At 38.1% G+C, this 115343-nt stretch carries 109 protein-coding genes, 1 tRNA gene and 1 riboswitch (1 of these 111 running past the window's edge); of the genes, 45 read left to right on the top strand and 65 right to left on the bottom strand.

The features are described 5' to 3' along the window. Window positions 1-279: 279 nt before the first annotated feature. The 12 genes from mgtE to KO495_RS09505 all read right to left on the bottom strand — a co-directional run bounded on the left by mgtE (window position 280) and on the right by KO495_RS09505 (window position 9989). Window positions 280-1638 (bottom strand): magnesium transporter, encoded by a 1359-nt coding sequence (gene mgtE / locus KO495_RS09450; protein ID WP_215980157.1) that lies wholly within the window; start codon window positions 1636-1638, stop codon window positions 280-282. Window positions 1639-1812: 174 nt separating this feature from the next. After that, window positions 1813-2088, bottom strand: coding sequence for an HPr family phosphocarrier protein (locus KO495_RS09455; protein WP_215980158.1), 276 nt, complete (start codon window positions 2086-2088; stop codon window positions 1813-1815). A gap of 67 nt (window positions 2089-2155) precedes the next feature. Next, window positions 2156-3010: an RNase adapter RapZ gene (gene rapZ, locus KO495_RS09460; protein WP_215980159.1), complete on the bottom strand. Its 855-nt coding sequence runs from the start codon at window positions 3008-3010 to the stop codon at window positions 2156-2158. Between the two features lie 29 nt (window positions 3011-3039). Next, a complete protein-coding gene (ptsN, locus tag KO495_RS09465) occupies window positions 3040-3492 on the bottom strand; it encodes a PTS IIA-like nitrogen regulatory protein PtsN (RefSeq protein ID WP_215980160.1) in 453 nt (150 codons plus the stop codon). An 88-nt stretch (window positions 3493-3580) separates the two neighbouring features. After that, window positions 3581-3868 (bottom strand): ribosome hibernation promoting factor, encoded by a 288-nt coding sequence (gene hpf, locus KO495_RS09470; RefSeq protein WP_215980161.1) that lies wholly within the window; start codon window positions 3866-3868, stop codon window positions 3581-3583. A gap of 25 nt (window positions 3869-3893) precedes the next feature. Beyond that, on the bottom strand, window positions 3894-5408 hold the full coding sequence (locus KO495_RS09475) for an RNA polymerase factor sigma-54 (RefSeq protein WP_215980162.1): 1515 nt from the start codon (window positions 5406-5408) through the stop codon (window positions 3894-3896). 96 nt (window positions 5409-5504) lie between these two features. Further along, on the bottom strand, window positions 5505-6248 hold the full coding sequence (lptB, locus tag KO495_RS09480) for an LPS export ABC transporter ATP-binding protein (protein ID WP_215980163.1): 744 nt from the start codon (window positions 6246-6248) through the stop codon (window positions 5505-5507). Continuing rightward, complete coding sequence (lptA, locus tag KO495_RS09485) at window positions 6226-6876, bottom strand: lipopolysaccharide transport periplasmic protein LptA (RefSeq protein WP_215980164.1); 651 nt, start codon at window positions 6874-6876, stop codon at window positions 6226-6228. The genes lptB and lptA overlap by 23 nt, the downstream gene beginning before the upstream one ends. Continuing rightward, the gene (lptC, locus tag KO495_RS09490; RefSeq protein WP_215980165.1) at window positions 6869-7435 is read right to left on the bottom strand and encodes an LPS export ABC transporter periplasmic protein LptC; all 567 of its coding nucleotides are present in this window, start codon (window positions 7433-7435) and stop codon (window positions 6869-6871) included. The genes lptA and lptC overlap by 8 nt, the downstream gene beginning before the upstream one ends. Further along, window positions 7432-7977: a 3-deoxy-manno-octulosonate-8-phosphatase KdsC gene (kdsC, locus tag KO495_RS09495; protein WP_215980166.1), complete on the bottom strand. Its 546-nt coding sequence runs from the start codon at window positions 7975-7977 to the stop codon at window positions 7432-7434. Before kdsC ends, lptC begins: the two co-directional genes overlap by 4 nt. Next, the gene (locus tag KO495_RS09500) at window positions 7978-8943 is read right to left on the bottom strand and encodes a KpsF/GutQ family sugar-phosphate isomerase (protein WP_215980167.1); all 966 of its coding nucleotides are present in this window, start codon (window positions 8941-8943) and stop codon (window positions 7978-7980) included. Between the two features lie 74 nt (window positions 8944-9017). Further along, on the bottom strand, window positions 9018-9989 hold the full coding sequence (locus KO495_RS09505; RefSeq protein ID WP_215980168.1) for a calcium/sodium antiporter: 972 nt from the start codon (window positions 9987-9989) through the stop codon (window positions 9018-9020). Window positions 9990-10323: 334 nt separating this feature from the next. On the opposite strand from KO495_RS09505, the gene mlaF reads away from it, so the two are divergent. The 7 genes from mlaF (at window position 10324) to murA (ending at window position 15234) form a co-directional block, all read left to right on the top strand. Beyond that, window positions 10324-11157 carry a phospholipid ABC transporter ATP-binding protein MlaF gene (gene mlaF, locus KO495_RS09510; RefSeq protein ID WP_215980169.1) on the top strand — a complete coding sequence of 278 codons (834 nt, stop codon included), beginning with the start codon at window positions 10324-10326 and terminating at the stop codon, window positions 11155-11157. After that, the gene (gene mlaE, locus KO495_RS09515) at window positions 11154-11933 is read left to right on the top strand and encodes a lipid asymmetry maintenance ABC transporter permease subunit MlaE (RefSeq protein WP_215980170.1); all 780 of its coding nucleotides are present in this window, start codon (window positions 11154-11156) and stop codon (window positions 11931-11933) included. Before mlaF ends, mlaE begins: the two co-directional genes overlap by 4 nt. A gap of 141 nt (window positions 11934-12074) precedes the next feature. Beyond that, on the top strand, window positions 12075-12548 hold the full coding sequence (gene mlaD / locus KO495_RS09520; protein ID WP_215980171.1) for an outer membrane lipid asymmetry maintenance protein MlaD: 474 nt from the start codon (window positions 12075-12077) through the stop codon (window positions 12546-12548). Continuing rightward, on the top strand, window positions 12541-13308 hold the full coding sequence (locus KO495_RS09525) for an ABC transporter substrate-binding protein (protein ID WP_215980172.1): 768 nt from the start codon (window positions 12541-12543) through the stop codon (window positions 13306-13308). The genes mlaD and KO495_RS09525 overlap by 8 nt, the downstream gene beginning before the upstream one ends. A gap of 3 nt (window positions 13309-13311) precedes the next feature. After that, complete coding sequence (locus KO495_RS09530; RefSeq protein ID WP_215980173.1) at window positions 13312-13617, top strand: STAS domain-containing protein; 306 nt, start codon at window positions 13312-13314, stop codon at window positions 13615-13617. 27 nt (window positions 13618-13644) lie between these two features. Further along, entirely contained in the window at window positions 13645-13911 is a 267-nt protein-coding gene (locus KO495_RS09535; protein WP_215980174.1) for a BolA/IbaG family iron-sulfur metabolism protein, read from the top strand. 57 nt (window positions 13912-13968) lie between these two features. Continuing rightward, the gene (gene murA, locus KO495_RS09540; RefSeq protein ID WP_215980175.1) at window positions 13969-15234 is read left to right on the top strand and encodes a UDP-N-acetylglucosamine 1-carboxyvinyltransferase; all 1266 of its coding nucleotides are present in this window, start codon (window positions 13969-13971) and stop codon (window positions 15232-15234) included. Window positions 15235-15358: 124 nt separating this feature from the next. Here murA and KO495_RS09545 read toward each other — a convergent pair whose 3' ends face one another. The 6 genes from KO495_RS09545 to KO495_RS09570 form a co-directional block, all read right to left on the bottom strand. Continuing rightward, entirely contained in the window at window positions 15359-17032 is a 1674-nt protein-coding gene (locus KO495_RS09545) for an FAD-binding protein (protein WP_215980176.1), read from the bottom strand. Between the two features lie 22 nt (window positions 17033-17054). Further along, window positions 17055-17882 (bottom strand): PEP-CTERM/exosortase system-associated acyltransferase, encoded by an 828-nt coding sequence (locus KO495_RS09550; RefSeq protein WP_215980177.1) that lies wholly within the window; start codon window positions 17880-17882, stop codon window positions 17055-17057. Window positions 17883-18056: 174 nt separating this feature from the next. Then, on the bottom strand, window positions 18057-19316 hold the full coding sequence (locus KO495_RS09555) for a pyridoxal-dependent decarboxylase, exosortase A system-associated (protein ID WP_215980178.1): 1260 nt from the start codon (window positions 19314-19316) through the stop codon (window positions 18057-18059). A 35-nt stretch (window positions 19317-19351) separates the two neighbouring features. Beyond that, window positions 19352-20995: an acyl-CoA ligase (AMP-forming), exosortase A system-associated gene (locus KO495_RS09560; RefSeq protein ID WP_215980179.1), complete on the bottom strand. Its 1644-nt coding sequence runs from the start codon at window positions 20993-20995 to the stop codon at window positions 19352-19354. 157 nt (window positions 20996-21152) lie between these two features. Further along, on the bottom strand, window positions 21153-23156 hold the full coding sequence (locus tag KO495_RS09565; RefSeq protein ID WP_215980180.1) for a tetratricopeptide repeat-containing sensor histidine kinase: 2004 nt from the start codon (window positions 23154-23156) through the stop codon (window positions 21153-21155). A gap of 110 nt (window positions 23157-23266) precedes the next feature. After that, a complete protein-coding gene (locus KO495_RS09570; RefSeq protein ID WP_215980181.1) occupies window positions 23267-24085 on the bottom strand; it encodes a patatin-like phospholipase family protein in 819 nt (272 codons plus the stop codon). A 159-nt stretch (window positions 24086-24244) separates the two neighbouring features. On the opposite strand from KO495_RS09570, the gene KO495_RS09575 reads away from it, so the two are divergent. Next, a complete protein-coding gene (locus tag KO495_RS09575; RefSeq protein ID WP_215980182.1) occupies window positions 24245-25018 on the top strand; it encodes a serine protease in 774 nt (257 codons plus the stop codon). Window positions 25019-25056: 38 nt separating this feature from the next. Here the strand turns inward: KO495_RS09575 and KO495_RS09580 are convergent, their stop codons facing one another. The 3 genes from KO495_RS09580 to gpmI form a co-directional block, all read right to left on the bottom strand. Continuing rightward, window positions 25057-25818 (bottom strand): divergent polysaccharide deacetylase family protein, encoded by a 762-nt coding sequence (locus KO495_RS09580; RefSeq protein WP_354668378.1) that lies wholly within the window; start codon window positions 25816-25818, stop codon window positions 25057-25059. Between the two features lie 139 nt (window positions 25819-25957). Next, the gene (locus KO495_RS09585; RefSeq protein WP_252738898.1) at window positions 25958-27058 is read right to left on the bottom strand and encodes a peptidoglycan DD-metalloendopeptidase family protein; all 1101 of its coding nucleotides are present in this window, start codon (window positions 27056-27058) and stop codon (window positions 25958-25960) included. A 139-nt stretch (window positions 27059-27197) separates the two neighbouring features. Further along, window positions 27198-28751 (bottom strand): 2,3-bisphosphoglycerate-independent phosphoglycerate mutase, encoded by a 1554-nt coding sequence (gene gpmI, locus KO495_RS09590; protein WP_215980184.1) that lies wholly within the window; start codon window positions 28749-28751, stop codon window positions 27198-27200. Between the two features lie 208 nt (window positions 28752-28959). Between gpmI and KO495_RS09595 the strand changes: the two genes are divergently transcribed. From KO495_RS09595 to gpsA, 4 genes are all read left to right on the top strand, one after another. Next, on the top strand, window positions 28960-29388 hold the full coding sequence (locus KO495_RS09595; protein WP_215980185.1) for a rhodanese-like domain-containing protein: 429 nt from the start codon (window positions 28960-28962) through the stop codon (window positions 29386-29388). 75 nt (window positions 29389-29463) lie between these two features. Further along, entirely contained in the window at window positions 29464-29724 is a 261-nt protein-coding gene (grxC, locus tag KO495_RS09600; RefSeq protein WP_215980186.1) for a glutaredoxin 3, read from the top strand. A gap of 106 nt (window positions 29725-29830) precedes the next feature. Beyond that, the gene (secB, locus tag KO495_RS09605) at window positions 29831-30325 is read left to right on the top strand and encodes a protein-export chaperone SecB (protein WP_215980187.1); all 495 of its coding nucleotides are present in this window, start codon (window positions 29831-29833) and stop codon (window positions 30323-30325) included. Between the two features lie 42 nt (window positions 30326-30367). After that, a complete protein-coding gene (gpsA, locus tag KO495_RS09610) occupies window positions 30368-31372 on the top strand; it encodes an NAD(P)H-dependent glycerol-3-phosphate dehydrogenase (RefSeq protein ID WP_215980188.1) in 1005 nt (334 codons plus the stop codon). Between the two features lie 243 nt (window positions 31373-31615). Here the strand turns inward: gpsA and trmL are convergent, their stop codons facing one another. After that, window positions 31616-32080, bottom strand: coding sequence for a tRNA (uridine(34)/cytosine(34)/5-carboxymethylaminomethyluridine(34)-2'-O)-methyltransferase TrmL (trmL, locus tag KO495_RS09615; protein WP_215980189.1), 465 nt, complete (start codon window positions 32078-32080; stop codon window positions 31616-31618). A gap of 89 nt (window positions 32081-32169) precedes the next feature. Here trmL and KO495_RS09620 point away from each other — a divergent pair, with 89 nt between their 5' ends. Beyond that, window positions 32170-33075, top strand: a complete 906-nt coding sequence (locus tag KO495_RS09620) for a cation diffusion facilitator family transporter (protein ID WP_354668379.1) — start codon at window positions 32170-32172, stop codon at window positions 33073-33075. Here the strand turns inward: KO495_RS09620 and KO495_RS09625 are convergent. The 5 genes from KO495_RS09625 to rsgA form a co-directional block, all read right to left on the bottom strand. Beyond that, window positions 33072-34076: an alpha/beta fold hydrolase gene (locus KO495_RS09625; RefSeq protein ID WP_215980190.1), complete on the bottom strand. Its 1005-nt coding sequence runs from the start codon at window positions 34074-34076 to the stop codon at window positions 33072-33074. The two genes, KO495_RS09620 and KO495_RS09625, sit on opposite strands and share 4 nt — an antisense overlap. Window positions 34077-34208: 132 nt before the next feature. Next, window positions 34209-36293, bottom strand: a complete 2085-nt coding sequence (locus KO495_RS09630) for a M56 family metallopeptidase (protein WP_215980191.1) — start codon at window positions 36291-36293, stop codon at window positions 34209-34211. A gap of 9 nt (window positions 36294-36302) precedes the next feature. Next, window positions 36303-36683 (bottom strand): BlaI/MecI/CopY family transcriptional regulator, encoded by a 381-nt coding sequence (locus tag KO495_RS09635; RefSeq protein WP_215980192.1) that lies wholly within the window; start codon window positions 36681-36683, stop codon window positions 36303-36305. A gap of 189 nt (window positions 36684-36872) precedes the next feature. Then, complete coding sequence (gene asd / locus KO495_RS09640) at window positions 36873-37745, bottom strand: archaetidylserine decarboxylase (protein WP_215980333.1); 873 nt, start codon at window positions 37743-37745, stop codon at window positions 36873-36875. 30 nt (window positions 37746-37775) lie between these two features. Continuing rightward, window positions 37776-38834 carry a small ribosomal subunit biogenesis GTPase RsgA gene (rsgA, locus tag KO495_RS09645; protein WP_215980193.1) on the bottom strand — a complete coding sequence of 353 codons (1059 nt, stop codon included), beginning with the start codon at window positions 38832-38834 and terminating at the stop codon, window positions 37776-37778. 99 nt (window positions 38835-38933) lie between these two features. Between rsgA and orn the strand changes: the two genes are divergently transcribed. Beyond that, window positions 38934-39479: an oligoribonuclease gene (orn, locus tag KO495_RS09650; protein WP_215980194.1), complete on the top strand. Its 546-nt coding sequence runs from the start codon at window positions 38934-38936 to the stop codon at window positions 39477-39479. Between the two features lie 44 nt (window positions 39480-39523). Here orn and KO495_RS09655 read toward each other — a convergent pair whose 3' ends face one another. Then, the gene (locus tag KO495_RS09655; RefSeq protein ID WP_215980195.1) at window positions 39524-40501 is read right to left on the bottom strand and encodes a GGDEF domain-containing protein; all 978 of its coding nucleotides are present in this window, start codon (window positions 40499-40501) and stop codon (window positions 39524-39526) included. A 251-nt stretch (window positions 40502-40752) separates the two neighbouring features. Beyond that, window positions 40753-40835, bottom strand: a riboswitch (cyclic di-GMP riboswitch). 297 nt (window positions 40836-41132) lie between these two features. Here KO495_RS09655 and KO495_RS09660 point away from each other — a divergent pair. The 3 genes from KO495_RS09660 to KO495_RS09670 all read left to right on the top strand — a co-directional run bounded on the left by KO495_RS09660 (window position 41133) and on the right by KO495_RS09670 (window position 45154). Further along, on the top strand, window positions 41133-42869 hold the full coding sequence (locus KO495_RS09660) for a hypothetical protein (RefSeq protein ID WP_215980196.1): 1737 nt from the start codon (window positions 41133-41135) through the stop codon (window positions 42867-42869). Between the two features lie 19 nt (window positions 42870-42888). Then, entirely contained in the window at window positions 42889-43416 is a 528-nt protein-coding gene (locus KO495_RS09665) for a hypothetical protein (protein WP_215980197.1), read from the top strand. Window positions 43417-43579: 163 nt separating this feature from the next. Beyond that, on the top strand, window positions 43580-45154 hold the full coding sequence (locus KO495_RS09670; RefSeq protein ID WP_215980198.1) for a GGDEF domain-containing phosphodiesterase: 1575 nt from the start codon (window positions 43580-43582) through the stop codon (window positions 45152-45154). A gap of 44 nt (window positions 45155-45198) precedes the next feature. Here the strand turns inward: KO495_RS09670 and rraA are convergent, their stop codons facing one another. Beyond that, window positions 45199-45684 (bottom strand): ribonuclease E activity regulator RraA, encoded by a 486-nt coding sequence (rraA, locus tag KO495_RS09675; RefSeq protein ID WP_215980199.1) that lies wholly within the window; start codon window positions 45682-45684, stop codon window positions 45199-45201. A 184-nt stretch (window positions 45685-45868) separates the two neighbouring features. Here rraA and KO495_RS09680 point away from each other — a divergent pair, with 184 nt between their 5' ends. Together KO495_RS09680 and KO495_RS09685 are read left to right on the top strand one after the other, a co-directional pair. After that, window positions 45869-47869, top strand: a complete 2001-nt coding sequence (locus KO495_RS09680; RefSeq protein ID WP_215980200.1) for a GGDEF domain-containing phosphodiesterase — start codon at window positions 45869-45871, stop codon at window positions 47867-47869. Between the two features lie 284 nt (window positions 47870-48153). Beyond that, entirely contained in the window at window positions 48154-50013 is a 1860-nt protein-coding gene (locus tag KO495_RS09685) for a methyl-accepting chemotaxis protein (protein ID WP_215980201.1), read from the top strand. A gap of 113 nt (window positions 50014-50126) precedes the next feature. On the opposite strand, the gene KO495_RS09690 is transcribed toward KO495_RS09685, so the two are convergent. From KO495_RS09690 to KO495_RS17670, 6 genes are all read right to left on the bottom strand, one after another. Beyond that, complete coding sequence (locus tag KO495_RS09690; protein WP_215980202.1) at window positions 50127-50489, bottom strand: gamma-butyrobetaine hydroxylase-like domain-containing protein; 363 nt, start codon at window positions 50487-50489, stop codon at window positions 50127-50129. A 49-nt stretch (window positions 50490-50538) separates the two neighbouring features. Next, window positions 50539-51867 carry an HslU--HslV peptidase ATPase subunit gene (gene hslU / locus KO495_RS09695; protein WP_215980203.1) on the bottom strand — a complete coding sequence of 443 codons (1329 nt, stop codon included), beginning with the start codon at window positions 51865-51867 and terminating at the stop codon, window positions 50539-50541. Between the two features lie 99 nt (window positions 51868-51966). After that, on the bottom strand, window positions 51967-52485 hold the full coding sequence (gene hslV, locus KO495_RS09700) for an ATP-dependent protease subunit HslV (RefSeq protein ID WP_215980204.1): 519 nt from the start codon (window positions 52483-52485) through the stop codon (window positions 51967-51969). Window positions 52486-52573: 88 nt separating this feature from the next. After that, window positions 52574-53146 carry an SPOR domain-containing protein gene (locus tag KO495_RS09705; RefSeq protein WP_215980205.1) on the bottom strand — a complete coding sequence of 191 codons (573 nt, stop codon included), beginning with the start codon at window positions 53144-53146 and terminating at the stop codon, window positions 52574-52576. Window positions 53147-53282: 136 nt separating this feature from the next. Then, window positions 53283-55499, bottom strand: coding sequence for a primosomal protein N' (gene priA, locus KO495_RS09710; RefSeq protein WP_354668380.1), 2217 nt, complete (start codon window positions 55497-55499; stop codon window positions 53283-53285). A 25-nt stretch (window positions 55500-55524) separates the two neighbouring features. After that, the gene (locus KO495_RS17670; RefSeq protein ID WP_289847616.1) at window positions 55525-55659 is read right to left on the bottom strand and encodes a hypothetical protein; all 135 of its coding nucleotides are present in this window, start codon (window positions 55657-55659) and stop codon (window positions 55525-55527) included. A gap of 122 nt (window positions 55660-55781) precedes the next feature. Here KO495_RS17670 and rpmE point away from each other — a divergent pair, with 122 nt between their 5' ends. Next, on the top strand, window positions 55782-55994 hold the full coding sequence (gene rpmE, locus KO495_RS09715) for a 50S ribosomal protein L31 (protein WP_215980206.1): 213 nt from the start codon (window positions 55782-55784) through the stop codon (window positions 55992-55994). Between the two features lie 174 nt (window positions 55995-56168). Here rpmE and KO495_RS09720 read toward each other — a convergent pair whose 3' ends face one another. Further along, a complete protein-coding gene (locus tag KO495_RS09720; RefSeq protein WP_215980207.1) occupies window positions 56169-58718 on the bottom strand; it encodes a zinc-dependent metalloprotease in 2550 nt (849 codons plus the stop codon). 298 nt (window positions 58719-59016) lie between these two features. Here KO495_RS09720 and KO495_RS09725 point away from each other — a divergent pair, with 298 nt between their 5' ends. The 4 genes from KO495_RS09725 to dnaB all read left to right on the top strand — a co-directional run bounded on the left by KO495_RS09725 (window position 59017) and on the right by dnaB (window position 62854). Next, window positions 59017-59616: an RNA polymerase sigma factor gene (locus tag KO495_RS09725; RefSeq protein WP_215980335.1), complete on the top strand. Its 600-nt coding sequence runs from the start codon at window positions 59017-59019 to the stop codon at window positions 59614-59616. Beyond that, the gene (locus tag KO495_RS09730) at window positions 59616-60212 is read left to right on the top strand and encodes a hypothetical protein (protein ID WP_215980208.1); all 597 of its coding nucleotides are present in this window, start codon (window positions 59616-59618) and stop codon (window positions 60210-60212) included. Before KO495_RS09725 ends, KO495_RS09730 begins: the two co-directional genes overlap by 1 nt. Window positions 60213-60254: 42 nt before the next feature. Next, window positions 60255-61208 carry a DUF4097 family beta strand repeat-containing protein gene (locus KO495_RS09735; protein ID WP_215980209.1) on the top strand — a complete coding sequence of 318 codons (954 nt, stop codon included), beginning with the start codon at window positions 60255-60257 and terminating at the stop codon, window positions 61206-61208. A 227-nt stretch (window positions 61209-61435) separates the two neighbouring features. Continuing rightward, the gene (gene dnaB, locus KO495_RS09740; RefSeq protein ID WP_215980210.1) at window positions 61436-62854 is read left to right on the top strand and encodes a replicative DNA helicase; all 1419 of its coding nucleotides are present in this window, start codon (window positions 61436-61438) and stop codon (window positions 62852-62854) included. A gap of 157 nt (window positions 62855-63011) precedes the next feature. Here dnaB and KO495_RS09745 read toward each other — a convergent pair whose 3' ends face one another. Continuing rightward, the gene (locus KO495_RS09745) at window positions 63012-64265 is read right to left on the bottom strand and encodes an amidohydrolase family protein (protein WP_252738904.1); all 1254 of its coding nucleotides are present in this window, start codon (window positions 64263-64265) and stop codon (window positions 63012-63014) included. Window positions 64266-64811: 546 nt separating this feature from the next. On the opposite strand from KO495_RS09745, the gene KO495_RS09750 reads away from it, so the two are divergent. Together KO495_RS09750 and KO495_RS09755 are read left to right on the top strand one after the other, a co-directional pair. Continuing rightward, window positions 64812-65393 (top strand): hypothetical protein, encoded by a 582-nt coding sequence (locus tag KO495_RS09750; RefSeq protein ID WP_215980212.1) that lies wholly within the window; start codon window positions 64812-64814, stop codon window positions 65391-65393. A gap of 335 nt (window positions 65394-65728) precedes the next feature. Further along, the gene (locus tag KO495_RS09755; RefSeq protein ID WP_215980213.1) at window positions 65729-67225 is read left to right on the top strand and encodes an arylsulfatase; all 1497 of its coding nucleotides are present in this window, start codon (window positions 65729-65731) and stop codon (window positions 67223-67225) included. A 171-nt stretch (window positions 67226-67396) separates the two neighbouring features. Here KO495_RS09755 and KO495_RS09760 read toward each other — a convergent pair whose 3' ends face one another. The 7 genes from KO495_RS09760 to KO495_RS09790 are packed head-to-tail and all read right to left on the bottom strand — an operon-like array spanning window position 67397 to window position 75830. After that, window positions 67397-68593, bottom strand: a complete 1197-nt coding sequence (locus KO495_RS09760; protein WP_215980214.1) for a BatD family protein — start codon at window positions 68591-68593, stop codon at window positions 67397-67399. Further along, window positions 68593-70191, bottom strand: coding sequence for a VWA domain-containing protein (locus KO495_RS09765; protein ID WP_215980215.1), 1599 nt, complete (start codon window positions 70189-70191; stop codon window positions 68593-68595). The genes KO495_RS09760 and KO495_RS09765 overlap by 1 nt, the downstream gene beginning before the upstream one ends. Next, window positions 70184-71167, bottom strand: coding sequence for a VWA domain-containing protein (locus KO495_RS09770; protein WP_215980216.1), 984 nt, complete (start codon window positions 71165-71167; stop codon window positions 70184-70186). Before KO495_RS09770 ends, KO495_RS09765 begins: the two co-directional genes overlap by 8 nt. Continuing rightward, window positions 71164-71625 (bottom strand): DUF4381 domain-containing protein, encoded by a 462-nt coding sequence (locus KO495_RS09775; protein WP_215980217.1) that lies wholly within the window; start codon window positions 71623-71625, stop codon window positions 71164-71166. The genes KO495_RS09770 and KO495_RS09775 overlap by 4 nt, the downstream gene beginning before the upstream one ends. Further along, window positions 71625-72560 (bottom strand): DUF58 domain-containing protein, encoded by a 936-nt coding sequence (locus tag KO495_RS09780; protein WP_215980218.1) that lies wholly within the window; start codon window positions 72558-72560, stop codon window positions 71625-71627. The genes KO495_RS09775 and KO495_RS09780 overlap by 1 nt, the downstream gene beginning before the upstream one ends. 11 nt (window positions 72561-72571) lie before the next feature. Then, window positions 72572-73567 carry a MoxR family ATPase gene (locus KO495_RS09785; protein WP_215980219.1) on the bottom strand — a complete coding sequence of 332 codons (996 nt, stop codon included), beginning with the start codon at window positions 73565-73567 and terminating at the stop codon, window positions 72572-72574. Between the two features lie 10 nt (window positions 73568-73577). Further along, window positions 73578-75830, bottom strand: coding sequence for a tetratricopeptide repeat protein (locus KO495_RS09790; protein WP_215980220.1), 2253 nt, complete (start codon window positions 75828-75830; stop codon window positions 73578-73580). Between the two features lie 261 nt (window positions 75831-76091). Between KO495_RS09790 and KO495_RS09795 the strand changes: the two genes are divergently transcribed. Together KO495_RS09795 and KO495_RS09800 are read left to right on the top strand one after the other, a co-directional pair. Beyond that, entirely contained in the window at window positions 76092-77666 is a 1575-nt protein-coding gene (locus tag KO495_RS09795) for an arylsulfatase (protein WP_215980221.1), read from the top strand. 92 nt (window positions 77667-77758) lie between these two features. After that, the gene (locus tag KO495_RS09800; RefSeq protein WP_215980222.1) at window positions 77759-78730 is read left to right on the top strand and encodes an HAD family hydrolase; all 972 of its coding nucleotides are present in this window, start codon (window positions 77759-77761) and stop codon (window positions 78728-78730) included. A gap of 93 nt (window positions 78731-78823) precedes the next feature. Here the strand turns inward: KO495_RS09800 and KO495_RS09805 are convergent, their stop codons facing one another. The 7 genes from KO495_RS09805 to KO495_RS09835 all read right to left on the bottom strand — a co-directional run bounded on the left by KO495_RS09805 (window position 78824) and on the right by KO495_RS09835 (window position 84328). Then, window positions 78824-79609 (bottom strand): hypothetical protein, encoded by a 786-nt coding sequence (locus KO495_RS09805; protein ID WP_215980223.1) that lies wholly within the window; start codon window positions 79607-79609, stop codon window positions 78824-78826. Between the two features lie 235 nt (window positions 79610-79844). Continuing rightward, a complete protein-coding gene (locus KO495_RS09810) occupies window positions 79845-80270 on the bottom strand; it encodes a secondary thiamine-phosphate synthase enzyme YjbQ (RefSeq protein ID WP_215980224.1) in 426 nt (141 codons plus the stop codon). A gap of 39 nt (window positions 80271-80309) precedes the next feature. Continuing rightward, a complete protein-coding gene (locus tag KO495_RS09815) occupies window positions 80310-81290 on the bottom strand; it encodes a LysR substrate-binding domain-containing protein (protein ID WP_215980225.1) in 981 nt (326 codons plus the stop codon). A gap of 265 nt (window positions 81291-81555) precedes the next feature. Next, on the bottom strand, window positions 81556-82083 hold the full coding sequence (locus KO495_RS09820) for a VOC family protein (RefSeq protein ID WP_215980226.1): 528 nt from the start codon (window positions 82081-82083) through the stop codon (window positions 81556-81558). A 212-nt stretch (window positions 82084-82295) separates the two neighbouring features. Further along, entirely contained in the window at window positions 82296-83156 is an 861-nt protein-coding gene (gene purU / locus KO495_RS09825; RefSeq protein WP_215980227.1) for a formyltetrahydrofolate deformylase, read from the bottom strand. A gap of 140 nt (window positions 83157-83296) precedes the next feature. Further along, on the bottom strand, window positions 83297-83524 hold the full coding sequence (locus KO495_RS09830) for a VF530 family protein (RefSeq protein WP_215980228.1): 228 nt from the start codon (window positions 83522-83524) through the stop codon (window positions 83297-83299). 75 nt (window positions 83525-83599) lie between these two features. Then, complete coding sequence (locus tag KO495_RS09835; RefSeq protein ID WP_215980229.1) at window positions 83600-84328, bottom strand: glutathione peroxidase; 729 nt, start codon at window positions 84326-84328, stop codon at window positions 83600-83602. A gap of 337 nt (window positions 84329-84665) precedes the next feature. Here KO495_RS09835 and hutG point away from each other — a divergent pair, with 337 nt between their 5' ends. After that, window positions 84666-85448, top strand: a complete 783-nt coding sequence (gene hutG, locus KO495_RS09840; RefSeq protein WP_215980230.1) for an N-formylglutamate deformylase — start codon at window positions 84666-84668, stop codon at window positions 85446-85448. A 23-nt stretch (window positions 85449-85471) separates the two neighbouring features. Then, window positions 85472-86866 (top strand): formimidoylglutamate deiminase, encoded by a 1395-nt coding sequence (locus KO495_RS09845; RefSeq protein ID WP_215980231.1) that lies wholly within the window; start codon window positions 85472-85474, stop codon window positions 86864-86866. 88 nt (window positions 86867-86954) lie between these two features. Here the strand turns inward: KO495_RS09845 and KO495_RS09850 are convergent, their stop codons facing one another. Then, a complete protein-coding gene (locus KO495_RS09850; RefSeq protein ID WP_215980232.1) occupies window positions 86955-87311 on the bottom strand; it encodes a hypothetical protein in 357 nt (118 codons plus the stop codon). A gap of 136 nt (window positions 87312-87447) precedes the next feature. On the opposite strand from KO495_RS09850, the gene ccoG reads away from it, so the two are divergent. The 3 genes from ccoG (at window position 87448) to KO495_RS09865 (ending at window position 90702) form a co-directional block, all read left to right on the top strand. Continuing rightward, on the top strand, window positions 87448-88914 hold the full coding sequence (gene ccoG / locus KO495_RS09855; protein WP_215980233.1) for a cytochrome c oxidase accessory protein CcoG: 1467 nt from the start codon (window positions 87448-87450) through the stop codon (window positions 88912-88914). Next, window positions 88914-89891: a serine/threonine protein kinase gene (locus KO495_RS09860; protein WP_215980234.1), complete on the top strand. Its 978-nt coding sequence runs from the start codon at window positions 88914-88916 to the stop codon at window positions 89889-89891. Before ccoG ends, KO495_RS09860 begins: the two co-directional genes overlap by 1 nt. 163 nt (window positions 89892-90054) lie before the next feature. Continuing rightward, on the top strand, window positions 90055-90702 hold the full coding sequence (locus KO495_RS09865; RefSeq protein WP_215980235.1) for a thiol:disulfide interchange protein DsbA/DsbL: 648 nt from the start codon (window positions 90055-90057) through the stop codon (window positions 90700-90702). 72 nt (window positions 90703-90774) lie between these two features. Here KO495_RS09865 and KO495_RS09870 read toward each other — a convergent pair whose 3' ends face one another. The 3 genes from KO495_RS09870 to KO495_RS09880 all read right to left on the bottom strand — a co-directional run bounded on the left by KO495_RS09870 (window position 90775) and on the right by KO495_RS09880 (window position 93897). Further along, window positions 90775-91845: a trypsin-like peptidase domain-containing protein gene (locus tag KO495_RS09870; protein WP_215980236.1), complete on the bottom strand. Its 1071-nt coding sequence runs from the start codon at window positions 91843-91845 to the stop codon at window positions 90775-90777. Between the two features lie 130 nt (window positions 91846-91975). After that, a complete protein-coding gene (locus tag KO495_RS09875; protein WP_215980237.1) occupies window positions 91976-93331 on the bottom strand; it encodes a Do family serine endopeptidase in 1356 nt (451 codons plus the stop codon). Window positions 93332-93441: 110 nt separating this feature from the next. Further along, window positions 93442-93897: a DUF1043 family protein gene (locus KO495_RS09880; RefSeq protein ID WP_215980238.1), complete on the bottom strand. Its 456-nt coding sequence runs from the start codon at window positions 93895-93897 to the stop codon at window positions 93442-93444. 248 nt (window positions 93898-94145) lie between these two features. Between KO495_RS09880 and zapE the strand changes: the two genes are divergently transcribed. Next, window positions 94146-95261: a cell division protein ZapE gene (gene zapE / locus KO495_RS09885; RefSeq protein ID WP_215980239.1), complete on the top strand. Its 1116-nt coding sequence runs from the start codon at window positions 94146-94148 to the stop codon at window positions 95259-95261. A gap of 405 nt (window positions 95262-95666) precedes the next feature. On the opposite strand, the gene KO495_RS09890 is transcribed toward zapE, so the two are convergent. The 4 genes from KO495_RS09890 to folB form a co-directional block, all read right to left on the bottom strand. Continuing rightward, the gene (locus KO495_RS09890) at window positions 95667-96539 is read right to left on the bottom strand and encodes a tetratricopeptide repeat protein (RefSeq protein WP_354668381.1); all 873 of its coding nucleotides are present in this window, start codon (window positions 96537-96539) and stop codon (window positions 95667-95669) included. A gap of 87 nt (window positions 96540-96626) precedes the next feature. Continuing rightward, window positions 96627-97454, bottom strand: coding sequence for an undecaprenyl-diphosphate phosphatase (locus KO495_RS09895; RefSeq protein WP_215980240.1), 828 nt, complete (start codon window positions 97452-97454; stop codon window positions 96627-96629). Window positions 97455-97521: 67 nt separating this feature from the next. Then, on the bottom strand, window positions 97522-98007 hold the full coding sequence (gene folK, locus KO495_RS09900) for a 2-amino-4-hydroxy-6-hydroxymethyldihydropteridine diphosphokinase (protein WP_215980241.1): 486 nt from the start codon (window positions 98005-98007) through the stop codon (window positions 97522-97524). Then, window positions 98007-98363, bottom strand: a complete 357-nt coding sequence (folB, locus tag KO495_RS09905) for a dihydroneopterin aldolase (protein WP_215980242.1) — start codon at window positions 98361-98363, stop codon at window positions 98007-98009. Before folB ends, folK begins: the two co-directional genes overlap by 1 nt. A 230-nt stretch (window positions 98364-98593) precedes the next feature. On the opposite strand from folB, the gene plsY reads away from it, so the two are divergent. Beyond that, window positions 98594-99184, top strand: a complete 591-nt coding sequence (gene plsY / locus KO495_RS09910) for a glycerol-3-phosphate 1-O-acyltransferase PlsY (protein ID WP_215980243.1) — start codon at window positions 98594-98596, stop codon at window positions 99182-99184. 101 nt (window positions 99185-99285) lie between these two features. On the opposite strand, the gene tsaD is transcribed toward plsY, so the two are convergent. Then, window positions 99286-100326, bottom strand: a complete 1041-nt coding sequence (tsaD, locus tag KO495_RS09915) for a tRNA (adenosine(37)-N6)-threonylcarbamoyltransferase complex transferase subunit TsaD (RefSeq protein ID WP_215980244.1) — start codon at window positions 100324-100326, stop codon at window positions 99286-99288. Between the two features lie 254 nt (window positions 100327-100580). Between tsaD and rpsU the strand changes: the two genes are divergently transcribed. The 6 genes from rpsU (at window position 100581) to KO495_RS09945 (ending at window position 106313) form a co-directional block, all read left to right on the top strand. After that, window positions 100581-100796, top strand: a complete 216-nt coding sequence (gene rpsU / locus KO495_RS09920; protein WP_076420232.1) for a 30S ribosomal protein S21 — start codon at window positions 100581-100583, stop codon at window positions 100794-100796. A 38-nt stretch (window positions 100797-100834) separates the two neighbouring features. Next, window positions 100835-101281, top strand: a complete 447-nt coding sequence (locus tag KO495_RS09925; RefSeq protein WP_215980245.1) for a GatB/YqeY domain-containing protein — start codon at window positions 100835-100837, stop codon at window positions 101279-101281. A 188-nt stretch (window positions 101282-101469) separates the two neighbouring features. After that, window positions 101470-103227 carry a DNA primase gene (dnaG, locus tag KO495_RS09930; RefSeq protein ID WP_215980246.1) on the top strand — a complete coding sequence of 586 codons (1758 nt, stop codon included), beginning with the start codon at window positions 101470-101472 and terminating at the stop codon, window positions 103225-103227. Window positions 103228-103415: 188 nt separating this feature from the next. Next, on the top strand, window positions 103416-105263 hold the full coding sequence (gene rpoD / locus KO495_RS09935; protein WP_215980247.1) for an RNA polymerase sigma factor RpoD: 1848 nt from the start codon (window positions 103416-103418) through the stop codon (window positions 105261-105263). 170 nt (window positions 105264-105433) lie between these two features. Further along, window positions 105434-106051: an outer membrane beta-barrel protein gene (locus KO495_RS09940; protein ID WP_215980248.1), complete on the top strand. Its 618-nt coding sequence runs from the start codon at window positions 105434-105436 to the stop codon at window positions 106049-106051. Between the two features lie 185 nt (window positions 106052-106236). After that, a tRNA-Ile gene (locus tag KO495_RS09945) sits at window positions 106237-106313 on the top strand. Between the two features lie 52 nt (window positions 106314-106365). Here KO495_RS09945 and KO495_RS09950 read toward each other — a convergent pair. Continuing rightward, window positions 106366-106776 (bottom strand): hypothetical protein, encoded by a 411-nt coding sequence (locus KO495_RS09950; RefSeq protein ID WP_215980249.1) that lies wholly within the window; start codon window positions 106774-106776, stop codon window positions 106366-106368. Between the two features lie 9 nt (window positions 106777-106785). Further along, window positions 106786-107559, bottom strand: a complete 774-nt coding sequence (locus KO495_RS09955; RefSeq protein ID WP_215980250.1) for a DUF1194 domain-containing protein — start codon at window positions 107557-107559, stop codon at window positions 106786-106788. A 306-nt stretch (window positions 107560-107865) separates the two neighbouring features. Here KO495_RS09955 and KO495_RS09960 point away from each other — a divergent pair, with 306 nt between their 5' ends. Then, on the top strand, window positions 107866-108693 hold the full coding sequence (locus tag KO495_RS09960) for a hypothetical protein (RefSeq protein WP_215980251.1): 828 nt from the start codon (window positions 107866-107868) through the stop codon (window positions 108691-108693). A 23-nt stretch (window positions 108694-108716) separates the two neighbouring features. On the opposite strand, the gene KO495_RS09965 is transcribed toward KO495_RS09960, so the two are convergent. After that, window positions 108717-110201: an ATP-binding protein gene (locus KO495_RS09965; RefSeq protein WP_215980252.1), complete on the bottom strand. Its 1485-nt coding sequence runs from the start codon at window positions 110199-110201 to the stop codon at window positions 108717-108719. Then, a complete protein-coding gene (locus KO495_RS09970; protein ID WP_215980253.1) occupies window positions 110177-110716 on the bottom strand; it encodes a heme NO-binding domain-containing protein in 540 nt (179 codons plus the stop codon). The genes KO495_RS09965 and KO495_RS09970 overlap by 25 nt, the downstream gene beginning before the upstream one ends. Window positions 110717-110872: 156 nt before the next feature. Between KO495_RS09970 and KO495_RS09975 the strand changes: the two genes are divergently transcribed. From KO495_RS09975 to KO495_RS09985, 3 genes are all read left to right on the top strand, one after another. Next, a complete protein-coding gene (locus KO495_RS09975; RefSeq protein ID WP_215980254.1) occupies window positions 110873-112144 on the top strand; it encodes an HD domain-containing phosphohydrolase in 1272 nt (423 codons plus the stop codon). Between the two features lie 16 nt (window positions 112145-112160). Beyond that, the gene (locus KO495_RS09980; protein ID WP_215980255.1) at window positions 112161-113516 is read left to right on the top strand and encodes a sigma-54 dependent transcriptional regulator; all 1356 of its coding nucleotides are present in this window, start codon (window positions 112161-112163) and stop codon (window positions 113514-113516) included. A gap of 94 nt (window positions 113517-113610) precedes the next feature. After that, window positions 113611-114966, top strand: coding sequence for a magnesium transporter (locus KO495_RS09985; RefSeq protein WP_215980256.1), 1356 nt, complete (start codon window positions 113611-113613; stop codon window positions 114964-114966). Between the two features lie 42 nt (window positions 114967-115008). Here KO495_RS09985 and KO495_RS09990 read toward each other — a convergent pair whose 3' ends face one another. Then, on the bottom strand, window positions 115009-115343 hold the 3' portion of the coding sequence (locus KO495_RS09990; RefSeq protein ID WP_215980257.1) for a VOC family protein. Its footprint extends 76 nt past the window's final position; only the last 335 of its 411 coding nucleotides appear in the window; its start codon lies beyond the right edge, outside the window; its stop codon occupies window positions 115009-115011.

The raw sequence follows: 115343 nt of genomic DNA on the forward strand, positions 1-115343 counted from the left end.
GCCGATGACAGTCTCATATCATCGGCGTTTTTAGTTAATCTGAACTCGGTTTAAGAGATATTTAACAAGTTGAAATATTAGCAAAAATTACTTTTCTGAATCGCTGGCTTGATAGTTTTTCTTCTTTTTATATGATAAGCAAGGCAAACTTCGCGTCAATAGCTGGCCCATTGCAAGTAAATTTGACGAAGAAGCTAGGAAAAGTAGCTGCAAGAGAAACATTTGTTAAGCCGAACTCTGGTTGGTTAAGATAAAGCAGTAGCTAATGCTTACGGCTGTTTACACTAAAAACAAGGTGGCAGTCCCTAAAAAGGCAAAAATACCAACAACATCGGTAACCGTGGTAATAATTACACTTCCCGCTAAGGCTGGATCTATATTCATCCGCTTTAACAGTAGCGGAATAGCAACCCCAGCCAAACCAGCCGCTGTCATATTCATTAACATCGCAAAGGCGATAACGCCGCCTAGCATTAAATCTTGTTTCCAAATCGCCACTACACTGGCAATCAGCACTGCCCAAATAATGCCATTTAAAAAGCCAATAGCAACCTCTTTATTTAGTAATGCTCTGGCGTTACTACCACCGACATGACCAAGTGCCATACCGCGTATAACAAGTGTTAGGGTTTGGTTACCTGCAACACCACCCATGCTTGGCACCAAAGAATTCAGTACCGCTAAAATGGCGAGTTGTTGAAAAACCCCTTCAAACATGCTGGTAACTGCAACCGCAAGTAGTGCAGTAATCAGGTTAACGCCAAGCCATAATGAGCGTTGTTTAGTACTTTTAATAACGGGCGCAAAGGTGTCGGCCTCATCATCTAAACCTGCCATACTCATCATTGAGTGCTCGGCATTTTCACGAATAATATCAACCACATCATCAATGGTGATACGACCTAATAGATGCCCTTCTTCATCAATGACCGGCGCTGAAAACCAATCATGTCGCTCAAATAATTGGGCAACATCTTGCTCGTGCATATCGGCTTGTACCGCTTCAATTTCGGCATTAATTAAGGTTTTTATAATCACATTAGCCTTAGCGGTAACAAGAGCCGCTAAAGACACTGCGCCAATAAAGCGGTTATCTCGATTAACAACATAGAAGGAGTCGGTAGACTCAGGTAGCTCGCCTTTAAGGCGTAAATAACGTAATACTACATCAACGCTTACATCGGGACGTAAGGTGATTGTATCGGTATTCATAATACCGCCAGCGGTATCTTCTTCGTATGAGAGTGCTGCTTCAACTCGACTCCGATCTTGGGAGTCCATCGAATTTAGAACTTGCTTAAATACAGCATCAGGTAGTGTACGTAGTACTTCAGCAAGATCATCTACGTCCATGCCTTCGGCAACAGCAGCAAGCTTTTCGGGCTGCATGCTTTTAAGAATACCTTTTCGTACTTCTTCGTTAAGCTCTTCGAGTACGTCGCCGTGAAAGTCTGGGTCGATAAGTTGCCATAATACAGGGCGGCTCTTAGTGGTTGAAGATTCTAATATCAGAGCGAGGTCATAAGCGGGCATATGTTGCAAAAGCTTGCGAACATAAACAAACATGCCGCTACCTAATGCTTCATTAACTTGCTGTAATTTTTTTTGACTGTAATCTTGCTCTGATATCTCTGGCATAGCGGCCCTGCTCGTTAGTTCTAGCGGTCTTAAGGTATCGCTTTAACTCAAGCGAATATTTAGCTGTGGGAAAGTCTCCTTGGAAGTTGTACTAAGTTTATCGTAACGTAGTGTTTTTATCAGCTATTCTGTGATTATTTATTATAAATTATGCAATAAAATTTGTGGCTTAGCTTATTCATCTTCGTCAAATTTATCAGATATTAGCTGGCATATTTCTGCTAAAGCGAGCTCTGCATCATCACCTGTTGCGGTTATATTAACCGACTTACCTTTTCCGCCAGCGAGTAACATCAACGCCATAATACTGTTTGCATTCGCTTCTTTCTGATTTAATTCTAAGGTGATATCAGCACTAAATTTTTGACTTAATTGGGCGAGTTTGGTTGCGGCTCTTGCATGTAAACCTAGTTTATTACAAATAGTGACGGTTTGTTGGTGAGTGGTCATAAATCTTCCTTATTACTCAATTATTAATGTCGCTATTTCTTGCTAACCATAGCTAAAGCTGGCCTATTTAGGTTGATTTTACGTCGATATCTCGGTGATGAGTTTGTACATCATCACGCTCTTTGCGAAAGTTTTTTGCTAATAATTCTGCAATATATACTGAGCGGTGTTTACCGCCGGTACAACCTATTGCTATGGTGACATAGCTACGATTATTGCGCTCTAAGTGTGGTAACCAGGTCATCATAAAGCTATTTATTTGCCAAACAAACTTAGTGACTATTGGCTGACTTGCTAGAAAATCTTTCACCTCTTGGTTTTGACCTGTGTGCTCTTTTAAGTTTTTTTCCCAAAAAGGGTTCGGTAAAAATCGTGCATCAAATACATAATCAGCATCAACGGGGATGCCATGTTTAAAGCCAAAGGATTGAAAAACAAGTACCATAGTACCGGTTTTCTTACCTAAAATGCGCTCCCTTACTAAGTCAGCTAGTTGGTGTGGAGACAATTGACTGGTATTAATGTATAAATCAGCGCTCACTGAAATTGGCTCGAGTAATTTTTTCTCTAAGGTAATTGCTTGATCTAGTGCTAAGTTTTCTTTAATCAGTGGGTGAAGACGACGGGTTTCACTGAAGCGGCGAATTAAATCGTTATCATCAGCATCAAGAAATAAAGTGGTTACGTCAACCGCTTTGGGTAAGTACGCGATTATTTCTGGAATATCTTGTGGATCTTTCGGTAAATTACGTACATCTAAACTAACCGCAACAGTTTCATAATCGTTAATTACGGTATGAGTTAAGGCCGGTAATAAGTTTACCGGTATGTTATCAACGCAATAATAACCTAAATCTTCAAGCACTCTTAGCGCAACCGATTTACCTGATCCTGAGCGGCCACTGACGATAATTAATTTCATTTTACGCTTTCCCCACAACTCATTAGCGTTTAACTTGCTTGTTGAATAACATCGAACAGTTCTTGGTTGCTAGTGCACTTACGGACATTCTTTATGACCTTTTTATCACTAAATAATTTAGCAATACTTTGTAGCGTATTAAGGTGCTCTTGGCAGCTATCTTCAGGAACAAATAGACTGATAAAAACATCGACACTGCGGTTGTCAATAGCATCAAAGTCAATGGCGTTTTCGGTTGTAACTAGTACCGCCACCGCTTTACTGCTATTTGGCAAACGACCATGAGGTATCGCTATGCCATTTCCAATACCTGTGCTACCCATTTTTTCTCTATCAAGTAAACTATCGAGTAGTTCGTCTTGATCGAGCTCGGTAACCTTATTAGCGGCTAATTGGCAAATCTCTTCTAAAATTCGCTTTTTACTGGTGGTTTTTATTGCACATAAGGTACAGTCGAGGGTTAAAATCTCTGATAATTTCATAAATTGCTAAAAGTAAGTGGAAGAGCCCATAGATTGGGCTCTTATATTAAGGTGATTTAAGGCTTTATGCTACGCGACTTTTGTCGAATTAATGTTGCGCTGCTTTGCCTTTGTGTTTAAGAATTTGCCTATCTAACTTATCAACTAAAGTATCAATCGCGGCATACATGTCAGTATTAATAGCCGAAGCGAATACTTCACCGCCTTTTATATGAAGGTTTGCCTCTGCTTTTTGCTCAAGCTTTTCAACGGTTAAGATAACATGAGAGTTATTTATTTGATCAAAATGTCGCTCTAGCTTAGTAAACTTAGTATTTACATACTCACGAAGCGCATCAGTAATGTCGACATGGTGACCGGTAAGATTGATTTGCATAAGCGTTATCCTTTTGATGAGTTACTTAAAGTAAGCTTTTTCGTTGATTTGAAGGAGGAATAGATAATGACTCTCTATATTTAGCTATTGTGCGTCTTGCAACGTTAATACCTTGTTCGGCTAATAAGTCAGCCATTTTACTATCACTCAACGGTTTAGCAGGTGTTTCTGCCAAAATAAGTTTCTTGATTAGCGATCTTATTGCTGTAGAAGAACACTCTCCACCATTCTCAGTACTGACATGGCTTGAAAAGAAGTATTTAAGCTCAAAAATACCACGAGGGGTGTGCATGTATTTTTGCGTGGTAACACGTGAAATGGTTGACTCATGCATTTCAACGGCTTCGGCAATATCGTTCAGAACCATTGGACGCATAGCTTCTGGACCATGCTCTAAAAAGCCTTGCTGGCGTTGTACAATACAGTTCGAAACTTTTAATAAAGTATCATTGCGCGATTCTAAACTTTTTATAAACCATTTTGCATCTTGTAAATTGGCACGAATGAATTGCCCATCAGTAGAGGACTTCATACTCTTGCTCATTGCAGCATATTGCTGATTTATGCTGAGCTTAGGTGCGGTATCTGAATTTAGTTCAACCACCCAACGACCATTTTTTTTCTCAACGGAAACATCAGGAATAACATACTGATCATCGCCAGTAATAACCGCATCACCTGGTCGAGGGTTTAAGCTCTGAATTAAGCGCATTACTTCACGTAATTGATCTTCTTTTAATTTCGTTTTGCGCATTAATTGGCGGTAATCTCTATTGCCAAGTAAATCAATATGCTCGCTAATAATTTTCTTACTTTCAGCTAAATAAGGAGTGTTTTTATCAAACTGGTTTAATTGAATGAGTAAACACTCAGGTATTGAGCGTGCTGCTACGCCGACAGGATCAAACATATTGATGCGTTTTAATACTGCTTCAACTTCATCTAATTCGACGTCTTCAATACCAACACTTTCTAGAATATCTTCTGAGGAAACCGTTAAGTAGCCAGCGTCATCTACCGCTTCAATAATGGCGGTTGCAATAGTGCGGTCGGTATCTGAAAAAGGGGTTAATTCCATTTGCCATAACAAATGACCTTGAATTGAGTCGGTCGTTTCTCCTTGGTAAGTGTAATCTTCACTTGCGCTGCTCACAGCTCCTGTATTAGAAACGCCTGCGCTGTAACTTTCTTCCCAAGTAGTATCAATATTCAATTCTTCAGGAATATCACTTTTCTCTAGCGCTTCACTAGTACTTATTTCGTCAATATTAGCCTGTTGGTCTTCACTACCATCACTGCTGTTATTATCACTTTGTGCATCATTAGAGTTTGCAGAGAATGCATCTTCTAAACTATTTTTTTCGTCGTTGCTATCGCTTTGGCTGCTTTCGTCAATTTCTAATAACGGGTTGCTCTCTAGCACTTCTTGAATTTCTTGTTGTAACTCTAACGTTGATAATTGCAGGAGCTTGATAGCTTGCTGCAATTGTGGCGTCATGGTTAACTGTTGTCCAATACGGAGCTGTAATGTAGGGCGCATCGATGTTATGTGGTTTCCTGTTATTATTTTTAATGGTTATGGTGTGACCAATAACCCATTGAACACGTTTTTCTACGATTCGGATTGATACTATAACTATAGCGTGAATTGTTCGCCAAGGTATACATCTCTTACTTTTTGATTGGCAAGAATTTGATCCGCATCACCTTGAGCGATAATTTCACCATGACTAACAATATAAGCATGTTCACACACATCTAACGTTTCACGTACGTTATGATCAGTTATTAATACACCAATTCCTCGTTGCTTTAAGTGTATGATGATTTTTTTAATGTCGCCAACTGAAATCGGATCTACACCGGCAAAAGGCTCATCAAGTAAAATAAATTGTGGATCGGCGGCTAATGCTCGTGCTATTTCTACGCGTCGACGCTCACCACCAGATAAACTCATGCCCAAGTTATCGCGAATATGACAAATATTGAACTCTTCTAATAAGTGCTCTAGTTTTTCTAGGCGCTGTTGTTCGTTTAACTCTTTGCGTATTTGTAAAATAGCCATGATGTTATCAGTTACTGAAAGCTTGCGAAAAATTGACGCTTCTTGTGGTAAGTAACCGATACCTTGTCTTGCTCTTTCATGCATAGGCGATAATGTAACGTCTTGGTCGTTAAGTATTATTTGCCCATCATCGTTAGGTACAAGCCCTACTATCATGTAAAAAGAGGTGGTTTTTCCTGCTCCGTTAGGTCCAAGCAAGCCAACAATTTGCCCAGTGCTGACGGCTAAGCTAACATCTTTAACAACTTGTCGGTCTTTGTATGACTTAGCAAGTCCACTAGCAACTAATGTATTAACCTTCGACACTTGAGTCACCTTCTTCTTTAGTCGCTTCTCCAGGTGCTTGCTCAGTAGTCTCACTGACTGTCTTTGGCTCTTTATCAAGGTCGCTCTTAGCTTTATCTTTTAGTGCTTTTTGCTTTTTCAGTAAGGTTGGCTGTAATATGGTGGTGACTGTTTCGTTATTATTACTTTCGGCTTCAAGTTTCTCACTTAATGTATTATAAATAATTTTGCTGCCGCTAACTTCGCTACCTGCTTGTTTTACTACGGCATTTCCTGCCACAGTAATTATATTTAAGCTTGGTTGATATTTTATTTCATCGGCTTGTAAGCTAATTAAGCTGCCATCTTCAAGCTCTTGCTGAAATAAAGCGGGAGAGCCTTTAGCTAAATAGACATCAGACTTTTCATCGCTGTTTTCATCTTTGTTACTAAAAACTTGTACTAAGTCTGCAGAAATCAAAATAGAGCCTTGTCTGATACTTACACTACCTAAGTAACTCGCTATTTTATTTTTTAAATCGGCAGCTGTTTTTTTAGAGTCAACGGTGATCTCTTGATTTAAGTCTTTTTTGGCAGCATAAACTACGTTAAGTGACGCTGTGAAAAACAAAGCGCTACCAAGTAATAAGCTAAGTGGCGTATTAAATTTTTTATTCATGATTTTTCTTATAAAGGGTACGTACATGTTCAGTTAGCGTCATCTGTTTAGTGTTTAAATCGATAATCAGTCCAGAACCATACATGGTAAAATCTTTACCGATTATTACAACGGTTTGATCTGAACTAATAATATTTGTATTTAAGTCTAGCTCTAAATACTTACAATGAACTTCTTCTATTAAACTATCTTGTTCGGTTGATTTTAAGCGGACACGGTGATTCAACACGACTCGGTTATTTTTATATAATATCGCTTCTTTTGCACTCGCTTTCCAAGGTGCCTTACTACTTTTAGGGTATAACGTATAATTGGGTAACTCAAAGCGTGTTAATTCTTGCTTTGAATAATGCTCCATACGATCTGCCTCAATAGTATGAGATAATTTCCCTAAGTCAGTGTAGATATTACTTTTTAAAGCCTCGGCAATAAAGTCAGGTGTTTCTTCACTATCAATAATATCGTCTGGTTGAACAAGTTCTCCTTTCCAAACGATAATGCCATATATAGTGGCACTTAATACTAAAATAAAAAAGGCTAGGCTGTTTAACCTATTCATACACTAGCGCCCGTAACACATGTTAAGGTGTTTTGACTTTGCATGATTAAGTCACACACTTCTCTTACTGCGCCAAAGCCACCGCGTGTAAATGTTATGTAATTTGCAGCTTGTAGCGTTAAAGGGTGAGCGTCTTGTACAGCTATGCCTAATCCTACCGCGTTAATACAGGCAATATCAGGTACATCGTCACCAATGTAAGCTATTTGTGTTAACGGTAAATTAAGTTCAGTTGCAAGGGCGGTTAACGCGGGTAACTTATCTTCTTGCCCTTGAATAATATGTTTAACATTTAAAGCCGTCATACGGTTCTTTACGATAGCTGAATTGCGGCCAGTAATTATTGCTACGGCTACACCAGAACTACCAAGTGACTTTATGCCTAAGCCGTCTTTGGTGTGAAAAGCTTTTAGTTCTTCACCATCATTACCTAAGTAAATACGACCATCAGAAAAAACTCCATCGACATCGCACACTAATAGTTTTATGTTTTTAGCTTGTGCTAGGGTGTGACTGTTAACTTCGCCATATAGAGTATTCAATTACAGCACTCCTGATTTTAATAAGTCATGCATGTTCATTGCACCAATTGGTTGATTTAATTCATTGACGACAATTAAACCATTAATTTTATTATCTTCCATTACCTTTAACGCTTGCGCAGCTAGCATATCAGCATGAGCTGTACGAGGTTTTTGGGTCATAACGCTAGCAATAGTATCGTGATGGATATTCACTTCTTCATCAAGAATACGGCGTAAGTCACCGTCGGTAAACAACCCTGTTAGGACATTATTTTTATTAACAACGGCGGTCATACCAAGACCTTTGAGCGACATTTCTACCAGTGCATCTTTAATAAACGCAGTATCGGCAACCACAGGAATACGTTCTTCTTGATGCATAATATCTTCAAGGCGGAGTAATAAACGCTTACCTAAACTGCCACCAGGGTGTGATAAAGCAAAATCATCAGCGGTAAATCCTCGGGCATTGAGTAAAGCGACGGCAAGTGCGTCGCCCATTACTAAGGTTGCTGTGGTACTTGATGTTGGCGCTAAGCCAAGTGGGCATGCTTCGGTGCTTACTTTAATACAAATATGAGTGTCTGCTAATTTAGCGAGAGTTGAATCTGCATTACCCGTCATAGAAATAAGCTTGGCACCAATACGTTTAATTACGGGAATAATTGCGAGTACTTCAACGGTTTCACCAGAATTTGAAATAGTTAACACTACGTCGTCGCTAGTAATCATGCCTAAATCACCATGACTGGCTTCACCAGGGTGAACAAAAAAAGCGGGAGTGCCAGTGCTGGCTAATGTTGCCGCTATTTTCCCACCAATATGCCCAGACTTACCCATACCAATAACAATAACACGACCTTTACAGTGATACATTAGTTGGCAGGCAAGTTCAAAATCATCATCAATGTATTGTAATAATTCAGTAATCGCTTGCTGTTCTATATTGATAACATTTTTTGCTAATTGTTTAAAATTTTGCATGTTAGCTCGATTAATACCTGCTGATCCGTTAATGATGATTCTGTTAAGGTGGCTTGTACAGTTAGCGACACTTTTTAATTAAATAGTAGTACTTGATAAGCCGCGAAACTGATTAATAATAAAGCCCCTTTACCACGGGTTATTCTAAAGTAACCTAACTTACGGCTAAAACATAAAATAAAGAGTAACAAAGTTACACCAAGCATGTAAGGCGCGTCACGTGTTGTTGCTAACGGGTCGATGTCTCCTGGTGCAATGAGTGCTGCAATTGGTAATACGGCTAAAATATTAAAAATATTGGAGCCAATAATATTACCTAGTGCTAAGTCGTCTTCTTTTTTAATGATACTGGCAATGCAGGCAGCAAGTTCAGGCAAGCTAGTACCAATAGCAATAATAGTAAGTCCGATAACTAAATCGCTAATGCCAAACTCTTTGGCAATGAACACTGAGGATTCAACTAAATAACCTGCACTTAATGGCAATACTACCATACCGATAACTAGCCAAAATATTGATGATTTTAGCGGCGCAGCAGGTGGTACATCTTTTTCTGCTTCTAAAATTAAAGGATCATCACTGGGCTTATCTTTGGTTTTTTGTAGGGTAATAAACAGTAGCGCAAGAATGTAAACGGCAAAGCCAATAACTAAAATGACCCCTTCAATAAAACTAAAGTGTTGATCATAAAGCACATAATAAGCGAGCGCGGTAACGCCCAATATGAGTGGAATTTCTCGTTTAACGGTTTGAGATGAAACCGTTAATGGTTTTAATAACGCGGTAACCCCTAATACTAATGCAATATTGGTAATGTTTGAGCCAATAGCGTTACCAATAGCGGTATCAACATTACCTTGCAAAGAAGCTGTTGCCGCTACCATCATTTCAGGTGCTGATGATCCCATAGCTACAATGGTTAAACCGATAATCATAGGCGAAACGCCCAAGTTTCTCGCTAATGAAGAAGCGCCAAATACAAATTTGTCTGCACTCCAAACAAGTGCAACAAGGGCAAGTAATAAAATAATAATTTGTTCTAACATGATAACTCCACTTTCGTAAGGTTAAATTGTCGCTGGTTGTGAACTAAAACAAAAGCAAATAATGCCCGATGAAGAAAAAAAAAAGCAGATTGCTGCTGTTTTACGCAATTAACTCGCTAGCTAATGTAAAATAAAAGTAATAAATGATCATTTTCTTACAATTTAGGCCGCTAATCTTACATTAAATTGTCCTTTAGCTTACTTTTTCTAATGAACAATTGCCGCCGCTCAGGTAAAATCAATTGATATTCTGAAGAATTTTTATTGCTGTTTCCGTGTCTTTAACAAAACACAACTTATAGCGAATAAATTAAACAACATTGATGTTAATTAAATGCCCAATTCTGAACAGCCTGAAAAATTAGTACAAATCGAAAACCTTACCTTTAAACGAGGTGAACGTGTTATTTACGATAATATTAGTTTGTCTATTCCTACTGGAAAAGTTACTGCCATTATGGGGCCTAGTGGTATCGGAAAAACGACACTGCTACGTTTGATTGGCGGGCAAATAAAACCTGAATCAGGCAATATTTATTTTGCTGAACATAATATTCCCAAATTATCACGTAATGATCTCTACGAAGTACGTAAACGTATGAGTATGTTATTTCAAAGTGGTGCGCTATTCACCGACATGAGTGTTTACGATAATATTGCTTTCCCTATCCGCGAACATTGTAATTTACCAGAATACTTAATTGAAAAAATTGTTTTAATGAAGCTAGAGGCCGTAGGGTTGCGTGGTGCCAAACACTTGCAGCCAAGTGAACTTTCAGGTGGCATGGCTCGAAGGGTTGCCTTAGCGCGCGCCATTGCTTTAGATCCTGAATTAATTTTATATGATGAACCTTTTGCTGGCCAAGACCCGATCTCAATGGGGGTAATTGTACGTTTAATTCGCTCTCTTAATGATGCGCTTGGTCTAACGTCGGTTGTTGTCTCGCACGACGTACCCGAAGTGATGAGTATCGCAGATTATATTTATATTATCGCGGATAAAAAAATTATTGGTCATGGAACGCCAGAGCAAATTCGCCAAGCAACTTCTCCTTTAGTGCAGCAATTTGTTCGTGGTGAAGCGGACGGAGCTGTGCCGTTTCATTACGACGCGCCAAATTATAAAGATGAACTCATTAAACCAAGTAGTGCTGGAGGTGCTAAATGATAACGCAAATACAGCAACTTGGTCGAAATACGCTGGGCGTTATCAGTGGTTTAGGGCGAGCAGTAATGCTATTGGTTTCTGCGTTAATGCATGTGCCAAATTTTAAGAAAGGAACCCCCTTATTAATTCAGCAATTACACAGTGTTGGTGTAATGTCACTATTGATCATCATCGTGTCAGGGGCATTCATTGGCATGGTATTAGCGTTACAAGGTTATACCATTTTAGTGGGCTATGGTGCTGAAGCAAGTTTAGGGCCTATGGTCGCGCTTTCTTTATTACGTGAATTAGGTCCTGTGGTTGCGGCGCTTTTATTTGCGGGTAGAGCAGGCTCCGCACTTACGGCTGAAATTGGCCTAATGAAAGCTACTGAGCAATTATCAAGTTTAGAAATGATGGCTGTTGACCCGCTGAGACGCGTTATTGCGCCACGTTTTTGGGCTGGCTTTATTGCACTACCTTTACTTGCCGCTATTTTTTCTATGGTTGGTATTTTAGGGGCGCATTTAGTTGGTGTTGACTGGTTAGGTGTTGACGGCGGTACCTTTTGGTCGGTAATGCAAGGACAGGTCGATTTCCAAAAAGATATTCTTAATGGTGTGATTAAGAGTGTGGTTTTTGCTTTCGTGGTTACTTGGATAGCGGTATATAAAGGTTACGATTGTGAACCAACATCAGAAGGTATTAGCAGAGCAACGACCTCAACGGTTGTACAGTCATCTTTATTAGTTTTATGTTTAGACTTTATTTTAACGGCTTTAATGTTTGCAAGGTAAGCCATTTTAAAAATAAATAGGTTAAATAGGTTAGTTTAAGTTCAATAGTATAGCTACAGTAATGTAACCCCCGTTACCTTATATTAGTTGGCTACTATTATTAATTTGTCATTTATAGGTAATTAAGGCGTTGGTGAAGACATGGTGTCGAAAAAAACAGAGTTATTAGTTGGAATATTTGTAGCGTTAGGGATTCTTGCCTTATTAATGTTATCACTGAAAGTGGCTAACACTGGTATTTCAGGAGGAGGGGAAACTTACCAACTTCAAGCAAAGTTTGATAATATTGGTGGTCTGAAAGTACGCTCACCAATTAAGGTTGGTGGCGTTGTAGTGGGACGAGTGAGCAAAATATCATTAGCGAATGATGATTATACTCCCGTCGTTACATTAGATATTTATACGCAATATAATAACTTTTCTGAAGCAACTTCAGTGGCTATTTTAACTTCAGGGTTATTAGGTGAACAATATTTAGGGATTCAGCCAGGCTTTGTTGATGAGTCTTTAGATACATTAAAACCAGGTGACTTTATTGAAGACACTAAACCTGCATTAGTTTTAGAAGAGTTAATAGGTCAATTTTTATTTAGCCAAGGAAGTGGTGATGAATAACATGGTAAGCAATACAGTGAGTAAAGCAATGACATTAAAGAGCATTCTTTGTGCAATAGCACTAACATCAGTAAGTTATAGTAGCCAAGTGTTTGCAATAGGTGAGCAAGCAGAAGAAGCAACAAGCCAAAGCGCTAGTGCAAATCTTGTTGATCAAAAAAATCCTTACAAAATGATTGAAGAAGTAGCAAGCCTTACCTTTAAACGCTTTGCTGATGAACAAGAAAATATTAGAAAAAATCCTAATATTCTTAAAGATATTGTTCGTGAAGAGTTGATGCCTTATGTGAATTATCAATATTCAGCGTTTAAAGTAGTAGGACAGCACTTAAGAAATACCACTAAAGAAGAGCGCAGTGAATTTGTCCCTGTTTTTAAGGAGTACCTAATTACTTCTTACGCGCAAGTTTTTACACTCTATGATAATCAGCAAGTTATTTTTGAACGTGAGAGAGACTTTAAAGATAATAAAATTATTGCTGTTAATACGCGTGTTATTATGCCTGGGCGTGATGATATTGATGTTTCTTTTAAAGTGCGAAGAAACACTAAAGACGATACATGGCAAGCATTTGATATGATTGCAGAAGGTGTAAGCTTACTCGACTCTAAACAAGCCGAGCTTGGCAGTATTATTAGGCAAAAAGGGTTAGCCTACGTTACTGAGTTATTAAAAAAGAAAAGTGAACGTAACATTGTCTTCAAAGACGGCGCAGATAAAGACGCTGTGGTTGATAGCTTTAATGATGAAAAAGGTTAGCATGTGAGTAGTGTTAATTTAACAATTGCAGATAAAGTATTATCGATTAATGGTGAATTAAGTCGCCATAGCCTTGCTCTTATTAACAAGAACAATTATTCTAACTGCTTTTCGTTTGATCATGTTACGGTAGACTTAAGCGCCGTCACTAAAGTTGATACTGCAGGTCTTGCTTGGTTATTTTATTTGCTTGAACAAAGCATCGCACACTCTTGTGAAATAACCTTTATGCATTTACCCGAAAAATTATACAAACTAATAGCGTTAAGCGGCGTTAACGGTCTATTGCCGGTAACCGTAAGCGAATAACACACAGAATAATGTAGGAGAATTCGCTTGGAAATAAGTGAAGTAGAAGTACTAATTAAGCAACGTGTAACTGAAGCACTCGAACTTGATGAAATACAAGTAAAATTTGATGGCTCGCAATGTCGTATTATCGCTGTAAGTGATATGTTTGATGACTTAAGTCGAGTTAAGCGTCAACAAGCGGTATTAAAGCCTTTAGCTGAGTTAATTAAAGACGGTAGCGTGCATGCTGTTTCAGTGAAAACATACAACAAAGCGCAGTGGCAACGAGATAAAATGTTTAATAGCTTATAAGCTGTTGAGTTTACTTCGTTGATTTAATTTTAGTTTAAAAGAAAGTAGTGATTTATTTTGGAAGCATTTAAAGTTATTGGTGGTACGCCTCTTCAAGGTGAAGTGGTTATTTCGGGCGCAAAAAACGCAGCTCTTCCTATTTTAATGTCGGCATTATTGTCAAAAACACCAATAGTTTTTAGTAATGTTCCGCAGTTAAATGACATTTTAACCACGGTTAAACTGCTTACGCAGTTAGGCGCTAAAACACAGTGGTTAGCTGACGATGAACTTTCGATTGACGCCAGTACTATTGATTTATGTCGTGCACCTTACGATTTAGTTAAAACGATGCGTGCTTCAATTCTTGTGCTTGGCCCATTACTCGCTCGTATGGGACATGCTGAAGTTTCGTTACCGGGTGGTTGTGCCATTGGCGCTAGACCAGTTGATTTGCACATTCAAGGTCTTAAAGCCATGGGTGCCGATATTGATGTTGAAAATGGCTATATTGTCGCTAAAAAAGATGGCCGCCTAAACGGTGCTAATATCTTTATGGACACGGTTAGTGTTACCGGTACGGAAAACTTAATGATGGCTGCAGCGTTAGCTGAAGGCACTACTATTATTGAAAATGCAGCACGTGAGCCTGAAATTGTTGATTTAGCTAACTGTCTTATTAGTATGGGCGCTAAAATTACTGGTGCAGGTACCGATACCTTAACTATTGAAGGTGTTAGTGAGCTAAATGGCAGTGCTTATCGTGTTATGCCTGATCGTATCGAAACAGGAACTTTTTTAGTTGCTGCGGCAGTAACGCAAGGTCATATCAAATGTTTAAATACTGACCCTAGTGCATTAGAAGCGGTATTAAGTAAGTTACAAGAAGCTGGCGCTACAATTAATACGGGCGATGACTGGATTGAACTAATCATGTCAGGACCTGCTAAAGCTGTGAATATTAGAACAGCACCGCACCCAGCGTTTCCTACTGATATGCAAGCACAGTTTATGACGATGAACGTTTTAGCTCAAGGTACGGCGACAGTTATAGAAACCATTTTTGAAAATCGCTTTATGCATGCTCCTGAATTACAGCGTATGGGAGCCAATATTTCATTAGAAGGTAATACCGCGATTGTTAAAGGCGTTGAAAGCCTAAATGGCGCACAAGTTATGGCCACTGATTTACGCGCTTCTGCAAGTTTAGTTATTGCCGGCTTAGTTGCTAAAACGCCAACACAAGTTGATAGAATTTATCATATCGATCGTGGTTATTTACGAATTGAAGATAAATTACAAGCATTAGGTGCTAACATTACCCGTATTCAAGTTGAAAGTTAGCTTTAAATAATACTTAACGTTTATTAGTTACATTTAGGTTAAAAAATAATATTTATCGCCCGATTAACGAGAGTTAATCGGGCTTTTTTATACTTTTAAAGCAAAAAAGTTGAGTTTAGGTTAACTAGCGAGGGTTGTAGCGCCCTTGACTTAATATGTGGTTGGGATCAAGAGCGTCTTTGATAGCATTAACGGTTTGCCAAAAAGGTGTCTCTTTATTTAGTAACCATTGCTGTTGATCTATATTTAAACGATAAGGCACAAAGCCTTTTTTTAAGCCGTTTTCTACTAAGTCTTTTAAGCAGTTATGTGCATCGCTAACCGCTTGAGGGTTGCTTAAGTCAAAGACTATTGGAATGGTACTATCAACACAATCATGTCGTAAATTAGTAAATGTTATAAAAGGCTCGATATTATACTTAGGGCAAGTATCACGAATAAAATCAACAAATTCACGCATTTTGCCTGCTTTCATTGTAATTAAAGGAGCGTACCAAAGCAGTCCGCAACCATCTTTGCTAGGCGATAATGCCGCTTTATCAAATGAGGATGCTTGTGGGTGTCGCCAATAAGCAAGTTTTAAGGCGACTTTATTTGGCTTACCCAGCATGATCTCTTTCCCCTTGTTGAAGGAGTTTAGTTGCTCACTAATAACCTTTAAAGGGGCGACTTTTTCAATTAACCACTGAGGTAATGCCGATATTACTTTATTGGCACAGGTAATCAGCAAACTATTTGAATAAACACGTTTACAAGGAAGGTTTTTGAAGAGGGCGTTTATCTCACATTTTACGGCACTAACCACCGCTTTACTGCCGTAAATAGTGCCGACAATAGTCCAGCACGGTGCTTGTAATTCTTTGCCTAGTCGGAGAATATCTTTTTGATGCATAACACTATGTGTATCTTCGCCATTTGGGTTTGTGGCAAACATCGACAAAATACGTCGCTTATCCATTAAATTAATTGAGCCGACAATACCTTCATAATCTTGCAGTACTTGCCTTATCAGAGGAACAACATCTTCAAGTTGATTGTCATCGTTTAGCTGGATGAAAAAAGAAGTGAAATCGGGTTTTTTCTTCGCTAAACGAAGTGTCATTTGACTAACTACGCCTAAGTTTGACTGAGTAAATAAACCATCTAAATATGGGCCTACACCCCATTTAAATGTTTTATCAACAAACTGCTCTTGAGATTGATCAAGTTCATTGACCGCAGATTGAAAAGGGCTGCCATTTGCCCAATAGCCTTGAATACTGGTGACCGCACTAAAATGGTCAGTATAAGGGGTAATACCGTAACCTCGTTCTAATGCATTTGACAGTATTGAACAGTCTGGCCCAGCTCCTGTTACTGGTACCATGTAACTATCGCCAAGCGAAATTAAGTAGTCACTGAGCTGTTGTTGGGTAACGCCGGGTTCAAGTGTAATTAAACCAAGTTCAGCATCAAAATCTATAATTCTAGTTAGCTGACTGAGATCAAGTATTATTATATTTTCGCCTTTCCCGGCAGGTTGAGATGTGCCGTAACCCCAGTTATTTCCAGTGCTCACTGGGTATAGAGAGAAACGTAAAGCCTCATCTTTAGCGTAATGGTTTGCTAAATCAAGTAGCACTTTAATTTCAGAGGATTTTTTGATGATAATAACCGCCAACAGTTGTCGTTTTTTTTCTGAGAAGTTATCCAGTCCTTCTGTTCCTTGAAGGTACTGTGAAATAACGGTGCTATCGGCAGACAATGTTGAATCTATAGATAGTTTTTCTTGGATTAGCGCTAATAATGCAGTGTTCATTTGCTATGATCTTCTTATTAGATTATTTAAGTAGCTCTAACTGCTTAAGCTGTTTTTTTATATCTTTTTCTATGGTTGTGTATAGGCTTTTAAAGCCAGGAGACAAGTTTTTCATAAATATCTCTGGATTAATATAATAAGGGGCGCGTAAGCCATGATAATCAACAGGAGGGCCTAGCTGTTCAAAAGCAATACCAATAAAGCGCATGCTTCTTGCTAATCTTGGCTCCATCATCACGTAAACGTGCCTTATCCCTGTGTTCATCCCCATAGTAGCGGCAGCCATGTATAAACCAATAGCGATAAAAGGGAAGCAACGTAATTCAGTTTCAGAATAGCTTACTTCGCTGATAACCCCGGTTGCGGAGCCTTTATAGTGATCGGCTTTACGGCGTCTGAAATCTGACTTAACCGCCAGCCGTGATATTTCAGCGATTTCATTACGGTTAAAACGCTCAGGGCTTAGGTTAGTATTGGTTATAGAGTGCAAACAATATTTTTCAATAGGTAGCAATTGACCCGGCTTTTGTGAGGTGACTAAACGAACGCAGCTGGTAAAAGTGTCCGTTGGCTTGTGCTTAATTAATGAGAAAATTGACTGTTCGTCGAACTCATCTTTTTCTTGACCGTCTGGCTTAATATCTTCAAATGCAAGTTCTTCGCAGTAAACGTTGTGTCTAATTTTAAATGCTTCTTCTTTTAACGTTTGATTAACGGCTATGTGAGGTTGTAAAAATTGAGTAAAATGATCTGAAATGCTATGCGCTTCCCTGCTTGCTTTTATCGAAACAATTTTTTTGGTGATATCACCAATAATTGGGGTGTTAAGTAAACGTTTATTCCAGTTCATTAGTCTTCCATATTGTTTAAGTAAATAATGACAAACGATTATTTGACCTAAGGTCTGCTCGAATATTGCACTATGTGCGTTCACATTAAAAGCGTATTGGTATAATTATAGTCCGATACTTTGAATAACCCTCAATTAATATATTTTTAACTCCTTGAATGACTGAAGTGCAGCTTATAGCAGAACCTCTTTAAGCTCAGGTTGGCTTAGAAAGTCTTTTGGGCTTGCTGATGCGCCATAGGCTCCCGATTGAAATACCACCACATAATCATCAATTGTTGCTGTGGGTAAGGTGACCTTATCTGCCAAAATATCTAACGGTGTACATAATGGGCCGACAATCGAAACTTGTTCTCGTTCATCTCCTGCAAGCTTGTTACCTATAGCAACAGGGTAATTCTTACGAATAACCTGACCAAAATTACCTGAATTAGCTAAATGATGATGTAAGCCGCCATCACAAACTAAATAGCTTGTGCCACGAGATACTTTTTTATCAATAACTTTCGTGACATAAATACCAGCATCACCTACTAGATAACGACCTAATTCGAGAATCACCTCAACATCGGCAAATTTCGATTTAAATGATTTGAGCACCGTTGTAAGTTGATTGCCAAGGTACTCTATATCTAAAGGTTTTTCATTCTTAAAGTAAGGAATACCTAAGCCGCCCCCCATATTAATATAATCAATTTTTGTCGGGTTATATTGTTGTGCTAATGTGATGAGTTTCGTTGCTAAGGATAATGTTTGTTGTTGCGTTGATAATATCGCGTCAGCGTTAAGGTTTTGTGAACCTGAATAAATATGGAAGCCGCGTAAGTTGATATGCTCAAAAGGTAATTGAGGAATTAATTCAGGTAGTGCTTCTTCATCAATACCAAAAGGTTTAGCACCACCAGACATTTTCATACCAGAGTGCTTTAATTCAAACTCAGGGTTAACCCTAATTGCTATATTTGCTCTTAGTGAAAGTTGTTGCGCAGTATTTGCTACTCGACTTATTTCCGTGGGTGATTCTACGTGTAGGGTAACTCCTGCGATAATGGCTGCGCTAATGTCTGCGATTGTTTTTCCTGGGCCAGCAAAGCTAATGTTGTTTGCAGGCATACCGGTTTGTAGTGCTAGTAACATCTCCTTTTTAGATGCAACATCAAAGCCACTTACTTGTTGAGCAAGTAAATTAACAATCGGTTGATAAGGATTGGCTTTTATCGCGTAATGCAAGGTTATATCGCTAGGTAGAGCGGCTTTTAACGAGGCTACTTTTTCGGTAATGATTTGTTTGTCATAAGCATAATAAGGAGTACTACCGAGTAATAATTCAATATTGGTCAAACTTAAGCCACCAAGTAGTAGTTTATTATTATCATGCTTGAACTGTTTAGGAATGGCTCTGGCTTCCGTTAGTTTTTCGCTATTTTTTATCATTGTTTATCTCTATAACGCTCTGTGATGTTATTAACTTACTGAGAAGTATTGTCATACTGTTGTTTAAGTAAATTACGGTCAAGCTTGCCATTAGCATTTTTAGGTAAACTATCGAGTATTATGAACTTCTTGGGCACCATGTAATTTGCTAATGATAAACTACAATGCTGCTGTAATGTGCGCTCAATTACTTTATTTTCGTCAAGTGGACTATTATCAAGGAGCGATAGTACAGCAATAATAGCTTGGCCTAATTCTTTGTCTTGAATGCCTAAAACAACGACCTCGTTAATATTAGCTTGTTGTAAAATAACTTCTTCTACTTCACTTGGACTAACACGATAGCCAGAGGTTTTTATCATTTCATCTTGGCGGGCAATAAAATATAAAAAACCATCAGCATCACGTTTAACGAAGTCACCGGAATAAACCGCTAGTGGTGATTTTTCGCAATTAATGGCAAGTGAGGGAGTCGCTTTAAAGCGCTGTTTAGTTGCCTCAATATTTTGCCAATAACCTAAACTAACTAACGGGCCAATATGCACTAATTCACCAACTTCATTAACTTCACATTCACTACCATCAGGCCTTAATACTAACACTTCGGCATTAGGGATTGCTTTTCCCATAGAGCCAGTTTTATTATCAATTTCATCGGGTGATAAATAAGTTGAGCGAAAAGCCTCTGTTAAACCATACATTAAATAAGGTTTAGCTTGAGGTAGGTATGATCGTAGCTGTTTAATAACCACTACGGGTAATACCCCACCAGAGTTTGTGAAATATCTTAATGATTGGGTTGAGTATTCATGCCACTTAGTCTTTATAAGTTGTGCCCATAACGGTGGCACGCCTGCAAGACCTGTAATTTTATACTTCGCGACAGCTTTAAGTACGTCATTAGCAAACAAGTAATCTAACAAAACACAGCGCCCGCCCACTAGAAACATGGTAGTTAATTGGTTTAAACCATAGTCAAAACTTAGCGGTAATACAGCTAACAGTCTGTCTTCTTCGGTGTTTTCTAAGTATTTACTTACGGATTGAGCGCCCAAAATCAGATTTTTATGGCTAAGCATAATACCTTTAGGTTTACCGGTGCTACCTGAGCTATATAAAATAGCGGCTAATTGCTCTGATGGGGCTAATATAGTTGAGTTATTTGAGCTTAACCCCTGTGTGGTTAGTTCGTGCGTATCAGTGGTATTCTGTTGGGCTAAATTACGCCAGCAATGAATTTTAACTCCATCAATGCTATCAACCTTTTTTATATTATTATCGTTTAAGTCGGTAATAATAATGTGTTTAATACTTTTTAGCGCAATGAGTATCTCTTGTAATGCTGTGAAGCGTGCAATATTTGTAACCAGCACTGATATTTGACAGTCGTTAATAATGTGCTGAACTTGTGGGGCTTTTAACACTGGATTAATAGGCACAAAGACCGCATTAGCTTGACTACAAGCAAACATCGCTTCGACATTATAAAAATTTTTGGCTAAATAAATACCGATACGATCACCTGCTTTTACATTCAGCGACTTATAAACATTAGCCACGCTGCTTATATGAGAGTTTAATTCTTGATAAGTAAGCTGCTGATCTTTTTGTTGTAATGCGATGCTATTAGGTGTTTTTTTTGCAGAATTACTGATGAGTTGGTGTACGAGAGTAGTCATTTTACGTCCAGATAAATTTCTTACTACGTATTAAAATGCGTTAATTAACCCAATTAAGAGGTTAATCAGTTAATAATAATGAAGCAATATACCTTGGCTGCGGTATTTTAACAACGCTATTGAGCAGACATCAGTGATTGTTTGCAGTTAAGTTGAACTAGGCGTCTGTAATTGTGATTGGTAGTGTTATTTTAAAAAGGGTGGTGCCAGCGTCAGACTCTTCACAGCTAATTGTTCCTTGCATTAGTTGAACGACTAAATTATAAACCACACTTAAGCCTAAACCGATATTATGACCACCCATTTGAGTAGTATAAAATGGATCGAATACTTTACCCATTAAATACTTATCAATGCCCTTGCCATTATCTTGATAGGTTATCTCTAAATGCTCAGTGTGCGCTTTCGGAGCGTTTTTATGCTTTACGGCAATATCAATAATAAGATTTTTTCCCTCTTGTTGGCCATGTTCTCGTGAATTATTGATTAAATGCTCTAACACTTTCTGCAATGCGGTAGGGTAGCCTTCTATGCTTATATTATCGCCATGTATATTTACTTCATCTTGATGAGTAAGTAGGTTAGTTGCTATAGCCTCACCCTGACTTTGTAATTGCGTTAATATATTAAACTTCTCTTTTTTGTCTCCAGCGAGTTGGGTTGATAGCAGCTTAAAGTGGCTGACTAACTCAGCAGCAGTGTTCATATTATTCAATGCTAAGTTGCAGCTTTGCTCTAATGTGGTAATAAACTCTGTGAACGTGTTTTTAGTGATCTGGTTAGCTTCAACCTGTAGAGAAAGGTTTTTAGTCATATATGCTATATGGGAAATTGCCGTGACGCTATTCCCTAGCGGCGTGTTTATTTTATGTGCAACACCTGAAACAAGAATGGTTAATGCGGACATTTTTTCAGACTCAATTAACTTTGCTTGCGTAGTGCGTAGATTTTCTAACGTGATTGATAGGTTTGTGTTTATATTTTGTATTTTTTTACGTCGGCTATGTAATAACCCTAGAAAAACGCTCAAAATAATAACGATTATACTGCCGAAAATAATAATAAGAGTGCTACGCTGCTCAACATTATTTATTTTTAACTGTTTAATCTCGTTGGCTTTATTTAAAGATAAAATATCTAAGTTTTTGGTTACAGTACTTAGCTTTGTGATGTAGCTAGTTAACTCTGCATCATTAATATTCAGCTGTATTTTGGCGAGTATATTTTGGTAGTTGTGCAAGGCATGAAAAGCTTCTTTAAATTGTTTACGTTTCTCATAGCGTTGTGTTTGTAATTTATAAGCCTCTGCGAGGGTTGTGTATTTTTTTTCTTTTTCGGCGATAAGAATAATATCTAATAATAAGTCTTCACTTGCTTTGTCTTGCTCGGTTTCATTATATAATTTCGCTAGCTCTAGTTGGCTGGCGAGTAGCCCTTTAATAAAATGGTTCTCTTTTCTTATTTCTATCGCTTTAAGTAAGCTCAGCTGAGCCTTTTCAGGCTCATTTTTTACTTTGTAAATAAGCCCTAAATTATGGTACGAGTAGGAAGAGTGGAAAGTTAACTTGTTTTTAAGTCTTATTGCTAAGGCTTGTTGATGTAATTCTGCTGCTTTCTCATATTGTTCTAAGCCAAAATAAGCTTCCCCTAAATTGTTATAGGCCTGGCCTAAATATATAGGATCATTGCGTTTCTTATTAAAGTTGAGTGAATCAGTTAAATAAGGGATAGCTTCTTTATAAAAGCCCAACTTAACAGAAATATAGCCAAGCGCATTTTCGGTGTTGGCGCGCTCGTATGTATAGTTTTGATGGGGTTTAATAAAGTCATAAGCTTTTGCGTAATGCTTAATGGCTTGATTACCTTGCTCGGTGTGCCAGTAACTGGTTCCTTGAATATAGTGCAGTTTCCATTGAGCTAATGGCGATGGATTATTTTTAACTACGTTTGCTATTTCTTCTATAACAGCAAAAGCCTCGGAATATTTATTAGTATATAAATAAGAGTAAACTTTGATTTCTAATAAATTAAGAGTTTGATGAACGGTGTTTTTTTGTTCAAGCAAATAGTTAGCCTGAGTTAATGCTTTGCTAGGGTCTGATATTAATATTTTCTTTAAGGCTAAATACTCATCTGTATAAAGAGGCGCTTCATTGCTCAAAGCGGTTTGCTGTACACTTGCTAATGAATACAATAAAAATATACAAACGTACGTTATGTGTCGTGACGTATTACAACGATAATCTTTTAAAAAATACATAGGCAGTAAGTTTAATGTGCGATTTTAATGGGGATAATTTCCATAGCGGTTTGAAATCCTATTTTATAAAGCTCATGTTTTTGTTCTTTGGTCATTTTAAAGTCAACGGCAGAGTGTTCACCAATATTAATGACAATGGTGTTATGCCAAAAACTTTCATTAATATACTCACGAGAAATTGTTGTCATAAAGGTGCGAATTAATAGTGTTACGTAGTTATAAATGGGAAAAAAACCATTAACCTTTAAATGATCGTATTCGTGCTCGCCACGTAAACGAAAGCATAAAACGGGGGTACCTTTGTTATCCCAGTCTCTATGCAAAGCATCTTCAGATAAAATACTCCCATCGACCATAATCCGTTTACCAAAAGGTTTAAAACTAAACACGAGGGGAATTGACATGGAAAAGCGTACTGCAGTTGATACTTTCATGTCAGGAGTTAAATCGGCATTAAAAATAACGGGTTTACCGTTAGTGACATCCGTTGCCACTATGTGTAGTTTTTTTTCTAACTGAGAAAAGGTTTTCCCTTCTAAGTGACTATCAACCCAACGCTCAAAGGCATCGCCAGAGCTTAAACCGCCGTGACGTATTAGCTTGAGTAGTGAGAACTCTCTAAATTGCTGATAATTAGTTTTTAAGGCAATGTTTTTAATTTGATTAATTGGCATGCCAGCGGCATAAAAACTGGAGATAATACTGCCCCCTGATACGCCAACTAAATCCTTAAAAGGAACATCAAGTAACTCTAGTGCTTTTAATACCCCTAAATGAGCAGGCAGGCGTGTACCACCGCCAGCAAAAATAGGTACTATCGCTTTAGTCATTTAGCTTCCTATTCGGTATGAGACTATAGGTGTCTTTTATTTTATTCAATTAAGTATGGCTAATGTTTGGTTTTTTGCGAAAGATATTGTGTATTTATTCTGAGCTAGGTAGGCTAAATTATTAATACTTTCTATTAACACGAGTATTCAAGGAATATTATGAAACTCTTTAATCGTATTGTTGTTTTTTTAAGTTTATTTATTGTGAGTTATAGCAGCCAGGCAAATGATAACTTTGTTAATGTTGTCGCGAAAAATAAGCTTTCTGTTGTAGGTATTGGTATACATACACCAACCAGTCGCCCACAGAATATTTTAAGGGGGACGGGCTTTGTTATAGGCGATGGTACTTATGTGGTCACTAATGCTCATGTACTGCCTGATATGCTAGATGAGAGTTTGCGACAAGAAATGGCAGTATTTATTGGCTCTGGTAAAGAAGCTAACGTTAGAAAAGCTGAAATTGTAATTACTTCCAGCCTTTATGATCTTGCGGTGTTAAAGCTATCAGGGAGTCCATTACCCGCAATGACACTCGCTGCTGACGAGTTTTATCCTGATGGTAGCTATATTGCTTTTACAGGGTTTCCCATTGGTGCAGTATTAGGCTTATATCCGGTAACGCATCGCGGTATTATTGCCAGTTTAACTCCCACAGTGATTCCTGCACCATCAGCAGGGCAGTTAAGTTTGAAAATGCTCAAGAGTATGCGTAACCCTTATTTAATTTACCAGTTAGACGCTACTGCTTACCCCGGCAATAGTGGTAGTGCGATGTACGATATGAAAACAGGTCAAGTAGTTGCCATTATAAACAAAGTGTTTGTACAAGAGACTAAAGAAGCGGTGATCAGTAAACCTAGTGGCATTACTTATGCTATACCTGTGAAGTATTTACGAAAAATTTTACGTGAGCAAAAAATTAATCTTTAATGTGAATGTATAATACGCTTTGCTCGGTGTACACATTATTAGTCACTTGCTACTAGCTCAGAGCCGGTGAGATTTTTAGCAGGGTATAAGCTTGATAAAGGTACCAACTCAATATTATTCTGCTTTAAGGTAGGAATGAGTTTGGTGAGTGCGCTTACTGTCTCTGGGTGAGGATGAGCAATCGCAATCGCAAACTTTTGCTTTTTAGCGTAACGAATAAGATGTTGAAATTGCTTAGTAATATATTCGTCGGTTAATTCATTGTCTAAAAATACATGGCGCGAGTTAACAGGAACACCAATATCGACAGCTGCTTTTACTGCTTGGGAGCTAGGGCTGGTTTTACTGTCTAAAAATAATAAATCTCGCTCTTTTAGAAAACTCATCGTCCAAGTCATAGGTTTATAAAGTTTAGTTAAGTAACTACCCATATGGTTATTAATACCAATAGCAAAAGGTATATCATTAAATGACTCGGTTAGGCTTTTGTGAACGGCTTGTTCATTCATTGCGCTAGTGATAGCCCCGGGCCCTAGATATTTTCTATTATTTGCTTCCATAGGAATATGGATAATAACGTCATTTTTTTGCTCATTTGCCTTTATTGCCAGCTTTTTACCATAAGTAGTATGAGGGAGCATTGCATAAGTTACATTACCAGGTAGCGAGAGTGCTTTTTCGTCGGTGTACCGATAACCCATATCATCAATAACTATGGCAACTTTCACTGTTTCAGCAGATAAGAACGGGCAATATATAGTAAGAGAAATCGATAGGGCGATTAAGAATTTTTTTATCACGGCTTAGAATACTTATTTTTATAATAGTTATAGAGTAACAATAAAATATAGCCGATTGAAGCGTATTATATTGATTTTATTGTTATGTAATATAACAGGCTTGGTTTACTTGTTTAGGTTACTTAGAATATATTGGCGCTTATTTACACCAAAGTTTTGGGTTTACTGCTTCGCCACGATGGCGTATTTCAAAATATAACCCTGTTTGATCTTGCCCGCCACTTTGTCCAACAAGGGCAATGGGTTCACCCGTTTCAACGCGATCACCTACAGATTTAAGTAAAGCTTGATTATGCGCATAAAGACTCATATAACCATCACCATGGTCAATAACAGTAAGTAACCCGTAGCCTTTAAGCCAGTCTGAAAATAAAATAGTACCGCTGTGAATAGTTTGTACTTGCCTACCCACAGGAGCAGATAATAAAACACCTTTCCATTTTAAATAGCCTTGTTTATTGCTACCAAAGCGATGCAGCATTCTTCCTTTAACAGGCCAAGATAGTTTGTTTTTTAGCTTACTTAAGCCAACGAGATCGGCTTCAGCTTGAATTTGTTTGGCTAGCTTTTGTAAGGCAAGGTTTAAGTTACTTTCTTCCATTTTAAGTTTGGCTAGCTGCTGTTGACTTGATAATAGTGATTTACTGAGCTTGCTCAAGGTATCGCTACGCTGACTTTTTCGCTCTTTTAACTGTTTACTTTGTGTCAGTTGTTTGTCTTTTAATACTTGTAACTGCTCAATTTTTTCTTGATGTTGGTGCGTGACTTTTTGCAGCTCGATGATGGTACTTTCAAATTGCTCAATTTCAGTGATACGCGCTTTATTAAAATATTGATAATAACTAATCGTGCGCTGTATCTTTTCACTTTGCTCTTGGTTTAAAAGTAACTTTAAGTAGTCGTGTTGCCCTGTGGTATAAGCTGAACGGAGTTGTTGTGCGAGTAAACTTTCTTGGTGAATTTTATCTTGGGTGAGTTGCTTTTTCTCTTTAGCAAGTTCAGTGATTTTTTTTTGGGTTGTTGATAATTGTGTTTCAATATCATTAATTTTTTTTGCGGTACTGGCAATGGCTAAATCATCATTTTTTAGCTGTAACTCTAAAGCGGATCTTTTCTTATTGGTGTCATAAATGTTAGATTCTTGCTTGGCGATAGCTTGTTGAATATCACTGAGCTTGGCTTTGTTCTTTTGCTGACTTTCTTGATAATCGTTACTTTGCTCACCTTTAGCGTAAGACAAGTGACTTATTACCAGGCTAATTAAAGCTAAGCCTAGTAATAAGTAATGATTTATAAAACGTCTTTTGCTAATAAATTGCAGACTAGTCAATAGTGCCATAACTAAGATGAGGTAATTTAATTGTTAAAAAACAAATATATCACTTAGTTAATGGCATTAATACTCTCCCTGTCATTTCTACCGGCTGCTCTATGCCCATTAAGTGTAAAATGCTTGGTGATATATCACTAAGTGTGCCTGTCGCTTCGGGAACTGCACTTCTGCCAACGTAAATTAAAGGTACAGGTTCACAAGTATGTGCAGTGTGAGCTTGACCCGATACTTCATCTAACATTTGTTCTGCATTACCATGATCGGCAGTGATTAAACACTCACCACCAGTTTGTTGTAAGGCATCAACAACGCGCCCAATACAAGTATCTACGGCTTCACAAGCTTTAACCGCCGCATCAAAACTACCTGTATGTCCGACCATATCGCCATTCGGGTAATTACAAACAATAAAGTCATACTTACCACTGTGAATTGCTTCAACTAGTTTATCGGTTAACAAAGTTGAGTTCATTTCTGGTTGTAAGTCATAGGTGGCGACGTTAGGCGATGGGATTAAAATACGTTCTTCACCATCAAAGGTGTCTTCTTTACCACCACTAAAGAAAAAGGTAACGTGAGCGTATTTTTCGGTTTCAGAAATACGTAATTGTGTTTTATTATGTTTAGCTAACCATTCACCCATAACATTATTTAATGCGGCTGGTTCGAAAGCACTCGGGGCATCTATATCAGCAGAGTATTGAGTTAACATGACAAAATTAGCGATGTTAGGTATTTTTTTACGGGTAAAACCGTCAAAGTTGTCTTCGGTAAAACAACGGCTAAATTGACGCGCTCTGTCAGCTCTGAAATTCATAAAAATTAGTGAGTCACCATCATTAATTTGCACGGTATCTCCATTTGGCTGAGTAATAGCACTGGCACCAACAAACTCATCATTTTCATCTCGCTGGTAAGCGTCAGCTAACGCGGTAAGTGCATTATCGTATTGGTGAAGTCCTTCACCGCTTACCATCAAGTTATAGGCGGCTTCAACGCGATCCCAACGTTGATCTCTATCCATTGCAAAGTATCGACCAATAATTGAAGCAATTTGTCCATTGCCATTAGGGAACAGCTCTGCAAATTTTTGTTGTGCTTTTTCTAATGAGGACTTGGCACTGCGCGGTGGAGTATCTCTGCCGTCTAAAAATGCGTGCAAATAAACTTTGCTTGCACCACGTTGTTGAGCAAGCTCTATCATCGCAAAAATATGTTCTTCGTGGCTGTGTACACCACCAGGTGATAATAAACCGAATATGTGGACGGCTTTGTCATTTGCTACTGCCGAGTCTACTGCTTGGCATAGAGTAGGGTTTTGAGAAAACTCCCCATCTGCAATTGATTTAGTAATGCGAGTAAAGTCTTGGTAAACCGTACGACCTGCACCTAAATTAACATGACCAACTTCAGAGTTGCCCATTTGTCCATCAGGCAAGCCAACAGCCATACCTGAAGTGTTTATCAGCATGTTAGGATAATTAGCTTTTAAATTATCTAATACTGGCGTGTTAGCGCTCAATATGGCGTTAGAGCTTGAGTCTTCTCTGTATCCCCAACCATCTAATATCATTAGAACCATAGATTTTTTATGTGCCATGTTGTTTCCTATCACTGAATGCTGAATTACTTTAGGGTCTGTTGAATAACTATTGTACACAGTCATTTCGGGATATTCACTAAGGATTTACAGGAGAAATATTCCATAGTGAGTTACTAAATTTTCAATAAAGGGTTAAGCTCGCATTTCTAAAAGACTTGGGTATAATATGCCGATTAAAATTATTAATAATAATGGTTACTAAACAATGGATGAATTAATTACTTTTGCGGGCAATAACGGCATGTTAAGTGCTATCTGGGTTGCACTTGTTGTGATGATTATTGTGACAACTATTCGCATGAAAATGTCACCGATTAAGCAAATTAGCCCACAAGATTTGACATTTTTAATGAACAGAGAAGAAGGTATTGCTTTAGATATACGTACAGATAAAGACTTTAAAGCTAATCATATTCTTGATGCTGTTAGTTTATCTAATGAAAAAATTACTAAAAACGGTTTCGCTAGCCTTGAAAATAAAAAAGACAAGCCCATCATTGTAGTATGTAGTGCTGGATTAAGCGCTGTTAAAGTTGCTAATGATTTATCAAAGGCAGGTTTTGAACGCGTTAGTATTTTAAAAGGCGGCATGAACTCATGGACTAGCGCCGGCTTACCACTAACCAAAAAATAAAAGCTAATAAATAAAACTCTACTATAGCTGCAATATGCACTAAGAGTCTTGTTATAAAAAATTGAGGTGAGAACAATGGCGAAAGTAGAGATTTATACCAAAGCATACTGCCCATACTGTAGTCATGCTATTGCGTTATTAAAACAAAAGTCAGTTAGTTTTGATGAAATAAAAATAGATGATAACCCTTCATTACGCAGCGTAATGATTGAACGAAGTCAAGGTGCCTATACAGTACCACAAATTTTTATTGGCGATAAACACATCGGTGGCTGTGATGATTTAGTCGCATTAGATGCTAAACAGCAGCTCGATACACTACTTACTACACCTTAATAAATGTTATCTAACAGCGAGTCATTAGCTCACTGTTATTTTTAATTTTTAGTTGTTATGGCTTATGCGAGCCAAACAAAAAATCATATAAAAAATAGGAATTATCATGTCAGACGAGAACCAAGCAGTATCAAATGAAGAAGCACCAACAGCAGAATTTGCTATTCAGCGTATTTACACCAAAGATGTATCATTTGAAACGCCTAATTCACCAGCTATTTTTCAAGCTGAATGGAAGCCTGAGATAAAGTTAGATTTAGATACGCGTTCAGCTAAGCTAGGTGATGATACCTATGAAGTTGTATTGGCTGTGACTGTTACTGCGACTGTTGAAGGTAAAACTGCCTTTTTAGCAGAAGTTCAACAAGCGGGTATCTTTACTATTGGTAATCTTGCAGAAGCACAGTTAGCACATACTATTGGTGCATTCTGTCCAGCAACATTATTCCCTTATGCGCGTGAAGCTATTGCGAGTATGGTTAATCGTGGTTCTTTCCCACAATTTAATTTATCACCAGTGAACTTTGAAGGGTTATTTACTTCATATATGCAGCAACGTGCAGCGCAGGCACAAGTACCTGAAAGTAGCGAAACGCATTAATCGTTTTTAATTTATTTCACAAGTGATAATTAGGTAGTATTAATGACCCTTTCTGCAGATATAACCGTACTTGGCGCTGGCTCTTATGGTACGGCTTTGGCTATTTGTTTAGCTCGAAATGGTCATAAAACACTATTGTGGGGGCGCGATCGAGAACATGCGGTAGCGATGAGTCAGGCCAGAGAGAATGTTAAATATCTTGGTGGTTGCCCTTTTCCTAAAAGCTTATTGGTTGAAGCTGATTTAACATCAGCGGTACAGGCGAGTAATAACATTCTTGTTGTTGTGCCGAGTCATGCCTTTGGCGATATGCTTAAACAAATAGCGCCAATGTTAAATAGTAACAGCCGTATTGCTTGGGCAACTAAAGGACTTGATCCACATACCGGAGCATTATTGCACACGGTTGCTCGCGATATTTTAGGGCAAGATATTGCCCTCGCTGTCTTATCTGGGCCTACTTTCGCCAAAGAAATGGCCTCAGGCTTACCCACCGCAATTTCATTATCATCAACTGATGATGTTTTTGTCGCAGAGTTGTCTGATTTGTTGCATTGTGAAAAACGTTTTCGAGTTTATTCGAATAACGATTTTATTGGTGTGCAGCTTGGTGGTGCAGTTAAAAATGTTATTGCTATTGCAGCGGGTATTGCTGATGGTATCGGCTTTGGTGCCAATGCAAGAACTGCATTAATTACCCGTGGTTTGGCTGAAATGACCCGTTTAGGATTAGCATTAGATGCTCAAGCGTCAACGTTTATGGGTATGGCTGGCTTAGGTGATTTAGTCTTAACATGTACTGATAATCAATCCCGCAACCGTCGCTTTGGTTTAGCACTAGGTAAGGGTGATGAAGTTGAGCAAGCTATATCAGAAATTGGCCAGGTTGTTGAAGGTTATCGCAATACCAAAGAAGTTTATATGCTTGCTCAACGAGTTGGTGTAGAAATGCCAATCGTTGAACAAGTTTATGAAGTACTCTATCGAGGTTGTGATGCTAAAACCGCAGCCGCAAACTTGCTTTCTAGAGACAGGAAGTTTGAATAGTCCGTTATAAAAACAACTTATAAAAAAGCTAAATAAGACGATATATTATGGTTCTATTTAGCTTTTTTTATTTCTGCTTTTTTTATTTCTGCTTTTTAATTAAAAGTTATACGCTTTGGTATAGGCTATTAACCAGAACTCAGGATAATAAAATTATTTCAAGAGGTTATATTCATCATTAACCACGTTGGGTTTACTTGCAATAGACTTGCTATTAAATCCCTTAAGCCAAGCTCAGGTTATTTAGACTGCATTAGGAAAGCCTAATTGTCGCCATGCATCATAAACAATCACTGCGGTAGCATTTGACAAGTTCATACTGCGACTCCCTTCAAGCATAGGGATGCGTATCTTATCTTCATCAGGGATTTTAGACCGAACTTCTTCAGGTAATCCACTAGTTTCAGAGCCAAAAAGTAAGTAATCCCCTTTAGTGAACTTCACATCACCATAGTAATTGTTAGTTTTAGTGGTTATGGCTAAAACACGTTGAGGCTGCTCACTTTCAATAAATGCACCGTAGTTTTCGTGGCGCTGTATTGCGGCAAATTCATGATAATCTAAACCTGCTCGACGTAACTTTTTATCGTCTAAATCAAAACCTAATGGTTCAATTAGGTGTAGTCTAAAGCCTGAGTTTGCGCAGAGACGAATAATATTACCGGTATTGGGTGGGATTTGTGGTTGAAAAAGAACTACATCTAGCATAACAATAATGGCTCTGATAAATTTTTGCTATTATAACCAGTAATAGTTATGAGTTACAGTCGATAGTTTATTTAGAGCAGGGAGGAGTTGTGGTCAATCATACAAAAAAGAATAATGATTATGCGCTATGGGTACGAATGGCTGCGATAGTATCGACTAGTGTTGCTTTATTATTAGTACTAATAAAGTTATACGCGTGGCTAGTTACCGACTCTACTGCGATTCTTGCTTCAACAACTGATTCATTATTAGACTTGTTCGCATCATTAATGAATATTGTTATTTTGCGTTTTGCATTGGCACCTGCCGATAAAGAGCATACTTTTGGCCACGGTAAAGCTGAAAGTTTAGCTGGACTAGTACAAGCTGCATTTGTACTTGGATCTGCTATTTTGCTTGTTTTTAGTGGCATTTCTCGTGTTATTAACCCTCAAGTTATTATGCAAGGTGAAGTAGCTATTTGGGTGACAATTATCTCGATAGCGTTAACGTTAGCATTGGTTATATTTCAGCGCTTTGTGATAAAAAAAACAGGGTCCATTATTATTAGTGGCGATGCTTTACACTACCAATCAGACCTATTACTTAATTTTGGCGTTTTAGTAGCTATTATTTTAAGTCAAGGGATCTGGCTGTATGCCGATGGTATTTTTACGATTATTATTGCTTTATACTTATTTGTCGGCGCTGGAAAAATTGTATTACAAAGTGTTAAACAATTAATGGACACAGAATTAAGTGAAGATGAATTAGCGCAAATCAAAGCAGTTGTTGCTTCTCATAACAAAGCCTTGGGTATACATGATTTAAGAACTCGACAAGCGGGTGTACAACGTTTTATTCAGTTTCATTTAGAATTAGCCGATGAGTTATCTTTATTAGAAGCGCATAGTATTGGTGAAGCAATTGAAAAAGAGATATGTAAGCGTTTAGCACCTTGTGAGGTTTTTATTCACCATGATCCTAGCTCAACGGTAAACCATAGCGTTATCTAATGAGAGTGCAGCTCAAACCAGTCTAATAATGTGTTTAATGTTTCATTACGATAGATATCTTTTTCGAAGAAAAGCTCATGTCGTGCACCTTCGATTAATACTGGCTTACTTGTAGGGCATGATTGCGGGTGAACTGTATGCAGCTTTTGGCAAAAATAATCTTGCGAGGCGTTATCTATAACAGTATCCTCACCAGCTTGTAATACTATAGTGGGTGTAGTTAACGCAGTTATGTTTGAAAAAATAGCTTTTTGCGCGTTAATTCCCTCAACTAACCATTGCAAGGTTACCCCTCCTAATTGAATTTCTGGGTTTTCTTCCTGCAGTTCAGTGAATATTTTAAAGCGTACTTTTGACTGAGTTAACTCATTATCAGTAAACTTTGCTACTTGGTAATCTTGCTGGCTTATTAAATACCAAGGTGTATCATCAACAAGTCGGTTGAAGCCGTTAAGTGCTTTTATTAAGCCTCTTGCAATAACATTGGGCGCCGCTCCGGTATTAAACCCTAGCATAGGAGCACTTAAAACTGAGGCTTGTATTTTTTCAGGATAGTCTTGCATAAAACGAGCTGCAATAGCACCACCCATAGAGTGCGCTAATAAATAAGGCTTACTTTGACAGTGTGGTGTGACCACGTTATCAATAAAGCCATTCAGATCATTGACATAATCCTGAAAGCTCTCTACATAACCTTTATATTCTGATTTTAATAATCGTTCTGATAAGCCTTGACCACGGTGGTCAAATAGAAAAACTTGAAACCCTTGCCGAGTAAGATCATAACTTAATTCTTGGTACTTTAAGTAACTTTCATTACGTCCGTTAACAATAATTAGGCACTTTTGCTGAGGAGAAGTAGCAAAATAAGCGTAATTAATACGAGTTTTTTTCGCTCCTTTAAAAGAAGAAAATGTGCCCTGCTGCCAGAATTCCGCAATTTCATTAGTGATTTTTTGCTTAAGTGATGATTCTTGGGAAAAGCTGCGGGTATTGTTCATCGTACTGTTTCCAATGCTAATTTCTGTTAATGTACTACGAGCAAAAGCTGTGTTTATTAGCGTAAATATAGCTAAGTAACAGGTTAGCCTTACTAGGTTATTTGTCTTACCTGCGAGCATAAATCAGTTAAGTTAACCTTGTAAACTGAACGAGAATATCTTGGACATTTGGCTTTCTACTACTTTATTATCTACTTTTGCTGGCATGAAACGCCATTGTCTCATCGCGGTACGAATTGCACTTTTAAAATAATTTAGACGACTTTGTTGTGAAAAATTAATGTCTTTCACTTCGCCATTGCGATCTATAGTGAAGCGTACCTTTACTTCTATTTCTATTCCTTTACGTTTAGCTAAGCTAGGATAAACAGGATCTACAGAAGTGAGCTGCTTAGCTTCATATTTGCGTTGGGCACTACTAATACTGTGCTGTACTGTACTTGATTGTTTAAATTTACGCTCTATAGGTTTTTCTTCTCTTTGAGTAAGTGCTAGCTCATAACTTTGATAAGGCTCGGTTGAAATAATATTATCTAGGCTAATATTTTCGCTTATACGCTCAACTTTATTTGCTACTTCATTCTTTTGTGTCTTAATAGGCTTAGCCGATTTTACTAAAAGAGTGTTATTTTCCTGCTGGTTGTTAAGGTAAGTAGTCTCTCCTTGAGACTCAGCTAACAATGTTTGTCGGGGTAATATTTGAGTTACTTTTTCTGCTTTTAATTCCACTTTTAATTCTTTTGGTAACTGCTTGATTGAAGAAAGATTTACTGCTAAATCAAGATCATTAATAGCGTATTCATGATCTAAACTTTGCTTAGTGGCTAATAAGTTATCTGTACTTATACTCTGATTACCCAAGTTGGTATTGAAGACTTTAATTGTTTTATCACTACGAGATAGTGTATTTGCAACTAAATCAGTGCCTACTATATCATTAGTAGGTATAACATCCGTTGCTACACTATCAATACTAGTGCTAGAGATTGTTAAGCTAGTTTCAATACTCGGGCTCTGTTCTTGCTTTTGATGTGCACTATCACCTGGTCCTAGTAATAATTGCTGTGCTATAGAGTCTGTAGTGATAATACTGTCGTCTAAGCTACTCTCAAGACTTGCGATATAAGGGCTCTCTGTAGAGGCTAAATGTTGAGCTTGCCATGGTAGGTGATAAACCCAACGTGGAGAATAATTACTTGCAAACAATTGCTGTATAAAAAATATTGCAATAAATAATAGTAGGGTCATGGCTGCAAACCATTTGCCAATATCATTTTTTGGGGCGCAGTGATGATCAACTAAACGTACCACCCTTTCTTTTAAATCACCACCAGAAGCCGCCATAGCCATATTAGGGATCGTGTGTTGATGAAGGCATAGTGTTGCGGTATCGGTTAGTGTATGCGCATAAGCGATGGGGTCGCCGCAATGTTTGACTGCAATATCATCACTGCAATACTCTCGCTCATTTCGCATATTTTTTGCGAGCCAGTGAACGCTAGGATGAAAGAAAAATAACAGTTCAATAATGGTCTGTAAAAAGTTAACTAAGTAATCATGTCTGCGAATATGAGCAAGCTCATGTAACAGTAACATTTCAAGTTGTGCAGGGGATAACCCTGTTACCATAGTGACTGGAATCAGTACAACAGGTTTAAATATACCAATAGCCATAGGAACTTCGGCTTTCATAGAGATAAGCAATGTAGGTATTCTGGTTAATTTAACTTGCTGACTTAATTCGATAAATCGACGCTGTAATTGTTTTTCTGGCAATTTACTAGCGTGTTGTGGCAATAGATTTACATTACGTATTTCAATTAACAATTTAACCGTTAGCACAAGTATGATCGCTAACCAAGCCAAAGACAGATATGGCAACACGTAAGCTAATAATGACGGCAGTAACTCTTGATAACCTGATAACGATGAAGTTAACTCTATATCGGCAGTCAGGTTGTTTAATGCCAATGAGGGAGTGCTACTATTTAATAAGTCACTCGTTGGCAATATAATATTAAAAGTAATAATTGCTGTACATAAATTGGCTAGCATTGCCGCTGCACATAAAACATAGCGTATTTGGGGTCTGCTTTTATCAATAAATAACAAGACAAACTTTACAATAGCCGCGATCAATAACCCTTGCCACAGAAAATGCAGCAAAGTTAACGCTAAGCTATATAAAATTGGTGTGTTAAATAATGGCGCTAGCATAATAGTCGTTTATTTATCCAAAGAGTCTAAAAGCTGACGAATATCATTGATTTCTTTAGCGCTGGTGGAGTCATCAATAGCGCGCATGACTAATTTAGAGGTTGAACCACCAAATGCTTTACTAATAAGGTCTTTAATTAATGAGGACTGTGTGTGTGTTTCGCTATTAGCTGCAGCATATACATGAGCACGATTACTTTCATCACGTATCACTAAAGCTTTTTCATGCATAATTTGCAATATCTTTAATACAGTAGTGTAGCCTGTTTTCTGGTAGTTACTAACTTCATCGTGAACTTGTCTAACCGTTGCAGGACCCATTTTCCACAATACATTTAATAATGTTAACTCTGCTTCTGTTGGCTTTGCTGCAGGACGTGCATTGACCATTTAGTATTCCTTCATTTAAATTAATATCAGGCGTATAGCTATAAGTGTATGTTGTATAGTTTTACTCTTAAACGTACTTTTCTCTTGGTATTTTTTACGAAATATAATAAATATTTCATAAAAAACACAAAATACGAACTTAATCGTATCTTGTGTAGATTAAATGAGCAACCTTTTTATAATCTTAGTCTATTGTGTATCAAGAGACTTCAACATAGCGTAAGGCTCACCCAGGCGAGTTGTAGTACCAGGACCCGCTTCAGGTGTAAACTCTTCCAGCATATTAGGAGAAAAAGCACAAACAACGGTTGAGCCTAGTTTGAAGCGACCCATTTCATCCCCTTTTTTGAAGCTGATGGTATTGATGCCACTTTTAGGGTATTGCCACCTAAAAATATCTTTACCTGCCGGTGGGGTGATAGTACCTGCCCATGTTGTTTCAATACTAGCAACTATAGTTGCTCCAACTAATACCATAGCAAGTTCACCAAATTCAGTATCGAAAATGGCTACTACACGTTCATTGCGTGCAAAAAGATCAGGAACATTTCGCGCTGTTAGTGGGTTTACTGAAAACAACTCACCAGGAACATAGATCATTTCACGTAATGTTGCGTCCATCGGCATATGTATGCGGTGGTAATCTTTTGGGGCTAAATAAATACATGAGAATTTCCCACCTTGAAAAGGTGCTGAAGTACGAGCGTCACCACCCAATAAAGAAGTGAGGCTGTAATTAAAGCCCTTTGCTTGAATCAGTTGGCCGTCAACAATATCTCCTTGCTGACTAATGGCACCATCAACGGGATAACATAAGTTTGAACCGGCTTCGATTGTACGAGCGCCGTCGGCTAACTCTCGTGTAAAAAAATCATTGAAACTGGCAAAGTCACTGGCATTTTTCAGTTTAGCTTCTTGCATATTAATACCGTAAGCCTTAATAAACTTGCTTATAGCAAAGGTGGTGAGCCAACCCATTTTTGCGGCGGCAAACTTTCCCGTTAGGCGAGAAATTGCGTGCTTTGGCATAAGGTATTGTAAGGTGATTTTAACTTTGTCCATTAAACTATTTTCTGAAGACACTGGGTTTCCTTAATCATTAAAACGTGAGGTTAATTTATTTTCATCTAAACTAGCTAAAATTCGTTGAAAGCTTGCTAGACGTTTATCGGAAATTTTTTGCTCGGTACTTGCTGCTATAAGGGCACAACCGGGATCGGCTTGATGCTTACAGTCGCGAAACTTACATAAGCCAATATAAGGTTCAAATTCAATAAAGCCATTACAGACCTGTTCTGGAGTTAAATGCCATAAACCAAACTCCCTAATACCAGGGGAGTCTATTAAATCCCCCCCTTCACTAAAGTGGTATAAACGGGCAACAGTAGTAGTGTGTTGCCCTAACCCTGAGTTTTGAGAAACTTCTTGTGTTAACACCCCAAGGTTAGGCATGAGCGCATTAACTAGTGTTGATTTACCAACGCCTGATTGACCTACAAAAATACTAGTATGCTCAGCTAGCTGTTCTCTTAACTCACTAATTCCATCACGTGATTGGCTGCTAGCAAATAATATTTGATAGCCAATATCACGATAAATATTTAACTGCTCTGTAATCGCGTTCTGTTCTTCTTGTGAAATACTATCTAATAAGTCTATTTTGTTGAGCACAATAACAGGAGTTATCCCTGTTTGTTCGGCGGCGACTAAATAGCGGTCAATAATGTCACTATTAAAAGCAGGTAGCACTGAAGAGACAATTAGAATTTGACTGATATTAGCCGCAATAGGTTTTACGCCATCGTAAACATCTGGGCGACTTAACACCGACTCTCTTTCATGAACGGCTTCAATAACCCCTGTAATGCTATGTTGGGTTTCTTTCCCTAGTCGCCACAAAACCTTATCACCACAAACTAAAGACGTTATTGAACGACGTAAGTTGCAACGATAAATGTTGCCTTGCGTACACTCAACGTCAGCATGTTGACCAAAACGGCTTACAATAACGCCTGATTGAGCGGCGCCTAAGTCATCATCTTGCCACTGAACTTTGTCTTTTTTAGACGGCGTTTTACTCTGTAATTTTTTATCATGATTGGCTTGAATGCGCCTTTGCTGACCTTTAGTCAGTTTTTTGGCCTTAGCCACGGGAGTAATTCATATGATTTTTTATTTGATCCAACGTATTTCTGACGTATTATACTAACAATTATATATGAATGCTCGTGCATTTTTTAAGGGAACTTTATGACCTGTAGCGATAGTAATTTAATTTGGCTTGATTTAGAAATGACAGGACTCGAGCCTGCAGAAGATGTAATTTTGGAAATAGCGACCATCGTTACAGATAGTCAGTTAAATATTTTAGCGCAAGGTCCTGTTTTTGCTATTCATCAAACTGATAATGTTTTAGATAACATGAATCCTTGGTGTATTGAGCAACATGGCAAATCGGGGTTAACTCAACGTTGCAAAGACAGTGATGTGAGCCTAGCTCAAGCAACTCAAGAAACGTTAGCTTTTGTCAAAAAGTGGGTGCCAGCAGGTAAGTCGCCAATGTGTGGTAATAGTATTGGTCAAGATAGGCGTTTTGCGCATAAGTACATGCCTGATTTTGAAGAGTTTTTTCATTACAGAAATATTGATGTTAGCACAATTAAAGAACTAGCAAGACGCTGGAAGCCTGAAGTGTTAGATAAAGTTGTTAAAACAGGCGCTCATTTAGCGTTAGATGATATTAAAGAATCTATTGCTGAATTAAAAACTTATCGAGAATTTTTCTTTAAAGAGTAGGTTAATTGCCTAGCAATCAGTTATCGCTAAATTAAAGGGGGTAATTAGGTTGCTAGGGTTGATTCAATTTTTGTCTTTTTTAAAAAGTCGTCAATATTCTCACCTTCCTCCATATGATTAACGCTAAATTGGCTATTAATTTGTGGTAATTTAATATCTGACTTTATACTGACAAAGCGCATTTTTCGTATACTTTGGATTATTTTTGTGCCGATTTCTGTCGCTGTTTGATGCGAAGCCTGTGGTAATAATAATATAAATTCATCGTAATTAAAGCGTACAGGTAACCCACTGTCGTGTATATAACTTGCGATCTTATGCGCTATTTTGGTGAGTATTACATCAGAAAATAGTACGCCAAAGTCACGTTCTATCTTATTGAACTCTTCTATCTTAATCGAAATGGCGGCGATATTGCACGGCGTATACTGTTGTTGCCATGCAGATATATGGCTACTAATTGCTTTTTTGTTAAATAAACCGGTTACCTTGTCTAAGTTAATTTGATAGCGTGCTTGAGTGAGCTCTGCGGAGAGTCTCTGGCTGTCTTCTTGGTGGCACTCTAACTGCTTTGATAAATGTAGTATTTGTGCTTTGAAGTCTTCAGTCGCTGTTGTTAATGAGCTAATTGCATTTTTAACGTTATTTGGCTCTGAAGATGAAAGTTGTGTAATGTTTTTTTCGAGAGTGTGTATTAACGCTATAGAGGAGCTTGTTAGTTCTTGCTGATTATGATGAGAGTCGTTAATTAACGTACTGAGGTCTGTAAGAATTTCTTCTCTGAATTCACTTTTTTCAAGCACTGTTTCTTTATAGAGGTTCTCCATAAAGAAACCATTCAAACTTTCATTTACTAATAGCTCTTTTTCAATAGCAGCGGTGAGTTGTGCATTGGACTTTTTATAATACTCATAAACAACAGCATAATTAATTGGGTTAATCGCAAGTTGCCACTTTTTGAGTTGAGCAACCACCAAGCGCATAATTTTGTCGGCGGTTTCAATAGAGTCGTGATACTTCATTTATTTATTCACTTCTATGCATTTTTATCATTACAAATTAAGCAAGCTAAGTAGCTTAATTATTATCTCTATCGGAGGAGTTATACGGTACAGTGAGATAATCAAATGGGATTAGTAACATAACGTTAATCCATTTAATAGTAATTTTATTTAAATGCTAATATTTTAAAGAAAGAGAGAGGGCACGCAAAGTTAACGGAAGAAATTGATAGAGAACTAAAAGATGAAGATAAGCCCCCACTATATCTAAATTTTGCAGTTCCGCTATCATAGGTTTCCCATTAGACCGGTAACTTTGCGTCCTTAGCTTTCACTAAGTTTGCCCTTGTTAAGCATTGAAGCTTACGCTCATTATAGATAAAAATGAGTGAATGTAAATATAAAATATTGATAACAAAAAGGAATAAAGTAAAAATAAAGTAACATTTTAGTTTTTTTATGTGAAAAGCTAAGGTAACTGATTGTTTTTATATTTTAAATTATGTATAGAATTTTTTTACTGTTTATTTTATTAGGAGCTCCATATTTCTGTGGGGCAAACGAGGCGAACCTGAAAGGTTTGTCGAGTAAAGAAATAGAGATCTTAACAATTCAGGTGGAGCAGCTATATTACCTCGACCATGAAGCTATAATGTATGAAAAGGTAGAGAAAATAGCGCAACAGATTCTTCCTTATTCTCAGTATTACTCTGTTGATATTCTCGCTAAATTATATTTACTACTTGCTATTGTAACGAGTAACAAGAATGAGATAGATAAGGCTTTTACTTATGTACAATCGGGATTAAATGTAGATCTAGAAGATCAGAAAGTTAGGCTTGCGTTATTACTTAAGCTAGCTAATGTGCATATGGCTAAAAAACAATTCCAACAATTACTTAATATAGCAGAAGATTTAGTAGCCCTTACTCTAGGTGAATCCCATGAGCAGTATAAACTGCTGGCGTTGAGTTATCGTAGTGTTGCGTTCGCTATGTTAGGGCAATATGAGCAAGCACTTGCTGACTTAATGCTACTCGATAAAACCGTTGATAAAAGAAGTGTCTCTATCGAGCATATTGAATTTTTTACTATTTTAGCTACGGCTTATCATTATTTAGGCGATTACCAAACGGCATTAACGATACAATTAAAAGTTCTTAAATTACGTTTTGATTTAAATAAAAAAGAAAATATTGACCAAACTTATCTTTATATTGGGTATGCATATTTATATTTACAACGCTTTGATGATGCTTACAGTGCTTTTTGGGAAGCAAAAAAGTATGCTCAACAGAGGAAAAAGCCTATAGGAGTTGCACTAGCTGATAAAGGTGTCGGTTTAAGTTTTTTTAAATTACAACAATTTGAAGAAGCCGATAGGGCACTTACTCAAGCTGCAGAAACCTTTAAAAACAACAATGTTATTACGGAATACATTGAAACCTTAGTCGCTTTAGCTAGTATCAAGATGAGTTTACAGGAGAAAGATAAAGCTTACGATATACTGCTAAATGTTTTGTCTTTATTAAAAGGTGAAGAGATTTCTTTAGAGTATGTTGGATTTTACCGGATGCTAGCAGAAATGTATTTTGACCAAGGTGATTATCAACAAGCCTATTTGATAGCACAAAAGCATAGTCAGCTCTTGTGGTTTAAGTTTGAGAATAAGAAAAAAGAAGCAAAGTACACTCACTATTTTTACAATCAGACGCTAACGCAAGCTCTAAAGAAAGACTCTCTTGGTAAGGGAAAGAAGTTAGCGATTAAGCTTGCGGGAAATAGTGAAATGATTACCTCATTTCAGCGCAAGTATCATAAGCAACATACGATTATTCTTATACTATTAAGCTTGCTTATGTTATTTGCCTTTGGCGCGTTAATTTACTATTTCAGGTTGCGCGCGAATAAGGCCGAAAAAGCTTATGAAGAGTTAGATGAATACCGTATTATTACTAACGCACAAAAAACTAAGTTGTATTATCAAGAGGCCTATCAAAAAGCGAGAAAATTTCAGTATCCGCTTTCAGTGTGTTATATCTCCATTGAAAATTGGCAAGAGTTAGTTTTCACATTTAATAAAAAGCAAGTTGCTGAAGTTAAGGGGATCATGGTTAGTATTATTCAAGAACAATTAGCCGAATTTGAATTTGCTGGTGTATTGAATGAAGGTGAGTACCTTTTATTGTTTGAGCATCAAAGTGAGTTAGATGTCTCTGGTAAAGCTGAAAAGTTAGTTGAAGCCTTAAACTCATTATTTTTTGGTAGCTTGGGCGATTTCTCGTTAATGATAAAATTCAAACTTGATTCACCTACTTTTAAGGATATAGACCCTTTTAGTTTCCTTGCAAAATTAACTGATACAGCTAAAGCAAAATCACAATCGTAGAATAACCTAAGGTATTTTAATGTTTTTTATATTAATCATCACTGCAATTTTTATTGGCGTCAGTATTTTTTTCTCGATACGTTCCGAAAAACTGCAACGTTTATTAATTACTCAGCAAAGAGAGAACAGTCAAACTCGTAAAGAAAGCAAAGCGATGCAAGACTCAATGGCGGTTATTGCATCGCGCTATGAAGAGTTTATTAAGGCTAGGTTACTTACTATGAAGGCACAAGCGGAGCAATATGATGATAAAGATCTGATAAAGCACCTGGACTTGATTAGTCCATTGATTAATAACTACAGCATTATTTTTAGGGACTGCTTAAAAGGTAAAGGTCGACTAAAAAAAATCAGCCAAAAATGTTTTGATAGTCATGACCCTTATGCTTTTAAACAGTTTATCGCATGGATGGTAACCAGTGACACCTCACTTAAACGTTTTTGGTCAAGTGACAATTTAAACGGTTACCTTCACTTAGTTAATTTATTATTAACTAATGCCGATAAAGCGTTAATTACGGCTAAAGGGGCTGCTATTACCAAGTAGGATTTTGGTTGCTTGTTCAAGCTATAAAAAATAGATAAATATGCTTGCCCTGAATAATTTAGAGGTATAGCTTAAAGGTATAGTTTAGAAGTATAGCTTCGCTGTATATTTAGTACGCTTATGATACTCCCCTCATAAGCTGGTTTATAGGTAGTTGTTAAATATGAGTCGTTTTAACATTAGAGTAGTCTTTTTATTGTCCATTATTGTCGTGACATCAGGGCTGTCATTTTTATTTGTACAGTTATACCGTGATGGCTTGTCATTAACGTCGATTTCTATTTTCGTTTATTTAAGTGTACTACTTTTTAGTAGTTATATTTGTTGGTGGCTAAGCTTAAAGCTATTTAACTCTGTTAAGGGTGGTAGTAAAACGGAAATAATCACAAAAAAAACGACAGAGATATCTTCATTGGATACGGTAACTAATTTACCTACCGCGCAGTCTGCTTTACAAGTTTTCGAACAAGCGATAACTCAAAATAAGAATAAACCGCTAGCTGCTATTGTGCTGAAACCTATAAATTTTGAACAAGCTAATACGTTATTAGGTCATCATAATTCTGACTTGTTATTACTGCAATTAGCGTACTGCCTACAGTTGAGCGTCGCTAATAATGAAGCGTTGTTGAGCTTTTCAAGTGTCGGAGAGCCTGTACGTATTGCTCGTTTACAAGGCTTAAATTTTTTAGTGGTGATTAATTTAGCGGGTAATAAATATGATGATAAGAGCGTTATTAATGATATTTGTGTTCAGTTAACTAAGAGTGTTCCTGAGGCGATGAGTTTTAAAAGTTTTTCATTAAACTTTGAACTTGCTTTTGGGGTTGCACTACATCAAAAAAACGGTAATACCGCTCATGAGGTCGTTGCGCATGCTGGAGATGCGTTGTTAGATACTTCAAGCTCTCAGCAAAATATTCGATACTTTAATAACGAAAAACTACGTCATACACAGCATCAGTTGGCGCGTATGGAGCAATTGAGAAGCGATGTTCTTGATGAAAAGCTTCATTGGTATATTCAACCACAAGTGAATATTGATGATAACAGTATATTAGGCTTTCAGTTACGAGTGCATTGGTATGAGTTACAATCCACTACGCCACTTGAACTTGAAGATTTTACTTTACTGGCGAAGCATAGCGGTGAAATGTATATACTTGCTAAGCAAATGTTGAAATTTGCATTCATGACTTTAGCTGTTTTGCAAAAAAATAATCATAAGCAGCCAATATCAATTAGCCTCCCTAGTAACTGTTTATTTCAACCTGACTTGGTCGATTATATTGAGCTACAAATTAAGCATTATAATATTTCAGGGCGCTACTTAATTGTTGAACTGAATGAGAATGTACTACTTGAAGATATTGACCGCGCTAGAAGTATTATCAATCAATTAAAGTCTCTTGATATTACTATTGCTATTACCGACTTTTCAGGTAGCTATCAAGCTTTGCGTTATATTCGAAAAATGGCTATTCATCAAATTAAAATTAACTGTCAGCAATTAACAAATGATAGTGAAAACAGAGTAGATAAAGCAATTACTCATGCATTAATAACACTTACACGTACAATGAAGCTACCGTTAATTGGTACTGATATTGATAAGCGAGATGCAGCCGATGCATTCTCTACAATGGGCGGGAAGTATGTTCAAGGAAACATTATTAGTCCCGGCATTGCATTAGATGAAGTAGAGCTTTGGCTGGAAAAATGGTATAAAAATCATTAGGTAATATTGAAAGTAGTAACTAAGGAACAGTTACTACGGTTAACTTACTTAATATCTAGAGGGTCTGGCGATAGTACAATGCCAGTATTGTCAGCATAAATATAATCGTCAGGTAAAACAGTCACGCCTGCAAAATTGATTGCTACATCGGTTTCGCCTATTTCATCTTCATTAGCACCAACAGGAATCGCAGCGATAGCTTGGATACCTATATCTATAAGCTCTATCGTGTCTACATCGCGAACACTGCCATAGCAAATAATACCTTGCCAATGATTATGTGCAGCGCACTGCGCAATACTTGCATCTATAAGAGCGCGTCTAGTCGATCCGCCACCATCAATGACAAGCACTTTTCCAGTACCATCTATATTTGTTAACTGCTTAACAATACCAGTACTTTCGAAACACTTTATGGTGACCACTTGACCACCAAAAGAGCTTTTTCCCCCGTAGTTACAGAAAATAGGGTCAATTACATCTACCAAGTCACCATAAAAGTCGCAAAGCTCAGAAGTGTTGTAATACATAATTTATCCCTTTAAAGTAACACTATAAATTAGTTACCAGTATATCTATTTATAGTGAAAAGGAAACACATTATATAGGCAGGAGGTTACTTGAATTCAAAGGTGAAACACTCTTTAATAAAGACCGTTTTATCAAATGTTTTTTGTATTTATATAAATGTCGTTTTATAACGCTAGGTTATTTATGATTGAACACCTCACCGAACGAACCTTTTTATTTACAACACAAGCTGTTGTATTCTCTATTTTATCGTTCGTGTTTTTTATGTATTACCGTACATTTAAACGCCAATATGTGGGTTACTGGCTAATAAGTTTAGTATCACTTACAGCAACATATTTCTTGAAGGCTATTGTTCTGCATATGCCTCATACCCTAGAGGTTGATGTAGAGTTAGTTATTATTGAAACCTTACATTTAAGTTTACTGTTTAGTTTCTTATTTTATTTAACGTTAGGTGTGTTAAGCGCCAAAAATAAAAAAGTACTGTCTTTTAAACAAACCTGCAGCTTTATTGTGTTTATTTTTGCTTTTAGTGTGGTATTGATAACAGTAGAGCATACGGACTCTTTCAATCATTTTTATTTAACAGTAAGTCTGCCTAGTTTTATTTTCGGTTGCATATTTTTCGCTTTAGCGACATTGCTTTTATTTGATAAAAATAGCCATTTGTCGAATAGAATTTTAATGTGGTTTTTCTTTATTGTCGGTTTTCGGTATTTGTTTTACTCCTTTATTTCTATTGTTGCATTAACAGATCTATGGTTTCCCACTTTTGAAGCGTTTTTAGTTTTCTTTAATGTTGCTGCAGAGAGCATTCTTGGCTTTACTTTATTAGTTTGGATGCAAGGTGCTGAACGATTATCAGCATTAAATGCAATTAATCGGGCACAATATTTAGGTGAGCATGACTCACTTACCGGGGCATTAAACCGAACACAAGTCATGGCTAAGTTATCCGAAAAAATAAGTGGTTTTGCTAGCGAGCATAAAAAAAATAATAAGCTTGCGGTCTTCTTAATTGATATTAAGCAATTTAAATTTATTAATGATACTTATGGTTTGAAAGTCGGAGATTATATTCTAGGCGAGATTGCTGCACGTTTAAATTCAAGCGTATTTTTGCCCGTTGCTGTTGGTCGCTTGAGTGGTGATTCATTTATGTTTGTGATTGAGTTTGAGCAGCAATCACATATTGATAGAGCTGCTCAGCATATTCATGAACTTATTGAGCGCTCCTACCGCTTTGAACAAAATAAAGTCAATATTCAAACAAGCATCGGGTATTGTTGTTATCCAATTGATGCTGTTAATGCTGAAGATTTATTGCAAAAAGCTAATTTAGCTTTACATCATGCAGAAACTAATGACATAGCTACTGTCGGTTTTGAGGGCGGCATGCAGGCCCAAGGTCGTCGCTTATTGTTAATGAAAGCTGCTTTACTTTCTGCTTTAAAAAATGACGAGTTTGTACTGCACTTTCAGCCGCAACTTAACTTGTTTACGAATAAACTTGAAGGCGTTGAAGCTTTGGTTCGTTGGCAACACCCTGAGCGAGGATTTTTAATGCCAGCAGATTTTCTTGATGATATTGAAGCATTAGGCATGCATAACGAGTTTGATAATTACATTTTAACTAAAGCCTGCCAAATAAGTGCTCGCTTGTTCGATCTTTGTAAGCGTCGCGTCGCCATTGCTATTAATATAACCGCTGTTGAGTTTCAAGATGTGCAATTAGTGACTAATATTCAAAAGCTACTCGAAGAACATAAAATTCCCTCTAAGTACATCGAATTAGAAATAACAGAGAATGTTGTTATGACTGATATTGAGAGAGCAATGAATAGTATAGTGAAAATGCAAAGCATGGGTATTAAGGTTTCTATAGATGACTTTGGTACCGGTTATTCTTCGTTGGCTTATTTAAGAAAACTACCTATCGATAAAATTAAAATAGATCGCAGTTTTATTGCAGAGGTTGCAACTAATGACTCTGACTTGACTATTGTAAAATCAATGGTCGATCTTTCACATGGTCTGGGGAAGCGGGTTTTAGCTGAAGGTGTAGAAACTATTGAGCAACTTAATATACTACGTAACTTAGGTTGTGATGCAGTACAAGGCTATTTTATTAGCAAGCCTATTTCTGAAGCGGAATTAGTTCGACATTTAACTAAGAAATAGTCGTTTATAGTGACTTTACATTGACGCCTCTATATTACCTTTCTCTTAATCTATTAAATTAACTTAATTATAAAAAAAAACTCATAAAAAAGTGGCGCTGGTCGATATAGGACTATAATAACTATTGGAACATATATAGTTACGCTTCACAGCTTAAGCTTAGCTAGATTTGTAAACCCCTATTTAAACGTAAAAATAAAAAGCTAATACACAAGGAACATGGTAATTAGTTGTTCTTTTTATTAGGAATATTATACTCATCTGTACACTAAGGTTGCCACTATATGCTTATTAAACATAAACTTATCGCAAATTCCGTTATTTTGGTTTGTGCGCTAACGCTCATGTTGCTGTTATTAACTTACGCCAGTAATGGCTTACAAAAAGACATTAACATTGCCGAAAATATTGGTAGAGTCAGTGCCTCAGTACTCGAGCTTAGAGCTAATGGTAATGACTTTATTAATCATAAAGATGTTGCTTATGCGGAATTGTTTACCAAACGTATTGAAAGGCTAAATACAGAAGTTGCTAAACTTGATGGTGACTTCACTTCAATAGGCTTAGTATTGCCTGAAATTAAAACATTGCGTAAAGAGTTGGATGAGTATGTTGCAGCATTTGAAAAAGTTGTGGATATGCAAAAGCGCATAGGTTTAGACCCCAAAGATGGTTTGTATGGCAAACTTAGAGCGGCAGTACACAACATTGAATCATTGCTTGGTGATGATAATAATTTATTGTTAAGTGGCATGTTGCAGCTTAGACGTAATGAAAAAGACTTTATGTTACGCCTTGATGAAAAATATGTTGGTAGGTTAAATAATAATGTAGCTGTTTTAGCTAGCAATATTCAACAGAGTGGCTTTTCATCAGGCAAAAAGCAACAACTTAATACCCTATTAACAAACTATAAAAATGCTTTTGGCGATTTAGCTGAATTACAAAAAAGCCTCGGTTACCATAAAGAAATGGGGCTTTTGGCTGAAATGACTGAAAGTGTCAATCAAGTTAATGCAACATTGCCAGTGTTAATGAAAAAGAGCGATGAAATTGTTGCTGATGACGTTAAATTTATTAACCTATTAGCTTACAGCCTATTTTTAGTTGTATTAGTTATAGCGTTAGTTTTTGCTTGGTTAGTAGGGAAAAGTATTTTAGAGCGCATTAGTACGCTACAACATACGATGAGCGATATTGCCAAAACGAATAACCTAGGTATTGAAGTAGACGTTAGAGGTAATGACGAGCTATCGGATATGGCGACGGTATTTAATCAAATGCTTAATAGCTTTAGAACACTTATTCTGCAAGTTAATGAGTCAGTTACTACCTTAAATGCAGCAACAGATAGCTTAACGAATAATATTTTTAATGCCAACTCGGGCGTTGAAACCCAAATGCAACAAACTGATTTAGTGGCAACTGCGGTCACTGAAATGGTTGCTACGGTTGACGAAATTGCAACGAATACCCGAGAAGCCGCATATAAAGCAGAGCTTACTAACAGTAATGCTGAAAAAGGTAAAATAGGTGTTGAGCAAACTATTAATCAAATAGGGCAATTATCAGAGAAATTAATGGACTCTGAAAATGTTGTGAAAGAGTTAGAGAAAGAAAGCGTTACCATTGCTTCTGTATTAGGTGTTATTCGCGGTATTGCAGAGCAAACTAACTTACTGGCACTTAATGCCGCAATAGAAGCCGCTAGAGCTGGTGAGCAAGGGCGTGGTTTTGCGGTAGTTGCTGATGAAGTAAGAACCTTAGCTAGTAGAACTCAAGACTCAACACAAGAAATAGAAACCATTATTAACCTTTTACAAAAAAGAACTCAAGAGATTGTGGTGTTAATGGCGCAGTGCCGTAGTCAAGGTGAAGAGAGTGCAGACCAAGCAAGCTCAGCAGGAGCTATGCTTGATGAAATAACGCAAGATGTATCACTTATTATGGATATGAACAGCGCTATTGCGATTGCGATTCAAGAGCAAAGTACGGTGGCATCTGAAGTTAATGAACATGTGGTTATGATTCGAGATGTGACGGAGCAATCTGCTGAATCAGCAAGAGAAAATGAACGCATGAGTAAAGAGTTATCAGAACAAGCAGATGTGTTAAGTAGTGAGGTCAGTCGCTTTAGTGTTTAAGGCAGTTAGTGCTTAGTGATTTAATAGGTCTATAGAAAAAGCCAGAACGCTTGTCAGAGTTCTGGCTTTTTTGTTTCGTATGCGATAACAAAGTAATTTAATGCTTACCTTTATTATTGAACCTGCTTGATTTCAATCATGGCCTCTCTAGAGTGGCCGCTATTAGCTAGTTGTGCTAAGTAATCTTGCCAGCGGATATCATGTTCAGTCGCTAGTTGTAATAAATACTCAGCTGAATAAATAGCGCTATGATTATCATTAAAAAGTAAGCGGTAACCATGTTTAGCCACACACTCTATTGCTGATAACTGCACTTGCTTTTTGTGGCAAATCAGCTCTTTTACACCTTTACTGTTTTTCACACTAGGTGAGCTAATACGCAAATATTCATACGGTAACTGATAGCTACTTGAGTTATCAAAATCAATAATTAAGATCTTGTTTTCGTTGTTTAATGTAAAACGTTTTATGTTCATGGTGTTTACTCAAGTAGCGCTGGTTATTATCTTTATCGTTCAGTGATAACTAAAGGATGAAGCGGCTTAGGTCTTCATCTTTAATTACGTCACTTAAGATATTATTAACGTAACTTTTATCTATATTAATCGTTTCACCACTGCGCTGATCAGCGTTAAATGATAAGTCTTCAACCAGACGCTCCATCATAGTATGTAAACGGCGGGCACCAATGTTTTCAGTACTTTCGTTAACTTGCCATGCTGCATTGGCAATGGCTTGAATACCATCGTCACTAAATTCAACGTTTACACCTTCAGTTGCCAATAGCGCACTATATTGTTCGGTTAATGAGGCAAAAGGTTCTGTTAAAATACGCACAAAGTCATTAGCACTTAACGCTTGTAGTTCAACTCTAATAGGTAAGCGACCTTGTAACTCAGGAATTAAGTCAGAAGGTTTTGCCATTTGAAACGCGCCAGAAGCAATAAACAAAATATGGTCAGTTTTAATCATGCCGTGCTTAGTGCTCACGGTTGAGCCTTCAACTAATGGTAATAAGTCACGTTGTACCCCTTCACGAGAAACATCAGGGCCAGAGCTGTCACCACGCTTACAAATTTTGTCTATTTCATCAATGAAAACAATACCATTTTGCTCTACAGCATCAATCGCTTTTTGTTTAATATCATCTTGATTAACAATTTTAGCGGCTTCTTCTTCTTGAAGTGCTTTAAATGCATCTTTAATTTTTAATTTACGCTTTTTAGTTTTTTCGCTCGACATGTTTTGAAACATGCTTTGTAGCTGAGAAGTCATGTCTTCCATACCTGGAGGAGCCATGATTTCAACGCCAACTTGTGGGGCGGCTAAGTCGAGTTCGATTTCTTTATCATCGAGCTTTCCTTCGCGTAATTTTTTACGGAATATTTGACGCGTGTTGGTATTTTCGCTGGTTTCATCGTTACCAAAATTATCACGTGCAGGTGGTAGTAAAACGTCGAGAATACGCTCTTCAGCAGCTTCTTCTGCTAAATGCTTAACACGTTCCATTTCGTCTTCTTTCACCATTTTGATTGCCATATCCGCAAGATCACGAATAATGGTTTCGACTTCTTTACCCACATAGCCTACTTCGGTAAATTTAGTCGCTTCAACTTTAATAAAAGGTGCGCGCGCTAATTTAGCTAAACGACGAGCAATTTCAGTTTTACCAACACCTGTTGGGCCAATCATTAAAATATTTTTAGGCGTTACTTCAGTGCGTAAATCGGTATTTAATTGCATACGTCGCCAGCGGTTACGCAGTGCAATAGCAACAGCGCGTTTGGCGTCGCTTTGGCCAACAATATGGCTATCTAATTCATGAACAATTTCGCGGGGAGTCATATTTGACATAGTATTTTCCTCGGTATTGCCTAATAAATAACTTAGGCAATCATCATTAGGTCTATTTTATAGGGGATTGCACACAGTCTGATGAGCAGACTATATTACTTATAATTCATCAATTACGTGAGTTTGGTTTGTGAAAACACAAATATCACCCGCAATTTTTAGCGATTTTTCTACAATTTCTTTCGCGCTTAAATCGGTGTTTTCTAATAAAGCGGTTGCGGCTGATTGCGCAAAATTACCACCGCTACCAATGGCGATTAAATCATGCTCTGGCTGAACAACATCACCGTTACCGGTAATAATTAAAGAGGCTGTTTCGTCGGCAACTGCGAGCAACGCTTCAAGTTTTCGTAAGGCGCGATCGCTGCGCCAGTCTTTGGCAAGTTCTACAGCAGCTTTGGTGAGGTGACCTTGATGTTGTTCTAATTTACTTTCAAAACGCTCAAATAAGGTAAAAGCATCAGCAGTACCACCAGCAAAGCCAGCCAGTACTTTACCGTTATATAAACGGCGAACTTTACGGGCGTTGCCCTTCATTACAGTATTGCCTAGTGATACTTGGCCATCGCCACCAATAACAACCTTGCCATTGCGTCTTACGGAAACAATAGTAGTCATATAAACCTCGAAAATTAACAGAATGCTTGAATGTTAATTAAGTTGGGGGTTATCTGCTTTTTTCAAGGAGCAAGCGTAATTATTTCAATTAACGCCATAACCAAATTTGACAATGGTTAATGTTATTACGTCTGAGGTTGTGCTTGTCTTTTTCAGCCAAGCGCTTACGTTGATAAGGCCCAAGAAACACTTTATACCAAGTGCCATTGGTGCCATCTACTTTTTGAATGGTAGATTCAAGCCCTGCAAAAGCAATATTGGCTTTAAGTACTTCAGCCTGCTTTTGAGTTCTAAACGAGCCACACTGCATTTTGTAAGGGCCTTTTTCTTTGACTTCGTATTGGCCCACTTCAACTTCTTTTTGCTCTAAGCCTTTAACGTAACTCCACTTTTCTTTTGGTGGCTCTGGTAGTGTTTTGGCTTCGTTTTCGGGGGCTGTTTGAGGCTTTTCAGTCACAGGTACTTTGGTGCTTGGTGCTGTTTTTAACGCCCATAAGCCGTAACCAAATGCGCCAATACATAATAAGGTAACTAATATGATTACTTTACTTTTAAGAGGTAGTGTCGCTTTTGCTGGAGCACTATTTTTTTTAGCTTTAGCTGAGCCTTTAGGGCTTTTCTTTTTTGTTGGTTTACGGGAAATATAATCTTGATTTGGCATGAAGGCTTAACATAGTTAACACAAAGTAATTGTCGGTATTCTAACTGACAATAAGGTAAAAATCAGCCAATGTATTCACAAATATGATCAATAATGTTTCTCACCATGAGCTGATTTTATTTAATGACTTAATAAACTACCAATTAAGATCAATTGGGTCGACATCTAAGCTCCAGCGTACTTTATTAAGCCATTCACTTTGTGGTATTTGCATCAGTAATTGTTGAATAGCGCCGTGAAGGTGTTTTCTGGTTTTGGCTTGAATAATCAAATGATAGCGAAATTTTCCTGCCTTTTTCTCCATTGCCGCAGGTACGGGTCCTGCAAACTCACAGCTTACTAAAGGCTGCATAGTTAACCCTCGTAAGAACTTTTCAGGATAAGAAGGGTAGTTTGCTTCAGCCCGTATTAATGCTTGGTAGCTAAATGGTGGTAATAAGGCCTGCTTTCGCTCGGTTAATGCTTGGTGAGCAAAGTGATGATAGCCATTGTGTACTAAATCTTGTAACAATGGATGATCAACAAAGTTAGTTTGTACTAATACCTTGCCGGGTTTACTCGCTCGACCAGCACGCCCGGCTACCTGAATTAATAATTGAGCCATTTGTTCACTGGCTCTAAAATCAAAACTAAATAATGCACCGTCAACATCAAGCACCGCAACTAAAGTAACATCAGGAAAGTGGTGCCCTTTAGCTAACATTTGCGTACCGACTAATAATTGATGTTTTTTATCGCTAACTTCTTGTAGTAACTTCGCCAACTCGCCTTTTTTCCGCGTACTGTCTCTGTCTATTCGAACAATACTGGCATCAGGAAATAATTCATCAAGTCGATTTTCTAACTGCTCGGTTCCTTGCCCTAAAGGCACAATACGTACGCTGCCACAAGATGGACATTGTGGTGGAATACGCTTTTGGCTGCCGCAATGGTGACAAATAAGTAATTGCTGCTTTTGATGTAAGGTATAAGGTTTATCGCAGCGCTGGCAGTCTGCAATCCAGTGGCATTCTTTACAGTTAATTGCCGGAGCATAGCCGCGGCGGTTTAAAAAGAGTAGTACTTGTTCACCACGGCTCAGTGTTTGTGTTATTTCATGTTTTAACGTACCAGATAAACCAAACTCGACTTGTTGATGATTCATGTCAATAAGCGCAATTTTAGCTTTACTGCTGTTACCTGCGCGCTTTAATAATTGATGGTAGTTATATTTACCTGACAACGCATTTTGCAAGGTTTCAAAGCTCGGAGTTGCGCTACCAAGCACAATAGGGATATTAAGCTGTCGAGCACGTAAAATGGCCATGTCACGACCATGATACCTAAAGCTGTCTTGTTGTTTTAATGATGAGTCGTGCTCTTCATCAACAATAATTAAGCCTAAATTATGCAGAGGACTAAAAATAGCCGATCGGGTACCTATAATAATGGCAGCGTTACCTTGCTGTGCTGTTAACCAAGTATTTAAACGTTCGGTATCATTAAGGCCTGAGTGATGTAGTGCAACAGGTACATTAAAGCGTTGCTCAAAGCGACTCAATGTTTGCGGGGTTAACCCAATTTCAGGCACAATCACTAGTACTTGCTGGCTTTGAGCTAGTACGGTTTCCATGGCCTGTAAGTAAACTTCAGTTTTTCCGCTACCAGTAACACCATCAACTAAATGACATGAAAAACTATTAAGGGATTGTTCAATTGCTGTGACAATAATGGCTTGTTCGGTTGATAGCTGTAATTTGTCTTGTTGATTTAAAAAACTGTCTTGCCAAGTAAAAGCTTGAGTGGTTTGCTCTACTTCTTCAATTAATGCTTTGGTATGTAAAGCGTTAAGTTGTGCTTTGTTATAGCCTAAAGTGCGTAACTCAGCCCAGCTGATGCCACTATGTTGTTTAATGATTTGATAAAGGTTGAACTGTTTAATGGCTTTGCTTTTGAGTTTATTGATGGTGTCATTCGTATTATCAGCATCTTCAAAGTCACTTGTTTGCCAAACCATAGGCGGAGTTAGCGTTACTTTTTCTATTTTTCTTAATAACACAGGTAGCGCTTGTTGAAAAACATCACCAACAGGGTGGTGATAGTAATGCGCACAAAGCTGTAAGTAATCAACTAGAGATTGACTCAAATGAAAGCTGTCGTTTAATCGACTCTCAATGTTTTTTAGTTTTTTTTCATCAACATCGCTATGAGCGTCAGTTCCCATAACAATACCAATAACTTTTCGTGCACCAAAAGGTACCACTACTCGTTCGCCAACTACTATGGCTGGGCTTTGAAGCTGCTCAGGTACTAAGTACGTAAATAGCTGGCGCATTGGCACCGGAATAGCGACTTGAATGTAATGGTTAGACACGAATATTATTTTACCTAATGTAAACTTAGTAATATTCTGCCCGTTGAAATAATGCCTGCCAAGTAACATTGGCATTTAAATGAAAAATAGCCGCGACATTGTATTTTTTATCAGCATTATTGTTATTTTTGTTGCAGTTGTTTTGGCGATGATTTATCATTCGGCCCCATTAATTTTTAACTACGTATGGTGCTTGGCGTTTTGCTTTATTCTTACTAAAAGATGAAGTCTTAATGGCGAAGTGGCGATGCGCCCAAATTCTCAAATGAGATAGAGGTCCCCATGAAAGAAGGTATTCACCCAACTTACGCTGAAATAAAAGCGAATTGTTCTTGTGGTAATGTTGTAGTAACTCGTTCAACTTTAGGTAAAGATATTCACCTAGACGTATGTTCTGCATGTCACCCATTTTACACTGGTAAGCAGAAAGCTGCTGAGTCTGGTGGTCGTGTTGATAAATTCAACAAACGTTTCGCTGTATTGGGTAAGAAGTAATTCTTATTTTACAGTAAACGAGAAAAAGCGCCTAAGGGCGCTTTTTTTATGTCTGAAAATCATGTGGTAAACCGCTACAGTGAGAGGCTAGCTAATAACAAAAAGCCAGTAGAAAACTACTGGCTTTGTGTTTGGCTTGGCTAGAATAAAAAGCCTGTCTTTATTACAACAAAGCTACACTTTTAATGCTTTTTGGATCATTAAACTGATGTAAGCATCGTGTGCTTTAGTGGCACTGTTTTTACCAAAACCTAGCGAGCTACTGTTATCTAATATCTCGGTTAGTTGTCCTAAAGCGGCAGTTTTTGCTAAGTTATCGTAAGCCGAAGGCTTAACTACGCCAGCAATAGTAATCAAGCGTTTTACATACTCAATTTGAATATTATGATTTAACGAGTTGGCTTGCTTTTTATCAACAAATATTGCCTTAGTTAAGTCAGTTAACACTTCATTCAAGGTGTAATCATTACCGTATAAACTCGTATCTGAAATACGTTTTAACACATTAACATGCAGCAGTTGGCTTAAAACTGATTTTTGCATATTTAAGATCATGCTATGAACTTTAGGGTCTTCATTTTTACCATAGTGATTGAAACCACGGCGCTGGTGTTGTAAATAGCTATAAAGCGGTTGCATGCTTTCTAAGGTATTACCAGCAAAAACATGGTCTGTTAGTGCTTGCATTGCCGCTTGTTGTGTTGCTTTAGGCACAGGAGTGTAAGGTTTCGTTTGTGTTTTTGTGTTGCTATCAACAAAATGACGCTCTACATAAACACCACCAATTTGGCGAGAAATGATATTCGCCTGACTACGGTATTGACCAAACAGCGAGTTAGCTGAAATTAATAGTTGCTGATACGATTGACCATCGATTAAGGTCTTATCTTTTAGTTCACCTAACAAGTGGTTAATTAGCCCCATACGGTCAACAGCGTAGGCTACTGGGTTTGATGATAAATCGCGAGTCATTATTCTTGGGTCAATGTGGCGACCTGGCGCGCGCATATCATCAGCATCGTTACCAAAAGCTAAGCCTTTTTCTGTTGAGCGGCTTAAAATTTTATTTAAACGGGCTTGCTCTTGCTCGGCACTTTCTAGTGTAGTTGAATAACCATACTCAATAGCCCAGTCATCGTAAGGTCCCGGTTTAGTTTGGAAGTAATCGCCTTGACTAACGCCAACAGGTGCTGCGTTAATAGGCGCATAGTCCATTACTGAACCCGTTAAAATGCCCTGAGTTTTTGACTTGTCATGAACCTCTTTTTCATCCCATAAAATAGATGCTTTCATGTTGTGGTTTAAGCCTAAGGTATGACCTACTTCATGTAATACTAACGAGCGTAAACCTTCTTTTAATAGGGCTTCGTGCTCTATATCATTAGTGTTGGTCATGGCTTGCGCTAAAATGAAGTCTTGCTGTAATTCATGGCCTGCACTGCAATGTAACTTTTCACTATGCTCCGCTGAGTTTTCATTGTGTTCAGCCGTTAAACTACTTGCGCCTTGACTATATAGGCTGTTGTAGATCCAACGATTTTTCATGAAAATAAACTCAAGCATAATGTCAGAGCCAAGCATTTCACCGGTTAATGGGTTTGCTAATGATGGGCCATAGCCGCCAAAACGTGGGTTTGGTGACGAGGTCCAGCGAAGTACATTGTAGTTAAGATCTGCAGCGTCCCATGTGGCATCGTCAGGTTGAATCTTTACTTGTAACGCATTTTTAAAGCCTGCCTTCTCGAATGAACTATTCCACGCAAGTACGCCTTCTTTAATAGTTTCACGCCATTCAATGGGAGTGGTATTTTCTATCCACCAAACTACAGGCTTTACTGGTTCAGATAACGCGGCCACAGGGTCTTTTTTGACTAAGTTCCAGCGTTTGATAACATCTTGATAAGGTGCCCATTGGCTTGAAGTCATTTGGTCATATTGATGCGTAAAGTAACCGACACGTGCGTCATCATAACGTGGCGCAAATTCATCTTTAGGTAATTCAATAAATGAGTGTTGTAACTTGATAGATACTGAACGAGGATCTGACACTGCTTTAGAGCCAAAAACACTAGGGTTAGGATTGTTGAAAACGTAATCAACCACAATATCAACATTATTATCGTATGCACGCTTTGCTAAAATACGTGATTTTTTGTCATTTAACTTACCAATTTTAAAGCGTTTTTTGGCATTTTTATCATTAACGCGGGCCCATGGTGATACTTTATGTAAGGCTTCACTTAAAAATAACTTATTTACTTTTAAGGCAATTTGTCCGTCTTGCTCTTTTTCTATTTTTACACTGGCAAGTACCGCTTCACTGATATTGGCATCTTTGGCACGACTTATTGGATTGTTTTCATCAAAAAGGTAGCGCTGTGTTTTGGCTACAATATCAATACGGTCGAAATATTTTCTAAACTCAATAACTTTGCCACCACGGTAACCACCTCTAAAGTGGCCAACATCAGAAACACCATCAATGGTTTGGGCAAAATGCAAGAAAGGCGTATCAAGCTGACTTTCATTAATTAACATTAAAGTTTCGCCGGTTTTTTCATCTTGATAAAAATCGAATAGCCCTTCAGTGGCTATTTTTTTCTCAATAAGCTCAGCAATGGTTTTTTCTTTCTTTTTCTCAGTAGATTTCTTAGCGTCATCAGCAAGGGCTAATTGACTGCTAAGCGCTAGGGTAATTGCTAGCGTTACACAGGTAAGTTTCATGTAAGTTCCTTAAATGGGCTTGGTGCGGTTATCGCTTTTGTTATAATTATGTTAAGTTTTGGTCACTTTACTGTATTAGTTTAAGCGAATAGCCGTTAACTTAACACCGCAAAAGGTAACAACATATTAATGACATTTTATTTTATTATTGTTTAAACCTTTTTCGTAACCTATGTATCTTAATCAAAGTAGCCGCCAGATAAATGTTGCTGCGTTACTCTCAACCCTATTATTAAAATAAGAGACTGAACATTTGAATTTAACTAAGGTCATTAATGACCCGCGACAGCAGCTTAATATAGCTGATGGTGATGCCGTTAATCGTGGTAGCGACCTTGAAAGCCAATGGGTTTATCAGGCTAAGCAAGGCTCGCAGCACGCGTTTCACCATTTATATCAAAGCCACCATAAACGTATATATGCGTTATGTTGGCGCATGCTGGCAGATAAAGACAGTGCCGAAGATGTCTGCCAAGAGGTGTTTGTAGTGTTGTGGCAAAAAATTACGAATTTTCGAGGTGAGAGTAAATTTAGTACTTGGCTTCATAGCGTTGCCACCAATGTTATTTTAGGGCACTTACGTAAACAAAAGAATTGGTTACAGCGAGTATTTAGCATTGAAGAGCAAGTGAGTAATCTGGTTGAGCCAAGCGAAAAACTAACTGACAACTCAACATTAGAAAGTCTAGATAAACATATTGCCCGTTTACCTGAGCGAGCACGTTTAGTATTTGTACTCTTTGCGGTTGAGGGGTATCGGCATGAAGAAATTGCCAGCATGTTAAAAATGGCGGTCGGTTCAAGTAAGTCTCAGTACCATAGAGCAAGAACATTATTAAAAGAGTGGCTAGAAATAGAAGGTTATGACGCTGTGACACCTGAAAGTGGAGACGCATAATGAGTAACGAAGTAATAAATAATTTAAAAGCACAAAGTAGCTCGACGAAAATCGTCGATAGCGAGCAGCATTTAACGCAGAGTATTACAGCATTGCCATGTGAAATGCAGCCCGAACGTGATTTATGGTCGGGTATTGAACGAGCCATTCACAATATGCCTCAGCAGCCAGCAACAAATATTGAAAACGTTTCAGCATTTAAAAAATTTACATCGGCAGTGCCTATGGCTTGGGCTGCTTCTTTAGTGTTAGCTGTTATGGTGAGTTGGTTTACTTTTGCACCATCAATGCTAACCCAGCCTAATGAACAAATTGCTCACAGGGGAGCCGTTACAGAAGATCTAGTGCAATATATGGAGCAAAACTTCATTCAACAAAAACAAGCAATGCAGGTTAGTTTCAGACAGCCAAATCTGACAAACTTACCCATTGAAATGCAAAATGAATTAACCAAACTAGCTGAAGCGCGTAAAACGATTAGTAAAGCACTACTTGCTGATAAACATAATGTTGATTTGTTAAATTTATTAGACTTTACCCAGCAGCAAGAGTTGAAACTACTAGAGCAACTATATCGCCAATATCAAGTGATATAACGTAACCAATATAAGCAAACACCAGACAAGAGAGAATTGATAATGACAAAAGTTAAAGTATTTTTATTACCCTTATTAATAATGAGCACGTTAATACACACCAGTAACGTTATGGCTGGTGAAGAAGTTTCACGCAGTATTTCTAGTGAAAATATTACGAACGTAATGATTGATAATCGCAGTGGCTCAGTAAATGTTGTTGGTTGGGATAAAGATAAAATAAGCTTAAGCGGTGAGTTAGGTGATGAGGTTGAGTCGCTAACTTTTAAACAAAAAGGGGCACAAGCTTATATTAAAGTTGAATACCCTAATACCAGTGGTTGGAATTCATCTGGGTCAGCGTTAACTATTTTCATGCCTAAGCATATTAGCGTTGATTTTACTGGTGTGTCGAGTGAGTTGGCACTGAGTAACTTACATGGTGGTATTGAAGCAGGTACGGTAAGTGGTGATATTGTGGCTAAAGACTTAAGTCATAATATTGAGCTTAGTAGCATCAGCGGTAATATTAGCAGCTCTGATTTATCAGGGAAAATTAGTTTATCTGTGGTTAGCGGTGATATTGACGATAATAACTCTCAAGGTCGATTACAAATAAAAACGGTAAGTGGCCACATTGTTAGTGAGTCGGTCGCAAGTGAAGTATCACTTAATATTGTTTCAGGTGATAGTGATTTAAGTCTAGCTGATGTAGTGGAATTAAGAGTGTCTACGGTCAGTGGCGATGTTGATGTTAAGTTAGCCTTAAAAGATAAAGGTTTATTAAAAGCATCAAGCGTTAGTGGCAATTTGCAGTTTATTTTTCAAAAAGATATTAATGCAGATTTTGCTCTTGAGTCTAATGTTGGTGGCGACTTAATCAATAAGCTTAGCGATGTTAAAGCTAAAGAAGCGAAGTACGGACCAAGCTCAACCCTTAACTTTCAAATGGGGGATGGCAGCAGCACAGTTCGTGTTAATACCGTTAGTGGTAACGTGATTGTTAAAGGTGATTAGTACCACTAATGTAAGTACATATAGCGTATAATTTTATCAGCGTTTAAGTGACTATTTCTTCACTTAAACGCTTTTTTTATTGATGACGATATTAAAAATTATCTACAGAGCAAAGACTAGGGACTGTAGGTTACTCGATAGTAATTATTGATGTTCCCGCTTAGCAATTTCTGCTACATTACTCACCTCAGTTAATTTCAAATCAGCAGCAGCAAGAGGCTAAGTAAATGGCAGAAAGAAAGCCACGTAAATTTGCCAAAGAACAGCAATTTATTAAAGATAAACAAATCGACGAATTAAAAATTCCCCCTCACTCTCTTGAAGCGGAGCAGTCGGTACTCGGTGGTTTACTACTCGATAATGAAACTTGGGATAAGGTCGCAGAAAAAACGGTTGCTGCAGATTTTTACTCACGATCACACCGTTTAGTTTTTGAAACCATTGGCGCACTCATTGAGTTAGGTGAACCCGTCGATTTAATTACTCTCTCTGAAGCTTTAGAAAACGATCAAAAGCTCGATGATGCTGGTGGTTTTGTTTATCTTGCAGAGATGATGAAAAACACGCCGAGCGCCGCCAATATTACCGCTTATGCAGATATTGTGCGTGAACGAGCTGTTACTCGTGAAATGATTAGTGTTGCTAATGAAATCGCTGAAGCAGGGTACGATACTCAAGGCCGTAGTAGTGCCGACTTACTTGATTTTGCTGAAACGAAAGTTTTTGCCATTGCTGAAAAGCGAGCGAACAAATCTGAAGGTCCTGAAAACCTTAATTCAGTATTAGAAAAAACCGTAGATCGTATTGAAAAACTTTGTTCAACCCCATCTGGCGGTGTTACCGGTGTACCTAGTGGTTTTGCTGATTTAGATAAAATGACGGCAGGCCTACAAAAATCAGACTTGATTATTGTAGCGGCACGTCCATCAATGGGTAAAACCACTTTTGCGATGAACTTGGCAGAACACGCTGCCATGACTCAAGATTACCCAGCACTTATTTTCTCGTTAGAGATGCCGTCAGACCAAATCATGATGCGTATGTTGGCATCATTGGGTCGTATTGACCAAACTAAAATTCGTACCGGCCAGCTCGATGATGAAGATTGGGCGCGTTTGTCGTCAACCATGGGCTTGTTAATTGAAAAGGGTAAAATGTATATTGATGACGCTGCAGGCTTAACGCCAACAGAAGTTCGTTCTCGTGCGCGTCGTATTCATCGTGACCATGGAGGCATTAGCTTGATCATGATCGATTACTTACAACTGATGCGTGCACCACAATTTTCAGATAACCGTACCTTAGAAATTGCAGAAATCTCTCGTTCACTTAAAGCCCTAGCTAAAGAATTACAAGTGCCTGTTGTCGCACTTTCTCAGCTAAACCGTGGTTTGGAGCAACGTTCAGATAAACGTCCAATTAACTCGGATTTACGTGAGTCGGGCTCAATAGAGCAAGATGCCGATTTAATCATGTTTATTTATCGTGATGAGGTTTATCACGACGATTCAGAGTTTAAAGGTATGGCTGAAATAATTATTGGTAAACAACGTAATGGCCCAATAGGGCGAGTACCGTTAACCTTCCAAGGTAAGTTTTCACGCTTTGATAACTACGCTGGTCCGCATGTGTTAGAAGAAGATTAATGTTAACGCCTTTAGCTCTATAGTGTCCTTTAAGCATATAGAGCTAAATAATATTTTAAGGTAAGTTAAGAGCCGCGGTATAATAATTGTTAAGTGAGTACTGCTCTTAACTTTTTTGCTTTTGAATGGTTTTATTACTTAATAGCTCGAGTTTACCTTATTCTGGTTGTTTAAATACCACACCTGACTTCATCACAAAACCCACGGTTAGTAGCGCTTTTATATCTTGTAATGGGCTCTCATTGGTAGCAATAATATCGGCAACTTTACCTACTTCTAGAGTTCCTAAATCGTTTGTTCGACCAATTAAATCAGCAGCATGAATTGTGGCTGACTTTAATACATCTTGAGGTGTCATGCCAGCATTGAACATTAACACCGCTTCTTTAGCATTAGAGCCATGACGAGATACGCCGCTATCGGTGCCGTAGGCTATTTTTACGCCCGACTTATAGGCACGTTTAAAGTTTTTGATCATATCGCCACCAACTCGAATTGCTTTGGCGCTAATCGCTGGCGACATAAACTCAGTGGTTTTCGCTAAATTAACTACGGTATCACCAGCCATTAAGGTTGGAACTAAGTAAGCACCATGTTGTTTAAATAGTTTGATGCTTTCTTCGTTAGCGTAACTGCCGTGTTCGATGCTATCAACACCTGCACGTAAAGCAGCATTGATACCCGCAGCAGCATGCGCATGGCTTGCCACTTTTCGTCCTAAAGCATGCGCTGCGTTTACCACTTCGGTTAACTCGTCATCAGCCATTTGTTGGCCTGTACCGGTATTTGTATCAGATAACACACCGCCAGTAGAAGTTATTTTGATAACATCAGCACCAAACTTTATCGCACGTCGTGTCGCGCGGCGACAATCATAAGGGCCATCACAAACAGTTTTTGCGGTATGCATTTCTAATAAATCGGGGCTCATACCATCAACATCACCATGACCACCAGTAACGGCAACACTACTGCCAGCGGCGATAATTCGTGGCCCTGGTAAATAGCCTTTTGCAATACCATCGCGTAATGCAAAGCTCTGCTCAGCGCTGCCACCGAGGTCTCTTACTGTGGTAAAGCCTGCCATCAAGGTTTTATTAGCAAAATAGGCGCTTTTAACTAGTCTGTCAGCGTCTGACATTCTTAGCTTTTCACTATCATTTTGAGGGCCAAGCTCTCCTTGTAAGTGCACGTGCATATCCATTAAACCAGGCATAACAAAGCTTTTCGATAAGTTAATTAATTGCGCGTCTTGTTCGAACAGACTCACGGCAATAAATCCTGCTTTAATATCGGTGATTATGCCATCTTTAATAACTAGGGTTTGTTTGGTAAGGGGGGACTTTCCTGGAACGGTTAATAGTTTACCAGCATGAATAACTTGTGTTTTTGCTACTAATTGAGTTGACATCAATATAGACAAAGTCAAACCAACAAGGGTATAAATATTCGTTAATTTGTGCATTTTATCGGTGCTCAGATGTTAATTGGTTATTCACCCTAACAAGTTTGTCGAACAAGTGGTATAAAAAATCGGCGAATGATAGGAGGTTCTCACTACGATACGCCTAATAAAAAGCCAGTTATTTGTTAGTTATTTGGGGGGAAGTAGTGAAGTACATTATTTTTATTCATGCGTTAATAAAATTATTATCGGTATTATTTGATGAATTCACTATTGAGGGTAGTGCTAAACTCTAAACTTGAGTCAAAAGCCACATCAACCCAAAAGTCACTATTGAGTACGCATAGTTATACCACCAACACCGCTGTTTCTTAAAGTCGCAGATAGTAAAGAGTTTGCCAAACTGAAAGTATACAGTTGGCTGTACAAGGTTTTTTCATCGCAACATATTGTTTATTAAATTAATATTTCTAAGGGCTGTTGTTTATTTTATTCTTCGTGGTAATATTATTGCGTTAGGGATGAACATATCAAATATATAAGGATATAAATATGTTAAAAATTAAAAAATTTGCTTTAGCTGCTGCTTTGGTATCAGCTTCTTCAATCACACAAGCAACTGTATTTGATGGAGCAACGCACTGCTCTGAAGATGTAGCTCATAAGTCACAAGCCATTAATAACCTAATTGCGTCAATAGGGGATCTTCCAGCACTAAAAAAAGTTGCTCTTGAAAAAACGGGCACTACACAAAATGGATATTTTGTATTCGACCCTCAATTTTCTCGCTCTGACCGTTACTTTAACTGTAGCGTTCCTTTAAATGACACTATTGGTCATTTTGAACTTACTATTCATGGTATTACTGAAGGTTTAAGTGGCACAAATGCTAACTGTCTAATTTCACGTGTTCGTAAAGTGAGTGATGGCGGGCGAGATAAGTGGTTTAAATTTGGTACAGGGAAGGGCTTTGGTTGGGATGATATTTCTGACAGTAATAACCCTTCAAAGCAGTTTGTATCATATGCAACAACTCTCAATAATAATTTTGAAAGTGATGCTATTCTAACATTTAAATGCCGTAGCACATGGAAATCTGGCTCTATTTCTGTTGGTCAAATAGAAATTAAATAATTAAATTAAAACACGTCCCTAACAAGAAGGTTTAGTGCAACCTAAGCCTTCATCATATCTAATATGCTGATTTAATTATTGAGCGTTACCATTTATTAAAGCGCTTAAAAAACCTTTTAACCTGTTAGTCACTATTATGTTTTTTATAATTCTACTGAATCGTACGTATTAGAATAAGACTAATATGTACCAGGTAACATCTTTAAGCTATTTTAGTATTGCTGCACCTATTGATATGTATTGCGTAATATACTCTTTCCTTGCTACTTTAGTTAATGGTGCTTAAATGAAGTTGTTTAAGCCAACTCATAAGTTAACAATATAAGGGATTAGCAATGAAAAAAATACTTTCTGCAGTACTACTCGCTACTGCAAGTATAGGTACATATGCAGCGGATAAACCCAATATTCTTGCGATCATGGTTGATGATGTTGCCGCTATTTCGCTAAGTGCATATTCACACGGCATGACCTATCCAACGCCGAATATAGATCGTATCGCTAATGAGGGAGCTTTATTCACAGACCATTACGGGCAACCTAGTTGTACCGCAGGACGTGCTGCATTTTTAATGGGCCAACTACCAGTGCGAACAGGCTTAACCACTGTTGGCCAACCAGGTAACCCATTAGGCATTAAATCGGCAGATCCAACCTTAGCAGAGTTCTTAAAAGATAAAGGCTATATGACGGGGCAATTTGGTAAAAACCATTTGGGTGACCTAGATGAACATTTACCAACTAGGCATGGTTTTGATGAGTTTTACGGTAACCTGTACCATTTAAATGTTTCAGAAGAGCCTGAGCAGGCTGATTACCCAAAAAGTTCTGAATTTCAGAAGAAATTTGGTCCACGTGGTGTTATTGAGTCTTATGCTGACGGTAAAGTGTCTGATACCGGACCATTAACTAAAAAGCGTATGGAAACCTTCGATGAAGAAATATTAGCGCGCTCTGTAGACTTTATGGAACGTGCAGTAAAACAGAAAAAACCTTTCTTTATCTGGCATGCCACTAGTCGTATGCATGTTTATATTCACCTTAAAGAAGAAAGTCGTAATTTAGCGTCAGGTATTTCTTCAGAAGAAGATTTATTTGGTAGCGGTTTACTTGAGCATGATGGCCATGTTGGCGTATTACTTGACAAGTTAGACGAGCTTAAAATAGCGGATAACACGATTGTTATTTACACCACCGATAATGGTCCAGAGCAAAGTAGCTGGCCAGACTCGGGAACTACAGAGTTCTTTGGCGAGAAAATGACTACATGGGAAGGTGGCGTACGTGTACCTTTCTTAGTCCGCTGGCCTGATAAAATACCTAAGGGCTTAAAGCTTAATGGTATTTCATCGCATGAAGATGTATTCCCTACTATTGCTGCTGCAGTTGGTGAGCCTAAACTTCGTGAAAAAATGAAAAAGTCACATAAAGTGTATATTGACGGTGAAAATAATCTTGATTATTGGTTAGGTAAGTCTGATAAGTCAGCACGTGATACACTCTTTTACTATTATGAATCGCAGCTAACAGCGGTTCGTTATGGTCCATGGAAAATGCACTTTGCTACTAAGCCCAGCGGTAAATATTATGGAGATTTAGTCGTGCATAGCACTCCTAAGTTATTCAATTTACGTAAAGACCCACTAGAGAGTTATGATGGTGTTACTGGATTTCATCAAATTATGCGTAAGAGCTGGTTAATGCAGCCAATTATTGCCAAGCTAACTGAGCATGTAAAAACTTTTGCTAAATTCCCACCTCGCCAAGAGTCCGCTTCATTAAATATTAATGAAGCGATTAAAAAGGCACAAAAAGCTAGTTCTAGTAGGTAGTTTCTATAAGAACCGATAAAAAGCCAGTTAGCCTTTAGGTTAACTGGCTTTTTCAATTAAAGCGATCAAACTCATTAGTTTTACTTAAGCGTTAAAGAAGTATTAGCGCGAGATTTAATTAAACCAATTAAAAGATAATAGACTTACCTCAAGCGGTTAATACCTGAGTTTTTAGGGGTTTAATGGCGTTAGTTGCTCGGTATCTGCTTTTTGGCTATGTTTAATTGTTTGTCTAAAATTAGCTAATTCACGCTGGAAGTTTTTGGGTACGCTGGCATTATTATAAAGTGCTTGCTCAAAAGAAATAACTATTGCTTGGTGTGTTTGCAGCAACAGTGGTTGTTTGTTTATTTCATCTTTGAAAAAGCCGTACCAGTTTATATAACAGTGATAATAGCTTTTAATATCGCTATTAGCGCTAGCTTTTAATTGCTTATAGTGCGCGTACTCTGTTTGTTGATAACGCTGCCAAAGCTGTTTAATTAACTTGAGTAAATAAAACAGCGCAATTAAGGCAATTACTCCGCCAATTATTAGCCAAATTATTGTTTTAGCTTTCATTGCTGGTGGCTTCACCGTTAAAGTTTGACCTTTAATTGCTACCGTTTGAATAGTATCGGTGCTTGGCTGGTAGTACTCAATATTAATAGCGCTAAGGGAAAACTGGCCATCTTGTTTGATCAGAATATCTTGTTGTTCAACTCTGCTACCTAAAAGCTCAGAAGTACGGTCGTTTAAAATATCTGCTGTTTGCGCTGTCGTAGGGTACGCTTGTGCTTGGTCAGTGTTTGTTGCTGTTAGTAGTTGCGGAATAAATAACGCTGAGCTGTTTTCTATTTCAGCAGTAATTTTCCGTTTTATACTTTGTCCTGTTATGAGTTTTTCAGGTTGTTTTAGCTGCTCAGTTAAGTTGATGTTTTCAGCAATAATGACAGGGTTTAATGCACGTGCTTTTTCTGGAATAGTCGCGTTAAAAATCACAGTTTCAGGTGTGATTTTACGGTTTATAGGTTGGCTATCTTCGCTCATAAAGTGAATGTTAAGGGTTGGTAGTTGCAACTCAAACTTACCTTGCGCCATCGCAATCACGGGATACTCTTTAATAACTCCTGTCCATGTTGAGCTTCCAATACGCTCAGAAGTTGGGTAGGTACTTTTATTACCTTTAATATTGATGATATTTATCGCTTCAACTTCATCAAAATATAAGGGTTTAGAGAACCAGGTAGGTACTAGCACTTTTACTTTTATGGTAGTCACTTGGCCAACTAGTGGCTGTTGCTCACTTAGGGTAACGGTTATTTTGGGCTCTTGTGCATTAACCACACCACAGAAAAAACTAATAAATATCACAAATAGATAACGCATTATTTTCTTCCTTGGTTATTGGCTTCAGTAGCAAATTTATTTTTCAAAAAATCGCCCATTTGCGAGTCGACGCTGCGCATCCATTGCTCTTTTGCATCAGTTGATAATGTGTCTGCCACTTGATAATCCTGTGACTCGCCATTTTGCTTATCGCTGATTTCGTTACCATCTACCTCAGTAGTAATACTTTGCTCAGCATCGACACCACCTGCTTGCGCGATTACCGCAGCATATGCATATTGCGCTATGGCTAAGTTACGCTGAGCATTTTGATGATCAGGTTGTTGCTTTAGTACCTGTTTAAAGCCGGCGATGGCTGCTTCAAATTCTTGTGCTTTTAAAAGAGCTGTAGCGCGGTTATAAAAGCCATCTATGGTGCTTAGCGAGCCATAAATTTTAGCGGCTTCAATATAACGACCCGACTCAAAAAGTGTTTTAGCTTGCCATTGAGGGTCTGAAAATAAAGTAGTCGCGCGTGCGTAATCTAAGTTTTTATAGGCCATCATGCCTTGTTGGTCGCGAGTGAAAAACCAATCAGCGGCAGATGCATCACTATTTGGGCTATAAGACAACATCATACTAAATGTAGATAAAACAATTAAATTAACAGGTTGCGCTGCTTTTCTGGTCGAAATAGATGTCCAACCTTTTCTAAACCATAGTGCGCTAAGTAATAATACTGGCCAAGTAAAGTACCACGCCATATCTTGATATGGTTGAGTATTGTTTTCATCAAGCTTTTGTTGATAACGTTGTTGCGCTAGCTCATCAATCGCGACAATATCTTGCATGCCTAAACTAACTTCTTGCGCTGTGGCTGTTTGTAGTGACGATAAAGTCGTGCTATTTGGTTTAATGATCAATGTTTGGCCTTGCTGATCTGAAAATAGCTGATTATTTTCATCGGTAATCGTACCGCCTTCTGGGGTTGAAAATTGCCACCAAATAAAAGGTTGCTGCATTTTATTCAGCGCGGCTACTTGCGCCTGACTAATATCGTCGGCAATAACCACAATACTCGCGTAAGGTTGTTTTTCGACTAGCTCTTGCGCTTGTTTTATCGCCGCTGAAAGGTTATCGGTGGCAATAGCGTGACTACCGGGCATAATTTCTGGCGTTAACGCCGCTAAAAACGGCTGAAATACTTGGCTGTCTTCTGTAAAGGGCAATACGTTATGGCTTGAACTGGCGTATGCAAATATCGCGGTTTTTGCACCTGCTCGATAGTTAAATAAATCAGTGAGCTTTTGTTTTGCTCTAATTAAGCGAGTCGGTGCAATATCATTGGCCTGCATACTTTGCGTTACTTTGAGTAGTACGATGAGCGGTGCTTTATCGTCTTTATTATCGACTTGTTTATACCAAGCGGGACCTGCGGCAGCAATCACCAATAACACCGCAGTGGCTAGGGTAAAGTCAATGGGCTTTATTTTATCAAATAAGCTTTGTTTGGGAGTTAGTGCTTGTGCAAGGTGATTGGCAATAGCATCTGTACGCTGTTGTTTTTCGGTTTGTTGTTTGCGAATTAAATAGCATAGTCCAACCACAACAATCAGGAATAATAAAACCCAAGGTCTTAAAAAGTGAAAATCAAGCATTGCTTTGCTCCCTATGCGTAAGTACTTGTACTAATAAAATAAGTACCAAGCAGCTTAGCGCGATAAGTAGTGGAAAATGCACTAAACTGGTTTCTTTACGGGTTTCTGTGTGTGGTGTTTCAACCGCGGCTATTTGGTCAATTTGTTGATATATGTTGGTTAGCGCTTGGCTATTTTGTGCTTGATAAAATTCACCGTCAGCAGTGCTAGCTATTTTTTTCAAAGTAGAAAAATCAACACGATACTGTCCTTCGCCGTGCTCATCACCAATGCCAATGGTAAAAATACGTAAGTTAGACTGTTTTGCGATTTGAGCAGCATTAAGTGGTGACATTCTTGAGCCGGTATCGGCACCGTCGGTTAATAAAATTAAAATTTTGTCATCAACCTTTGATGCTTCAAAGGTTTTTAAAGCTAAGCCGATAGCATCGCCAATCGCGGTATGCGGGCCAGCCATTGCTACTTGTGTTTCATTAAGCAATTGCTCAGCGCTTGTTAAGTCTTGGGTAAAAGGTACTTGTAGATAGGCTTGCGTACCAAAAACAATTAAGCCAATTCTATCGTCTTTACGATCGCTAATATATTGACTAACAACCTGCTTAACGCCCTGTAAACGCTGAATAGTTTCACCATTGTCAGTTGGGAAGTCAGGTTCACCCATTGAGCCTGATAAGTCGATAGCCAACATAATATCGCGACTGATAGTGCTACTTTTTATCGTAGCGCCAAGCTGCATCGGCTGTGCAAGCGCAGTCACGAGTGATATCCAAATAATGCCGGCAAAAAGCCAAGTCAGTAATGATTTTTGATTAACCTTGGCACCTTGACTGGCTTTTGCGCCAATAGCATCAGCCGCGAGCGCAAAGAAAGGAATGCGAATAGCTAAGGATTTTTGTTTAAAGGTTGGTAACAACCAAACTAAAATAATCGGTAGTAATAATAGCGAAAATACCCACAAGTGCTTAAAGATGATCATAATTTCACCTTGTAGTGAGAGAGCCAAATAATGGCTTGCTGTTTTAATAACACCAGTTCAGGCTGTTGATCTTGCTGGTAAAAATCATGAAAAGGTGTGTGTTTATGGCAATGAGCGTTTAAAAAATCCACCCAGTTAGTGCCCGTTAATGAGGCTATTTGTGCTCGATTAAAGTCATTAAATGCACAGCGCTTTAAAATACTACTTATTGCTAAAGGGCTGGCGTTATCATTAAGCGCATTAATCTCGGCAATGGCAAAACGGCGATGACGTTGTTTAAATTGCTTGTATTTATAAATGGCTAAAGCAAGTACAGCAATAACCGCTACGCAGACTAATAATACTGTCCAGCCAGGACCTTGTGGCCACATTGAAATTACCGCAGGCTCACTAACAGGTTTTATTTCAGCCATTAGCTGGTACAGCTCTAAGTTTTCAAGATCGCTATTATCCATCATTAACCTACCGCAAATGCATTTGAAAATTGGCTTAAAGTATCTTGACTGGCATCTAATTCTATCACTGTGATCCCTAATTGGTGCTGCCAATTTTTGACCTTATTTGTGCGTTCAGTAAAGGTACTCTGTAATTTTTGATGCAGTTTTTTGTCACTGGTATCTAAGGTGACCTGCTTGTCACCATCACTGACATTGAGATTTAAATTAGCGGGTAATTGCTGATTGATACTGTCTGTGACTAAACATAAAATAACGTCGTTATGGGCTGCCATTTGTGCTAAGTATTGCTCTGTGGCAGCGTCAACTTGATCAAAGTCACTGATGATAATAATCATTTGATCATGGCTGATGAGTCGCGTTGCTGCTTCTAATGGTTGATTTAAAAGCATCGGTTTTACAGGAAGCGGAAGCTCACAATGTAATGCAAGATTAAATTGGCTCAAGGTATTAATAAATTGTTCTAATGACTGTGGTTTTTTACTCGGCTTAAAAGCGTTTATTTTATTGTCGTTAAAGACTACTCCACCAACGCGATCACCTTGCTCTAAAATACGATAAGCGCATATTGCCGCTGATTCTGCCGCAGTGACTGATTTCATATTGAGCTTTGAGCCAAAAAACATATTAACGCGCTGATCGACAATGATCAGGGCGCTGCGATCTTTTTCTTCAGCATAAATACGAACATGAGGTTTTCCCGTGCGTGCAGTAACACGCCAATCGATACTCCGAATGTCATCACCAACACGGTAGTCTCTAAGCTCTTCAAAACTTAAACCACGACCACGAATACGAGAACTATGTCGACCCGCAAGTACGCTGTTACTGTGTTGCTTAGGTAAAAAACTCAGTTTTCGAGCACGACTTTGCAAACCTTTAAGTTGCTTAAACTCTGAGTAAATTCGCTTATCCACAGGGGAATTTGAAATAGCCATTGCTTACTCCTTTATGGCAAGGCAACAAGCTCAATTATTTTTGTAATGACATCTTGACTCGTCACGCCTGCGCCTTGGGCTTGATAACTTAAGCTAATACGGTGGCGAAGTACGTCAACAGCAATGTTACGAATATCTTCTGGTAACACTTGGTCGCGCTCAGCAAGCCAAGCATGAGTGCGAGCACATTTATCTAAGCCTATAGAAGCACGTGGCGATGCACCTAAATCAAGCCAACTGGCAAGTTCGTCACTGTATTTTTCAGGGATGCGAGTAGCGTAAACTAAATCGGCAATATAACGTGCCATTTCAGGACTTACCGTGATATTAGCAATTTCTTTACGTGCGTCAAAAATAACTTGTTGAGCTAAGCGGTTTGTAGCGGCAGTTGCTGTTTTTTCATCGCTGTTCGTTGTGGTGTATAAAGCTTGTTCTTCTTGTCGGACTAAGCCAATAACATCAACTTCGTCTTCAACGCTTGGGTAGTCAATGTTTACTTGCATCAAAAAGCGATCCATTTGTGCTTCAGGAAGCGGGTAGGTGCCTTCTTGTTCCACAGGGTTTTGTGTGGCGAGTACCATAAATAATGGTTCCATTTTATGGGTTTTACCAGCAACAGTAATTTGCCTTTCTTCCATCGCTTCAAGCAATGCTGATTGGACTTTTGCAGGGGCGCGGTTAATTTCATCGGCAAGAACAATGTTGGCAAAAATTGGCCCTGGATCAAATTTGAACTCGCTGCCAGAGTCAGTTTGAAAATACACTTCAGAGCCTGTGATATCTGAAGGCAGTAAGTCAGGAGTAAATTGAATACGACTAAATTGGCTATCAATATTCTTAGCTAACGACTTGATCGCACGGGTTTTGGCAAGCCCAGGTAAACCTTCAACTAACAAGTTACCATTGGCTAATATTCCAATTAATAGGCGTTCAATGACTTTTTGTTGACCAATAATACTGGCGGCCATTTGCGCTTGTAGTTGCTTTATTTGTGCGAGTGTTTCCATGCTACTATCCTTATCTATTTAGGCTCTGCATCGTTTGTATTTGTTGTATAAACTGCTGAATTTGCTGATTCCCTGGTACTAATAGTGCTAAGTTTTTTGCGTAGCGTAGCGCAAGGTCGTACTGCTTTTTAGCTAAATAAGCTTGCGCCAGACTATAACTAATATCGGGGTTGTTAGGTGTTATTTTAAAAGCATGCTGTAATGCTGCTAAGGAACGATCCATCTGTCCAATATCTTGTAATAATAACGCGTAAGTATAGCTATAACTGGCATTATCATTCGCTAATGTTGCCGCTTCTTGAAGGTGTGTTAATGCTGCGGACTTATTTTGGCTTCTCACATAACTCATTGCCAAAGCGTAATGTAAATCAGCGGCTTCGGCATTTATTTTCAGCCCTTGTTGTAAAATATCTTGTGTTGATTTTTCATCACCTTGAGTACGATAAAGGTCAGCTAAATTAACATAGCTAGGAATAAATATATTTTCCACTTCAATTGCCGTTAAATAATGCGCTTTTGCTTGCTCAGGTTTGTTCAGTTCAAGCGCTAAGTTACCTAAGTTAGTATGAGAGAAGCCACGCTCAGCCTGATAAACTTGGCTTTGTTTATATTCATTTAAAGCGTTGGTTAGGCGTTTAGTATCAGCGTTATTTAGCTTGCCAGATGGCTCCACTAATATCGCGGCTAATGCGCGAGCGGCTTCACTGCGGATATAGCGGTGTGAATCATCTAATAAGCTATTAAGCATGCGCCAGCGCTGCCATATATCATAAGGCATAGCGGCCTCTATCGCTGCTTGGCGTTTGAGCGGCTCATTTTCTTTGACCGCCCTAACAATAGCAACCACGGCATTGTTATCAGGGGTATTTGCTAAACGACTTAAAGCCGATGCGCGAATAATATCTGGGAAATCTTTATTTTGAGCTATTTTAGTTAACATTGCTGAACTATTAGGTAAGCGGTTATCTGCCGCATGAAAAGCTAATGAAAAATGCTCGCTGCCTATAAATTTAGAATTTGGATGCCATTGTTTGATATTTTTAACCGCCCACTGTGGTGTTTTATCTTCATGGCAGCTATTACAGGCATTAGGCGCTTTTGTTTTTAAGGTTAAATCTGGGCGTGGCACACGAAAGCTGTGATCACGTCTCGCATCAACCTGCATAAAGGTTGTGGCGGGCATATGACAATCCACACATTGGCTGCCAGCGGTATCAACCTTATGACCATGATGGGTAGGGGTATTAAATACTTCACTGGTGTGGCATTGAGTACAGGTTTGGTTGCCCGGTAGCTTTAATTTACCTGAATGTGGATTATGACAATTGCTACAGGTAACACCCGCTTCAAACATTTTGCTTTGTTGGAATGAGCCCCAGACATAATCTTCATCCCATACTTGTCCATCAACATGATATAACTCTGGGGTAATTAACGAAGGTTGAAACTGTGTTAAAAAGGCGTGCGGCTCTTTGCGGTCTCCTAATTGAGCTCGCCTTGAGTGACACGTTGCGCAAACGGGAACTTGCTCTGAGCTTTGAATCGGCTCGGCGCTTTTCATACTACCATCAGCTTGGCGCACAAATAGCGGTGTTTTTTTATTGATATTTACAGCAAGGCCTTTGTCTTTAATTTGAGTATCGCCATGAGCCCAACTTAAATGTTGTTTAGTATCACCATGACATGCCTTGCAGCTTACATTCATTTCGCTAAAGGTTGACTTAAAGCTATTGGTTTTTAAATCAAACTGCTTTTTAAAATCAGTTGAGTGGCAGTCGGCACACATATGATTCCAGTTTTGTCCCATTTGTGACCAGTGAAATAAATCATGTTGTTTCTGATCAGGGTGTAAAACAAACCAGCGCTGCCCACCTTGCTCTTTTGTTCGAGAATCCCAAGCAAAGGGAAATAACTGGATTTTACCTTGGCCCATATCAAACATGTATTGCTGGAGTGGTTGGTAACCAAAGGTATAAAGCACGGGGTAATTTGTTAACTTGCCTTGTAAATTAGGCATAGTGATCATTAATGTTTTATTTTCGGTGTAAAACCGAGCTTGTTGGTTTTGATAATTAAGGGTTTGGTTATCAAAGTTACCTAACACTGTTGCTGTTGTGGCGGGCTCCATCGCGTGGAAATGGTCAGATTGCTGCCAGTCTTGCACTTGGCTTTGATGACATGAAATACATGCTTGCTCGCTAGCATATATTGGCTGAGCCAGAAACAAGGCATATAGCCATATCAATAAAGGGAGAAATCGCATTTACAGTTATCCTTGCGCGAACATAATTATGTGGTTTTTATTAACTTATATCAGCACTAGGCTACCAGAGTAAAGTTTATAAGAGATTAAATTTTAAAGACTTTGTAACCGTACATAATAGTTACTTTATTTACTTTTTTTGTATATATAGCAACATGGTACATGATTTTTTTTCGTTGCAATAAAGTTGAAATAGTATAGCTTTAAACTAGTCTCTAGATTAGACATCTTATTACGTTAGTTTTAACAAGGAGCACACAGGTGATTTCTATAAAATCGAATATTAAGCAACTCGTTGCAGTTGCAGCACTTGCAATGGGGGTTGGCTCTGTACAAGCTGCAGAAAAACCTAACATCTTAGTTATTTGGGGCGATGATATTGGTGTACATAATATCAGCGCATACAATCATGGCATTATGGGTTATCAAACGCCGAATATAGATCGTATTGCTAAAGAAGGGGCAATGTTTACCGATTCTTATGCACAACAGTCTTGTACAGCAGGTCGTGCATCATTTGTTTTAGGTCAACACCCATTTAGAACGGGTTTATTAACCATTGGTATGCCAGGCTCTGATCACGGTATTCCAGATTGGTCACCAACTATTGGTGACTTATTAAAAGAACAAGGTTATGTAACAGGACAATTTGGTAAAAACCATTTAGGTGACCAAGATAAGCATCTTCCAACTAACCACGGCTTTGATGAGTTTTTTGGTAACCTTTACCACTTAAACGCTGAAGAAGAGCCAGAAGGTTACTTTTACCCTAAAGACCCAGAGTTCCGTAAAAAGTACGGCCCTCGTGGTGTATTAAAAGCAACTGCTGATGGAAAAATTGAAGATACTGGTCCATTAACTAAGAAACGTATGGAACATGCGGATGACGAGTTTATGGCTGCGGGTCTTGATTTTATGGAACGCGCTGTTAAACAGAAAAAACCATTCTTTATGTGGATGAACTCTACACGTATGCACGTTTGGACTCATTTAAAAGAAGAGTCGGTGGGTGTTACAGGTAAAGGTTTATACCCAGACGGTATGGCTGAGCACGATAAAGCAGTAGGTGTACTACTAGATAAGCTTGATGAGCTTAAAATTGCTGATAACACTATCGTTGTTTACTCAACGGATAACGGCGCAGAAACTATTTCTTGGCCAGATGGTGGTACTACACCATTCCATGGCGAGAAAGGTACTACATGGGAAGGAGGTTTCCGTGTTCCGATGATGGTTCGTTGGCCAGGTACGGTTAAGCCAGATACTATTATCAACGATATCATTTCACAAGAAGATTGGATGCCTACATTCCTAGCTGCTGCAGGTGAGCCTAACGTGGTTGCAAAACTGAAAAAAGGTTACCGTGCTAATGGTAAAAAATGGCGTGTACACCTTGACGGTTACAACATGAAGCCATTCTTTGAAGGTAAAGTAGATAAATCACCTCGTGATAGCATCTTTTACTTTGGCGCTACGGGTGAGCTAAATGCAGTTCGTTGGAACGATTGGAAAATTCACTTTGCAACACTTTCTGGCGGTATTAATACAGCAACTCGTGAAACACCAGCATGGCCGTTGATTATTAACCTTCGTCAAGACCCGTACCAAAAAGGTGCACTTGAGTCTGAAATGTACTTAAAATGGTATGCAGAAAATACTATGTGGTTATTCGTACCAGTACAAGAGAAAGTTATGGGATTCTTAAAGACTATTCCAGACTACCCTTTCCAAATGGGTTCTAGCTTAAGTTCAGGTAATATCAGCTATGACACATTTAGACAGCAAGATGCGTTGAAAAAATTAAAAGAGCTTGATGCTTTAGTTCCTCGTAACTAAACATAAGCATTAATTAAATGCCAACTAGGTATTAATTTAATCTTAAAGCCAATTTCGTTTGAAATTGGCTTTTTTACTTAAAAGGAGTTTGTATGAAATTACTTCAATCATTATTTGTTATAACAAGTCTTGTGGTTACTACCACTTGTGTTGCGGCTGAGCCGTTAGCGTCATGGCAAGAAGGTGCACGTAAAAATACAATTATCGAATTTGTGAAAAAAACTACTACCGAAGGCTCTAAAGACTTTATTGCTGTTGCGGACCGAGTTGCGGTATTTGATAACGATGGTACTTTATGGGCTGAACAACCAGCATATTTTCAGTTGTTTTTTGCACTATCACAAGTTAAACAGCTTGCTCCCGATAACCCGCAGTGGAAAACCACTCAGCCATACGCAGATATTCTTCAAGGTAAAATTCCTGCTCATATGACAGAAAAAGATTTAATTGAGTTGGTGATGAATACTCACGCAGGGATGACGAGCGAGGTGTTTACTCAGCAAGTTTCATCATGGATGAGTTTAGCAAAACATCCAATAACGAAAAAGCCATTTACAGACATGGTTTATCAACCGATGCTTGAGTTACTAACGTATTTACGTGAGCATGATTATAAAACTTTCATTGTTTCTGGTGGTGGGGTTGAGTTTATGCGTGCATGGGCCCCTGACGTTTATGGTATTCCCGCAGAACAAATTATTGGCAGTCGCATTGCTTCTGAATATAAAGTAATTGATGGTGTGCCGAAAATTGTTCGATTACCTGAACTTGAATTTAACAATGACAAAGCTGGTAAGCCCATTGGTATTTATAATGCTATTGGCAAGCGACCAATTATCGCAGTCGGCAATTCTGATGGTGACAGAGCTATGCTTGAATGGACAACTGCAGGTGCAGAGAGTCGTTTAGGGGTTATCGTTCATCATACGGATAAAGAACGTGAATGGGCGTACGATAAAGATTCAAAAATAGGTAAGCTTGATAAAGCATTAATACAAGCGGAAAAAGAAAACTGGCTAGTTGTTGATATGAAAAATGATTGGTCGGTTGTTTATAAAAAGTAACGCGGTTTAATTAATAGCTGCGCTAGATAAATATGTTTAGCGCAGCGTTAACTGTTTAAGCTGAAAGCTTGAATTTAATTTTTAGTAAATATGTTACAGCTGATAATTAAATTCAATGCGATGGTCGCCATCGGCAAAGTTGACATTTTTATTCCAGTTGGCAAAGTAGCGTAAATTCATACGAGGGTTGATTTGGTAACTAGCAACAAACTCATGAGTTAATATATTGCTTTGGTTTGCGCCATAATAGTTGTCTTTATAGTTATCAGAGCCTGCAACTGTCGTGAGCCAAAACGGGTTGTAATTCAACCAAATCTTATCAGTAATGGTAACTTTCGCATACATCCCTACTAAGGCATATGCTCCCATGGTTGAGTAACCACTGTCGTAGCTGCCGTCATCTTCAAGTACATTTTCACCTACTGAAATACCTGCACCTGCAAGTGGATAAAAAGTAAAAATCCCTTGTGGCGGTAAAGCTTGAATAAAGCTATAAGACACATCCATGCTTTCATCCGACACTAAACTAGCTTTAAGGTTGTAATTAGCGTCAATTTGGGTTGCGCGACCATTTGTTAGGTTGGTACCAAAGTTACGAAAGCGAAATGAGTCTATCGAGTCAGTTGTTTTATCATCATCACGAAAACCGAAAACATCACCGTAAATACCTTTGACTTCGATTATATTCATACCCGCGGTACTTTTATCACCAGTATCATAGGTTTGACCAATTTTTAAATTAATGCCTTTATCTGTAACTCCAAAGCCTGCTTGGGTATATACCGCAAGGGGGTCTGACATGTCTTGCACTTCTTTCTCTTCGGCAGCGATAGTTGTCAGTGGTAATAAAGTTAGTAAGCTTAGTAAAGTGTATTTCATTACTTAATCCTTTAATTTTTTAAAGTGGCCGTATGAGCAACCTTTATGCTACAAGTCTTATTGCTTAAGGGATTGTTCAAAGGCAGTGCTTTAATAAGTTATATTTGAGTGATTTAAACTATAGTTCACGCTCGGTAAAATATAACAGCAGCTAAAATTAAATCATGTTAACGTTTTCTGAACAACGTTTAACTTATTTTATAGTACGTTATGTGGAGCATCTTGTAAGGCTAAACTATGAAATGTTGCCATTAATTGTCGCGACAATGGTTCTACTGCCGCCGTAATCTCTATGTTCACCTAAATAGATCCCTTGCCAAATTCCCATATTCAAAACCCCTTGGCTAATAGGTATTGTTAAACTACAGCCTAATGTACTGGCTTTTATATGAGCAGGCATATCATCGTCACCTTCATAGGTATGTTGATAATAGGCAGCACGCTCGGGTACAAAATGATTAAAATGCGCTTCCATATCGCTACGCACTGTTGGGTCTGCATTTTCGTTGATAGTTAACGAGGCTGAAGAGTGCTTAATAAATAAGTGTAAAATGCCACATTCTACTTGCCTGAGTTCGGGTAAACTTCTGATAATTTCATCAGTTACTAAATGGAAGCCACGTTTTCGTGCTTTTAAGGTTATTTGTGTTTGATACCACATAGTTATTTCCTAGCTCCTTTTTAGCTATTTATTAATGCATTACTCATTATTTGCATATAACTGAGCAAAAGCTTGCATCGCTTGCGGAATAAGTTGTTCTATTATAGTTACTTGTGAGTTATTTACTTGATAGCGAGCATACAAGGTTTTAAATACCCCATGTTCACCTAAACGATAGCCTTGTAGTAGTGATTGCTGAGCTTGGCTACTTACTAACCAATCAGGCAATGTGGCAACGCCCATATTTGCTGCCACCATTTGTAGCATAATATGACTATTATTCACTTGCTTTACTTTTGCTGGCGTAACCTTTGCTGGGGTTAAAAAGAGTTTGAAAATATCTAACTCTGTTATCGGTAAAGGGTAGGTTAATAGAGTGAGTTGCTGAAAATCTTGTGCGTTTAAGTAGCTATGCTGTGGGTTTAGTTGTTGCTGTTTTGACGATACTGCTACTACCTCAAACTGGCCTATTTCATGATACACAAAAGTATCATCATTGTGTCTTTCATCGGTAAATAAAATATCGACACTTTGATCGTTTTCTTGTTGATGGGAAATAGATGAAGACATTTTAGTTGAAGATTGAGTGGTTATGCGTGGAAAGTTTTCATCAATAAACTCAATGTTGTACGAATTGTTATAGGCTGAATCGTCAGTAATATTGTTAGTATTGCTTGGTGAAAAGTTATTAATTACTGGCAATAACCACTGAAAACACGCATGACAGGCAACGGCTAAGCGTAAGCTCTGTTTTTGTTTACTTGGTGCTTTTAATTGTTGCTTGGTCTGTTCTATTTTTGGGAGAATGTCAGTTGCTAAAGCGAGTAATACTTTACCTGTTTCAGTAAACTCTATTGGCGAACTGTTGCGAATAAATAGTGGCGAGCTTAAACGGCTCTCTAAGTCTTTAATTTGATGTGATAAAGCCGATTGACTGCTAAATAATTTGTCGGCAGCTTTACGAAGATTCCCGGTATCGGCAAGTGCTGCCATGGTTTTTAAATGTTTAATTTCGAACATGGTTAACTCCTTTCAACTTCCTGTTGAATTATTTGCGGCTGTTTTTCCTATCGCTTTTCTAAAGTATAACCACTTAGGTGTCTAGACGTCTATATGTTTTTTGATGTTTAGTTGTTCTCATGGCTATTTATCATCTAGGTAGGTCTTAAAACGAAAAAAGCGAGCTTATGAGCTCGCTTTTGTTTATTTTCGTGAAGGCTATTCTGTTATCGCTTTGTTATCGCTTTGTTATCGCTTTGTTATCGCTTTGTTATCGCTTTGTTATCTATGACTCGTGTAACCAAGCAGCGTGTTGTGGAGCACGCTTAGTGACAGACCACTCTTCTATCATGTCTTGTGCTACTTTATTTAATTGCTGGTATTGCTCAGGGGTACCAATATCAGCGGCTAGCTCTAAACGGTGACCATTAGGGTCGAAGAAATAAATAGATTTAAATACGCCGTGATTAACGGGACCTAACACATCAACGCCTTTGCTGACGAGTTCATCTCTTGCTGAAACTAACGCTTCAACATTACTTACACGTAAGGCAATGTGTTGTACCCATGCTGGTGTATTTTGGTCACGATCCATTTCTGGGGAATTAGGTAGTTCAAAAAAAGCGAGTACGTTTTCGTTACCTGCATCTAAAAAAATATGCATGTAAGGATCAGGGGCTTTGGTTGAAGGCACCTCGTTTTCAGCAATTGCTAATACTAAGTCCATGTTTAACATGTCTTTGTACCAGTTGGTTGTTACTTTCGCATCTTTACATCGATATGCAACGTGATGAATTTTTTCAATGTTAATCATAAGCAGGACTTCTTTATTTAAAGATCGTTAGATAAATAGTTAAGCTAATTTTAATCATAAATTTAATCGGGGGGCTAATGTTGACGATATTTAATAAGTTGACTGGCGTTACTGTGAGTTGACGCGTGTATAGAAATTATTACAGTGTAGCTTTTATCAACATAAGAAGAGGAGTTATGCTGATAAAAACCGATAAATAGAGTAGCTGCTGTTTAAGCCAAAATAACCGTTTTATCACCGTTTAAACAAACACGTAATTCTGCGTGCATGCGCACCGCATGGCTTAGGGCGGTTGCCTCTAAATCGTGACCCATGTGCACCATTTGGTTTATGGTGAATGTGTGGTTAATTGGTTTAACTTCTTGAGCAATAATAGGTCCTTCATCAAGGTTTGCGGTCACGTAATGTGCAGTAGCACCAATAACTTTTACGCCTCGTGCGTGTGCTTGATGGTAAGGACGTGCGCCTTTAAAGCTTGGCAAGAATGAATGATGAATATTAATAGCATGCCCTTGTAGCTGCTGGCATAAATCATCAGATAAAATTTGCATATAACGGGCGAGTACTAATAAGTCGACATTTTTCTCTTTCATTAACGCTAATATTTGCGCTTCTTGTGCGGCTTTAGTGTCTGGGGTGACCGGTAAGTAATAAAAAGGCACGTCATGCCACTGACTTAATGACTCACAGGTTTGGTGATTAGAAACCACTCCTACAATATTAACTGGCAGAGCACCTGACTTCCACTTGGTTAATAGTGATACTAAACAGTGATCATCTTTTGATACTGCCACTAATATATTGGGGAAATCTTCACGCTTTCTTAGTTGGTATTGCATGGTTAAGGGTTTAGCTAACTCGTCCATTGCTTGCAAAAACTCTTGGCTAGATACGTTTAAATTTCTGTCATCAAAAGCAATGCGCGAGAAAAAAGTTTCAGTATACGGGTCGCTGTACTGTGATGTTTCGGTAATAAAAGCGCCGTGAGCAAATAGGCTTTGCGAGACTTGTGCTAAAACGCCCGTATTATCAGGACACTGCAATGTTAAAATATAATGGGTAATACCAGACATAAATAACCTAAAGATAAAATTTTATAGTTTCATCATTAGATATTTTTAAAGGGATTACTAGCGTTTTCATAGCCCTTATTGCTATAAGTAGCTAAACAAACGTTATAGTGAAAGCGCTTAGTTATTTTTATTAAAACGTGTTATTGAGATAGCTTATGTTTATTTTTGATATAAAGTTGTTCAACTTTTTCACGTGCCCATGGTGTTTTGCGTAAAAACTTTAAGCTTGAGTTAATGCTCGGGTTGTCAGTGAAGCATTTAATTTTAATTTCTTTACCGAGCGCTTCAAAACCAAAGTAGGCTTCTAGGTCGGTAACTATGGCTTTTAAGGTAATGCCATGTAGTGGGTTATAAGGTTGGTTATCCATGATGAGAAACTTTAAAAAATAAAACACAATAGGGTGAGTATACCACTATTGTGTTTAGAGTTTTATCAACTTTGCTTAGGCAAAGTGTTTAACTAATTCATCATGGCCGCCAATGTGCTTCCCATCAATAAATATTTGCGGCGTAGTGTCACCGTTACTAATAGCGCGCATCGCAGAAAGTGATGTGTTTTCGCCGAGTACTAGCTCTTCATAACTTAAACCTTGCTCAGCTAATAACGCTTTAGCTTTAGTGCAGTATGAACAACCTGGCTTAGTAAACATGGCTACGTTAGCTTTTGGTAATGCCTCAGGGTTAATAAAGTTAAGCATAGTATCAGCATCAGACACTTCAAACGGGTCGCCTGGTAAGTCTGGCTCAATAAACATTTTTTCAACAACGCCATCTTTTACTAGCATTGCATAACGCCAGCTGCGCTTACCAAAACCAATGGCTTTTTTGTCAACTAATAAGCCCATGCCGTCAGTAAAGTCACCATTACCATCAGGAATAAAGCTAATGTTGTTAGCGTGTTGGTCACTTGCCCAAGCGTTCATAACAAACGTGTCGTTTACTGATACACAAACGATTTCATCAATACCGTTTTCAAAAAACTTAGGGGCTAATTCGTTGTAACGAGGTAAATGAGAAGATGAGCATGTTGGCGTGAATGCGCCAGGCAATGAGAAAACAATAACGGTTTTACCTGAGAAAATTTCCTTGCTGTCACGTTGGCTCCAATCATCTTCTGCTCTTATTGGAAAGGTAACCGATGGTACTTTTTGACCTGTCATATCTTTAAACATAGTGTGCTCCAAGGTGGTTTAAAATGTTAACTCTAATAATTAACTTGGGACTATTATGTTGATATTCAAGTTAAATATAAAATTGTAAATACCATTCATTACGATAGGTTTTACCTATTGATGAGCGGTTTAATATTTTATTCAACACATAGACCAAGCCGATAATGTTTTTTGTCTTCAATTGTTGTCTTTACTCATAGTGGCTAGCTTAGTTTAGTACGCTATAAAGAATAAGATACTTGTAGCAGCGATAAATAAGTATTAAGGGTTTGCTAGTAAGCACTACTGCGTGATAAATTAGCGATATTAAAGTTGTATATACAATTTGGTGGCACCGATGAATTCAAGTTACACAATAGATAAGGGTAGCATTGGCATGTTAATTAGCATGCCACATAATGGCCAGGCAATTGCTAGTGAAATAGCGAACACTATGACCGAAACTGCAAAGCAGGTTCCTGATACTGACTGGTATATGGACAAACTCTATGACTTTGCTCTTGAGTTAGGGATTAGTATTATTAAACCTAAATATAGTCGTTATGTTATTGACTTAAATAGAGATATTTCCGGTGTTAATTTATACCCTGGTGCCAACAGTACCGAACTGTGCCCAACCACAGCCTTTGATAATAGCCCGTTATATTTACCGCAACAAACACCAAGTGAAGCTGAAATAAGTCGCAGAATTGAGCAATATTGGCAACCTTATCATCAAGCAATAGCTACAACCTTAGCTGAAATGAAACAAGAGTTCGGCAAAGTAGTTTTATTGGATGCCCACTCTATTTTGTCTCACGTGCCTCGCTTTTTTGAAGGGCAGCTACCAGATTTTAACTTTGGTAATGCTGATGGTAAAAGCTGTAGTGATGATCTTATTGAAAAAATTCAACAGCTTGATTTGTCACCATACACCAGTGTTGTTAATGGTCGCTTTAAAGGGGGCTATATAACTAGAGCTTATGGCGACCCGGCTAATAATATTCACGCTATTCAGTTAGAGCTGTCGCAACATACTTATATGGACGAGCCAAGTGATCATTATAATGAAGAGAAGGCTACTCAGGTAAAGCTTAAATTAGCGAACTTTGTTAAATGCTTGGCTAACTTTGCCAAGTAAACCTTTAGATATAGAAGATAATAATGAAATTATACGCAGACAATATTTTGTTACAGGGGGGTTGGGCAGAGCAGCAAACCCTTACCATTGAAAACGGTATAATCACTGCTATTGAGGCAGGTTTTGTTGAAGGGGCCGAAGTTGCCAAAGGGGCTGTTATCCCCGGTATGGTTAACTGTCACTCTCATGCATTTCAGCGAGCATTTGCTGGTTTTAGCGAGCAGGGCAGCGAAGGACAAGATAGTTTTTGGACTTGGCGAAAAATTATGTATCAATTTTTAGCGCAGCTAACTGAGCATGACGCTAAAGTGATCGCTAAACAGCTTTATATAGAAATGCTTAAAATGGGCTATACCCGTGTTGCTGAGTTTCACTATCTTCATCATGAAATTGATGGCAGTTGCTATGAAAATACTAGTAATTTAGCTAATAGCTCTGGCTTAAGTACTATGGCTGAATCAATATTTAAAGCGGCAAGCGAGTCTGGTATTGGATTAACCATGCTGCCGGTGTTATATCAATACAGCGGTTTTGGCGCTCAAGCAGCTAACGATGGCCAAAAACGTTTTATTAATTCTACCGAGCAGTTTAATCAATTAGTGACTGAGTGTTTTGTCTTAAGTGAGCAGTACGCTAATACGAACGTTGGTATTGCGCCACACTCATTACGAGCGGTTGATAAACAGTCGTTAACTGAAGCTGTTCAGCATGTGCGTGCTTTAGATGCCAAAGCGCCTATTCATATTCACATTAGTGAACAGCAAAAAGAAGTTGATGATTGCTTAGCGCATTATGGGAAACGTCCAGTACAGTGGCTACTTGATAACGCCTCACTTGATCAACATTGGTGTTTAATCCACGCAACGCATATTAATGAAGATGAGCGAAAAGGTATTATTGCAACTAAAGCTATTGCGGGGATTTGCCCTACCACAGAAGCAAATTTGGGCGATGGTATTTTCCCAACGACTGAATTTTTAGCCGAGCAAGGCACCTTTGCGATAGGCTCTGATAGCCATATTTCAGTTAACCCCATTGAAGAGTTACGTTGGTTAGAATATGCACAGCGCTTAATTAAACAACAACGTGCTATTTTAGCGAATAACGAGCAAGCCTCGGTAGGTCAAAATTTATGGCAGCGTGCAGCACAAGGTGGCGCTCAAAGTACCAATGCTAATACAGGCCTTTTAGCTGTCGGGATGCAAGCTGATTTAGTCGTGCTAGATGGTCGTAAAACGCAATTGTTTGCTCATGATAATAAACACTTACTTGATAGTGTTATTTTTGCAAGCCAGCAAAGCCCCGTTTGTGATGTTATGGTAAATGGCCGCTGGGTAATACGTGATACTTCGCATAAACAAGAGCTAGAGAGTGCTGATGATTTTTCTCAGCTGTTAGCACGCCTTTCAAAACACTAGTTTTTTTACATACGAGTTAACATAAAAATTTATGTCAAAAGCCTTAACCAAATTACATTTGTTAAGGTTTTTTTGATAATGCATAACACTAAAACATATTGGTATAGTTAGAAATTACTTGGCAAACTTGTTTTTGATGTTTGAGATGTAGCACGATATCACGCGTCTCTGTTTGGCAAATATTATGATAAAACTCCTTAACATTTGCACGAGAAGAGGTAATAGACTTTACTTGCGCTATCTCTTCTGGAGAATAAGCGGTCATCTTAGGCTCTAGGTCTGTATATATTTTCTCAGCCTTTAAGCGGACTTTGGTATCGCTAAGCTCAGCAAACTGATCTAATAAATATTCCTTTTTTTGGTTATAAAAATTAGTCACTTCAGCGTTAGGATAAAAGTGCAAATAAATCGCAATGGCGACGATTAAGATCAATAATTTTTTCATACAATGTCTTATAATATTGAGTAAGTTATTATGTTATATTAATTCAGTGATTTAGGGCAATTAATTTCCTGTTACGACTGCCTAGTCAATAAAAGCACTAAAACAAAGTGTATCACTCATTTATCAAGGATTTATCGTGAGAGCAAACGACCAATCATCCTCATCGTCAAATAAGAGCAAAGATAATGCTGTATCACAGCATATTCCAGTTAAAAATATTAAAATACACGGGCAAAAAAATACGGGCAAAGATCGTTACAAGCCGGGTGACCAAATTTATGTCCGTAAAGTCTCGGGCTTCTTTCAAAAACTAAGACAGCGCATGAATATAATCTTTTTTGCGGTGTTTGCGATTATTCCGTGGTTGCAATATAACGGGCAACAAGCGGTACTGTTTGATATTACAGAGCAGCGCTTTACCTTGTGGGGCTTAACATTATGGCCACAAGATTTGACGCTTTTAGCGTGGATTTTCATTTTTAGTGCCTTTTTACTGTTTTTTGTTACTACCTTTTTAGGGCGAGTTTGGTGTGGCTATATGTGTCCGCAAACCGTATGGACCTTCATTTTTATTTGGTTTGAAGAAAAAATAGAGGGCACAGCTAATCAGCGTAGAAAGCTTGATAAGCAAAAAATGAATGCGAATAAGTTTATCAGAAAAGCTTTAAAGCATAGTGCTTGGCTATTTTTCTCGCTATTAACCGCAATGACCTTTGCCGGCTACTTTTCTCCAATGCAATCGTTGTTTATTGATACCTTCACTTTTAATACTTCTTTGGGGATGGCAGGTGTGCTCGCCTTTTTCGCGTTGGCAACATACGGTAATGCAGGCTGGATGAGAGAAACAGTTTGTTTACACATGTGTCCTTATGCGCGTTTTCAATCAGCAATGTTTGATAAAGACACAGTAACGGTTTCTTATGACGCAGAGCGTGGTGAAGGCCGAGGTGCACGCGGGCGCAAAGAAGACCCTAAAGCGCTGGGCTTAGGTGATTGTATTGATTGTAACTTGTGTGTTGAGGTTTGCCCTACCGGTATAGATATTCGTAATGGTTTGCAGTACGAGTGTATTAATTGTGGTGCATGTGTTGATGCGTGTAATGGTGTTATGGATAAAATGAATTATGCTCGAGGGCTTATTCGTTATACCACCGAGCATGAGTTGAAGCATAAGAAGGTACATGTAGTACGCGGCAAGTTAATTGGCTATGGCTTGTTACTGGTGATTATGAGTAGCATGCTGATTTTAGAAGTGGTTAACCGTGTGCCGCTATCATTAGACATTATTCGTGATAGAACAGAGCTAGCCAAAGAAAACTTTAATGGTGAAATTGAAAATGTTTTCACCTTGAAAATATTAAACATGTCACAAACCGATAACACTTATAAGTTGTCGGTCAGCGGGATAGAAAATACTCAATGGCATGGAGCACAAGAAATTACGGTTAAAGCAGCAACCGCATCTACTTTGCCAATTAGTATTTCAGTTGACCCTTATGATTTAAAAGGTTACATGACAGATATTACTTTTACCGTAGAACAAATAAATACCGACTCTGAGGTGAAGGTTGCGCAAGAAAGTCGCTTCTTCAATAAACGTTAATGGCAGTATTTAGTTTTGAGTCACTATCACCTGATTTGATTATTGACGGTTTAGAAAGCGCAGGGTTTACGGTTGATAGTGGTTTGTTGGCGTTAAATAGCTATGAAAATCGTGTTTATCAATTTCATGATGATAACTTAGTTAAATACGTCACTAAATTTTATCGACCTCAGCGTTGGCAGCTAGCGCAAATACATGAAGAGCATGACTTTTCATTTGAGTTGGCTGAAGCTGAATTACCGATTGTTGCGCCACTTAAAGTTAACGGTAAAAGCTTGTTTGAATACCAAGGTTATCATTTTGCGGTATTCCCTTGTCGAGGCGGTCGCATATTTGAAGTTGATAACTTAGACCAGCTTGAATGGATGGGTCGCTTTGTAGGGCGAATTCACGCAGTGTCAGCGCAAAAACCATTTGTACACCGACCAAGTTTTACTTGTGATGAAATGCTGCTTGGGGCTCGTGAACAAATAGCGAGTTCGGGTTTTGTTAGCCAAGGCTTAGTAAAACCATTTTTTACTATTTTAGATCAAGTGATTACTGTTGCGACTGAGCAGTATCAACCACGTAATCAAATTAGGCTACATGGTGACTGCCATGCAGGTAATATTTTGTGGCGTGACGAAGGACCACACTTTGTTGATTTAGACGATTGTCGAACGGGTCCTGCCATTCAAGACTTGTGGATGATGCTCTCGGGTGACCGACAAGATAAATTGTTACAACTTGATACCCTATTAATGGGTTATGAAGAGTTCTTTACGTTTGATAATAGTGAGTTACTTTTGATAGAATCACTACGTACTATGCGTGTGGTTAATTATATGGCATGGTTATGTAAACGCTGGTCAGATCCTGCTTTTCCACAAAATTTTCCTTGGTTTAATACCGAGAAATATTGGGAGCAGCAAATATTAATGCTTAAAGAACAAATGTCGGCATTACAACAGCCACCGTTAAGCTTACAAAACTTTTAATCCGTTATACTCATAAGTTTTATTGGGAGGCAAACCTTAGTAAATAAGCCTTGAGAGTATAGTTTGATAAAAGCTTTGCGGCAGGCAAAAAAACAGAGTTAGTAATATAAAATTAAGACAATAAACTAACATAGATTACATTAAAGAATCCTTAGGAAGTAAAATGAATAAATTTTTCAAACCGTTTTTAGCACTATTAGTACCATTGTTTGCTGTTTCAATTACTGCTTGTGCAGAGCAATATACTGAAGGCAAGCAATATACGAAAGTTAATGAAACTATCTCAACTAAAAAAGAAGTACGTGAATACTTCTCGGTATATTGTGGACATTGCTTTAAATTTGAACCATTTATGCATGACTTAAAAAAGAGCTTGCCAGACGGTACTACGTTCGAACGTAATCATGTCGATTTTTTACCTGGTGCGAGCCCTAAAATTCAACAAATATTAACTAAGGCGACTGTTGTTGCTGAACAATTTGATAATACCGATAAACTTATTGGTGCGCTGTTTAATTATATTCATGTACAGCGTGCTGTTATTACTTCTGAAAAAGACGTACGCAATATATTTGTGCTTAATGGCGCCGATGGTGAAAAGTTTGATAAGTTAATGAAAAGTTTTAGTGTTAATAGCCAAACTAACTTATTAAAGAAAAAACAAGAAAATATGAGCGCTAAACGTGCGTTAACTGGCGTGCCTACTATTATCGTTAATGGTAAATACCGTGTTAACCCTAAAGAATTAGATACTAGTAACTTTCAAGAAGACTATAAGAACCTTGTTAAGCACCTTTTAACATTAGATTAATAGTTAAGTTACTTAGGTAAATGTATGACCTATAAAAGCGCGATACTATCGCGCTTTTTTTATACTCTTAATTTAGCCTTTAAATTCTAAAATGGTCACTACAACTTCTATTGCTTTACTATGACGGTAAATCTTAAACACTAAGTCGGTATTAGGTGGAGTTTCTGCAATAATATCTAAGGCTTGGTTAATGCTATGAATAGGTTGATTGCCTATTTGATAAACAATATCACCAGCTTTGATGTTAGCAATATCTGCAGGGCCATTTTCAATCACTTCGCCAATAACAAAGCCACCAATATCTACGCGGTAATTATCAACAGAAATGCCTAACCAACCTCGTACCACTTTACCGTTTTCAATAATCTGACGCATTACTTTATAAGCGAGTTGATAAGGAACAGCAAAGAAAATCCCTTGAATATTAAGTTGAGGATCAGATTGAGTAAATTTACGTGAGTTAATGCCAACCAGTATGCCGTTGCTGTTAATTAACGCACCACCTGAGTTACCTTCATTAATAGCAGCATCCATTTGTAAAAACTCTAAATAGCTGGTGTTACTTAAGCCATTTCGCCCTGTGGCGCTAATAATACCTTGAGTAACGGTTTGACCTAGATTTAGTGGGTTGCCGATAGCTAAAACGATATCTCCCGCGAGTGAACTTTGATTAGGCTTTTGCGCTATAACGGGTAAGTTGTCGGCGTTTACGCGCAATACAGCTAAATCGGTATGTTGATCAAAGCCAATGAGTTCCGCAGGTAATAGTTGTCCGTCTTGTAGAACAACTTTAATAAGATCAGCCTGCTGAATAACATGTAGGTTAGTTAAAATAAAGCCTCTTGCATCCATAATAACACCAGAGCCTAAGCGGGTGCTTTTACGCGCTTGCCTACCGTACCTTGGGTTAACCTCTATCTTTTCAGAGTAAATGTTAACCACAGAAGGGCTAGCGATACTTACCGCTTTTGCAAAAGATAAGGGAGCTTGCTCGCTATTATCACTTTTAAAAAATGTGCTGATAAAAGCACTACTATGTAGACCTGGTGCAATACTAGGAAATAGTATTAATAACAATACAGCTAATGCTACACCATAACTAATACCGCTAAGTATATATTTTAATAACGAAAATAATTTCAAAGTACAACTCTTTTTAGTGAGTGATTAATGTCAGAAGTGTAACACAAAAAAAACCGATTACTTGACCTGTATGGTCATCATAATCGGCTTTTCTAATTTATTGCTACCGATAATTATCGGCGTTTTCAACTTAGCGAATCATTAAATATTGGGCATGGTTATCACGAATGATATTTAACGCTAAAACCCCATCCTTGTCTTTTAGATAATCACGTAATTGCGCAATATTTTTAATACGGCTACGGTTAATACCTGTGATTAAATCTCCTGACTTTAACCCTGCCATTTGTGCAGGAGAGCCTTGCGCTACCTCTTCAATGATAATACCTTTGTTGTTTTTATCATTTTCAAGTTTTGCACCTTCGAGCATACGGTGAATACTCTCTGCTGCAATATTACTGCCTTCAGATTGTTTTAATTTCACGGTAAAGGTTTTCTTATCACCATCACGAATAACGGTTAATTTAACCTTTTTATTAGCGCCGATTGAGCTTATTTTTGCGCGTAACTCAAAGAAGGTACGTATATTTTTACCGTTAAGCTCAACAATAACATCACCTGCTTTTATACCAGCTTCATCAGCTGCTGAGCCAGGAACAACTTGTTCAACAAAGCTACCTTGGCTGCTTTTAAGTTCCATTGCTTGCGCAATGTCATTATTAACACTACGCCCAGCAACCCCTAAAATACCGCGGCGTACTTCACCAAACTCAATAATTTGCTGAACTAGGTTGTTCATCATATTACTTGGAATGGCAAAGCCAATACCAACATTACCACCACCTGGGCCTAAAATAGCGGTATTTATACCAATAAGTTCACCGCGTAAGTTCACTAAAGCGCCACCTGAATTACCACTATTAATAGCCGCATCGGTTTGAATGAAATCTTCAAAGTTTTCAATATTTAAATTGCTGCGACCTAGCGCACTGACAATACCCGAGGTAACGGTTTGACCTAAGCCAAATGGGCTACCAATAGCAACGGTGAAATCGCCAACACGTAATTCATCAGAGTCAGCTAACTTAATTTCACTGAGTTTATCGGCCTCAATTTGTAATAATGCTATATCACTTTCAGCATCACTACCGAGTTTTTTAGCGGTTAACTGACGACCGTCTTTAAGTGTAATAAGAATTTCATCAGCATTTTCAATAACGTGATTGTTGGTAACAATGTAGCCTTTATCGCTATCAATAATTACCCCTGAGCCTAAACCTCTAAAGGGGCGCTGTTGTGCTTGGTTAGGGTTACGATTACCAAAGAAAAATTGAAAAGCCTCTGGTACATTCTGCTGTTTGACTTTATGGGTACCTTTAACGGATATGCTAACAACAGCCGGTGTGGCATGTTCTAGCATTGGCGCCAAACTTGGCATGGTTTGTCCATCTACAGAGGTTGGCCATGCGGCAACGGCAGGTAAACTAGAAAGTGCCATGGTTGAAGAAAGTAAAGCGGCACTTATTGCAAGGGATAGTTTTTTCATAATTAAGCGTTCTCCGAAAAATTAACAACTGGATGATTACTAGGTCAAACAGCAACCTAGTTATTACACCCTGAAATAGACTAAGCAGAAAGGCTTTAGTTCAGTTTTCGCTACTTTGCAGTTGTAACAGTTTGTGTATTATCTGCAAATAAACCACTCGGGTTTCCTGAGTAATCTAGCGGGGCTTCAGTAACTTCTTCTTGAGATTTACTGTCGCCTTTAGGGTGTCTTAAGTTAGCCGTTTGTGCCAATTGTTGCTGTGTTTCAACCGAGAAAAAAGGCATATTTTCTACATCAACATGAGTTGCTTGTTGTAACAGCTGTGTACTCTCATGCATTTGCTTCATAGCCGTTTGGCAGGTGCTATTCATTCGCTCTAACAGTTTTGCTGAGTTGGCTAAATGGTCGGCAACGTCTAATTTATATTGCTCTAATGCAGCTTCACTTTTAGTCGCTTGATCAACTAACTTACGTTGCTCTTTACTTGATGAAGAAAGCAAACGGTTGGCAAAAAAACCAATAATACCACCTGCAACTAATGAGGCTAAAATGATGAGTTCATTCATAAATGTACCTTACCTTGTTTTAGAAAAATGAGTGAAAAAATAACATTATACCCATTCCCTGTATTTTAGTATGTAAATTGCGAGTTAATGCAACCAGGGAACTAATTTAATGGACTTGGTATTATGATAGTTTACAATACTATCAAGCGTATTTGCTCATTATTTCTCTGAGTATTTTTAAGATATCTTGGCAAAATTTTCGATTTCAAGCGAAAAGATTATCAGTTTTACATAAAAATAGGTTTTATATGATCCCACTTTCACCTCTTGATAAATATAAACAAGATTTACTTAAAGATGATTTTCTTTTTGATGCCGCACAAGAAAATGCAGTAAAGCATTTACAGCGCTTATTTGAAGATTTGCAGAATAAGCCTGTGGAAGTGGCTGGTTTTAAAAAAATCATGAGTCAGTGGAAAAAAATTTACAGCAAAGCAGAAGTTAAGCCTATCAAAGGGGTTTACTTTTATGGCGGTGTTGGTCGAGGAAAAACCTATTTAGTTGATACATTTTTTGACTGTCTACCTTTTCAAAATAAAATGCGTGTGCATTTTCATCGCTTTATGCACAGAGTACATCAAGAGCTAAAAGGGCTTTCAGGGCAGTCTGATCCATTAAAAATTATCGCGAAAAAATTCTCAAAAGAAACACGGATCATTTGTTTTGATGAATTTTTTGTTTCAGATATTACTGATGCGATGATTTTAGGCGGTTTGTTTGAAGAGTTGTTTGCGCACAACGTAATTTTAGTGGCAACTTCAAATATTGTTCCTGACGAGTTATACCGTAATGGTTTACAGCGAGAACGTTTTTTACCTGCAATTCGTTTGATTAACGAACATACCGAGGTGGTTAATGTTGATAGTGGCGTTGATTACCGTTTGCGTACTTTAGAACAGGCCGAAATTTATCATTATCCGTTAGATGATAAGGCGACTAAAAATTTGCAACATTACTTTAAGCAACTTTCTAGCGAGAATGCCACTGTTGGGCAGAGCATGGAAATTAATAACCGTGAACTGGAGACGGTTATGCTAAGTGATGGCATTGCTTACTTTGACTTTGCAGTGCTTTGTGAAAGTGCCCGTAGCCAAGGCGACTATATGGAAATAAGTCAATTATGTCATACGGTATTATTAGCTAATGTTAAACAAATGGGCGTTGACAGTGACGATAGTACCAGGCGCTTTATTGCTTTGGTTGATGAGTTTTACGAGCGTCACGTTAAACTTATTATCTCAGCCGAAGTTGCATTAGAAGCGTTATACAGTGGTGGGCGTTTAGCCTTTGAATTTAAACGTTGTTTAAGTCGCTTGCAAGAAATGCAATCTCACGATTATTTAGCAAGTGAGCACTTACCTTAACGCTATTTCACTTTATAGCCATAGCAGGTTAGCGGGTACATCCGCTTATGTAACCATATACGGTTTAATAGATATGGTTACAAATTGAAATATCAACAAAATCACTTTTTATTTGTTAAGCCGAGCTTAAATTAAGTAACCTGAACTCGGTTTAAGAAGTATTTAACAAATTGAAATATCAGCAAAAATTATTCTTCAGAATCTCTAGCTTGATAGTTTTTCTTAATTCAAGGTAAATTTCGCGTCAATAGCTGGCCTATTGCAAGTAAATTTAACGAAGAAGTTAGGAAAAATAGCTGCTAGAGAAACATTTGTTAAGCCGAGCTCAGGTTAACTAATATTACTGAGCTATAAAAAAGCCTTAATTGTACTGATTCAATTAAGGCTTTGTGTGTGCTTTATAGCTTAATACATTAAGGTATAAAGTTTGCGACGGTATTTGGTGGCAAGTAAATCTCCATCGGGCAATGACTTTAATATATCAAGTAATAACTCTCGGCTTTTTACCGCTGAATTACTGCCATCATCGTTAATAGTGCCACCAGCACGAACTAAATTAAACAGTAGTGCCAGTGCCTCTTCATTACGATTAACTTGGTTATACTGAGCAGCAAGTTGTTGCGTTAATACAGCATCGTCAGGGTTATTTTTTAACTGTGTTTCTAATGCTTGTATTTCAGGCGAGTTAGCGGCTTCGTCAGCTAATTCAAGCTTGGCAATTAGTGCTTTGTAATAGCTGTCTTGATCTGCCATTAAAATACTATCAAGCAGTGCTCTTGCTTCGTCATTTTTACCGCTTTGCAATAAAACGTCAGCGAGCACTAATTTAATATCTGCACGTTCATTGTTTTCTTGGTAAGCCTGACTTATGGCTTGTAGTGCATCAGCGAGTTTATTTTCAATTAAAAAAGTCTGTGCCTGTTGTAGTAATAAATCTTCAGCTTTAGGCAGGTATTTATCTAAAAATGCCGCAATAGTCGTTTCTTCTTGAGGGCCAGAAAGCCCGTCAAGTGGTTGGCTATCCTTCACTAAAATAGCGGTAGGTAAACCTTGAATACCAAATTGCTGGGCAATTTGACCTTGGCTTTGACAGTCAACACTTGCTAATAAGATATGATCTGTAAAAGGGGCTACTTTAGTGGCAAGCGCATCGCGCAACGTAATACTCTCAGGGACTTGCTCAGCCCAAAAGCTAACTAACACAAGTTTGTTTTTTGATTCATCAATAATAACTTGTTGAAAATTTTCTAGGGTGATTTCAATCATATTTGTATTCACGGTATATCCCACTTATGGTTTCGTTTAGTCTCTATATGCGTCTATATAGCAATTTCTCAAGGGAAGTCACGGTTAAAAGTTTAGTCATTAAGCTAAAACAAACCACAATAAACCAGCACCTAAAATTAATCGATAAATAACAAATGGCATCATGCCGACTTTATTCACTAGAATTAAAAAGTAATGTATACAAGCATAAGCGCTAATAAAAGCGAGTAAGCTGCCAAGCCCCATGGCATACCAATCTACACCTTCTGCTGAAAGTATTAATTTTAAAGTAAGGTAACTACCTGCCATGGCAATGGCTGGAATTGAGAGCAAAAATGAAAAGCGTGCGGCGTTATCACGGCTTAAGCCAAGCATTAAACCAATTGTCATGGTAATACCTGATCGTGATGTGCCAGGAATAAGGGCAACCGCTTGCGCTAAACCAATTAACATAGCGCCTTTTAACCCTAATTTTTCGAGTGGTTTATGTACTTTTCTATGGCCGGCTTTTACATCGGCAAAGCCTAATAAAAAGCCAAACAGTAATGTGGTTGCAGCAATAACTAATGCAGAGCGTAGATGCTCTTCAATAAAGTCTTTGCCAAATAAACCAAATAAGCCAGCAGGTACTGTGGCTAGAATAATCCACCAAGCTAATTTACCATCGAAGCTTGCTTGGCTGCTATTGACTGCGGGGCCTATATTAACCGTACCTAACCAAGCAACGGTCATTTCACCAACCTCTTTTCTAAAATAAAGCACGACGGCGAGTAAACTGCCAACATGTACGGCAACATCAAAGCCTAACCCTTGATCTTGCCAGCCTAGAATTTGAGATGGCAATATTAAATGTGCCGAACTTGAAATAGGTAAAAATTCAGTTAAGCCTTGTAGTAAAGCTAAGATAATAATTTCTAAAGTACTCATTTAGCGTCGTTGTCCTTTAACTCGGTGATTGGGTAAATAGGGGGGTAATTTTTATTAAATGTAGTTTTTACCAACATGGCTCAATAATAGCTAGTTGCTGGCTTTTTTTGTCGTAATTTTGCCATAACTCGTGGTAGCTTTTGTTTAAAATAGGGTGCAATAAGTTGGGAGCTACTTGGCTTAATGGCCATAAAACAAAAGCATTGGTTGTTATTTCTGCACGCGGTAATTGTGCGGGGTGTTCGCATATTAAATCATCAAAAAGTAATAAATCTAAATCTAATGTTCGCGGACTAAATTTTTTCGCATCAAAGCTACGACCATTAGCAAACTCTATTTCTCTTAATGTGGTGGTTACTTGTTCAATATTTTTATTGGTTTCTATGCCAATCACCATATTATAAAAAGCAGCGCCACTAAAACCAACAGCTTTACTTTCGAACAATGAAGATAAGGTTAATGTGCCAAAAGCTTTAGTGAGTGCTTCAATACCTTGCTTTACATTCTTTTCACGATTGATGTTGCTACCAAGTGAAATGTAAATAGTGGCCATTAGTTATATTGACCACGTTCAATTTCAACACCTACCGTTTGCGTATTATGCACTGCACCGGGTTTACCAATGCTTAGCTTTAACCAAGGAATCTGGTACTGAGTCATTAAAAAGTTAGCTAAACGCTCTGCTAAGGTTTCAATTAAGTCAACGGGGTTTTCATTAGCAAAACGCTCAACGGCAAGTGAAATATCCGCATAATCTAAGGTTTTGGCTAACTCGTCATTTTTTGCTGCTGCGGCAATATTCCAACCCATGGCTAAGTCTATTATTAAGGTTTGCTTTATTTCTTTTTCCCACTGATAAAAACCAATCGTTGTTTGTATGCTCAAACCTTTGATGAAAACTTTATCCATTATTGCTCTCTAGTACTCTTTATCGGTAATCGTGCCATAGTCATACAAGCTTAAACGTATTATTAGTTTGACTATATGCTCTAATTAATTATATTTTTACAAAATAAACGCCGAGTTTACCTGTGTAACTGTAGAAAAACTAGCGCAGAACAAGATAGAATAATAAATGTCGAAACTTTTTTAGTTTACCCCTTTGCCTTAACAGATATTTAGTAACGGATTTCTCATATATGTTGATATTAACGCTTGCCATGATTATTGCGGCCTATTTAATAGGTTCAATTTCTAGTGCAATTTTAATATGCAAAGCGTTAGGCTTACCTGACCCAAGAACTTTCGGCTCTAAAAACCCTGGCGCAACTAATGTGTTGCGTATATCAAATAAAATGGTAGCACTAACGGTGCTGATGCTTGATGTATTAAAAGGCACTATTCCGGTATGGGGCGCTTACTTTTTAGCGGTTGAACCTTTGTATTTAGGCTTTGTTGGTGTAGCTGCTTGTTTAGGGCACATGTACCCAGTATTTTTTGGCTTCAAAGGTGGTAAGGCAGTTGCTACTGCATTAGGCACTTTGCTTCCTATTGGATTTACTTTAGGAGCCTTATTAATGGCAACATGGCTGGCGGTAGTTAAGGTAACTAAGTACTCAAGTTTAGCCGCTATTATTACGGTGTCACTTGCACCGATTTATGTCTATTTGCTTAAACCTTTATATGTTTACCCTACGTTAATGCTCAGTGCGCTGATTATTTTTAGGCATCGTGCGAATATTGCTCGATTATTAACAGGTACAGAAAGCAAAATAACTCATAAAATTTAAAATTTGATTTTTTTTGCTTATATTTCAATTTGTTAAATGTCTCTTAAGCCGAGTTCAGGTTAAGTTAGCTGTAATAAACAACTCACTTAACTCTCAACTGACTAATCTTGTTTTACTGGTGGCAATGAGTCGAGTGACCAGCGAGGGCTAGCCTTAAAGGTTAAATCGGCATCAGTACCTGATTTTAAGCGCTGCATACCTGCATAAGCGATCATAGCGCCGTTGTCGGTGCAAAACTCAGGGCGAGGGTAGAAAACACTACCACCAAGCTTTTTAGTTGTTATTGCTAATTTTTCTCTAAGGCTGGTATTTGCGCTGACACCACCGGCAATCACCAAACGCTTTAATCCTTCTTGCTGTAAAGCACGTTTGCACTTTATTGCCAGAGTATCAACTACCGCTTGTTGAAATGCATTAGCAATATCTGCGTGGGTTTGTGCAAGTTCATCTGCTGATAAATTAGTGCATTCTTTGCGAACTAAAGTACCTGCTGCTGTTTTTAAACCGCTAAAGCTGAAATCTAAGCCGGGTCTGTCGGTCATTGGGCGAGGTAATTTAAAGCGACCAGCAACACCTTGTTCTGCCATTTTAGATAATGCAGGACCGCCGGGGTAATCTAAGCCTAGTAACTTAGCTGTTTTATCGAATGCTTCGCCGGCAGCATCGTCTACCGACTCACCTAATAGTTTGTACTCGCCAATAGCATCAACGCGTACCAACATAGTATGTCCGCCTGAAACTAATAATGCGACAAACGGAAATTCAGGAATATCATCTTCTAACATCGGCGCAAGTAAATGACCTTCCATATGATGTACTGGCACCGCGGGTAAATTCCAACCGTAAGCTAAACTGCGACCGATAGAGCAGCCAACAAGTAAAGCGCCAACTAATCCAGGGCCTGCGGTGTAGGCAACACCGTCTAAATCTTGTGGAGTTAATTGAGCGTCAGCCAGCACTTCTTTAATTAAAGGGATTGTTTTGCGGACATGATCACGCGATGCTAATTCAGGCACAACTCCACCGTAATCAGCATGTACCGCTATTTGGCTATAAAGGCGATGTGCCAAAATACCTTGCTCATCATCATAAATAGCAATACCAGTTTCATCACAAGAGGTTTCAATACCTAAAATACGCATAACATTGAGCCTTAGAAAAAAAGAGAGCGGCGATTTTACCTGTCATTGCTCTTTTTCTCCAGAATTAACTCAGTAGATTGATAAAATAGCCTTTACTTTATACTCTCGTTAGCAGTAGAATACGGCACCAATTTTTGATAGAGCGGGTGGAGATGAAGCAAATATAACTAACTTAGCGTTAAAACTAAGGGAAATGAGTTAATTTTGCGGGAATCAATACCGATTTTATAGATACATACTAAGGTAAAAAGTACATGCCAGTAATTAAAGTAAGAGAGAACGAACCATTTGACGTAGCATTACGTCGTTTTAAACGTTCATGTGAAAAAGCAGGAATCCTTTCAGAAGTTCGTCGTCGCGAATGTTATGAAAAGCCAACTTGGGAACGTAAACGTAAGAAAGCTGCTGCGGTAAAACGTGCTGCTAAAAAAGTTTCTCGTGAGAACGCTCGTCGCGTTCGCATGTACTAAGAAATATCTTAGTATAGTTATCTAAGAGCTTGATTTAGATGTCACTTCTAATACAACTCAACGATGAAATGAAAGTCGCTATGCGAGCTAAAGACAAATTACGTCTTGGTGTTATTCGCATGGCGCTATCAGCTGTTAAGCAAGCTGAGATTGATCACAATACCGAAGCAACAGATGACAATGTTATTGCCGTATTAACCAAAATGGTTAAACAGCGTAAAGAGTCTATTAAAATGTTTAGCGAAGGTGGTCGTGATGAATTAGCTGAAAAAGAAGCTGCTGAAGTTATTGCTTTAGAGTTTTTCTTACCTCAGCCATTAAGTCATACTGAAATTAATGAATTAATCGCTAATGCAATTAACGAAACCGGTGCTAGCTCTATGGCTGACATGGGCAAGGTAATGGCAGTATTAAAACCATTAATGCAAGGTAAAGCCGACATGGGCGCAGTAAGCGGTCAAGTTAGAGCAGCACTTAACGCATAAGTATTACTTTTCAAAGTATTATAAAAAAACCGCAAGTGCCTAGCACTTGCGGTTTTTGTTTTTTGAACACTAAATAACCTGAGTTCAGACTCAATAATTATTCACACAGCTAAAATAGCTAGCACTTTATCAGTGCTTTTTGTGTAGAATAGCCCAGTAATTTTATTTTTTTGAATGACTAATCAAGTATGGCCGGACGTATATCTCGACAGTTTATAGATGATTTATTAGCACGAGCAGATATTGTTGAGCTAGTTGATTCGCGTGTACCGCTCAAAAAAGCCGGTAAAAATTATCAAGCCTGTTGCCCTTTTCATAATGAAAAATCCCCATCGTTTACAGTAAGCCAAGATAAACAGTTTTATCACTGCTTTGGTTGTGGTGAGCATGGTAACGCCATTTCATTTTTAATGGAGTTTGATCGTCTTGACTTTGTTGATGCTATTGAAGAGCTAGCATCACACTGTGGTATGGAGGTTATACGAGAAGAAAACACTACCAGCCCAGCGGAGCAACGCCGCCAACAGCAAATACATCAACAAAAGCAAGATGATTACGAGTTGATGTTACAAGTAAGTCGATTTTTCCAGCAGCAATTAAAAGTGGCGGATGATAAAGACGTTGCTATTGAGTACTTAAAAGGTCGTGGCTTAAGTGGTGAAATCGTTAAGCGCTTTGGCATTGGTTATATTAGTAATGCTTGGGACGGCATGATGAGCGTTTTTGGTCGCAGTAAAAGTGCTAATCAGCAATTGGTTGATTTAGGTATGGCCATTTCTGGCGAGCAAAATCGCCCTTATGACAGATTTCGTGGTCGTATTATGTTTCCAATACGTGATAAACGAGGTCGTGTTATTGGTTTTGGTGGTCGAGTGCTCGGTAATGAAAAACCTAAATATTTAAACTCCCCTGAAACACGCGTATACAGTAAAGGGCAAGAGCTTTATGGCTTGTATGAAGCCAAACAAGCGAGCAAAGATCTTAAACGTTTAGTGGTAGTAGAAGGTTATATGGACGTGGTTGCTTTGGCGCAACATGGCGTTGATTACGCAGTAGCATCACTAGGCACCGCAACCACTTTTGAGCAACTACAAACATTATTTAGAACGGTTAATGATGTTGTTTGTTGTTACGATGGCGATAAAGCAGGGCGTGGCGCTGCGTGGCGTGCTATGGAAAATGCTCTGCCATTAATGCGAGATGGTTTTTCATTAAAATTTGTATTTTTACCTGACGGTGAAGATCCCGACTCATTAATTAGAGAGCAAGGTAAGCAAGCTTTTGAAGACATTATTGAAAGCGCAGTTCCCTTATCAAAATTTTTATTTGAACAGCTAATGCAGCAAGTCGATATGAATTCATTTGAAGGGCGAGGCGCATTAGTCGAAATGTTTAACCCTTACTTAGCCAAACTGCCTGATAGCAACTTAAAGGATGCAATGTTAAATGATATTGCAAATAACTTTGGCACAGGCAGCGAGCAGTTTTTAACAAAACTCACCAAAAATATCCAACCAGAAAAGCCAGTACAAAAAGCTAAAACTAGCTCTAAAGTAACGCCTGTAAGACTCGCGATTGCCTTATTGTTAGAGCAACCCAGTATTGCTCAAAGCTTAGGGCACGTTGATGTGTTGCGCCCATTAACTATGCCAGGCATACCTCTTTTGATTCAGGTACTTGAAATTTGTTTAGACAAGCCCAATATAAAATCAGCACAGCTATTAGAATTTTTTAGAGATACAGAGCAAGGTAAGCAACTCGCTAAGTTAATGTGCTGGCAACATCATATAGAGCCTGAAGCAGCACAAGATGTATTTTTAGATAGTATTGAAAAATTGCTGAATAATTTTGTTGAACAACGCACAGAAGTGTTATTGCAAAAAGCACGTCTTGGGCAAATGGATCATAATGAAAAGCAAGAGCTGCAAGCATTATTGAATGCTTAACGAATAAATTTTTATTAAGGCTGGATTTTATAGCTTTTGACGCTAAAATTAAGCAGTGTATCTGCTGGTAACTGCTCAAAAAATTCGCTATAATTTCCTGCTTTATTGTGTGTGTGGTATTTGTGAAAGACTTCTCATTTGCACATATTTATATTCCATATTTATAATTCATAGGTGGACACTCGTCAATGGACAAAGCCCCTCAATCTAGACTTAAAGACTTAATAACCAAAGGTAAAGAACAAGGTTATTTAACGTTTGCGCAAGTTAATGATCATCTTCCACAAGACATAATCGACTCAGATCAAGTTGAAGACATTGTAAGTATGATCAACGATATGGGTATTCAAGTATTTGAAAGCGCACCAGATCAAGATACCTTGATGATGAGTGAAGCGAATACCGATGAAGATGCCGCTGAAGCTGCTGCTCAAGCACTTGCCACAGTTGAAAGTGAAATTGGTCGCACAACTGACCCTGTACGTATGTATATGCGTGAAATGGGTACGGTAGAACTATTAACCCGTAAAGGTGAAATAGTTATTGCGAAGCGTATCGAAGAAGGTATTAAAGAAGTACAACGTAGTGTTTCTGAGTATCCGCCAGCGATTAATTACCTCCTTGAAATGTGGGACAATTATGAAGCTGAAGAATTACGTTTAACTGACATTATCACCGGGTTTTTAGACCCAGATGCTGAAGATGATGATATTGCTGCTGCAGCAACACATGTAGGATCTGAGTTATCTAAAGAAGACTTAGAAGACGAAGATACCGAAGACAGCGACGAAGATGACGAGGATGAGGAAGAAGAAGATACTGGTCCTGATCCTGAATTAGCGCGTGAAAAATTCACTGAATTGCGCGTAGCACATGAAAATGCCACCAAACTGATTAAAGCAAAAGGTCGTGGTCATAAAGACGCACAACTTGCTGTTGATGCGGTTGCTGATGTATTTAAAGAGTTTCGTTTAATTCCAAAATTATTTGATAAATTAGTCGTTAACATGCGAAGCATGATGGACAGATTACGTGTTCAAGAACGATTAATTATGAAGCACTGTGTTGTTGGTGCTGGCATGCCAAAAACAACTTTCATTAAGATCTTCCCAGGTAATGAAACGTCAAAAGACTGGTTTGAAGCAGAAAAAGCTGCAGGGCATAGCTACTCAGCCAAACTAGGCGACATAGAGCTTGATGTAGAGCGTTGTATTTATAAGTTAAACCAAGTTGAAGAAGAAACATTCTTAAACATTCACGGTATTAAAGATATTAACCGTCGTATGTCAATTGGTGAAGCAAAAGCACGACGTGCTAAAAAAGAAATGGTTGAAGCTAACTTACGTTTAGTTATTTCAATTGCTAAAAAATACACTAACCGTGGCTTGCAGTTCCTTGACCTTATTCAAGAAGGTAACATCGGCTTAATGAAAGCCGTTGATAAATTTGAATACCGTCGTGGTTATAAATTCTCAACATATGCCACATGGTGGATTCGCCAAGCAATTACGCGTTCTATTGCCGACCAAGCAAGAACTATCCGTATTCCGGTGCATATGATTGAAACCATTAACAAGCTTAATCGTGTTTCACGTCAAATGTTACAAGAAATGGGACGTGAGCCTACACCTGAAGAATTAGCTGAACGTATGATAATGCCAGAAGATAAAATTCGTAAGGTATTAAAAATAGCGAAAGAGCCAATTTCAATGGAAACACCGATTGGCGATGATGAAGATTCACACTTAGGTGACTTTATTGAAGATGGTAGTGGTGAATTACCGGTAGATTCAGCAACTGCTGAAAACCTTAAAGGTGCGACTCACGAAGTGTTAGCAGGCTTAACAGCTCGCGAAGCTAAAGTATTAAGAATGCGTTTTGGTATTGATATGAATACCGACCATACTTTAGAAGAAGTAGGTAAGCAATTTGATGTAACACGTGAACGTATTCGTCAAATTGAAGCGAAAGCACTACGTAAACTTCGTCATCCATCACGTTCAGAGCAATTAAAAAGCTTCTTAGACGGTGAATAATACCTAGATAAAATACACTGTGTAATATTTAGTGTAAGTTATAAAAGAGTAAATTAGTTAAGCTAGTTTACTCTTTTTTTATGTCAGTATATAAAATGAAAAGCTGCTGTTTTTTAACCGAAAACCCTGTAAACTTTTCACCAAACTTATTGCTTATTAATAGAGTTATTATGTTACGTACATTAATCACGATTGCTTTTAGTGCTTTACTTGCCGCACCTGCCTTTGCGGCACAAGAAAACAACTTCGAAATAACCCCTTTAATAGGTTATCGCTTTGGTGGTGATTTTGATGTTACCAACAACAGTAAAACCTCTAACCTTAAATTAATAGATGAAGTGAGTTACGGCTTACTCACAGCTTGGAAATACGATAAATTTAGACAAGGTGAATTTTTAATTAGCCACTATCAAACCAACTTTTCCCAACATAGCGATTTTATTCCATCAAATGATGAACTAGGCATAACCTATGCTCATTTAGGTGGCAATGTTGCTATATCGCAAGGATTAGTGCCTATGTATGTTACAGGAGGCTTAGGCTTAACGTATTTATCACCACAAGATAGCCAACTTGACAGTGAAACTCGCTTTTCAATGAATATTGGTTTAATGACAAAACTGCCGATTACTGACAATGTAAATTTTCAATTAAGTGGTCGTGTATATGGTACTTTCTTTAATTCAGACAGTAGTATTTTTTGTGATCAAAACAATTGTTTAATTTCAATCTCAAGTGATATTTGGGTGCAAAGCGAGGTGAATGCCGGTATTTCTATCGCATTTTAAAGTGTAATAAGCCCACGAGTTAGCTTATTTGCTTAACAAATAAGCTAACAGTAAAAAAGAATAAAATATTTAAAGCTCTTTAGGTGACAATAAAATAAAAAATGCTTATACTGCTCGCGCTTTAGTAAATCTTTCTGTTATTTATATACAGCCTGTACAAGACTTATTATTTCAATCTAAAAGATGGCCCCTTAGCTCAGTTGGTTAGAGCATCCGACTCATAATCGGCAGGTCCCCTGTTCAAGTCAGGGAGGGGCCACCATTTTAATTGACCTTCTTTATAGTCCCAAATAATTAACACTATTTACCCTGCTTTATGTTGATGACAATAGTTGATACTGAATAGTTTTATATAACAGTCCATTGATATACACCTCCATTTCATAAGTACCTGGCTTATCACTACCCTGAGTTTTCATAAAGATCGCGCCTTTACCGTTAATTTGCATTGTTTTTCCCATTATTTTTTCAATATCAATCTCTTCAGGGAGAATGTGTATTGAGCCAACAGTGAAGTTTTCAGTGCTATTTTTTGAGATTATTACGCCGTATAACGAGTCTTTACCTTGTGTATTAATGGGTATCGTCGTCGTTTCTTTGAAGCCGATAGGCTCACCATATTCATTGTGAAGTACTAGACCAAACTCAAGTTTATAGTCAATTTCTGTTGCCCAAGTGGGTAGTTGCATTAGGTATAGGCTGATTGCTAGTAGTAAATATTTCATAAAATTCTCCTAAATAAAGCGTTTTTTGTTGAAATAAAGAACAATAAAACTGATCAGTGCTAAGTAGATGGTTTTCGGCTCAGGAATTGGGGTGATCAAGTCTCCTGGTGGTATTAAGCCTTTAATTTCATAGGTTATTTTGGTTTCTATTGCACTTTGAAACTCGCTAAATGTTGCTGGCGCTAATAAGAAAGCGTTGTCACCGGCGACTACGCTATTGGTGTATTGGTCAATAACTCTTTGATTGGTCGTGATAACGATGCCGTTGATTTTGTCAATACCGGCAGCTAAGGCATCAGCGCTGGCTGTACTAGGTGAGCTACCACTGTTGTTTGTGCCATCCCCTGATACATCAATCACCTGAGATAAGCTTTCAAATCCATTGTTTTCAAATTGCGAGTAGCCATAATTTATGGCGCTACCAATAGCGGTCATACCAGAAAAAGGTCTTGCTAGCGTGTCAATGGTTGCGGCAAAAGCGTCGCCAGTATCAGCAGAGTCTATCAGTGTCCAATCAATCATAATTTCTTGTTGATCTCTGCCAGACCACATAATCAATTGCACGGCTATTTTACCATTAATGCCACCAATAATGGCATTTTGAACATTGTCACTTTCAAATGCAGCTTTGTAACCTTGCATTTGTAAATTGTATTCACTGTTGTCGACACTGCCTGAAATATCAATAAGTAGCTGTAACTCAACGTCAACCATTTCAATGGCGAGTACGGTCGAGCTGGCTGATAACAACAGAAGTGAGAACAGCACACTAATTTTATTCATGAAGCACTCCCACACAGGTTTAAATTATTATGAAGGGGGTGTTACATTTTTAATGCCAACTTTTAAAGTGCTGTTAATATTGACTTTTATTTTAATAATTACTTTTAATCTAATTTAATTTGCAAATTGCCATAGTGAGATGTTGCAAAGTGCAACAGTTAACATGCTTGTTAGTAGGGAGATGTTGTACTTTTTACACTGTTTTTTTTCAAGGTTTTGATTTTTATTGTTATATTTTTTATTTAGCACAGTTGGCTACTTAATTGCTTTGGTGTAAGTGAACTTTAAAACATTGAGGTAGATATTATGAGAAGTGCTACATATCGCAAAGACAGATACTTACATGGAAGTTCAGAAAAGAAAGGAAGAATCTATTTGATGCTCGCTTTATTTATTTTAGTGTTACTTGTTTTAACGGCTACTTTTAGTTGGAATAAAATGAGTGTACTTAACGCTAAAGTTAATTTTCACAGCGACACAATTAAGTTATACGAACAAGAATTATCGGTGCTTAGAACCATTAATCCTTACCAAGGTAGTAGTAATGAATTAGTACAAAACGCAATTAATCATTCAGATATTTTTCCTGGTTGGGTAACACGTGTTTATCCAATTCCAACCTCGAAAAATGAATTAAATCAACAAAGTGATTTCGGCTCGTTTGTAATGAACGGTACCCAGTTTACTTTAGCTAGTCATAAAAGTTACGGCATAGAGCAACCGACCAAAAGTATGTATAGATTAAGTGGTTTGTTACCGAGCTTAATAAAAGGGCGTCATCAAATAGGTGTTGAGTTCAATTTTGCCAATGAGGTGGAAGAAAGATCTAAAACACAAATGACAAAAATTGGCTCGTGTTTTGCTCAAATTATTGTTAACCATAAGCGTGTGATTGATAAGCGTGTCAGTATGGCTAGTCGCTTTGAAACAACAAGAGTTGTAACAGGTGAGGTTGAGTTAGGAAGAGGGCTGTTCCCTATTGATGCGGTAATTTATTGTGACGAACGTTCAGACTTTAATGATAAAGATGTGCAAATATCATTTTCGTTTAGAAACCCTAGCCAACAGCGTTTAACCAATAGTAGTAATGCCATATTTCATATTTATAGCCCTAAAATGGTGGCCTCACTTTAGCTAACAACGTTATCTAGTTTCGGTTAGTTAGAGTTCACTGAGACTAACGGAAATTTCAAGGTGAATGCAGTACCTTGGTTAATTTCTGAATTGGCCGTTATCGAGGCATTATGTTTAGTTATAATGGCATAAGAAACAGACAAGCCAAGGCCGGTACCTTTACTATCTGCTTTGGTGGTATAAAAAGGCTCGAATATTCTCGTTACTGTTTCTTTTGCCATCCCCATACCATTATCTTTGACGATAATAATGGCTTCATCAGGTGTATTTAACGTCTTAATTGTGAGAATGCCTTTTTCTGGCATGGCATCAATGGCATTGATAAATAAATTAACAAATACTTGTTGCAGTTGACCGAAGTTACCGCTGATGAGTAATTTTTCACCATCGTGTTCTACTTTCACTTCATGCTTATATTTAATTTTGTTGGCAATAATAGCAAGTGAGGTATTAATTATTGTCACTAGATCTACTGTAGAAAACTCATCGCTACCTTTTTTCGAAAATTGCTTTAAATTTTTTACAATATCGGAAACTCGGCTAACACCATTCAAGCAAGCTTCTAATAATTCTTTGCTATCTTCTTTGAGATAAGCGAGTTCTGTTAGGTCAACACTTTTTGAGTTATTAGCGTCTACGCTCTGATTTATTATCTGCTCATATTGGCTAATATAATCCTGCAAGGTTTCTAAATTACTCGACAGGTAGCTCAACGGGTTATTTATTTCATGAGCAACCCCTGCGGCTAGTTGCCCCAAAGAAACCATTTTTTCATTATGCGTTAGTTGTTGCTGTGTTGCCCTAAGCAGTTTTAAGGTTTGTTTTAGCTTAGAATAGTTACTAGAGAGCATTGTTTCGGTAGAGCGCTTTTGTACTATGCCGGTAAATTGGTTGGCAGCAATTTTCAACGTATGTTTAAAATCATCACTGTAACAATAGTGCTCAACATTAATAAAAATATTTTTATGGGCATCATTGTGCTGATTAACACGTAAACTTAATAACAGTGGTGCTGTCATAAATGGAAACTCTTGATGGGCATCTTCAGAGAGTATTGACCTAATCCATTTTGAATTATCTATCGGGGCTATTTTACTGAGTATTTCTTCCGTCGAAGCTTTTATTGCTAATAGAATCCAGTCATTTTGATTTTTATTAATGGCAACCGCGTTGAGTAACTTTCCCTTTTTATAATCAGCAATAACCGCTGTATCTTGACCAATTAACTGTAGTACATTTTCAACAAAGAATTTACTTAACTCTTTTATCGATTTATCTTCAATATTTTCACGGTTTAAAAACGATAAAAACTGTAATTGAATTTGCCGGATCCTTGCTGTTTCATAAGATGCTAGCAACTCCTCAGTGGCCGTAAACTGAGTACGGTTAATAGAGGCTACTTTTTCTTCAAGCATCTTTCTAGCTGTCTTCTCTCTAGCGAGCGCCTTTTGGAGTAACTCAATATGCTCTTGGGGTGAAATATTTAGGTTTCGATGTTGATCAGACAATAGTCATCTCCACAGTGAACACATTTCGACTGTGATATTTGTACCGGCGTGTTGAAATGCTTAGCGGCGCCAAGAATAAGTCCTTCTGCAAAGTAACACATTCCCCTTTTTGATACATAACGCATCACCAAAATATTCTCTTTAGGGCTGTCATAAAAAAAAGCTGGCGTGTAAGCTGCAGGGTCGGCTTTTTTAACTTCAACATGAATAACATCATCTACCGCTTTTAGAAAATCAAATAAGTTATCAACATTGCTAATATGCTCTATGGTTAATGAAAATAGTGTTTGAAAAAAGAAACAACCAAAACTTCGCTGAATATCATTAGCTGTGCAATCTGTTAGGTTTGCAAGCTCATCTAGTAAGGAAAATAATTCCTGATCTTCGTACGTTTCGGAGCCTAAATAAATGCCATTACTTTCTAAGGCGGTATTTTCGATAACCTGTTGCCATATATGTAAGCCATACTCTTGCTCTATGTAGGCTTCAAATCCATTAAATACACTACCTTTCATCTTAAAATTCCGTCTATTTTTAAATAGGTTATACTCATTAATGTAGCATAAATAATAATAAGGGTGCTAAGAGATATTTAATTATAATCTCGTGGTTGTTTTCACGGGTAATACCGAACAATTGATGAGTAATAGTACTAAGGGTAAGGAGATATAATGCAAGCAAAGTTAATGATAGTGGACGATGAGCCTGAAGTATTAAAGGCACTTCAACGCTTTTTAAAAAGACACTTTGAATTACATTTGTTTTCTGATGCTATATCTGCGTTAGCATTTTTAGAACACACCCATTGCCACTTAATTCTTTCTGACATGCGACTACCCCAGATGAGTGGTGCAGAGTTCCTTGCTCAGGCAAGTAAAATATCGCCAGCGAGTAAGAAAGTAGTATTAACGGGTCATGCGGATATTGATGAAGCAAAAGCGGTGGTTAATAACGCTAATATTTCACGATACTTTACTAAACCTTGGCAAAACCAAGAGTTATTATCAGGGCTGTCTGAGTTAGTCGCTCTTTATAATCAAGAGCAAAAGCATAAAAGAGCGGTGAGTGCATTACGTGGCTCTAATGTACAACTGAGCATGACCAAGAAGGTCATGAATAATACTATTCAACACATGCTTGATGAGCATCTTGAAACGAATAAAAACGTTGAAAAACTTGCGCACTTTAACAATGAATTAACGGGCTTTTCTGCTAGGTTAATTAACCTTTTAGTTGAAGATAGTACAGGGCACAACTACCGCATTGCACAGCAGGCTAAAATGATTGCTAAAGCGCTAGAATTGAGCGACCAAGAGCAAGAGGGTGTTTATTTAGCTGGGCTTTATTATGCTGTAGGTGTTATTGGCTTGTCTGATGAGATAAAACACCTCAATAGAAGTCAAATGACCTACACTCAAAAGCAACAGTGGTTATCGGTACCAGAGTTAAGCGCTGAAATATTAGCTGACATGGAATTACTGCAACCTGCGGCTACTATTGTGAAGCACCTGTTTGAGCATGTTGATGGCTCAGGTTATCCCGATAAGCTACAAGGTGAACTTATTCCTATGGGATCAAAAATATTAGCGTTAGTCATTTATTACGACCATATGCTTATGGGGAAAATATATCCTTACATTCCAGCGCAAGAAGAGGCATTTATTAAGCTCAAATCTCTGGTAGGTAAGGTATTCGAGCATAAGGTTTTTAGTGCCTTTGTTAAGTTATTGACAACACCAAACCATGAAACCTTCGAATTTGCTATTAGCGTAGATAAAATAGGGGCGGGGATGACGGTTAGTCAAGATTTATTCAATCATAACAAACAAAAACTAATCGCCAAGAACGTGGTGCTAACGCAAGCGATGATTGATGGATTAAAGCACTATCAAGAAGTCAGGGCAACGCCTGTTATTGCCTATGTTACCTGTGTTCATCAATAAAGAGTTCGGTGTCAATATGAATGATAATTTACCTGTTGTTGTGCTAGTAGATGATGAGGTCGAAATTCTTAATGCCTTAAAAAGGGTGATTAGAAAGTTTGAATGTAATTTAGTTATCTTTAGCGATCCAACCGAAGCACTAAGCTTTATTCAAGACAATGAAGTTACCATTATTTGCTCTGATCAACGTATGCCTAAACTTTCCGGAAGGGAATTACTAGAAGCCACTATGGTGGCGTGGCCAAGTAGCCAGCGTATTATGCTCAGTGCGTATCAAGACTTTGATAATATTGCTCAAGGTTTTAATGACGGTACTATTCAGCGTTTTATAGCCAAACCGTGGAATAATAAAGAGCTTGAGGCGGTTTTTACCCAAGTGCTGGGTGTTAGCGATAACTCATCATCCAAGCCATTTGGTAATATGATTGGTATGAGTGAGGCCATGCTGGAGCTGTTTCGATTAATAAAAGCAGCAGCAGGCGCTAATGTGCCAATATTTATTCATGGTGAAACCGGTACTGGTAAAGAACTAGTCGCGCAGGCTTGTCACACTTATAGTCATCGGGCTGCCGAGCCATTTGTGGCATTAAATTGTGCTAATTTATCTGAACATTTAATTGAGTCACAACTATTTGGTCATAAAAAAGGTGCATTTACAGGGGCGATTAAAGATCAGTCGGGTTATTTTGCTCATGCAGCAGGTGGTACTATTTTTCTCGACGAAATAACGACTTTACCCCTAAATTTACAAGCTAAACTGTTAAGAGTCATTCAAGAGCGTGAATACTTACCTGTGGGCGCGAGTCGTCCTTTGCCGTTTGATGTGCAGGTGGTTTCTGCCTCATCGACTAGCCTATCTGATGCAGTTGAAAAGCGTGAATTCAGAGAAGATCTTTATTATCGCTTAGCCGTAATTCAGCTGAAAATCCCCAAGTTATCTGATCGTGGTGATGATGTTGTCGTTATTGCTCAGCATTTTCTTACTAAATACGCTAGCTTGCATAGTAAAGACTTTATCGGACTTGCAGATGATGCAATTAGCTATATTAAAAGCTTTTCTTGGCCAGGCAATGTTAGGCAATTAGAAAATTTACTACACGGTGTTATTATTTTAAATCAAGGTAAATTAATAACCAAAGCAATGTTATTAAAGAATATGGATGAACACCTTTATCAATTAGTGAGTATACAAGAAACTGATTTAGCGCCATTACTTACATCAGTAACAACAGATGATATTAAGCCGCTAGCTGAAGTGGAAAAGCAATTGATTTTATCAGCTATAGCGAAATGTGATGGTAATATTGTTCAAGCATCTAAACTATTAGAAATTAATCCTTCTACTATCTACCGGAAAATGAGTAAATGGTAAGTAATTAGAGAATTATCACAAGTAGTAATGTGTTATCTTTCGGTTATTCGCGCATAACATAAGAAAATAAATTCTGGAGAGGGAATCTAAATACGTGGCTATTGAAACGAATAGTGATCAACTATCAATCTATATTAATCAAATTCTTGCCGCTGCTGATGAGCATGAAATATCCGCCATTATTAGCGAGGCTGGACAAACATTTGTTTCTGAGCAGTTTGCGTTAGTTGTTGAAGCTATTCCTGCCGAAACACGTTTACTGGTTTGGCATACTTTTAGTGAAGAAACCAAGCTTGAAGTTTTTATTGATTTAGGCTCAGATACTCGTAAGTGGTTGATTAAGGCATTAGACGATGTTGATTGTTTCCAACTGCTTGAGCAACTTGATGCCGATGATTTATTAGAAATAGCAGAAGAAATACCTGATCGCTTTTTAACTTACGCGATAAAGCACCTAGACACTAAACAGCGCGCGCTATTTGATCAAGCACAGCAATATGACGTTGAGCAAATAGGTCACTGGTTAAATTACGATTACGTGAGAATTTCAAATACACTGAAAGTTGTTTCTGCGAAAAAGTTAATCAATAAAGGGTTACAACCTTTTACGGATGAATTTTATATTGTTGATAAAGCCAATGATTTAGTTAGCGTGTTAAATGTTAACAAATTAATGTCGAGTTCAGATGAAAGCACTTTAAAAGAGATTGTTGAAGAAAGTTTTATCACGTTAAATGGTAACGACAATATATATGAAGCAGCTGAAGCGGTCATTATTTCAGGAAAAATGTCGCTGCCAGTGGTGGACGATAATAATAAATTTATTGGTCGGGTTGATATCGAATCTGCTTACCAGCTTAGACAAGAACAAATTCAAGAGCAAATGAACCTCGCTGGTGGTTTAAGTGAAGATGAGGCACTTTTTTCTAGTGTAATGGAGAGCTCAAAAAACCGTGGGGTATGGCTTGGTATTAACTTGGCAACCGCATTTTTAGCATCATGGTTTATTGGTTTATTTGAAGCTACCCTACAAGAAATGGTCGCGCTAGCGGTATTAATGCCTGTGGTCGCATCTATGGGGGGCATTGCGGGTAGTCAAACATTAACGGTTATTGTTAGAGGTTTGGCTCTTGGGCAAATTACCTCAGCTAACCAAAAAGCACTACTGAGAAAAGAGCTAAAAGTTGGCTTAGTTAATGGCATTATTTGGTCGTCAGTAATCGGTATTATTACCTTTTTATGGTTTGACAATGTGATGTTAAGTTTAACGATTTTACTCGCTATTTTATTAAATTTAATTGCGGCCGCTTGCTCAGGAGTACTAATACCATCAATATTGAATAAAATGAATATTGACCCTGCTTTGTCAGGCTCTGTGGTATTAACCACAGTTACCGATATTGTTGGTTTTGTAGTGTTTTTAGGGTTAGGTAGTTTAGTGCTTTTATAGGTTACTTAGCTTTTTATTGACTAGTGTTAACCCTAACTCAAGTTAAGCGGGTATTTCACATTTTAGCTCAACGGTATTACCTTCGGGATCGTTAATGTAAATTGAATTCCCATAGCCTTGAGCACCATAGCGTAATGAAAAGTCATCAACAGCAATTTGGTGGCTTTTTAAATATGCAATTAAGTCAGCTTCTGTAATTGCTGCTATTTGTAAGCAAAAATGGTCGACATTGTTATTGGTTTTAGTAGGGGCTCCGCCGCCCAATGCACCAAGCTCGCTTGCAACGGTTACAATATCAATTAATGCGTTTCCTGCTCTGAGTTGAGTTAAGCCAACTTTAGCATCGGTTTGTCGTTCAACAGGGCAACCTAAGATTG

Source organism: Colwellia sp. D2M02 (assembly GCF_018860755.1).
Taxonomy (GTDB): Bacteria; Pseudomonadota; Gammaproteobacteria; order Enterobacterales; family Alteromonadaceae; genus Colwellia; species Colwellia asteriadis.

Bases quoted from the DNA above. Each gene is read 5' to 3' on its own strand.
- mgtE (WP_215980157.1), bottom strand. From the start codon at position 1,638: ATGCCAGAGATATCAGAGCAAGATTACAGTCAAAAAAAATTACAGCAA.
- KO495_RS09455 (WP_215980158.1), bottom strand. From the start codon at position 2,088: ATGACCACTCACCAACAAACCGTCACTATTTGTAATAAACTAGGTTTA.
- rapZ (WP_215980159.1), bottom strand. From the start codon at position 3,010: ATGAAATTAATTATCGTCAGTGGCCGCTCAGGATCAGGTAAATCGGTT.
- ptsN (WP_215980160.1), bottom strand. From the start codon at position 3,492: ATGAAATTATCAGAGATTTTAACCCTCGACTGTACCTTATGTGCAATA.
- hpf (WP_215980161.1), bottom strand. From the start codon at position 3,868: ATGCAAATCAATCTTACCGGTCACCATGTCGACATTACTGATGCGCTT.
- KO495_RS09475 (WP_215980162.1), bottom strand. From the start codon at position 5,408: ATGCGCCCTACATTACAGCTCCGTATTGGACAACAGTTAACCATGACG.
- lptA (WP_215980164.1), bottom strand. From the start codon at position 6,876: ATGAATAAAAAATTTAATACGCCACTTAGCTTATTACTTGGTAGCGCT.
- lptC (WP_215980165.1), bottom strand. From the start codon at position 7,435: ATGAATAGGTTAAACAGCCTAGCCTTTTTTATTTTAGTATTAAGTGCC.
- KO495_RS09500 (WP_215980167.1), bottom strand. From the start codon at position 8,943: ATGCAAAATTTTAAACAATTAGCAAAAAATGTTATCAATATAGAACAG.
- KO495_RS09505 (WP_215980168.1), bottom strand. From the start codon at position 9,989: ATGTTAGAACAAATTATTATTTTATTACTTGCCCTTGTTGCACTTGTT.
- mlaF (WP_215980169.1), top strand. From the start codon at position 10,324: ATGCCCAATTCTGAACAGCCTGAAAAATTAGTACAAATCGAAAACCTT.
- mlaE (WP_215980170.1), top strand. From the start codon at position 11,154: ATGATAACGCAAATACAGCAACTTGGTCGAAATACGCTGGGCGTTATC.
- mlaD (WP_215980171.1), top strand. From the start codon at position 12,075: ATGGTGTCGAAAAAAACAGAGTTATTAGTTGGAATATTTGTAGCGTTA.
- KO495_RS09525 (WP_215980172.1), top strand. From the start codon at position 12,541: ATGAATAACATGGTAAGCAATACAGTGAGTAAAGCAATGACATTAAAG.
- KO495_RS09545 (WP_215980176.1), bottom strand. From the start codon at position 17,032: ATGAACACTGCATTATTAGCGCTAATCCAAGAAAAACTATCTATAGAT.
- KO495_RS09550 (WP_215980177.1), bottom strand. From the start codon at position 17,882: ATGAACTGGAATAAACGTTTACTTAACACCCCAATTATTGGTGATATC.
- KO495_RS09555 (WP_215980178.1), bottom strand. From the start codon at position 19,316: ATGATAAAAAATAGCGAAAAACTAACGGAAGCCAGAGCCATTCCTAAA.
- KO495_RS09560 (WP_215980179.1), bottom strand. From the start codon at position 20,995: ATGACTACTCTCGTACACCAACTCATCAGTAATTCTGCAAAAAAAACA.
- KO495_RS09570 (WP_215980181.1), bottom strand. From the start codon at position 24,085: ATGACTAAAGCGATAGTACCTATTTTTGCTGGCGGTGGTACACGCCTG.
- KO495_RS09575 (WP_215980182.1), top strand. From the start codon at position 24,245: ATGAAACTCTTTAATCGTATTGTTGTTTTTTTAAGTTTATTTATTGTG.
- gpmI (WP_215980184.1), bottom strand. From the start codon at position 28,751: ATGGCACATAAAAAATCTATGGTTCTAATGATATTAGATGGTTGGGGA.
- KO495_RS09595 (WP_215980185.1), top strand. From the start codon at position 28,960: ATGGATGAATTAATTACTTTTGCGGGCAATAACGGCATGTTAAGTGCT.
- grxC (WP_215980186.1), top strand. From the start codon at position 29,464: ATGGCGAAAGTAGAGATTTATACCAAAGCATACTGCCCATACTGTAGT.
- secB (WP_215980187.1), top strand. From the start codon at position 29,831: ATGTCAGACGAGAACCAAGCAGTATCAAATGAAGAAGCACCAACAGCA.
- gpsA (WP_215980188.1), top strand. From the start codon at position 30,368: ATGACCCTTTCTGCAGATATAACCGTACTTGGCGCTGGCTCTTATGGT.
- trmL (WP_215980189.1), bottom strand. From the start codon at position 32,080: ATGCTAGATGTAGTTCTTTTTCAACCACAAATCCCACCCAATACCGGT.
- KO495_RS09625 (WP_215980190.1), bottom strand. From the start codon at position 34,076: ATGAACAATACCCGCAGCTTTTCCCAAGAATCATCACTTAAGCAAAAA.
- KO495_RS09630 (WP_215980191.1), bottom strand. From the start codon at position 36,293: ATGCTAGCGCCATTATTTAACACACCAATTTTATATAGCTTAGCGTTA.
- KO495_RS09635 (WP_215980192.1), bottom strand. From the start codon at position 36,683: ATGGTCAATGCACGTCCTGCAGCAAAGCCAACAGAAGCAGAGTTAACA.
- asd (WP_215980333.1), bottom strand. From the start codon at position 37,745: ATGGACAAAGTTAAAATCACCTTACAATACCTTATGCCAAAGCACGCA.
- orn (WP_215980194.1), top strand. From the start codon at position 38,934: ATGACCTGTAGCGATAGTAATTTAATTTGGCTTGATTTAGAAATGACA.
- KO495_RS09655 (WP_215980195.1), bottom strand. From the start codon at position 40,501: ATGAAGTATCACGACTCTATTGAAACCGCCGACAAAATTATGCGCTTG.
- KO495_RS09660 (WP_215980196.1), top strand. From the start codon at position 41,133: ATGTATGAAAAGGTAGAGAAAATAGCGCAACAGATTCTTCCTTATTCT.
- KO495_RS09665 (WP_215980197.1), top strand. From the start codon at position 42,889: ATGTTTTTTATATTAATCATCACTGCAATTTTTATTGGCGTCAGTATT.
- KO495_RS09670 (WP_215980198.1), top strand. From the start codon at position 43,580: ATGAGTCGTTTTAACATTAGAGTAGTCTTTTTATTGTCCATTATTGTC.
- rraA (WP_215980199.1), bottom strand. From the start codon at position 45,684: ATGTATTACAACACTTCTGAGCTTTGCGACTTTTATGGTGACTTGGTA.
- KO495_RS09680 (WP_215980200.1), top strand. From the start codon at position 45,869: ATGATTGAACACCTCACCGAACGAACCTTTTTATTTACAACACAAGCT.
- KO495_RS09685 (WP_215980201.1), top strand. From the start codon at position 48,154: ATGCTTATTAAACATAAACTTATCGCAAATTCCGTTATTTTGGTTTGT.
- KO495_RS09690 (WP_215980202.1), bottom strand. From the start codon at position 50,489: ATGAACATAAAACGTTTTACATTAAACAACGAAAACAAGATCTTAATT.
- hslU (WP_215980203.1), bottom strand. From the start codon at position 51,867: ATGTCAAATATGACTCCCCGCGAAATTGTTCATGAATTAGATAGCCAT.
- hslV (WP_215980204.1), bottom strand. From the start codon at position 52,485: ATGACTACTATTGTTTCCGTAAGACGCAATGGCAAGGTTGTTATTGGT.
- KO495_RS09705 (WP_215980205.1), bottom strand. From the start codon at position 53,146: ATGCCAAATCAAGATTATATTTCCCGTAAACCAACAAAAAAGAAAAGC.
- KO495_RS17670 (WP_289847616.1), bottom strand. From the start codon at position 55,659: ATGATAAATCATCGCCAAAACAACTGCAACAAAAATAACAATAATGCT.
- rpmE (WP_215980206.1), top strand. From the start codon at position 55,782: ATGAAAGAAGGTATTCACCCAACTTACGCTGAAATAAAAGCGAATTGT.
- KO495_RS09720 (WP_215980207.1), bottom strand. From the start codon at position 58,718: ATGAAACTTACCTGTGTAACGCTAGCAATTACCCTAGCGCTTAGCAGT.
- KO495_RS09730 (WP_215980208.1), top strand. From the start codon at position 59,616: ATGAGTAACGAAGTAATAAATAATTTAAAAGCACAAAGTAGCTCGACG.
- KO495_RS09735 (WP_215980209.1), top strand. From the start codon at position 60,255: ATGACAAAAGTTAAAGTATTTTTATTACCCTTATTAATAATGAGCACG.
- dnaB (WP_215980210.1), top strand. From the start codon at position 61,436: ATGGCAGAAAGAAAGCCACGTAAATTTGCCAAAGAACAGCAATTTATT.
- KO495_RS09745 (WP_252738904.1), bottom strand. From the start codon at position 64,265: ATGTCAACTCAATTAGTAGCAAAAACACAAGTTATTCATGCTGGTAAA.
- KO495_RS09750 (WP_215980212.1), top strand. From the start codon at position 64,812: ATGTTAAAAATTAAAAAATTTGCTTTAGCTGCTGCTTTGGTATCAGCT.
- KO495_RS09755 (WP_215980213.1), top strand. From the start codon at position 65,729: ATGAAAAAAATACTTTCTGCAGTACTACTCGCTACTGCAAGTATAGGT.
- KO495_RS09760 (WP_215980214.1), bottom strand. From the start codon at position 68,593: ATGCGTTATCTATTTGTGATATTTATTAGTTTTTTCTGTGGTGTGGTT.
- KO495_RS09765 (WP_215980215.1), bottom strand. From the start codon at position 70,191: ATGCTTGATTTTCACTTTTTAAGACCTTGGGTTTTATTATTCCTGATT.
- KO495_RS09770 (WP_215980216.1), bottom strand. From the start codon at position 71,167: ATGATCATCTTTAAGCACTTGTGGGTATTTTCGCTATTATTACTACCG.
- KO495_RS09775 (WP_215980217.1), bottom strand. From the start codon at position 71,625: ATGATGGATAATAGCGATCTTGAAAACTTAGAGCTGTACCAGCTAATG.
- KO495_RS09780 (WP_215980218.1), bottom strand. From the start codon at position 72,560: ATGGCTATTTCAAATTCCCCTGTGGATAAGCGAATTTACTCAGAGTTT.
- KO495_RS09785 (WP_215980219.1), bottom strand. From the start codon at position 73,567: ATGGAAACACTCGCACAAATAAAGCAACTACAAGCGCAAATGGCCGCC.
- KO495_RS09790 (WP_215980220.1), bottom strand. From the start codon at position 75,830: ATGCGATTTCTCCCTTTATTGATATGGCTATATGCCTTGTTTCTGGCT.
- KO495_RS09800 (WP_215980222.1), top strand. From the start codon at position 77,759: ATGAAATTACTTCAATCATTATTTGTTATAACAAGTCTTGTGGTTACT.
- KO495_RS09805 (WP_215980223.1), bottom strand. From the start codon at position 79,609: ATGAAATACACTTTACTAAGCTTACTAACTTTATTACCACTGACAACT.
- KO495_RS09810 (WP_215980224.1), bottom strand. From the start codon at position 80,270: ATGTGGTATCAAACACAAATAACCTTAAAAGCACGAAAACGTGGCTTC.
- KO495_RS09815 (WP_215980225.1), bottom strand. From the start codon at position 81,290: ATGTTCGAAATTAAACATTTAAAAACCATGGCAGCACTTGCCGATACC.
- KO495_RS09820 (WP_215980226.1), bottom strand. From the start codon at position 82,083: ATGATTAACATTGAAAAAATTCATCACGTTGCATATCGATGTAAAGAT.
- purU (WP_215980227.1), bottom strand. From the start codon at position 83,156: ATGTCTGGTATTACCCATTATATTTTAACATTGCAGTGTCCTGATAAT.
- KO495_RS09830 (WP_215980228.1), bottom strand. From the start codon at position 83,524: ATGGATAACCAACCTTATAACCCACTACATGGCATTACCTTAAAAGCC.
- KO495_RS09835 (WP_215980229.1), bottom strand. From the start codon at position 84,328: ATGTTTAAAGATATGACAGGTCAAAAAGTACCATCGGTTACCTTTCCA.
- hutG (WP_215980230.1), top strand. From the start codon at position 84,666: ATGAATTCAAGTTACACAATAGATAAGGGTAGCATTGGCATGTTAATT.
- KO495_RS09845 (WP_215980231.1), top strand. From the start codon at position 85,472: ATGAAATTATACGCAGACAATATTTTGTTACAGGGGGGTTGGGCAGAG.
- KO495_RS09850 (WP_215980232.1), bottom strand. From the start codon at position 87,311: ATGAAAAAATTATTGATCTTAATCGTCGCCATTGCGATTTATTTGCAC.
- KO495_RS09860 (WP_215980234.1), top strand. From the start codon at position 88,914: ATGGCAGTATTTAGTTTTGAGTCACTATCACCTGATTTGATTATTGAC.
- KO495_RS09865 (WP_215980235.1), top strand. From the start codon at position 90,055: ATGAATAAATTTTTCAAACCGTTTTTAGCACTATTAGTACCATTGTTT.
- KO495_RS09875 (WP_215980237.1), bottom strand. From the start codon at position 93,331: ATGAAAAAACTATCCCTTGCAATAAGTGCCGCTTTACTTTCTTCAACC.
- KO495_RS09880 (WP_215980238.1), bottom strand. From the start codon at position 93,897: ATGAATGAACTCATCATTTTAGCCTCATTAGTTGCAGGTGGTATTATT.
- zapE (WP_215980239.1), top strand. From the start codon at position 94,146: ATGATCCCACTTTCACCTCTTGATAAATATAAACAAGATTTACTTAAA.
- KO495_RS09895 (WP_215980240.1), bottom strand. From the start codon at position 97,454: ATGAGTACTTTAGAAATTATTATCTTAGCTTTACTACAAGGCTTAACT.
- folK (WP_215980241.1), bottom strand. From the start codon at position 98,007: ATGGCCACTATTTACATTTCACTTGGTAGCAACATCAATCGTGAAAAG.
- folB (WP_215980242.1), bottom strand. From the start codon at position 98,363: ATGGATAAAGTTTTCATCAAAGGTTTGAGCATACAAACAACGATTGGT.
- plsY (WP_215980243.1), top strand. From the start codon at position 98,594: ATGTTGATATTAACGCTTGCCATGATTATTGCGGCCTATTTAATAGGT.
- tsaD (WP_215980244.1), bottom strand. From the start codon at position 100,326: ATGCGTATTTTAGGTATTGAAACCTCTTGTGATGAAACTGGTATTGCT.
- rpsU (WP_076420232.1), top strand. From the start codon at position 100,581: ATGCCAGTAATTAAAGTAAGAGAGAACGAACCATTTGACGTAGCATTA.
- KO495_RS09925 (WP_215980245.1), top strand. From the start codon at position 100,835: ATGTCACTTCTAATACAACTCAACGATGAAATGAAAGTCGCTATGCGA.
- dnaG (WP_215980246.1), top strand. From the start codon at position 101,470: ATGGCCGGACGTATATCTCGACAGTTTATAGATGATTTATTAGCACGA.
- rpoD (WP_215980247.1), top strand. From the start codon at position 103,416: ATGGACAAAGCCCCTCAATCTAGACTTAAAGACTTAATAACCAAAGGT.
- KO495_RS09940 (WP_215980248.1), top strand. From the start codon at position 105,434: ATGTTACGTACATTAATCACGATTGCTTTTAGTGCTTTACTTGCCGCA.
- KO495_RS09950 (WP_215980249.1), bottom strand. From the start codon at position 106,776: ATGAAATATTTACTACTAGCAATCAGCCTATACCTAATGCAACTACCC.
- KO495_RS09955 (WP_215980250.1), bottom strand. From the start codon at position 107,559: ATGAATAAAATTAGTGTGCTGTTCTCACTTCTGTTGTTATCAGCCAGC.
- KO495_RS09960 (WP_215980251.1), top strand. From the start codon at position 107,866: ATGAGAAGTGCTACATATCGCAAAGACAGATACTTACATGGAAGTTCA.
- KO495_RS09970 (WP_215980253.1), bottom strand. From the start codon at position 110,716: ATGAAAGGTAGTGTATTTAATGGATTTGAAGCCTACATAGAGCAAGAG.
- KO495_RS09975 (WP_215980254.1), top strand. From the start codon at position 110,873: ATGCAAGCAAAGTTAATGATAGTGGACGATGAGCCTGAAGTATTAAAG.
- KO495_RS09980 (WP_215980255.1), top strand. From the start codon at position 112,161: ATGAATGATAATTTACCTGTTGTTGTGCTAGTAGATGATGAGGTCGAA.